The 115,343-nt window shown below is 34.2% G+C and carries 88 protein-coding genes, 10 tRNA genes, 6 rRNA genes, 1 pseudogene and 1 riboswitch (1 of these 106 running past the window's edge); of the genes and pseudogenes, 35 read left to right on the forward strand and 70 right to left on the reverse strand.

Features of this window, described 5'->3' with window-relative positions; translation table 11 throughout:
• From QTL86_RS18025 to rrf (QTL86_RS18035), 3 genes are all read right to left on the reverse strand, one after another.
• Positions 1–220 carry the 5' end (the start) of an N-acetylglucosaminidase gene (locus QTL86_RS18025; RefSeq protein WP_410495650.1) on the reverse strand. 668 nt of this gene lie to the left of the window's left edge, so 220 of the gene's 888 nt are visible here — the first part of the coding sequence; its start codon is at positions 218–220; its stop codon lies beyond the left edge, outside the window.
• A 275-nt stretch (positions 221–495) separates the two neighbouring features.
• Positions 496–568: transfer RNA gene (locus QTL86_RS18030), tRNA-Gly, on the reverse strand.
• 4 nt (positions 569–572) lie between these two features.
• Positions 573–690 (reverse strand): 5S ribosomal RNA (gene rrf / locus QTL86_RS18035).
• A gap of 228 nt (positions 691–918) precedes the next feature.
• On the opposite strand from rrf (QTL86_RS18035), the gene QTL86_RS18040 reads away from it, so the two are divergent.
• Positions 919–1,407 (forward strand): GNAT family N-acetyltransferase, encoded by a 489-nt coding sequence (locus QTL86_RS18040; protein ID WP_013655118.1) that lies wholly within the window; start codon positions 919–921, stop codon positions 1,405–1,407.
• Positions 1,408–1,596: 189 nt separating this feature from the next.
• Here QTL86_RS18040 and QTL86_RS18045 read toward each other — a convergent pair.
• The 15 genes and pseudogenes from QTL86_RS18045 to QTL86_RS18115 all read right to left on the reverse strand — a co-directional run bounded on the left by QTL86_RS18045 (position 1,597) and on the right by QTL86_RS18115 (position 22,457).
• A 23S ribosomal RNA gene (locus QTL86_RS18045) occupies positions 1,597–4,499 on the reverse strand.
• 531 nt (positions 4,500–5,030) lie between these two features.
• Positions 5,031–6,569, reverse strand: coding sequence for a nitrite/sulfite reductase (locus tag QTL86_RS18050; RefSeq protein ID WP_190283469.1), 1,539 nt, complete (start codon positions 6,567–6,569; stop codon positions 5,031–5,033).
• 35 nt (positions 6,570–6,604) lie between these two features.
• The gene (locus QTL86_RS18055) at positions 6,605–8,305 is read right to left on the reverse strand and encodes a sulfate adenylyltransferase subunit 1 (protein ID WP_410495651.1); all 1,701 of its coding nucleotides are present in this window, start codon (positions 8,303–8,305) and stop codon (positions 6,605–6,607) included.
• 88 nt (positions 8,306–8,393) lie between these two features.
• Complete coding sequence (gene cysD, locus QTL86_RS18060) at positions 8,394–9,194, reverse strand: sulfate adenylyltransferase subunit CysD (protein ID WP_127065123.1); 801 nt, start codon at positions 9,192–9,194, stop codon at positions 8,394–8,396.
• 14 nt (positions 9,195–9,208) lie between these two features.
• Positions 9,209–9,523 (reverse strand): indolepyruvate ferredoxin oxidoreductase subunit alpha, encoded by a 315-nt coding sequence (locus QTL86_RS18065; protein ID WP_127065122.1) that lies wholly within the window; start codon positions 9,521–9,523, stop codon positions 9,209–9,211.
• Positions 9,507–11,252 (reverse strand): adenylyl-sulfate reductase subunit alpha, encoded by a 1,746-nt coding sequence (locus tag QTL86_RS18070; protein ID WP_127065121.1) that lies wholly within the window; start codon positions 11,250–11,252, stop codon positions 9,507–9,509. Before QTL86_RS18070 ends, QTL86_RS18065 begins: the two co-directional genes overlap by 17 nt.
• A gap of 28 nt (positions 11,253–11,280) precedes the next feature.
• The gene (locus QTL86_RS18075; RefSeq protein WP_127065120.1) at positions 11,281–12,342 is read right to left on the reverse strand and encodes a sulfate/molybdate ABC transporter ATP-binding protein; all 1,062 of its coding nucleotides are present in this window, start codon (positions 12,340–12,342) and stop codon (positions 11,281–11,283) included.
• A gap of 3 nt (positions 12,343–12,345) precedes the next feature.
• On the reverse strand, positions 12,346–13,146 hold the full coding sequence (gene cysW / locus QTL86_RS18080; protein ID WP_127065119.1) for a sulfate ABC transporter permease subunit CysW: 801 nt from the start codon (positions 13,144–13,146) through the stop codon (positions 12,346–12,348).
• Between the two features lie 4 nt (positions 13,147–13,150).
• A complete protein-coding gene (gene cysT / locus QTL86_RS18085) occupies positions 13,151–13,975 on the reverse strand; it encodes a sulfate ABC transporter permease subunit CysT (protein ID WP_410495652.1) in 825 nt (274 codons plus the stop codon).
• A gap of 69 nt (positions 13,976–14,044) precedes the next feature.
• Entirely contained in the window at positions 14,045–15,121 is a 1,077-nt protein-coding gene (locus tag QTL86_RS18090) for a sulfate ABC transporter substrate-binding protein (protein WP_410495653.1), read from the reverse strand.
• Positions 15,122–15,608: 487 nt separating this feature from the next.
• Positions 15,609–17,003 carry a stalk domain-containing protein gene (locus QTL86_RS18095; RefSeq protein ID WP_127065116.1) on the reverse strand — a complete coding sequence of 465 codons (1,395 nt, stop codon included), beginning with the start codon at positions 17,001–17,003 and terminating at the stop codon, positions 15,609–15,611.
• Between the two features lie 342 nt (positions 17,004–17,345).
• Positions 17,346–18,317: a carbohydrate kinase family protein gene (locus tag QTL86_RS18100; RefSeq protein ID WP_190283468.1), complete on the reverse strand. Its 972-nt coding sequence runs from the start codon at positions 18,315–18,317 to the stop codon at positions 17,346–17,348.
• A complete protein-coding gene (locus QTL86_RS18105) occupies positions 18,304–19,752 on the reverse strand; it encodes a glycoside hydrolase family 32 protein (RefSeq protein ID WP_127065115.1) in 1,449 nt (482 codons plus the stop codon). The genes QTL86_RS18100 and QTL86_RS18105 overlap by 14 nt, the downstream gene beginning before the upstream one ends.
• A gap of 126 nt (positions 19,753–19,878) precedes the next feature.
• A pseudogene (locus QTL86_RS18110) lies at positions 19,879–21,249 on the reverse strand (PTS transporter subunit EIIC).
• Positions 21,250–21,470: 221 nt separating this feature from the next.
• Entirely contained in the window at positions 21,471–22,457 is a 987-nt protein-coding gene (locus QTL86_RS18115) for a LacI family DNA-binding transcriptional regulator (protein WP_127065113.1), read from the reverse strand.
• Between the two features lie 219 nt (positions 22,458–22,676).
• Here QTL86_RS18115 and QTL86_RS18120 point away from each other — a divergent pair, with 219 nt between their 5' ends.
• Complete coding sequence (locus QTL86_RS18120; RefSeq protein ID WP_127065112.1) at positions 22,677–23,219, forward strand: hypothetical protein; 543 nt, start codon at positions 22,677–22,679, stop codon at positions 23,217–23,219.
• Between the two features lie 177 nt (positions 23,220–23,396).
• Here QTL86_RS18120 and QTL86_RS18125 read toward each other — a convergent pair whose 3' ends face one another.
• The 16 genes from QTL86_RS18125 to QTL86_RS18200 form a co-directional block, all read right to left on the reverse strand.
• Entirely contained in the window at positions 23,397–25,181 is a 1,785-nt protein-coding gene (locus tag QTL86_RS18125; RefSeq protein ID WP_410495654.1) for a glycoside hydrolase family 9 protein, read from the reverse strand.
• A 696-nt stretch (positions 25,182–25,877) separates the two neighbouring features.
• A 16S ribosomal RNA gene (locus QTL86_RS18130) occupies positions 25,878–27,402 on the reverse strand.
• 436 nt (positions 27,403–27,838) lie between these two features.
• The gene (locus QTL86_RS18135; RefSeq protein WP_410495655.1) at positions 27,839–29,206 is read right to left on the reverse strand and encodes an MATE family efflux transporter; all 1,368 of its coding nucleotides are present in this window, start codon (positions 29,204–29,206) and stop codon (positions 27,839–27,841) included.
• A 260-nt stretch (positions 29,207–29,466) separates the two neighbouring features.
• Entirely contained in the window at positions 29,467–29,856 is a 390-nt protein-coding gene (locus tag QTL86_RS18140) for an FMN-binding protein (protein ID WP_410495656.1), read from the reverse strand.
• A gap of 196 nt (positions 29,857–30,052) precedes the next feature.
• Positions 30,053–30,568 (reverse strand): flavodoxin domain-containing protein, encoded by a 516-nt coding sequence (locus QTL86_RS18145; RefSeq protein WP_410495657.1) that lies wholly within the window; start codon positions 30,566–30,568, stop codon positions 30,053–30,055.
• Entirely contained in the window at positions 30,565–31,053 is a 489-nt protein-coding gene (locus tag QTL86_RS18150) for a MarR family winged helix-turn-helix transcriptional regulator (protein WP_410495658.1), read from the reverse strand. Before QTL86_RS18150 ends, QTL86_RS18145 begins: the two co-directional genes overlap by 4 nt.
• Before the next feature lie 539 nt (positions 31,054–31,592).
• Positions 31,593–32,093: a hypothetical protein gene (locus QTL86_RS18155; RefSeq protein ID WP_410495659.1), complete on the reverse strand. Its 501-nt coding sequence runs from the start codon at positions 32,091–32,093 to the stop codon at positions 31,593–31,595.
• A 208-nt stretch (positions 32,094–32,301) separates the two neighbouring features.
• Entirely contained in the window at positions 32,302–32,994 is a 693-nt protein-coding gene (locus QTL86_RS18160) for a response regulator transcription factor (RefSeq protein ID WP_410495660.1), read from the reverse strand.
• Positions 32,995–33,064: 70 nt separating this feature from the next.
• On the reverse strand, positions 33,065–34,819 hold the full coding sequence (locus tag QTL86_RS18165; protein ID WP_410495661.1) for an ATP-binding protein: 1,755 nt from the start codon (positions 34,817–34,819) through the stop codon (positions 33,065–33,067).
• 20 nt (positions 34,820–34,839) lie between these two features.
• Positions 34,840–36,036 (reverse strand): hypothetical protein, encoded by a 1,197-nt coding sequence (locus QTL86_RS18170; protein WP_410495662.1) that lies wholly within the window; start codon positions 36,034–36,036, stop codon positions 34,840–34,842.
• Between the two features lie 2 nt (positions 36,037–36,038).
• Entirely contained in the window at positions 36,039–37,010 is a 972-nt protein-coding gene (locus QTL86_RS18175; protein WP_410495663.1) for a hypothetical protein, read from the reverse strand.
• Positions 37,011–37,175: 165 nt separating this feature from the next.
• Positions 37,176–38,336, reverse strand: coding sequence for an ROK family transcriptional regulator (locus QTL86_RS18180; protein WP_127065101.1), 1,161 nt, complete (start codon positions 38,334–38,336; stop codon positions 37,176–37,178).
• Positions 38,337–38,434: 98 nt separating this feature from the next.
• The gene (xylA, locus tag QTL86_RS18185) at positions 38,435–39,757 is read right to left on the reverse strand and encodes a xylose isomerase (RefSeq protein ID WP_410495664.1); all 1,323 of its coding nucleotides are present in this window, start codon (positions 39,755–39,757) and stop codon (positions 38,435–38,437) included.
• 35 nt (positions 39,758–39,792) lie between these two features.
• The gene (gene xylB, locus QTL86_RS18190; protein WP_410495665.1) at positions 39,793–41,334 is read right to left on the reverse strand and encodes a xylulokinase; all 1,542 of its coding nucleotides are present in this window, start codon (positions 41,332–41,334) and stop codon (positions 39,793–39,795) included.
• A 223-nt stretch (positions 41,335–41,557) separates the two neighbouring features.
• A complete protein-coding gene (locus tag QTL86_RS18195; RefSeq protein WP_410495666.1) occupies positions 41,558–42,160 on the reverse strand; it encodes a pentapeptide repeat-containing protein in 603 nt (200 codons plus the stop codon).
• Between the two features lie 178 nt (positions 42,161–42,338).
• Complete coding sequence (locus QTL86_RS18200; protein WP_127065097.1) at positions 42,339–43,112, reverse strand: endonuclease/exonuclease/phosphatase family protein; 774 nt, start codon at positions 43,110–43,112, stop codon at positions 42,339–42,341.
• Positions 43,113–43,359: 247 nt separating this feature from the next.
• Between QTL86_RS18200 and QTL86_RS18205 the strand changes: the two genes are divergently transcribed.
• The 5 genes from QTL86_RS18205 to QTL86_RS18225 all read left to right on the forward strand — a co-directional run bounded on the left by QTL86_RS18205 (position 43,360) and on the right by QTL86_RS18225 (position 46,722).
• On the forward strand, positions 43,360–43,647 hold the full coding sequence (locus tag QTL86_RS18205; protein ID WP_013655085.1) for a hypothetical protein: 288 nt from the start codon (positions 43,360–43,362) through the stop codon (positions 43,645–43,647).
• A gap of 101 nt (positions 43,648–43,748) precedes the next feature.
• Positions 43,749–44,183, forward strand: a complete 435-nt coding sequence (locus QTL86_RS18210) for a hypothetical protein (protein WP_013655084.1) — start codon at positions 43,749–43,751, stop codon at positions 44,181–44,183.
• 179 nt (positions 44,184–44,362) lie between these two features.
• Entirely contained in the window at positions 44,363–44,767 is a 405-nt protein-coding gene (locus QTL86_RS18215; RefSeq protein ID WP_127065096.1) for a DUF4342 domain-containing protein, read from the forward strand.
• A 67-nt stretch (positions 44,768–44,834) separates the two neighbouring features.
• Positions 44,835–45,548 (forward strand): response regulator transcription factor, encoded by a 714-nt coding sequence (locus QTL86_RS18220; RefSeq protein WP_270049180.1) that lies wholly within the window; start codon positions 44,835–44,837, stop codon positions 45,546–45,548.
• Complete coding sequence (locus QTL86_RS18225; protein WP_127065095.1) at positions 45,535–46,722, forward strand: sensor histidine kinase; 1,188 nt, start codon at positions 45,535–45,537, stop codon at positions 46,720–46,722. Before QTL86_RS18220 ends, QTL86_RS18225 begins: the two co-directional genes overlap by 14 nt.
• 161 nt (positions 46,723–46,883) lie before the next feature.
• On the opposite strand, the gene QTL86_RS18230 is transcribed toward QTL86_RS18225, so the two are convergent.
• The 29 genes from QTL86_RS18230 to dnaA all read right to left on the reverse strand — a co-directional run bounded on the left by QTL86_RS18230 (position 46,884) and on the right by dnaA (position 72,222).
• Entirely contained in the window at positions 46,884–47,576 is a 693-nt protein-coding gene (locus QTL86_RS18230) for a TIGR00266 family protein (protein WP_127065094.1), read from the reverse strand.
• A 150-nt stretch (positions 47,577–47,726) separates the two neighbouring features.
• Entirely contained in the window at positions 47,727–48,569 is an 843-nt protein-coding gene (gene rsmI, locus QTL86_RS18235; protein ID WP_410495667.1) for a 16S rRNA (cytidine(1402)-2'-O)-methyltransferase, read from the reverse strand.
• 598 nt (positions 48,570–49,167) lie between these two features.
• Positions 49,168–49,929: a tRNA1(Val) (adenine(37)-N6)-methyltransferase gene (locus QTL86_RS18240; protein WP_013655078.1), complete on the reverse strand. Its 762-nt coding sequence runs from the start codon at positions 49,927–49,929 to the stop codon at positions 49,168–49,170.
• Positions 49,898–50,794: a stage 0 sporulation family protein gene (locus QTL86_RS18245; protein ID WP_013655077.1), complete on the reverse strand. Its 897-nt coding sequence runs from the start codon at positions 50,792–50,794 to the stop codon at positions 49,898–49,900. The genes QTL86_RS18240 and QTL86_RS18245 overlap by 32 nt, the downstream gene beginning before the upstream one ends.
• Complete coding sequence (holB, locus tag QTL86_RS18250; protein WP_410495668.1) at positions 50,791–51,780, reverse strand: DNA polymerase III subunit delta'; 990 nt, start codon at positions 51,778–51,780, stop codon at positions 50,791–50,793. The genes QTL86_RS18245 and holB overlap by 4 nt, the downstream gene beginning before the upstream one ends.
• A gap of 129 nt (positions 51,781–51,909) precedes the next feature.
• Entirely contained in the window at positions 51,910–52,356 is a 447-nt protein-coding gene (locus tag QTL86_RS18255; protein ID WP_127065091.1) for a YaaR family protein, read from the reverse strand.
• 514 nt (positions 52,357–52,870) lie between these two features.
• Positions 52,871–53,458 (reverse strand): guanylate kinase, encoded by a 588-nt coding sequence (locus tag QTL86_RS18260; RefSeq protein ID WP_127065090.1) that lies wholly within the window; start codon positions 53,456–53,458, stop codon positions 52,871–52,873.
• A 160-nt stretch (positions 53,459–53,618) separates the two neighbouring features.
• Positions 53,619–55,019 carry an aminotransferase class I/II-fold pyridoxal phosphate-dependent enzyme gene (locus QTL86_RS18265; protein ID WP_127065089.1) on the reverse strand — a complete coding sequence of 467 codons (1,401 nt, stop codon included), beginning with the start codon at positions 55,017–55,019 and terminating at the stop codon, positions 53,619–53,621.
• 138 nt (positions 55,020–55,157) lie between these two features.
• Positions 55,158–55,481 carry a hypothetical protein gene (locus tag QTL86_RS18270; protein ID WP_127065088.1) on the reverse strand — a complete coding sequence of 108 codons (324 nt, stop codon included), beginning with the start codon at positions 55,479–55,481 and terminating at the stop codon, positions 55,158–55,160.
• A 91-nt stretch (positions 55,482–55,572) separates the two neighbouring features.
• The gene (greA, locus tag QTL86_RS18275; protein ID WP_013655071.1) at positions 55,573–56,040 is read right to left on the reverse strand and encodes a transcription elongation factor GreA; all 468 of its coding nucleotides are present in this window, start codon (positions 56,038–56,040) and stop codon (positions 55,573–55,575) included.
• Between the two features lie 121 nt (positions 56,041–56,161).
• Positions 56,162–56,234: transfer RNA gene (locus QTL86_RS18280), tRNA-Lys, on the reverse strand.
• 3 nt (positions 56,235–56,237) lie between these two features.
• Positions 56,238–56,313 (reverse strand) — tRNA-Phe (locus QTL86_RS18285).
• A 3-nt stretch (positions 56,314–56,316) separates the two neighbouring features.
• Positions 56,317–56,393: transfer RNA gene (locus QTL86_RS18290), tRNA-Met, on the reverse strand.
• Positions 56,394–56,405: 12 nt separating this feature from the next.
• A tRNA-Tyr gene (locus QTL86_RS18295) sits at positions 56,406–56,486 on the reverse strand.
• A 34-nt stretch (positions 56,487–56,520) separates the two neighbouring features.
• Positions 56,521–56,593 (reverse strand) — tRNA-Thr (locus tag QTL86_RS18300).
• 7 nt (positions 56,594–56,600) lie between these two features.
• A tRNA-Val gene (locus tag QTL86_RS18305) sits at positions 56,601–56,673 on the reverse strand.
• A 60-nt stretch (positions 56,674–56,733) separates the two neighbouring features.
• Positions 56,734–56,807 (reverse strand) — tRNA-Asp (locus QTL86_RS18310).
• Positions 56,808–56,862: 55 nt separating this feature from the next.
• Positions 56,863–59,765: ribosomal RNA gene (locus tag QTL86_RS18315) — 23S ribosomal RNA — on the reverse strand.
• A gap of 233 nt (positions 59,766–59,998) precedes the next feature.
• Positions 59,999–60,071, reverse strand: a tRNA-Ala gene (locus QTL86_RS18320).
• 4 nt (positions 60,072–60,075) lie between these two features.
• Positions 60,076–60,193, reverse strand: a 5S ribosomal RNA gene (gene rrf / locus QTL86_RS18325).
• Positions 60,194–60,272: 79 nt separating this feature from the next.
• A 16S ribosomal RNA gene (locus QTL86_RS18330) occupies positions 60,273–61,798 on the reverse strand.
• Together the 16S, 23S and 5S rRNA genes with 9 tRNA genes alongside form the textbook arrangement of a ribosomal RNA operon.
• 205 nt (positions 61,799–62,003) lie before the next feature.
• Positions 62,004–62,093, reverse strand: a tRNA-Ser gene (locus tag QTL86_RS18335).
• A 421-nt stretch (positions 62,094–62,514) separates the two neighbouring features.
• A complete protein-coding gene (locus QTL86_RS18340) occupies positions 62,515–63,534 on the reverse strand; it encodes a C39 family peptidase (RefSeq protein WP_127065087.1) in 1,020 nt (339 codons plus the stop codon).
• Between the two features lie 12 nt (positions 63,535–63,546).
• Entirely contained in the window at positions 63,547–66,081 is a 2,535-nt protein-coding gene (gyrA, locus tag QTL86_RS18345) for a DNA gyrase subunit A (protein ID WP_013655069.1), read from the reverse strand.
• An 18-nt stretch (positions 66,082–66,099) separates the two neighbouring features.
• Positions 66,100–68,004: a DNA topoisomerase (ATP-hydrolyzing) subunit B gene (gene gyrB, locus QTL86_RS18350; protein ID WP_127065086.1), complete on the reverse strand. Its 1,905-nt coding sequence runs from the start codon at positions 68,002–68,004 to the stop codon at positions 66,100–66,102.
• Positions 68,005–68,115: 111 nt separating this feature from the next.
• Positions 68,116–69,198 carry a DNA replication/repair protein RecF gene (gene recF, locus QTL86_RS18355; protein ID WP_127065085.1) on the reverse strand — a complete coding sequence of 361 codons (1,083 nt, stop codon included), beginning with the start codon at positions 69,196–69,198 and terminating at the stop codon, positions 68,116–68,118.
• 18 nt (positions 69,199–69,216) lie between these two features.
• Positions 69,217–69,423, reverse strand: a complete 207-nt coding sequence (locus tag QTL86_RS18360) for an RNA-binding S4 domain-containing protein (RefSeq protein ID WP_013655066.1) — start codon at positions 69,421–69,423, stop codon at positions 69,217–69,219.
• Between the two features lie 103 nt (positions 69,424–69,526).
• Positions 69,527–70,633 (reverse strand): DNA polymerase III subunit beta, encoded by a 1,107-nt coding sequence (gene dnaN / locus QTL86_RS18365; RefSeq protein WP_013655065.1) that lies wholly within the window; start codon positions 70,631–70,633, stop codon positions 69,527–69,529.
• Positions 70,634–70,881: 248 nt separating this feature from the next.
• Positions 70,882–72,222: a chromosomal replication initiator protein DnaA gene (gene dnaA / locus QTL86_RS18370; RefSeq protein ID WP_127065083.1), complete on the reverse strand. Its 1,341-nt coding sequence runs from the start codon at positions 72,220–72,222 to the stop codon at positions 70,882–70,884.
• Positions 72,223–73,531: 1,309 nt separating this feature from the next.
• On the opposite strand from dnaA, the gene rpmH reads away from it, so the two are divergent.
• The 14 genes from rpmH (at position 73,532) to QTL86_RS18440 (ending at position 87,405) form a co-directional block, all read left to right on the forward strand.
• Positions 73,532–73,666: a 50S ribosomal protein L34 gene (gene rpmH, locus QTL86_RS18375; protein WP_013659213.1), complete on the forward strand. Its 135-nt coding sequence runs from the start codon at positions 73,532–73,534 to the stop codon at positions 73,664–73,666.
• A gap of 53 nt (positions 73,667–73,719) precedes the next feature.
• A complete protein-coding gene (rnpA, locus tag QTL86_RS18380) occupies positions 73,720–74,058 on the forward strand; it encodes a ribonuclease P protein component (RefSeq protein WP_013659212.1) in 339 nt (112 codons plus the stop codon).
• A 54-nt stretch (positions 74,059–74,112) separates the two neighbouring features.
• Positions 74,113–74,367, forward strand: coding sequence for a membrane protein insertion efficiency factor YidD (gene yidD / locus QTL86_RS18385; RefSeq protein WP_190283577.1), 255 nt, complete (start codon positions 74,113–74,115; stop codon positions 74,365–74,367).
• Between the two features lie 10 nt (positions 74,368–74,377).
• Positions 74,378–75,562, forward strand: a complete 1,185-nt coding sequence (locus tag QTL86_RS18390; protein ID WP_127065081.1) for a YidC/Oxa1 family membrane protein insertase — start codon at positions 74,378–74,380, stop codon at positions 75,560–75,562.
• Between the two features lie 58 nt (positions 75,563–75,620).
• Positions 75,621–76,409, forward strand: a complete 789-nt coding sequence (gene jag / locus QTL86_RS18395) for an RNA-binding cell elongation regulator Jag/EloR (protein ID WP_013659209.1) — start codon at positions 75,621–75,623, stop codon at positions 76,407–76,409.
• 44 nt (positions 76,410–76,453) lie between these two features.
• Positions 76,454–77,836, forward strand: a complete 1,383-nt coding sequence (gene mnmE / locus QTL86_RS18400; protein ID WP_127065080.1) for a tRNA uridine-5-carboxymethylaminomethyl(34) synthesis GTPase MnmE — start codon at positions 76,454–76,456, stop codon at positions 77,834–77,836.
• Positions 77,837–77,846: 10 nt separating this feature from the next.
• Positions 77,847–79,757 (forward strand): tRNA uridine-5-carboxymethylaminomethyl(34) synthesis enzyme MnmG, encoded by a 1,911-nt coding sequence (mnmG, locus tag QTL86_RS18405; RefSeq protein WP_127065079.1) that lies wholly within the window; start codon positions 77,847–77,849, stop codon positions 79,755–79,757.
• Positions 79,757–80,473 carry a 16S rRNA (guanine(527)-N(7))-methyltransferase RsmG gene (gene rsmG, locus QTL86_RS18410; RefSeq protein WP_127065078.1) on the forward strand — a complete coding sequence of 239 codons (717 nt, stop codon included), beginning with the start codon at positions 79,757–79,759 and terminating at the stop codon, positions 80,471–80,473. Before mnmG ends, rsmG begins: the two co-directional genes overlap by 1 nt.
• Before the next feature lie 945 nt (positions 80,474–81,418).
• Positions 81,419–82,219: a nucleoid occlusion protein gene (gene noc / locus QTL86_RS18415; protein ID WP_127065077.1), complete on the forward strand. Its 801-nt coding sequence runs from the start codon at positions 81,419–81,421 to the stop codon at positions 82,217–82,219.
• A 396-nt stretch (positions 82,220–82,615) separates the two neighbouring features.
• Positions 82,616–84,331: an arginine--tRNA ligase gene (gene argS / locus QTL86_RS18420; RefSeq protein WP_410495669.1), complete on the forward strand. Its 1,716-nt coding sequence runs from the start codon at positions 82,616–82,618 to the stop codon at positions 84,329–84,331.
• A 468-nt stretch (positions 84,332–84,799) separates the two neighbouring features.
• On the forward strand, positions 84,800–85,564 hold the full coding sequence (locus QTL86_RS18425) for a ParA family protein (RefSeq protein WP_410495670.1): 765 nt from the start codon (positions 84,800–84,802) through the stop codon (positions 85,562–85,564).
• Between the two features lie 2 nt (positions 85,565–85,566).
• Positions 85,567–86,436, forward strand: coding sequence for a ParB/RepB/Spo0J family partition protein (locus QTL86_RS18430; RefSeq protein ID WP_127065074.1), 870 nt, complete (start codon positions 85,567–85,569; stop codon positions 86,434–86,436).
• Between the two features lie 24 nt (positions 86,437–86,460).
• Positions 86,461–86,964, forward strand: coding sequence for a DUF4446 family protein (locus tag QTL86_RS18435; RefSeq protein WP_410495671.1), 504 nt, complete (start codon positions 86,461–86,463; stop codon positions 86,962–86,964).
• A gap of 42 nt (positions 86,965–87,006) precedes the next feature.
• Entirely contained in the window at positions 87,007–87,405 is a 399-nt protein-coding gene (locus tag QTL86_RS18440) for a GtrA family protein (protein ID WP_410495672.1), read from the forward strand.
• 446 nt (positions 87,406–87,851) lie between these two features.
• Here the strand turns inward: QTL86_RS18440 and QTL86_RS18445 are convergent, their stop codons facing one another.
• Positions 87,852–88,352 carry an SseB family protein gene (locus QTL86_RS18445; RefSeq protein WP_127065071.1) on the reverse strand — a complete coding sequence of 167 codons (501 nt, stop codon included), beginning with the start codon at positions 88,350–88,352 and terminating at the stop codon, positions 87,852–87,854.
• A 73-nt stretch (positions 88,353–88,425) separates the two neighbouring features.
• Positions 88,426–88,803, reverse strand: a complete 378-nt coding sequence (locus QTL86_RS18450; protein WP_127065070.1) for a hypothetical protein — start codon at positions 88,801–88,803, stop codon at positions 88,426–88,428.
• Positions 88,804–89,000: 197 nt separating this feature from the next.
• On the opposite strand from QTL86_RS18450, the gene QTL86_RS18455 reads away from it, so the two are divergent.
• The 6 genes from QTL86_RS18455 to QTL86_RS18480 all read left to right on the forward strand — a co-directional run bounded on the left by QTL86_RS18455 (position 89,001) and on the right by QTL86_RS18480 (position 94,616).
• Positions 89,001–90,143 carry a metallophosphoesterase family protein gene (locus QTL86_RS18455; protein ID WP_410495673.1) on the forward strand — a complete coding sequence of 381 codons (1,143 nt, stop codon included), beginning with the start codon at positions 89,001–89,003 and terminating at the stop codon, positions 90,141–90,143.
• A 275-nt stretch (positions 90,144–90,418) separates the two neighbouring features.
• Positions 90,419–90,510, forward strand: a riboswitch (glycine riboswitch).
• 223 nt (positions 90,511–90,733) lie between these two features.
• Entirely contained in the window at positions 90,734–92,194 is a 1,461-nt protein-coding gene (locus QTL86_RS18460; protein WP_410495674.1) for an alanine/glycine:cation symporter family protein, read from the forward strand.
• A 257-nt stretch (positions 92,195–92,451) separates the two neighbouring features.
• Positions 92,452–92,841: a GntR family transcriptional regulator gene (locus QTL86_RS18465; RefSeq protein ID WP_127065067.1), complete on the forward strand. Its 390-nt coding sequence runs from the start codon at positions 92,452–92,454 to the stop codon at positions 92,839–92,841.
• Between the two features lie 50 nt (positions 92,842–92,891).
• Complete coding sequence (locus tag QTL86_RS18470) at positions 92,892–93,590, forward strand: ABC transporter ATP-binding protein (RefSeq protein WP_127065066.1); 699 nt, start codon at positions 92,892–92,894, stop codon at positions 93,588–93,590.
• On the forward strand, positions 93,584–94,348 hold the full coding sequence (locus QTL86_RS18475) for a hypothetical protein (protein ID WP_410495675.1): 765 nt from the start codon (positions 93,584–93,586) through the stop codon (positions 94,346–94,348). The genes QTL86_RS18470 and QTL86_RS18475 overlap by 7 nt, the downstream gene beginning before the upstream one ends.
• A 58-nt stretch (positions 94,349–94,406) precedes the next feature.
• On the forward strand, positions 94,407–94,616 hold the full coding sequence (locus tag QTL86_RS18480) for a zinc ribbon domain-containing protein (protein WP_013659191.1): 210 nt from the start codon (positions 94,407–94,409) through the stop codon (positions 94,614–94,616).
• An 81-nt stretch (positions 94,617–94,697) separates the two neighbouring features.
• On the opposite strand, the gene QTL86_RS18485 is transcribed toward QTL86_RS18480, so the two are convergent.
• Genes QTL86_RS18485 through glnA form a run of 4 tightly spaced genes read right to left on the reverse strand, consistent with a single transcriptional unit; the run spans position 94,698 to position 98,704 of the window.
• Entirely contained in the window at positions 94,698–95,906 is a 1,209-nt protein-coding gene (locus QTL86_RS18485) for an LL-diaminopimelate aminotransferase (RefSeq protein WP_410495676.1), read from the reverse strand.
• 1 nt (position 95,907) lies between these two features.
• Positions 95,908–96,753, reverse strand: coding sequence for a diaminopimelate epimerase (gene dapF, locus QTL86_RS18490; protein ID WP_410497319.1), 846 nt, complete (start codon positions 96,751–96,753; stop codon positions 95,908–95,910).
• A 23-nt stretch (positions 96,754–96,776) separates the two neighbouring features.
• Positions 96,777–97,346 carry an ANTAR domain-containing response regulator gene (locus QTL86_RS18495; protein WP_410495677.1) on the reverse strand — a complete coding sequence of 190 codons (570 nt, stop codon included), beginning with the start codon at positions 97,344–97,346 and terminating at the stop codon, positions 96,777–96,779.
• A 41-nt stretch (positions 97,347–97,387) separates the two neighbouring features.
• Complete coding sequence (gene glnA / locus QTL86_RS18500) at positions 97,388–98,704, reverse strand: type I glutamate--ammonia ligase (RefSeq protein WP_127065062.1); 1,317 nt, start codon at positions 98,702–98,704, stop codon at positions 97,388–97,390.
• A 474-nt stretch (positions 98,705–99,178) separates the two neighbouring features.
• Here glnA and gltB point away from each other — a divergent pair, with 474 nt between their 5' ends.
• From gltB to QTL86_RS18540, 8 genes are all read left to right on the forward strand, one after another.
• On the forward strand, positions 99,179–103,729 hold the full coding sequence (gltB, locus tag QTL86_RS18505) for a glutamate synthase large subunit (RefSeq protein ID WP_410495678.1): 4,551 nt from the start codon (positions 99,179–99,181) through the stop codon (positions 103,727–103,729).
• 11 nt (positions 103,730–103,740) lie between these two features.
• Positions 103,741–105,228, forward strand: a complete 1,488-nt coding sequence (locus tag QTL86_RS18510; protein WP_410495679.1) for a glutamate synthase subunit beta — start codon at positions 103,741–103,743, stop codon at positions 105,226–105,228.
• Between the two features lie 488 nt (positions 105,229–105,716).
• Positions 105,717–106,001: an Asp-tRNA(Asn)/Glu-tRNA(Gln) amidotransferase subunit GatC gene (gatC, locus tag QTL86_RS18515; RefSeq protein ID WP_013659184.1), complete on the forward strand. Its 285-nt coding sequence runs from the start codon at positions 105,717–105,719 to the stop codon at positions 105,999–106,001.
• Positions 106,002–106,019: 18 nt separating this feature from the next.
• Entirely contained in the window at positions 106,020–107,480 is a 1,461-nt protein-coding gene (gene gatA / locus QTL86_RS18520; protein ID WP_410495680.1) for an Asp-tRNA(Asn)/Glu-tRNA(Gln) amidotransferase subunit GatA, read from the forward strand.
• Positions 107,481–107,489: 9 nt separating this feature from the next.
• Positions 107,490–108,929 (forward strand): Asp-tRNA(Asn)/Glu-tRNA(Gln) amidotransferase subunit GatB, encoded by a 1,440-nt coding sequence (gene gatB / locus QTL86_RS18525; RefSeq protein ID WP_127065058.1) that lies wholly within the window; start codon positions 107,490–107,492, stop codon positions 108,927–108,929.
• A 22-nt stretch (positions 108,930–108,951) separates the two neighbouring features.
• Positions 108,952–110,268 (forward strand): aspartate--tRNA(Asn) ligase, encoded by a 1,317-nt coding sequence (gene aspS / locus QTL86_RS18530; protein ID WP_013659181.1) that lies wholly within the window; start codon positions 108,952–108,954, stop codon positions 110,266–110,268.
• Between the two features lie 58 nt (positions 110,269–110,326).
• A complete protein-coding gene (locus tag QTL86_RS18535) occupies positions 110,327–112,414 on the forward strand; it encodes a glutamine synthetase III (RefSeq protein ID WP_410495681.1) in 2,088 nt (695 codons plus the stop codon).
• Between the two features lie 251 nt (positions 112,415–112,665).
• A complete protein-coding gene (locus tag QTL86_RS18540) occupies positions 112,666–113,553 on the forward strand; it encodes a CAP domain-containing protein (protein WP_410495682.1) in 888 nt (295 codons plus the stop codon).
• Between the two features lie 83 nt (positions 113,554–113,636).
• On the opposite strand, the gene QTL86_RS18545 is transcribed toward QTL86_RS18540, so the two are convergent.
• Positions 113,637–115,145: an IMP dehydrogenase gene (locus tag QTL86_RS18545; RefSeq protein ID WP_127065056.1), complete on the reverse strand. Its 1,509-nt coding sequence runs from the start codon at positions 115,143–115,145 to the stop codon at positions 113,637–113,639.
• Between the last annotated feature and the right edge of the window lie 198 nt (positions 115,146–115,343).

The following is a 115,343-nucleotide window of genomic DNA, read 5'->3' on the forward strand; positions in this document are numbered from 1 at the left end:
AAGGAATTCCGTAATTAGAATATGTCTCATTAATACTACTTGTAGTTTCCATCTCTATATTTTCTGATGTCTTACTATAAGTAGTTTTATATGGCTTTTCCCATGCTATTTCTATATTCATATTTCTATTTACAATTTCACTTACTTCAACTAAGAATTCATTTTTTTTAGTGCTGTTTACTTCAAGAAATTGATTATACATATTAGTTTCTATTACCATAATATTCCCCCATAAATGATATAACTACTATTTATAATACAGCTTAATTTTTCTATTCCTTATCTATCACTATATTTATTCATCTCTTTGGCAAAAATAATCAGAACTGCTCTTTTAATAAATATCGCTATAGTATTTCATAGATAATAATAGATATCTATTATTATCTATGAGGACTCAATTGAATAACTATTTTTTATTATACCAATCTTTTATTTATGTGTTAATAGTTTATAGATAAAAAGGAGCTAACTATACAGTTAGCTCCTTTTTTAAGCGCGAGACGGGACTCGAACCCGCGACCCTCTCCTTGGCAAGGAGATGCTCTACCAACTGAGCCACTCGCGCGTAAATCTGGCAACCACTTACTCTCCCAGTCAGTCACCCAACAAGTACCATCAGCCGCTTAGATCTTAACCTACGTGTTCGGAATGGAAACGGGTGTTTCCCCTAAGCGCATTATCACCAGAAATATTTTGTTGTTTAACGCATATATACTATATCGTATTTACTTACGTATGTCAATATATTTTTCATATCCTCCCTGGCTAAACTATAGTCTAGTATCTAGAGCTAGATATTCTTTATCTCTCATTTCCTTAGCTTGCTAACCATTCACTACCAACTTATTGATTATCCATATTCATCACTCTACTCATATATGCTATACTAGAACAAAAATATATTAGGAGATAGATATGAATATCATTATAAGACAAGCCCAATTAGATGATTTAGACCGTATTACTTTTGTTGAAAGTACATGTTTTCCTCAAACCGAAGCTGCTAATAAAACTCAGTTCCAACAACGTCTTCTTACTTTTAAAGAAAGTTTTTTTGTAGCAGAACACTATAATCAAATCATAGGTTTTATAAATGGTGCCGTTATTGATGAGCCTACTATTAGTGATATTCTTTTCAAACAAGCAGACTTACACAAACCTTCAGGCACCTATCAAACAATCTTTGGACTAGATATTATGCCCGATTATCGTCATCAAGGTATCGCTATTAAGCTTATGAATCATATGATTGATTATGCTAAATCTACCAAAAGAAAAGGTGTTATTTTAACTTGTAAAGAAAATCTTATTCCCTTTTATAATCAGTTTGGCTATGTTAACCATGGTATTTCTGAGTCAATTCATGGTGGTGCTATTTGGTATGATATGATTTTACTATTTTAGTATCAATCAAGCAATAAAATACCTGTTTTTCAACATTAAATTTAACGGCCTCTATAAAACAGCGATTAGTTATGGAACGAAATTGATCACTTTATAGAAGATATTTTATGTGACAAAAAAACACCCTCTCGGGTGCTCTCTTCTCATACCTTCAAAAACAAATACTACAACTATTCAACCTTCATTATCTAGGTCAAACCCTCGAACCGTTAGTATTGGTCACCTCAATGTATTACTACACTTACAGCTCCAACCTATCTACCTCATAGTCTCTAAGGGGTCTTACTCCTTTCGGATGGGAAATCTTATCTTGTGGTCTGCTTCACGCTTAGATGCCTTCAGCGTTTATCAGATCCAGACTTGGCTACTCTGCTATGCCTTTGGTAAGACAACAGATGCACCAGTGGTCCGTCCATCCCGGTCCTCTCGTACTAAGGACAGCTCCACTCAAATTTCCTGCGCCCACGACGGATAGGGACCGAACTGTCTCACGACGTTCTGAACCCAGCTCGCGTACCGCTTTAATGGGCGAACAGCCCAACCCTTGGAACCTGCTTCAGCTCCAGGATGCGATGAGCCGACATCGAGGTGCCAAACCTCCCCGTCGATGTGAACTCTTGGGGGAGATAAGCCTGTTATCCCCGGGGTAGCTTTTATCCGTTGAGCGATGGCAATCCCACTTTCATACCACCGGATCACTAAGTCCTACTTTCGTACCTGCTCCACCCGTCGGTGTCGCAGTCAAGCAACCTTATGCCTTTGCACTCTTCGAATGGTTTCCGACCATTCTGAGGTTACCTTTGAGCGCCTCCGTTACTCTTTAGGAGGCGACCGCCCCAGTCAAACTGTCCACCTGACATTGTCCCAGACCCGGGTAACGGGCCATGGTTAGAAGTTAAGTATTACAAGAGAGGTATCCCACCGGCGACTCCACCTAGACTGGCGTCCAGATTTCTCAGTCTCCCTCCTATCCTGTACATGTAATACCCAACCTCAGTATCAAGCTACAGTAAAGCTCCACGGGGTCTTTCCGTCCTGTCGCGGGTAACCAGCATCTTCACTGGTACTACAATTTCACCGGGTGCGCTGTCGAGACAGTGCCCAAATCATTACGCCTTTCGTGCGGGTCAGAACTTACCTGACAAGGAATTTCGCTACCTTAGGACCGTTATAGTTACGGCCGCCGTTTACTGGGGCTTAAGTTCAAAGCTTCGTCCTTAGACTAACCTCTCCCCTTAACCTTCCAGCACCGGGCAGGCGTCAGCCCTTATACATCACCTTTCGGTTTAGCAAAGACCTGTGTTTTTGTTAAACAGTTGCTTGGGCCTATTCTCTGCGGCCTACCTAAGTAGGCACCCCTTCTCCCTAAGTTACGGGGTCATTTTGCCGAGTTCCTTAACAACGCTTCTCCCGTCGGCCTTAGGATTCTCTCCTCATCCACCTGTGTCGGTTTACGGTACGGGTACCTATCACGCAATAGCAGCTTTTCTCGGCAGTGTGGATTCAGCAACTTCTCTACTTTTATTTCGATCCCCATCACACTTCATCCTCGCCTAACGGATTTGCCTGTTAGGTGCGACTTTGTGCTTGGCCCAGGATACCATTCCTGGGTTTGCCTATCCTCCTGCGTCCCTGCAGTTCTGATAATAGGTAGTACTGGAATATGAACCAGTTGTCCATCGACTACGACTTTCGTCCTCGCCTTAGGTCCCGACTTACCCAGAGCAGATCAGCTTTACTCTGGAAACCTTGGATATTCGGCCTACAAGATTCTCACTTGTATCTCGCTACTCATTCCGGCATTCTCACTTGTAATTACTCCACAGCTCCTTACGGTACTGCTTCTGCGTCGTTACAACGCTCCTCTACCAATCCACTATTGTGAATTCCATAGCTTCGGTGGTGTGTTTTAGCCCCGGACATTTTCGGCGCAAGATCTCTCGACTAGTGAGCTATTACGCACTCTTTGAATGAGTGGCTGCTTCTAAGCCAACATCCTAGTTGTCTTCGAAATCTCACATCCTTTTCCACTTAACACACACTTGGGGACCTTAGCTGATGGTCTGGACTGTTTTCCTTTTGACCACGTGTCTTATCACTCGTAGTCTGACTGCTGACGGTATCTTGATGGCATTCTTAGTTTGATATGCTTCGGTAAGCTTGTGGGCCCCCTAGGCAATTCAGTGCTTTACCTCCATTAGACTCCTATCAACGCTAGCCCTAAAGCTATTTCGAGGAGAACCAGCTATCTCCGGGTTCGATTGGAATTTCTCCGCTACCCACACGTCATCTCCACCTTTTTCAACAGATGTGAGTTCGGACCTCCATTACCTTTTACGGTAACTTCATCCTGCACATGGGTAGGTCACCCGGTTTCGGGTCTACTAACAATGACTATTTTGGCGCCCTATTCAGACTTGGTTTCCCTTCGGCTTCGTACCTCCTGGTACTTAACCTTGCCACAGCTAGTAACTCGCCGGACCGTTCTACAAAAAGTACGCGGTTGCGCATCATATGGCGCTTCCACTGCTTGTAAACATAGAGTTTCAGGTTCTCTTTCACTCCCCTCCCGGGGTTCTTTTCACCTTTCCTTCACAGTACTATGCGCTATCGGTCACCGAGGAGTATTTAGGCTTGGGGGGTGGTCCCCCCGGCTTCCCACAAGGTTTCTCGTGTCTCGTGGTACTCTGGATACTGCTAGGCTTCACTTGGATTTCGCTTACGGGATTATCACCCTCTTTGATGAGACTTTCCAGACTCTTCAGCTATCCGCATTCTTGCCATGACGCAGTCCTCAACCCCAGATTACAAGTAATCTGGTTTGGCCTGTTTCCCTTTCGCTCGCCGCTACTTAGGAAATCGATGTTTCTTTCTCCTCCTGAAGGTACTTAGATGTTTCAGTTCCCTTCGTTCCCTTCCTATAGTTATGTATTGGCTATAGGATGACAGAGGTTTGCTCTGCCAGGTTTCCCCATTCGGATATCTACGGATCAAGGTTTATTTGCAACTCCCCGTAGCTTTTCGCAGCTTATCACGTCCTTCATCGGCTCTCGGTGCCAAGGCATCCACTCTACGCTCTTAGTAGCTTGACCTATTGCTCATTATTGAGCGGTCTAATCATGTTTTCACATGATTGGTGCCTTGTTAATTATCATTTCTGATAAAAACAAAGAATGTTTTAAGTCATTTCTGACTATATCGGTTAAATTGTAGATTTTACACCCCGACAAACATTTTTGCATTATACAATGCGTGTACATTTATCGTTAGGCGCAAGTTATATTGCTATAACTTACAAATCTATAATTGTTGTAGTATTTGTTTTTCAAAGTACGATTAAAATTCATACATTTCACATCTTTGATATTCATGTATTTCTTTTATTTGGTCGCCATTTGTTCCTGGCGACTTTTATTATAGTACACTATTTACTTACATAAGTCAACGATTTTTTATAAGTTTTTTATAGATATGTTGATTCACCCTTTATAAAGCCAAGAATTATAGAAGAAATAAAAAAGTAAAACAAGGATATGATATTCAACAAGAACTCATATCTTTGTTTTTTACTTAATTAGAGTCTTTCTATTATTTAAATGAACTTTAAATCAAGCATCCATCATCTACATTATTTTAGGTCCAAACTGTTTCTTCAATACTTCTTTTTCTAGTTCTATCTCGCCCTTCTTTAATCCTATAGCTAACTTCTCAAGAAATTCCGGTATATCTTCCATTAACAAATCTCCTACTACTTCACCTAGCTTCGCACCGGCTTGACCTTTGCTACCGTTAATGGAAAGTGTAAATACTGTTTTTATTTCATCATTAATACGTTTTTTGCTACCGCAGAAACCTAGTACTGCAATTTGATGGGCACTACAAGAGCTTTGACAACCCGAAATATGTATAGCTGGTAGCCAAACTTGCACCTCTTTAGGTACCTTGTCAAACCTCTTCTTTATAGATCCTGCAAGCTCCTCTGACGCAGCTAATCCAATCTGACAGGTATTGGCTCCTGTACAAGCTACTAACTTACTCATAATATCTGTTAAGCCTAACGTCTCAGTTTTAGCCAATATCCTTTCTGCTTCTTCACCATTCAAGTTAAGCATATAAAATCCTTGATCCATTGTCAGACGTATTTTCACATCCTCCACAGCTTCTGCCATTTCTACTATTCTGCCTAATTCTTCTACACTTAAATAGCCACCAAAGGGATGTACATAGACACCATAAAGTCCTTCTTGCTTTTGGCTTACGAGCCTTTCATTATTTATGCTTAGATGAGCCCCCTTTTTATTATAGGTTATTTCATTAATAATTGGCTCATTTATCCCTCTGGCTTTTACTTTATCAATATAATCATGTAATTTAGCCTTAAATGCTTCTTCACCTAAGCGTTCTACGATATATCGGATTCTTGCTTTATTACGATTTTCATAATCCCCATAATCTTCAAAGAGCTCTTTAAGTCCTTGTATGACATAAAGTATTTCTTGTAACTCAAGCTTCTCTTCAAACACAATACCTGGTTTAGGATTTCTACCAAGTCCCCCACCTACAAAAACCTTAAAATACTTGTGTCCATCTTCTTCCATCGCCATAAATCCAAGGTCAGTCACGGTAGTATTTGAGGTATCCTCCTTACTACTTGCAAATGCAATTTTAAACTTACGAGGTAAGTGAAAAGAGTCTATAATCTTCATGATAAAGTCACAACTAGCTAGTGCATAAGGGGTGACATCAAATATATCCTTAGAGTCTACTCCTGAAAGTGGTGAACAAGCAATATTTCTAGGGCTATTGCCCCCTCCACCTTTAGTTACTAAACCTTCTTTCAGTAATGCTTCCTTTACTTCAATGGTTTGCGCTAGGGTAAGCCCATGATATTGAATATCTTGTCTAGAGGTAAGGTGAAAACGTCTCACACCTACTTCTTTACCAATTTCATATATACTTCTTAGCCATTTTACTTCACATACACCTGCTGGGATACGTACTCTTAACATAAAAGTCCCTTTTTCACGTTGTTCGTAAACACCCATCCCACCGAGGAGAGGTTTAATATTCTTTAACTCTTCTTTCTTATTTAATACCTCTTTCACCTTTTCTTTATAGTTTTGTACACTTTGGATAACTGCTTCTATCTCTGAATGTTTCACTATTTTTGCCCCCATTTTGTCATCTTTTCTACAGCTTATCTTCCCCACGCTAATCTTCTGTAAGTTTCTATAGTCAGCCATTGCTCTGAAAGCCTTTCTTCTTCATCGGCTTCTTTATTTTGTACCTTACTATAAGTTCCTATAAAGTGGGCCAATTCTTCATTTGAATGTACATTTACCTCAAAGCCCCTACCATTTACTACAGGATAGCCGGAATAAGTATAGTTTTGAAGAGATACTATGTCTACTACTTTTCCTTCTTTAATACTTATAGCCACATGATCTCTTAATACTAATATATCAAAATAAGATGGATACTTGAAGCTTTTACTTTGTAAAGGAATACTATCCCCTATCTCATATACCTGCCCATAACTTGTAGCCTTTTTTATGTTATAGTCCTCTATGCTATAGTAAAATTCATCAAATATATCAGTCCTAGCCTCTAAGCCATTCCCCCTAAAAATACTAAACGAAACTGTTTCGCCCTCTTTTTGGGTGATGATACCACCGCCGGCTACATCATAGCCATCCACCATAACAAAACGTCCTGTTACAGGACTCTCCCTAAAAACATCAAATACTACAGGTTCTTTAGTATTTATAATAACTTCTGCTACCCCATTTAACTCTACTTGTTGATGCGTCACATTACTATCTAAGCTAGTGGCATCGATTACTTTGATAATACTACTTACTTCTCCTTCTATCTCTTCCGTAGCTAATTTAATCTTATATTTTTTGCCTATAGTAAGTGGTTCCTTTCCCATCCAAAAAATGCTTGCACGGAAGCTTTCAGCTACTAAAGGAGGATTTGTTTCATGAGTAATAATTTCTCCTCTTTTATTAAAGAATTCATCTTCAACAATAATACCAATAGACTCACCGGCAAAACCTTGTTCCTTTTGATCTCTCTCTGCCCAATATGCAATACTTTTAATATGTGTTGTTTTACCCTCTGGATAAATAGTAATCTTATCTCCTACTTTTAACTGACCACTTTCAATACGCCCCGCAATGATTCGTCTATCATCGAATTTATATACATCTTGAATAGGTAGTCTAAGTGGCTTATCTTCTATCCCTTTATCTCTTTCTATTGCATCAATGCCTTCTATAATAGGCGTGCCTTTATACCAAGGCATCTTATCTGATTGACTAGTGATATTTTCTCCATAAAAAGCTGAGATTGGAATATATTTTAAAGGATATACACCTAAAGCTCCTAAAAATGTACTCATTTCCTGACGGATTACATTAAATACCTCTTCTTTATAATCTACTAAATCCATTTTGTTAACAATGACATAAACCTTCTTTATGCCTAACAAGGATAGCATATAAGCATGTCGTCTTGATTGCTCCTGTACACCTTCTTTGGCATCTATTACTAAAAGTGCAGCTTCTGCACTAGCAGCTCCTGAAATCATATTTTTTAGAAACTCCTTATGTCCTGGTGCATCAATAATGACATAATCCCTCTTAGTTGTTTGAAACTGTATTTGTGTGGTATCAATGGTTATTCCTTGCTTTTGTTCCTCTTCAAAAGCATCTAGTAAATAGGCATATTCAAAAGGCTTTCCAGTTTCTTTAGCTATTTTTCTAACTTTCTCAACCGCCCCTTCAGGCAGTGATTTTGTATCATATAGCAGTTTCCCAATTACTGTAGACTTACCATGATCCACATGACCTACTACAACTATTTTAAGTACCTCTTTATTTGGTATCTGACTCATATATTCCCCTCCATCATTTCACTCTTTCATATATCTTAGGAACTTTTATCTACATATCAGTATCTTATCTCGTGATATCAAACCCTATCTACATATAACCATCCTTGCGAAGCTTCTGCATTGCATAAGAATCTTCTTGGTCTTGAGCTCTACCTGCTCTTTCACTAACGGTAGTATTTTTTAGCTCCTCTATGATTTCATCAAGGTTGGTAGCACTTGATTCAACTTGTGCTGTACAAGGCGCACACCCTAAACTACGATAACGTTTACCATTCTTAGCAAAATATAAATCTATAATAGGCATATTTTCTCTTTTGATATATTCCCATATATCAATCTCATTCCAGTGCAGAAGGGGGTGAACACGAATATGATTACCTTTTGGGAAATCTGTTTTGAACTGGTCCCATAATTCTGGAGGTTGATTTGTATAATCCCATTCATCATTTTTATTTCTTTCACTAAAGACACGTTCCTTTGACCTTGAACCTTCTTCATCACGTCTCACACCTACTATTAATCCTTCAAAACCATATACATGCACCACCTGCTGTAAGCCTTCTGTTTTAAGTGCCTTGCAACATACTAATCTTCCCTTATCTGGTCCCATCCCCGCTTCTATAGCAGCTTTATTGGTATGGACGATTAAATCTAAATTCATTTCCTTTGCAACACGGTCACGATATGCTATCATTTCCGGAATCTTATAAGTAGTATCTACATGAATAAAAGGAAATGGGCAGTGACCATAAAAAGCCTTTTTAGCTAACCAAAGTAATACCGTTGAGTCTTTTCCTATTGACCAAAGCATACCCAACTTACCTAGTTTTTTATATGCTTCTCTTAAAATAAAAATACTCTGCGCTTCTAATCTATCTAAATGATCCATCTTTTAACCCCCTCTTAATAGGTATTTGCCTGTTTTTTGTTTATAGTAATCACTTGTTCTGATTCATCTGTATGCTTCATAATCCAATGGAGTAAATCGCCTTCTTCTTTTGTTTGTAAAGTACTTCCTAAGCCTCCTATATCTGCTCCCAAAAAATAAGAAATGGCTTGGAAATTACATGCCTTCACACAAGAAGTACAACCCCAACAATCTTCCGGGCATCTCATAATTGTTTGATGCCTATCATTCTCTGTTAGGAGATTTCCAGGACAAACCTTTCTGCACATGCCACAATTAGTACATTTATCTGCATTAATTTGTATGCTCATAATGCTCACTCCTCCTTACTAAATCCCTTAGTATTATCTCTATGTTTCCATTTACCTTTTTAGAGTTCACATATTTAAGCCATTTATCATCTTGCTCAGGGTAATCTGTATGCTCAGCAAAGCTATGCCACCTTGTTTCTTTTCTTACTCTTAAATGCTCAATGAGTACCTGGGCCACCTGAAGTCTGTCTATTAGCTCATAAAGCTTCATGAGTTCATACATGTCCTTAACCTTTAGTGTACGGCTTAATTCTACTAGAGCATTTATTTTATCTCTTGCCTTAAGTAGCTGTTTTTCATTGTAACGATAACCTACTGAAATGCCTCCTGCATAGGTATCCATTACTTTTTGCATAGCTTCTTCTACCTCTTCTACCTTATATAAGGTAGTTTTTTCACCTATGTAACCTTTTACCTCTTCATATTTTAGAAGCGCCTCATCTATTTCATTTAAAGTATCATTATCTTGTGTAGTTCCACTTTGAGGTTCTTTTCTATTATTCATTTTTTCTTCGCCCTCTTGTTCCATATACTCTCGCTCAATATATGCTATAGCAGCTTCAGCTGCTATTTCTCCTTCAGCAAGTGCCCCCGTCACATACTTTTGCGGGCAACCACCTGCTACATCCCCCGCAGCAAAAAGTCCTGATAAAGTTGTACTCCTGTCTTCTGCTACCCAATATCCACTTGCAGTATGGCCACCTACAATATAAGGTTCTGTTCCTTCAATCTCTACATTCTCCCTGCTAGGTCCTTTGCCACCTTCTATCCATTTTAAGGTTTGTGCAGGAGACATATTAAGATAGGCTTTAAGTAATTCTTGCTCTTCTCCCTCACTAATACCTTCTGTCTTTAAATAGCAAGGCCCTCTTCCTGCCTCATTTTCCTTAACAGTCCCATATACCCTTTCTGACGTAGTATTCCCATAATGTATTTCATAAACCTCACCTAAACTATTAATCTGCTTTGCACCAAGTCCCTGCGCAATAGTGCCTGTAGGTGATATTGTATCCTTACAACGTAGTGCAATAAAACGCATCTCGAAAGTAGTCATTTCTGCTCCAGCACGAATGCCCATAGCATAACCTGCTCCTGTATTAAAAGGACTATACCACATCTTATGTCTTGAAAACCCCGGGTTATTAGGTTTATAAATGCCTGAAGCACCTCCTGTTGCACAAATCACCACTTTAGCTTTAATGTGGTAAAAAATTTCTTCTTCTACTCCTATAGCATAAGCACCTGCTACTTTACCATCCACCACCTTGTAATCAATAGCATTCACTTGATTTAATACTTGCACATTTTTTGAAGCGTAGACTGCATCTGCTAATAGGCTTTTTATATTTTCACCATTTATCTTTATATTCCTATTTCCTCTTGCTACATATTCCCCCTGTTCATCCTTTAAAATAACTAGACCTAATGCTTCAAGCTTGCGAGTTACCTTATTTAGTCTTTGAGACATGGAAAATAATAAATCTTCTCTCACTATACCGGCTGCATCTTTTGTTGCATAGTTCACATAGTCTTGTGGTGTTTGTCCTTTTGTTATATATGCATTTAGTGCATTGACTCCAGCAGCTAAGCAGCCACTTCTTTCAATATTAGCTTTTTCCAGTATAAGTATCTTATAAGAGCTTTGTTCTCCAAGTGTAAGTGCTGCATAACACCCTGCAGTTCCTCCACCTATAATGACTACATCAGTTTCTAATCTTCTAAATTCCATCTTCTATCACTCAACTCCCTTGGTCATCTTAGATAAATATAGGCATTTCGTCATATTTCAATTTATTTTCTACAATCTTTGTTGCTACTTCATCAAATAAATAAAGTTTATGCACAAGTAGATGTACCCTTTCACCAATTTGAACTGGCTCCTCTTCAAGGGAACGATAACCTGATATTTCTAAATCCCCCACTACAACGGTTATTTCCAGATTATTCCCCCTAAAAGCAATCGCCTTAACGTAGCCATCTTCCGCTGCCGATCCTGCTACTATTTGCTTATTATCCTTAAATACCTCCACAAACTCGGGTCTTACAACAGCTTTAGTACCATGCACTTCTTCATTAAAGCCCTTTAACCTACTGTAATTTTCTATTACAGTAGATTCTCCAATAAACTGCGCTACAAAAGGCGTTCTCGGATTCTTATAAATCACTGTAGGACTTCCCATCTGTTCTACTTGCCCTTTATTCATAACAATGATTTCATCTGCAATTTCTACAGCTTCCTCCTGGTCATGGGTAACAAAAACACTGGTAATACTAAGCTTCCTAACCATTTCCTTTAACCAACTTCTTAGCTCTTTTCTCACCTTAGCATCAATAGCTGCAAAAGGCTCATCTAAAAGAAGTAATTCTGGTCTTGGTGCAATAGCTCTTGCAAAAGCCACTCTTTGCCTTTGTCCACCCGAAAGTTGATGCGGATATCTTTTCTCTAGCCCATTAAGCCCTATTAACTCTATAAGTTCTCCTACACGCTCTCTAATTTCTTCTAAAGAAAGTTTTTGTAATTTTAAACCAAAAGCAATATTTTCATAGACACTCATATGCCTAAATAAAGCATAGTTTTGAAAAACAAAACCAATTCCTCTTTTACCAGCTTGAATATCATTCACCCTTATGCCATTAATAATAATATCTCCTGTATCAGGTGCCTCGAGACCTGCAATCATCCTTAAAACCGTTGTCTTTCCACTCCCACTTGGCCCTAAAAGCCCAATGAGCTTTCCTTTCTCAATGGCAAAGCTGACATTTTGAGAAGCATTAAATTTTCCAAAAGACTTGTTTAGCCCCTTTACTTCTATGTGCATCCTCTATCCCTCCTTTTTATTTCTTTTTTCAATTTGATTTCGTAATATTAGTATGATAACAGCAAAAATCACTAATATGGATGCTACTGCAAAGGCAGCTGCAAATTGATATTCATTGTATAAAATCTCAATGTGTAGAGGTAGGGTATTGGTCTTTCCTCTAATGTGTCCAGAAACAACAGATACTGCTCCAAACTCTCCCATAGCTCTTGCCATGCAAAGGACTATCCCATATAAAAGCCCCCATTTAATATTAGGTAAAGTAATTTTCGTGAAGATAGTAAATCCACCAGCACCCATCATTGCTGCCGCCTCTTCTTCATCTTTCCCTTGAGACTCCATAAGGGGAATAATTTCTCTAGCCACAAAAGGAAAGGTAACAAATACGGTAGCTAATACAATTCCTGGTATAGCAAAAATAATCTTTAGGTTATAGGCATCTAAAAAAGAATAAAATAAACCTCCTCGACCAAAGGATAATACAAAAACTAAACCTGCAATAACCGGGGAGATAGCGAAAGGTAAATCAATAAGACTTACTAGTAGATTCTTTCCTTTAAATTTAAATTTAGTAATAGCCCATGCAGCCATAAGTCCGAAGAGGGTGTTTAGCCCAACAGCTATCAAGGTTGCTAATACTGTGAGCTTCATAGCTGCTACTGTACTAGGGTCTATAACTACCTGTGCATACGCTTCAAAACCCTTACTTAATGCTTCAACTATAATAAGTACAAGAGGAAAACCTAACATAAGTACTAAAAAACTTATACTTATACCGATTAAAATACATTGATTCCTTTTCATGCTCTTACCCCCTCATCATCTTATTATTGTGATGTTGTACTACATTAATAAGTAATAACATTAAGAAAGATAACCCTAACATAACAACTGCAATAGATGTAGCCCCCTCATAGTCATACTGCTCTAGCTTAGCCATAATAAGTAAGGGCGCAATTTCTGTTTTCATAGGCATATTCCCCGCAATAAATACTACACTGCCATATTCTCCAATCCCTCTTGCAAAAGCTAAGGAGAATCCTGTTAGAAGTGGCGCCATAAGTTCAGGCAAAATAACCTTCCTAAAGGTAGTAAAGCCGTTCGCCCCTAGCATAGTAGCAGCTTCCTCATACTGAGGGTCTAAGTTTTCTAAAATAGGTTGCACCGTTCTTATCACAAAGGGCATTCCTGTAAATATAAGTGCTACAGTAATGCCAAAGGTTGAAAAAGAGCTTTTTATACCTAAAGAATATAAGCATTTACCTATCCAGCCATTTTCTGAATATAGGGTAGTCAGCGCAATACCAGCAACAGCTGTGGGCAAAGCAAAAGGTAAATCTATGCAGCCATCTAAAAAAGCTTTAAAAGGGAAATCATACTTAACTAATGTCCATGCCAGTATAATTCCAAATATACTATTAACCAAGGCTGCTGTTAAAGCACAACTAAAGCTTACTTTATAGCTTGCTACGGCTCTCGGGTTCAGTACTGTATCTAAGAAACCATCTACCCCTATTCCCATGCTCTTTAGTATCACACTTGCTAAAGGAATCAGTACAATCAAGCTTAAATAAGCTAAAGTAAATCCCATAGTTAACTTAAAACCGGGTATGATTCCCCTTGTTTTTTTCATTTAATTTCCCCTCTCCATGTTTCCTGTCAACTCAAGTTCTTCTTTGCTCCTCTTCTAACACTCATTACTTTAAGGCTGTATCTCGTAAATCTCATCAAATACACCACCATCTTTAAAATGCTTTTCCTGAGCATTCCGCCAACCACCAAATACTTCATCTACTGTAACCATTTTTACCTCTGGAAAACGTTCCTTATATTTCTCTGCTATCTGCTTATTTGTAGGCCTATAATAATTTTGAGCCACAATCTCTTGGCCTTCTTCTGTATAAAGATATTCTAAATAAGCCTTAGCAATTTCTCCTGTACCTCTTTTATCTACTACTTCATCTACAATAGCTACTGGTGGTTCAGCTAGAATACTTATTGAAGGGACAATAATTTCAAATTCATCTTCACCTAGCTCATTTATAGATAAAAAGGCTTCATTTTCCCATGCAAGAAGAACATCCCCTATACCTCTCTCTACAAAAGTAGTCGTAGCCCCCCTAGCACCAGAATCTAATACTTCAACATGTGAAAAGAGTTCTTTAACAAAAGACTTAGCTGCTTCTTCATCTCCTCCTGAACGTTCTAACTCATATGCCCAGGCAGCTAAATAGTTCCATCTTGCACCACCCGAAGTCTTGGGATTTGGTGTAATAACGGATACCCCTTCCTTGATTAAATCATCCCAATCTTGAATCCCCTTTGGATTCCCTCTTCTCACAAGAAATACAATTGTCGATGTGTATGGTGAGCTATTATCTGCGAACTCTTTTTGCCATTCACTATCTATAAGCCCTGCATCACTGATAGCATCTATATCATAAGCTAACGCTAAGGTTACTACATCTGCTTCTAAACCTTCAATAACCGAACGCCCCTGTTTACCTGAACCTCCATGTGATTGATTAATTATGACGTCCTGACCGGTCTTTTCCCTCCAATACTTGCTAAAACCCTCGTTTGCCTGTACATACAGTTCTCTGGTAGGGTCATAAGAAACATTCAAAAGCTCTACCACTTGAGCATCTTTATTATTTTCTTTTGCTACTTCGCTTTCACAGCCAGACATTAGTAGCACTCCCCCTAAAGTTAAAGATAAACTTAATAATATACTTACCTTTTTCCACACTACTCCATGCTTGCTTAATACGTTGAACATTTCTTATCCTCCTTTTTATAATAATTAATCCTCTAACTAAATCTTCATTTCTTTAATTCCAAGTAAACATATATGTTTATTCTGTATAATATATTATGATTTTTTTAATTTGTCAATTAATTTTTTATATTTACTCTATATTCATTAAAATGCTATTCCTTAACTATAAAATAGGCTATTTTTTAGTTATCATTTACTAATTTCCTTCCTATTATTTCTTGAAATAGATTATCTAGATAATCTTCTTTAGACGTAGTACAGTAGCTAAATCATCATTAACATAAAAAGGAGGTTGTGCTATGTAGCACAACCTCCTTTTTATGTTACCTTACTTATTACTCCAATACCTCTACTGATATTGTTACGCATTTACAACGTTATCCTCCTATACCAATAATGCCTCTCAGTCATAGTCTCTACTTTGACCTTGCGTCGAGGTAGTATGATATCTACTTCTTGATACTGATACTTTCTCTTAAACATTCACTTAGTTATAATAGAAATTAATACAGTTATTTACATTCCGACCAGGTGAAGATAAGTAGCTCCCATTATAATATAACCCTGAAGAAGCACCTCCATCCAAACACATAGCACTTACAAGCCCCATTTCTTTAACTATATTTTTAAGTTCACTTACACTTGCTGATACTGTACCTATTATAAGCTGATTATCTTTTGTAGTACCAATAAAACTTCGACGAGCTACTTGAGTAAGAATTTTAGCTTCCGTAAAATTTTCATCAGAAGGATTTCCTGTGATTTTTCCATCAATCATTAAGCTTGGTCCTGCACTTAGTGCATAGATTACATTATTCCAATCCTTTGAAGATGTGTTTTTAGGTAAGTAATTTACTTTATATTCTACGCTATCTCCTACATTAAACTTCTGACTTCTCTTCTCCGTCATAGTAAGAATAAAACCATTGTTAGGGACGGTTCTTGTTTGGGTTACCATCTTAGCTACTTTCCCATCTACACATACTACTGCGGCCCATCCACTAGGTAAGGTAATATTACCTTCATACTCTGGTGTATATATTACTGTTGTACTTGAATCCGCAGTATGACGATTTACGCGATAGCTTGTCCATGCTTCTTCCCCATTTATGTATCCTTGGACTCTAGTAGTAACAAAATCAATTAACACCTTATTATCGGAAGTGAAGCCTATAGTAGCTCCAATATCAGTAATGTGTAGAACCCTTCCATTACTTACTAAAGTTCCATCAGGTAACGGTACATCTCCATTATATGCTGCAAAATAGGTTCCATTAATACTAGCTTTTGCCCCATTTGCCATATCTTTAATGGCAGCTGCCCTTGTTACTTTATTACCTGCTGTGGCAATTTTTACTTTTACTTTAGGATCATTCATATTAATGGTAAGCATTGTAACATTTTTCCCTAGTAACGTCTTGCTTGTATTTATAAAACCACTTCCATTAGTAGCGCTACTTGTGTTTATGCCTGTTGCTATAGTCTCTAGTTTCCACTCTTTTTCATTTCCTTCTAAGTTAATGGCCAAAATACCATTTTTATAATTAACTTCTGCCCCTAATGCTTCTGCAACAAAACGAATAGGTACATAGGTAACTCCATCTACTACTTGAGGTGCTACTTGCAAATTTTTTTCTTCTCCGTTTACAGTTGCCTTTTTACTCCCTACTTTTAATTCAATGTTTGTATCCCTGTAAGATAAAGTAATGGTTTGGCTTGCCTGTTCAAAGCTCACTTTAGCTCCTAAATCTTCACCTATTACACGAAATGGAACCATTGTCGTATTATTTTGGCTTAGACACTTTAAATTACTTGCTTGTAACGAATTTACTAATATTATACCACTTACTAAAATCAACCCTATTTTCTTTGATAGCTTCATATCTATCTCCTATCCTTATCTGGAATTGTATTGTAAAACCACTTATAGATTTTATTATATTTTCAATATCAAATCTATTATTTATATACACAAAATTATTTCAGGCCCCAAATACTATCTGTTTAAAATTAATCGTCAATTTTCCTTTTATAATTCTTCCGTTGCTATTATAAACGGTTATTTTTATTTTATGTAAAATAAACGAGAGACCTCTTTAACAAATATTAATTTGTCTCTGATGTCTCTCATTTATTTTGCATTTTTTATATTTTGATTTCTAAGGGCTTTATTCCTAAGTAAATAGAAAAAGATAAACACTGTCTCTACTTTTCTTTAAATATACTACTTCATATATTTCATCATTTGATGGTGGTCAGGGTAAGAAGCTATTGCTCCTTCTACTAATACACTATGCTCGCAAAAACGATTAGCAAAACGTAGATATTCTATTAAATTGTCTCTGCTTAAGTCACTTATATTATTTATATCAATTCCTGATTCCATTAATTTGTACAAAAAGGCTCCAATAAATCCATCACCAGCACCGGTAGTATCTACTGCTTTTACTTTATTAGATGGTACATTAACTTTTTGAGTTAATGTATAAGCTTCAGCGCCATCTCCACCTTTAGTGAATAAAACAAGCTTTACTCCACCCGCAAATAAAATATCCTTAGCATCCTCTATTGTTTTATAACCTGTAATAAATTCTAATTCCTCATCTGAAATCTTTAGAATATTAGCTTTTGGAATAAATTCGAGTATCGTATCTCTAAGAGCTTCTTTACTCTCCCATAGTGGAAATCGTATGTTAGGATCAAAACTTATTAATGCTCCGCATTTACTAGCCAAATCTATTGTTTTTTTGTGTGCTTCTTTCATTGAACTAGGGACTAAATCTACTGAGCAAAAATGAAGAGCAAAACTTTCTTTAAACCATTCTGCTTTTATTTCCTCTGGTTTTAAAAGTAGGTCCGCACTTGGATTATGATAAAACGAAAACTCCCTATTTCCGTCTTCTGCTAAAGATACGAACGCTAGGGCTGTATTAGCTTCTGTTGTACGCAAGATATTGCTTACATCTATGCCATGGCCACTTAACTCTTCTATAATTTTATCACCAAATGCATCTTTTCCTAACTTTGTAAGCATCATAGAGTCTCCGCCTAATTTCGAAAAGGCTCCACATACATTAGCTGGTGCCCCTCCTACTTTAGGCGCAAAGCTTTCCACTTTCTTAATTCCTACTCCCGATTTCCCTGGGATAAAATCAATTAGAGCTTCTCCGATAGCAATTAATTTACGCTTCATCATATTTCATCTCTCCTAGTTCCCATACTGCCACAGTTGCCTTACAACATGTTACCTCTATACTATTTTTTCTTTGTTCCGGGTAATACCTGGTGGCAAATACTTCTTGTCCTTCATTTATAAAAATCTCAAGAGCTGAATAATCACAAAACACACGTAAGTTTCGTAGTTCTTTTAGGCTTACTATACGTTTTGTTCTACCTGCTCCAGTTGCATTTAAAAATTCTAAAGTAAAGGTCTCATCTGCTGCATCAAAAGTTAGAGATACATCTTCATTAATAATTAAGCTAAGACCACTTTCACTATTAATATCCGTTACAATAACCTCACTTAAACTATATGCCGATAATGTTTCTTTTCCTTCTATATTATTAATAATACATTGTTTTCTTAAACTTTCTATTTCCTTAACAGGATTTTGAAAAAGCTTTCCTCCTTTAAAATGAAGCTCTCTTGGTATTGTTAAACAATGTTGCCATCCTTTTTCTATTGTTGGGTTATGATATTCAGGTTCACAATCCGGTAACCCCATCCAACCAATTAGAATTCTTCTTCCCTTTTCATCTTGAAATGTTTGAGGTGCATAGAAATCAAAACCTCTGTCTAACTCACAAAAATTATTTAAACTATACGTACTTCTAAAATCTCCATCTATCACATAGTAACCTGATTGATAAACATTCCAAAACTCAAATCCTTGCTTCTCTACACCTTGTGGCGAAATACTTAATATAGTAGTGCCATCCACTTTAAATAAGTCAGGGCACTCCCACATATAACCGAATCTTTCCTCAGAGGTTATCTCATTAATTAGCTTCCACTTCTTCTTATCCTTTGATTCAAAAACCAAGACCTGTCCCCTATCTTCTTTAGTTCTAGCGCCTTGAACCATATAGTAGGTGTCTCCTTCTTTCCATACTTTAGGATCTCTTACATGGCAACTCATTTTTTCAGTATAATCTTTGTTAGTCATAATACATTGTTTTGGCTCAAAGTATTTCATATCTTGTGTTTCAACAAGCATGGTATTTGCTTCTCTTCCTATATAGTCATAGTCGAAGTCTCCTAATCTTTTTACATTCCCTGTGTAATATATATATGCTTTATCATCTTCAACAAATGTACTACCTGAGTATACACCATGGCAATCTTCTGCTTGGTCCGCTAGTAAAGGCGTTCCCTCATATGTCCAGTCCACTAAATTAGGGCTCGTATAATGTCCCCAGACTTTAATACCACCTTTTGGGTCAAAGGGGGAGTATTGAAAAAACACATGATACTTTCCCTTAAAATAACAAAGTCCATTAGGATCATTTAACCAACCTATTGGAGGCATTAAGTGAAATCCTAATCTCCATTTATCTTTTTTTACTCTAGGTCCATCTAATTGTTCTATTATCTTAATTACTTTTTTTAAATCCTTATGTGTCGAATTCACCGTCTAAATCCCCTTCCCATACTATAAAGGACTGACACTATCGAATGTGATATGTGACAGTCCTTATATATTTTTAAAACAAAAATGAAATCTGTCTATAGCTATACTATACTTATTTATTTTTGTCTATTTATTCTCATCTATTCCTAGCACCCAAGAAATAACGAACGCTACTGATGCAGATACAACTAAAGTTAATAAATAGCCAAAAGCTGAATTAGTTGTTATCAAAAATCCGAATACACCTGTTACACCATAAGCTGTTGCTCCCACATTAAAGATAGAAGCTACTAAAGCTCCACACGCTCCACCAATCGAACCAGCAATAAACGGTTTCATATAACGGATATTAACCCCAAAGATTGCAGGCTCCGTGATACCTAGAAATGCTGATAAGGATGCTGGAATTGCCAGTGCTTTAATTTTTTTATCTCTTACTTTTAGTGCTACTGCAAGTGCTGCTGCTCCTTGTGCTACGTTCGCAGCTGAAGCAATTGGCATCCATGTATTAATACCATCTGCACTAATCATTCCTGCTTCAATAACATTATACATGTGATGAACACCTGATACTACTGTTGTAGCATATGCTCCACCCATTAAAAGCGAACCAATACCAAATGGAATTGCAATAAGCCACTGTACACCTACTAATACCTAGTTCTCAGCAAATGCAAACACCGGGCCTATTACAGTTAAAGCAAGATATCCTGTTACTAATACTGTTATAAGTGGTGTTACAAATAAATCAATTACCTCTGGTACAAATTGATGCAGTTTCTTCTCTAACTTACTCATAAAACATACAGAGATAACAATCGGAATAACATGTCCTTGGTATCCCACTTGTCCAATATCATACAAACCAAACCACACTGAAAACTGAGGTATGCTCTCCATACCTGCTACATTCCATGCATTAATAAGGTTTGGGTGAATCATAATCATCCCAATAACTGCACCTAAAAATAAGTTTCCACCAAATACTTTAGCTGTACTAATTGCAATTAAAATAGGCAGGAAAACAAAAGCCGCATTAGCAAACAATGAAAGTAATGTAAATGTATCAGAGGCTGATAAGCCAGGAAATGCCTTACCTAAACCTTCTAATAGTCCCATTAACAACCCACTAGCTACAATAGCTGGAATAATAGGTACGAAAACATCACCTAGCGTTTTAATAGCACGTTTAAATGGACTAATTTTAGCTGTTGCTGCTTGTTTCACTTCTTCCTTTGTGGCTGTTTCTATTTTTGCCGCTTTTGAAAACTCATCAAAGACTTTATTAACTATTCCTGTCCCAAAAATAATTTGTACTTGTCCTTGTGCTTCAAAAACACCTTTTACACCATCCACCTCTTCAATAGCCTTTTTATTCAAACGACTATTATCTGCTAATACCAAACGTAATCTTGTAGCGCAATGTGCACCTGATACGAGATTGTCCTTGCCCCCGATTCCTTCTAGAACTTGTAGGGCGGCTTGTTTATAATCCATAGTTGTCCTCCTGCTGTCATAGTGAAATTGATTTCATATTATATTGTTTTAAACAGAACAATATCCCAACTAATATTATTTTAATCCACCTTGTATAATTATTAATGCATATGTGAAATCGATTTCATATATTGGTTTTATTATACGGTATTTTACTGTATTTATAAACTAATTATTTAAACAAAATCTCGTTATTTATTTGTGCACTTTGCCTAGCAATACTATATTTTTACAGATTCTCTTCCAATTATTTCATAACCCAATTTAATTTTCTTATTATATGTTTGATTTTGTTCAATCATATCTAGTAGCATACTTGCTCCTTCGACTCCACTGATCCTATAATAGTACTTCACCGTAGTAAGTTTTGGCGAAACAACCTTAGAAAGCTTAGTATCTCCCATACCTACTATTGAGATTTCTTCCGGAATAGCTTTCCCCTCTTCTTTAATAGCCTCAATGGCACCTACTGCAATTGTATCTGTAGCACAAAAAATACCATCTATTTCTGGATGACCTGCTAATACCTTCTTCGTCAGCTCATATCCTGATTCCATAGAAAATGGTCCCTCTTCTAAGGCTACAGCTTCTACTTTTTCACTATTAGTCTCGATTGCTTCAAGAAAGGCTTTCTTTCTACTTAATCCTGCCGCCTTATCCTTTGAGGGTGCTCCAATATAAGCAAGCTTTTTGCACCCCGCCCTAATTATTTCATTAACCAAAGATTTAGCAGCATTATAATCGTCATGATAAACGCAGCAATATCCTTCTAACTCTTGACCGATAATGACAACTGGTATGGGCATTTCCTTTAATAGTTTTTTATGTTTATTATTAATAATCGTAGCAATAAAAATCAGTCCATCTACTTGATTATTTCTAAAGATATTTAAATACTCCAACTCCTGTTCTATATTATTATCTGTATTAGCAAGGATAATATGATACCCTGAACTGGCTAACTTCTCACTAATACCATCAACAACCTTTCCAATCGTTTCCGAACTTATCTTAGGTAAAATGACACCTATTAGCTTAGTTTTTCTTGTTCTTAACATTTGAGCTTGAGAAGATGGAACATAGCCTGTTTGCTCTATAATCATTCTTATCTTCTCTTTTTTATCTTCACTTACATACCCATTATTTAAATATCTAGATACTGTTGCACTAGATACGCCTGCTATCTTTGCTATTTCACTAATATTCAATATCTTTCCTCCTATAGTCTCTCCCTTTAATTTTATTATTATGCTTTTTACAGATATATTCAATATTTTATGCACTATACTTATATTAATAGCATACTCTTTTATGATAGTTTGTACCAAACCCCTTATTACAAGCTTTATGACATCTTAACACTAAAACACACTTAACTTCTGTTATAATCTCACTATGAAGAATCATTATTTAAAGGAGGTAATTATATGAAATTTATACCCTCTAGGACTTTTACAGTATACTCTTGTTTATCCTTTGATGAGGTTAAAAATACTCTCAGTAATCAAACTACAGAAAGCATATTTGATAAAAGGCACTGTCCCTTTATTAGTAATGTTGGCGAAGGACATTTTGAAATTTATAAGGTATTACATCAAGAAAGTAATCTTAATAAAAAAAGTGGCTTCAACCTTATTACAATAGGAACTAAGAATGCCGAAGATGACCATATCATCCATATTGAACAACGATTTCATCCGATTACATTGGCTTTATTCTACATCGAATGTATAATTGGGATGATTTTATTTCTGACAGCTATTGTTTTAACAATTGTAGCTCCTCAGTCTCTTTTTATGGATCTAGTCTTCTTACCCTTAGTAGCCCTTTGTGTGCTTGCTAGCTATATGAGTATGCGCTCTTTTGATCGTCAAACAGAATATACTAAAAGAGAACTTTTTAAACTTATCAAAGCTGTCCAAATCAATTCTCAAACCACACCTTTAACAGAAGAACATCTTATCTTTTAAAATAATTCCTTAGATTTTATTTTCTTTGTTTAAATTATAAACGAGCTAACCTATATTCAATCATTTCATTTAAAAATAAACATATCTCATTTATGATATGTTTATTTTTTTACATAACAATATTGTTCTTAACTTCCTAAGTATTAAAATATTATTACATTAAAACCTATACTTTTCTTATACTCTTCCTAATTTTGCCAATGCATAAATCAGTGTAGAATTCCAATAAATATCGACTTCATTTGTTGAGTAACTCTCTCTATTATCAATGTAGCATTTAGTAGCTGGTGCTGCTCCTAAATCTTGTTTAGCAATATTATCTTCTCTTCCTGTATTAGGTCCTCCTACAATCATACCTGGAATCGTCTTTTCCTTGGCTACAGAAGGTCTATGGTGAGGGAATTTAGGATACACTGTTCCATATCCTGTTACATAAGACATATCCATTGGATTTTTTCCAAAACAATAATTGATCTGTTCATTAGCATATTCTATATATTCCTGTTCATCAAATATCTCACTGGCATGTGCATAAAGAAGCGCTAAACTTAGTACATTCATATTACTTCCCCAGTAATATATATCCTGTTTATTATACACATTATATCCATCTTGTTTTGCTGCAGAAAGAAAAAAGTCCCCTGTCATCTTTAGATTCTCTTTTAAAACCTGAAGTACTCCATCATCTGCATTTGGCAGATTAATATAAGTATCAATAGCATATTCGGCCACACCTTGCCAGCCATATCTACAATCAAGTCTATTTATATCTTTTACAATCCCTTTTATCTTATCATGATATTTTTCATCATTAGTTACTTTAAATAGCTCTACTGCGCCCCATAGTCTTTCATCTAAATCATCGCTATCTCCATACTCACCAGTCAGAATGCCTGTTGGATTTTTAAAATTACTATTAGGAGCCTGCTCCAGATATACCCATGCTTTTTGTGCTGCCTTAAGACATTCATCTGCTAGTTCACTATCTATTTCTTTATAAGCTTCATGTCCCATAGCCATCACAGCTGCAAAATCTCCGGTAGCCGTAGTTGAAATTGGACAAACAATAAGGTCTGATATTTCTAGCTGTGGCATGATATACCCTGGAAAGTTAGCTCCTGTCACCTTATGATATACTCCTCCATTCTCTTGGTTCTGCATCTTTAAAAGCCATACAAGTTGATATCTAACTTCATCTAATACATCAGGTATACCATTTCCACTTTCCGGTATATTGAGATTATCATCAAAAGCTTCCTTATTAGTTTCATACGCCAAAAGCAAATCCGCTACCGCTTTAGACGTTGCTACCACATAACGTCCATAATCACCTGCATCATGCCAACCTCCAGAAACATCTATTTTTTTATCACTACCATATATTGTTGCCATTTCAGTATGACAAGCCTGATGAGCCCACGTATCTCCATATTCCTTTGGAATATCCTGCCCACATCTTTGTAAATAAAAAAACCTTAATGCATCTTCAAACGCCTCTTTGTAAATTCCTTGACCTATTTTAAATTGATAAGATTCTCCTGACGTATCGGTGATAATTTTATATACACCTTCCTTAGTAACTTCAGAAAAATCTCCTATATAATTAGTCTCATCTGCTGCTGGGCTATAGATTTTATTACCCACTTCTCCTGTATACACAATTTCATTAGTATTTATTGAAATAACGCTAAACTTTTTCCCTACTTTTTCACCTCTAAAAACAACCTTTTTTATATCATTAGGCAAATATCCCAACTGATTTAAGATAACATTTTTCTCTGCATCAGGTTCCTGTGAAATTAACGCTTTATTAGCCCCTATCCCATCTCCGTCTTTTACTATTGTCTTTTCTTCCGTAACTTGAACTGTTATGTCTTGAGATGTTTTTTCTTGCACATTGCAGCCTGTTAATGCTCCTATGCTTATGCTAAGATATATAATAAATATTTCCTTTATCTTCATTTTTCTCATCCCCCTATTTTTTACATTATATTAGATATCTTTGTATAGCAAAATAGACTTTCTTGTTGCTTCTTTATAATATGATAAGAAAAATTTTTAATATATTTTTCATCCTAACGCGCAAAAACGTTAACTCCTATAAGGATGATAATTACTCATCCGTTTTTAAACATTACCCTAAAAGAATTTTAAAATTTATTTAGGGATAATCCCTTCTACTCACATATATATAAGTGAAGTAAATAAGATTTCAAACTAAATTAACAACCTTTTCTTTTTAGCACCCCAAGAGATACCTCTCAGCTACTTTTGTAGTCAGCTCCTCTCCTTGCAGTCATGTAAGTCTTGGTTAGTAAGTGAGCTATCTTATTCGACTACTTCAACTTTTTACACTAACCAAAGCATAAAGTCATTCGGGCCCCTAACATGGTTTGATTTTATGAGTTCCCTACTGGTAAATAGTCAACTGAATACTTTTTCTAGGTCTTGTTATTATGCTCTAGGTATCCTAGGGAACGGTACTACGGATCATAGTAACTAAGCCTCCAAAATTACATTGATTAAATACTAGTTTGGAACAAATAAAATAGGCGTAAGCACTGAGCTTACGCCTATTTATCATATCGTTAAATATCGTTCACAAACAAACTTTCAAAACAAAATAGTAACTACTAAACCAACGATTTCTATCCTTAGAAAGGAGGTGATCCAGCCGCACCTTCCGATACGGCTACCTTGTTACGACTTCACCCCAGTTATTGGTTTTGCCTTAGACGGCTCCCTCCCCGAAGGGTTGGGTCACCGGCGTTGGGCCCCCCCAACTCCCATGGTGTGACGGGCGGTGTGTACAAGACCCGGGAACGTATTCACCGCGACATTCTGATTCGCGATTACTAGCGATTCCAACTTCATGTAGTCGAGTTGCAGACTACAATCCGAACTGGGACTGCTTTTTTGAGGTTTGCTGACTCTCGCGAGATCGCTTCCCTTTGTAGCAGCCATTGTAGCACGTGTGTAGCCCTAAACATAAGGGGCATGATGATTTGACGTCATCCCCACCTTCCTCCAAGTTATCCCTGGCAGTCTCTCTAGAGTGCCCAACTTAATGCTGGCTACTAAAGATAGGGGTTGCGCTCGTTGCGGGACTTAACCCAACATCTCACGACACGAGCTGACGACAACCATGCACCACCTGTCACCAATGTCCTAGCAAGCTAGGAAAGAAGGCATTACCCTTCGGTCATCGGGATGTCAAGTTTAGGTAAGGTTCTTCGCGTTGCTTCGAATTAAACCACATGCTCCACCGCTTGTGCGGGTCCCCGTCAATTCCTTTGAGTTTCAATCTTGCGATCGTACTTCCCAGGTGGAATGCTTAATGTGTTAACTTCGGCACCGAGACCCGTAAGCCCCGACACCTAGCATTCATCGTTTACAGCGTGGACTACCAGGGTATCTAATCCTGTTTGCTCCCCACGCTTTCGTGCCTCAGCGTCAGTTATGGTCCAGAAAGCCGCCTTCGCTACTGGTGTTCCTCCGAATCTCTACGCATTTCACCGCTACACTCGGAATTCCACTTTCCTCTCCCACACTCTAGTTCATCAGTTTCAGAAGCAGCTTAGAGGTTGAGCCCCTAAATTTCACTTCTGACTTAACAAACCGCCTACGCACCCTTTACACCCAGTAAATCCGGATAACGCTCGCTCCCTACGTATTACCGCGGCTGCTGGCACGTAGTTAGCCGGAGCTTCTTAGTCAGGTACCGTCATTTTTTCTTCCCTGCTGATAGAAGTTTACAATCCGAAGACCTTCTTCCTTCACGCGGCGTCGCTGCATCAGGCTTGCGCCCATTGTGCAATATTCCCCACTGCTGCCTCCCGTAGGAGTTTGGGCCGTGTCTCAGTCCCAATGTGGCCGTTCACCCTCTCAGGCCGGCTATGGATCGTCGCCTTGGTGGGCTGTTATCTCACCAACTAGCTAATCCAACGCGGGTCCATCCTATGCCGATAAATCTTTACTATAATAATCATGCGATTACCGATAGTTTATGCGGTATTAGCGTTCGTTTCCAAACGTTATCCCCCTGCATAGGGCAGGTTACCCACGCGTTACTCACCCGTCCGCCACTAAGTTCTAGGAGCAAGCTCCTATCACTTCGTTCGACTTGCATGTGTTAAGCACGCCGCCAGCGTTCATCCTGAGCCAGGATCAAACTCTCATATAAAAGTTTGTCCGTGTAGTATCTCTACTACTGACTATTTTACTTAGTACAAGTTGTACTGATTCTCATCTCTTTTAGAGACGTAATGAATCGACTGGTTTATAGTTACTATTTTGTTTTCAAAGTTCATTTGTTGTTTGTTTATCAAGGCTTAATGCCTTTTATTAGCAGCTTTTTTCGCTGCCGACTCGTATAATATTACAGTATTACTAATAAGAAGTCAACACTTTTTTAAAACTTTTTAGAGTTTCTTTATGAAATATAAATGGATTCTATAACTATACTCCTTAATACCTCATTCTTTCTATCTATCCCTCATTTTTCTTCTCTCTTTTAATAAAGAGACTCTACTACTTTATAAATAGTCCCTTATAAAATAGTCTTTTAAAAACTATAATGTGAAGATGCTTCTATTTAATAAAGCAGAAGAGTTCACTTTTTAAATAATTAACTTGTTATCTAATCTTATTAACTTATCCTTATGTTTTAAATACAGATAAGTGCTTGCCAAAACAATACCTTTTACAATACTAGTTATACTTATACTCCACCACACACCATCTAATCCTAATGGTCTACATAGTATTATTGCTAATGGTATGCGTGCCCCTGTTAATAGTATACTTGTGAAATTAGGTAAGTACGTCCTACCCATTCCATTAAATGCACCTGTTATTGTAATTTCTACACACATAAATAATTGAGAATACCCTAATATGAGAAGATATTGCATACCAACCTTAATAGTTTCTATCTCTGAAACGAAAATTCTCATTAATAATTCCCTTCCAAAAATCAGCAGTACCGTAGAGAATAATCCTACACTCAGAGCCATTAACATTGTAATTTTAACACCCTTACCTATACGTTCCTTTTTACCTGCACCATAATTTTGGCCTACATAAGTAGCAACAGCTGTAGAAAATCCTCCTGCTGTTAACCACGAGATAGATTCTATCTGTGAGCCAATTTTTTGTGCTGCAATAGGAACTGGCCCCCAGTGTGCTACAATACGACCAATAATCATCGAAAAAACTGTGAATAATCCACTCTGAATAGCTCCTGGTAAACCTATATGTGTGATTTCTCTAATAACTTGCCAATCTGGTTTTGCAAAAACCTTAAGAACAAAATAATCTAGTTTCCTTTTCAAAATCACTATTATAAAACATAACGTTACTACCATTTGAGCTACAACAGTAGCAAGAGCTGCTCCTAATACACCTAGCTTAGGAAAACCAAACAATCCAAATATAAGAACCGGATCGAATACTATATTAAATATAAGACCAATAGTATTAATAATAAATGGTGTTTTACTATCTCCTAAACCATTAAAAATCCCACTAAATACTGGACCAGTAAAGAAAAATAGCATTGCTGCTGAAACTGTTACTAGGTATGTTCTAGCCATACTTATGACCTCGGCATCCCCTAAAGTAAAGAAATCTATAAGTTGCTTATTAAATAAGATTAAGAAAAAACCATATAAGAGTGCTAGAATGGTATTCATCTGCAGTGCACTAGTAATATACTTCTTTGTTTTCTTATAATCTTTACTGCCTATACTTTGAGAAACCTTAATGCTTACACCTAATTTTGTAATCATAATAAAGGCTTCTGCTAACCATGTAAAAAATCCCGCTGTTCCTACAGCTGCTACTGCATTACTCCCTATCTTCCCTATCCAAATCATATCTATCAAACTATATGCTGTTTGAATAAAAGATACCCCCATAATGGGTATCGCTAATTTAATAAGTTTTCCTGTTATTGAACCTGTTGTCAGATCTATTCTTTGTCCCATACCATTTCCCTTCTTTGTTAATTTACTCCTTAGATTTGCTGTAAAATACTATTCTTTCATACTTCTTCATCTTTTTACCACGCACTACTCTCATGTGTGTTTCTGTGAATATTATTAACAATGTATCTTTTTGAGTATGTCACATACTCAGACTAAAAAGCAATATAAATCTTGAATTAAATACATATAGGAGACCTTCTCATTTTACTAGCAAGGTCTCCTATTTTTAACTATATATAATAGAAAGTTTAGTTATAGAACTAATTTCTTGTTTTGCTTAGAGCTATTTCTACAGACTTTAAGTAGGCTTTAGAAGTAGCTGTGGCTCCAGATACTGCGTCTATATCTACTTGTTGCTTATCTATAATTTGTTCAAAGAGATTTTTACTTACATCTGGTATAAGTGGATTTGATAGCCTTTCAATCGCTATAATCTTACCACCTTCAACTTTCACTTCGACTTCACTTAACCACCTGCTATATTCAAATTTCCCTTCATAGGTTCCATCTGGGATCTCTGATATATTAATTTTGTTAACGGGTGTATTACACATTGCTGGAATATCTTTTGTTACCCCAACTGTAATACCTCCTCCTATAATCACTATACCACAAATTGCCCCAATAATAATTTTTATTCCTTTTTTCATATTTTCTCCCCTGATCTTTCTTTCCAGTAGCTTACTACTAACACTCTAATAACTTGAATCATCTAATCCATACTTAGAGTAGGAGCTTTATGCTTTAATTCATATCCATAATGTTTACTATACTTTAATGTTTCTAATTTATAGTTGTATTAATAGTTATAATAATTTCTATCCCCTTATTAATAACTAGAAGCTCCTATACTTGATTAAGTGCTGTTGTAAATTTGCTAATTCTTTCTTCATCAAAAAGCTCTATATCTACTTTAGTATCTACTTTAGGTGGATTTTCTTTTGTCTTTTCTTTGGATTCTGTTATTTTCTTTATAATAAATTTTTCAAAGAAATTCATTTTTTTAAAGTAAAAGGCACCTCCGCAACTTTCTACAGCAGTTAAATTTTTAATAAATTCTTCTGTGAAATTATTTTTAAGATAATTTTCTATTTGGCTAGAATCCATACAGCAAAAATAAAGGGCTACTTTTTTAGTTTTTAAAATGTCCATATGAGCTTCACAAAAGCTTTTAATATCTTTATTAATCATTCCTGCATAAATAGGTGTACCTAATATAACTTTCTCATAGTTATCTAAAACAATATCACTCTTATCCTTTATACTAACAAGCTGTACTTCACCTTCAAGTCCTTTTGCTATACGTTCTGCTCCTACTTTTGTTGCACCATGTTTTGATGCATAAACCACTAATGTTTTCATATTTCATAACCTCCATTTACTAGCTCTTCCATTTTTATTATATTTTCTAATAGTCTTTGTAAGCATCGGGCTGTCACTTGTATTTCTTCTTCTGGTATGTCTTTATACAGTAATTCTAGAAAATGTTCTTGATATACAAGTTTTCCCTGGAAATATTCATAACACTTAGGACATACTCTTAGTCTTAAGATCCTAGCATCATTTGAATCTTTTTCCATTTTTATAAGACCTTTATCTAGTAACTTTAAGGCTAGCTGCTTTACATTTTGTCTCGAACTTCCTAATGCTTCAGAAACTTGAGTTAAAGTAGGTGGTTCTTCTTCAAATTGAAGAATCATAATGACTAGTAACCACTGCTTTAAGCTGATATCCCCCGGCCCTCTATCTGCAACCCCTTGAATCTTATTAGCTAATACATGAAGTACCGCGAATATAAACTTACTAGGTCCTATCTCCTGTATATCTATAGCTACTTGTTTTGCCATACTACTCCTCCTAAGTAAATAAGAAAGGTAATATATTACCTTTGTACGTAATATATTACCTTTCTTATTGTAAGTCAATATTTTTATAATATTTTATATTTAATTAATATTTATTCCTATATTTAAAATCCCATTCAATTCATCGTTATGACCTAGTATTATTTTTATTATCTATTAATGCTTTACCCTCTTAAATAATACAATAATTAATTTTCTATTTACATCTATTCCATATTACAAAGTCTATAGATGGTTTTTTTATTAAAAGCCATGTTATCTAATCTAACATATAAATATAGCTAGATATATTCTCAATATAAATATCTCTAAAATAAGAAAACATTGCTTTTCAACAAAAAAATAATGCAGGGTCTCAAACTTCTGATTACCTGCAAATCTTAACCTTTTTAAACTCACAGTGCATAATTGCTCAGCTTCTCCCACTAAGCATGATATAATACTTAAGTATAAATAGGCGCTTTATTAGCATCTTAATGTTCTAAGATTAAATAACTCAACACCTTATATGAACTTTTGGGCTATTGAATAATTATAAAGGATTTCATTATCTTCATAATGGCATCCTCATTTTGCTGCCAATTTTGCTTAGATACGTCTATATGTATACCATATTTTTGACCTTCAAATACTAGATCTATAATTTTGCGTTCATTTTCTTCCTTAATAAACATGTTGCCTCTTAAACCATTTGTGGTTTCAAAAATTGTACTGTCAGAATCTGTTTTTTCTAATTCAATAGGTTGATCAGTATAATAACAATAAATAGTTTCCTTTTCATCCTCATTTACATAGATACAAATACCCTTTTTATCTTCTTGCTTTACCTTACCTTTTGCAGTTTCCCAATTATAAGGATAATGTACTTCAAAACGTGTTACATCATCTAAATAAGGTAAACGTATACCATCTCTTTTAATAATCTCATTTTGTTTCCACATTAAAAATAGTACAATTGTTGAAATTGTGCCTATTAAAGCAAATAACCCCACTATCTTAAAAATTAATTTTGCTTTCTTCATCTATTCTCTTCTCCCTTTCCCCGTACTTTCTAACCTTATTCTCAGACCTACTCCAGCTTACTTTCTAACTTTTTTATATTTTTATATATTATATAGATTCTATTTATACAGTCAATCCATTATGCAGTTTCTTGACGCAATCTTAACATCACTTGTAAGATATAAAAGAGATGGACTTTCTAAAATGTCCATCTCTTCTATATCCCTTCTATTCTCCAAACTTATAGCCTACACCCCATACCGTGTAAATATAATCAGGCGTTCTAGGATTTTCTTCTATTTTCTCCCTTAGCTTCCTAATATGAACCATCACTGTGTTATTATTATCAAAATACTCTTGACCCCATACACGTTCATAAATCGTCTCTATTTTAAACACCATACCTTTATTCATCCATAAAAGTTTTAATATACTTAATTCAGTAGGTGTAAGATTAATTTCCTCTCCATTCTTATGCACCTTACCTGTTTCTAAATTAAGCGTTAATCCGTCTTGCTCTAAAACCTTACTACTTGTATGTGCCGTATTTAACTTAGTAAATCGACGAAGCTGAGCCTTTACCCTAGCAATAAGCTCTAGTGGATTAAACGGTTTTGCGAGGTAATCATCTGCTCCAACTGAAAGGCCTAATATTTTATCAATGTCCTCTACCTTAGCTGAAAGCATAATAATCGGCGTATTATATTGTTCTCTAATCTTGATGCAAGCATCTATCCCATTTACTACTGGCATCATAACATCTAATATAATAAGGTCTATCTGTCTCTCCTCTACTAACTGCAGTGCCTCTAGACCTGTCCCTGCTTTCTCTACTATATAGCCCTCATTTTTCAAATAGATTTCTATTAAATCCCTTATTTCTTTTTCATCATCTACTATGAGTATTGTTTCTTGCCCCATTTAATCACCTCATTTGCTTATTGCCCCATATTATGGTTTATATTACTACTTTCAATGTATAGTGCCTTTATTATGTCCTAGGTAATCCTATTTTAAAGCTAATTAAATCTTCATTAATAGTCGCTCCTATTTCACCACCATGTAACTCTACTATATTTTTAGCAATGGCTAGCCCTAAACCACTTCCTCCTGCCATGCTATTCCTAGATTTATCTGCTCTATAAAAGCGTTCAAAGAAAAGTGATACCTCTTCTGGTGAGATATTTTCAAAAGCATTACTAACTGCGACGTAAATTTTGTCTCCTATAGCACGGAGCTCCACATATATAGCTTCTCCTTGTGGACTATACTTAATGGCATTTTCAATAAGATTTTCAAATACTCTTGTCATCTTCTGAATATCTACCTCTGCCGTAGTTCCTGTACTATCAATATAAGTTTCTATCTCGATATTTTTATCACTTGCTAAAGGCATGAGCTCCTCAATTAATTGATTCATTAAGTTACTCAAAGAAATTTTCTCTTTTTTTAATTTAATGGCTTGTTGATGGAATTTAGTTAGTTCAAAAAGGTCTTCAATTAATACCTTTAATTTTTCAGCCTTAGTATAGGCGATATCTAGGTACTTCACTTGATCTTCTTTATCGTGAAACCCTCCATCTTTTACTAAACCAATATATCCTATAATAGAAGTAAGTGGTGTTCTAAGATCATGAGCTACATTAGTAACAAGTTCATTCTTACTTTTTTCTGCTTGCATCTGTGCTTCTATCTGATATTTTAACTCTTTTTCCATGTGAGTGATAGATTGAGCCACCTCCGCTAATTCATCTTCACCTATTACTTCTATTTTATAATTTAAATTACCCTTTGAAATTTCTCCTAAGCACTCTGAAAGATATTCAATATAAGCCACCTTATCCCTAGTTAATCTAAAAATGATTAAAATAAATAAACCTGCACCTGCAATAAAGCCTAGAACATTACCTAAGTCTGTATGAACAGTATGTGAAAAAGGTTCTATGGCCGTTTCATTATATAAATAATACACTTCATTATTTAAAGTAACTGGATAAATACCTACAAATTTGCTACTATCCCCACTAGCCTCACTATTATTGGTTTTTTGAATAGCATTAATCAAATTCAAACTATCCACTACACCATCTTGATACATAATCTTTCCTGTACCATCTACTAAATAAGTCACAGAATCGCTATAAAAGAAATAGTCACCTAATGCATTATCTAATATCTCTTTTATTCTTGCTTCTACTAGTATCTCTTTTGTCATTCCTCTAGAAGTAAAATACTCTGTTATAGCCTGATCAACATTTTCTTTACTCCAGGTATTATTATGATACAACTCCAATAACTTGGTATAAAGTTCACTTAGCGCTGACTCTCTATTGTTATTTCCTGCATTTAACTCTTCTTCATTGAGTCCTAAAAATTGCTCAATTCTATATTCATCTTCATATTGGATAGCTTCCTCTAAAGCAGTATAATCAATATTCTTACCAATATCTGATACCTCTAAATTATTAATTTCTTGTACCATATTGAGTAATTGATTTTGAACGTATTCTCTGCCTTCAGTATAAGTAACATATTCATTTGTTCCCATATCCGTACGATTAATAAAATGAGATACTACCAAGAAAACAACAGTTGCTGCCATAAGTGCCAATATCACCATAGCTAATAATTCTAACCATAAATGTTTGCCAACCGTTGTTTTTCCTCTTTCATAAACCTTACCTATTCTTTCCTTAAGAGGTAGGTTATTGATATGCTTGGGTTCTTTTTTCCTTCTAATCTTCACTATTTCACCTTCTTTTAGGCCTATTGTACTTCACTGCTATAGCCACCATCTATAATCTCTAATCTAGAATCTGAGTCAGCCTCTAAAGTAATCGGTGTAGAACCATCCCCATAGGTGTATATTTTCTCTCCTTTTGGTGATATGCCTTCTATTACATCAAATTCACTTAATACCTTGTTTCTATCTTCATAATAGTCTTCAGTTTGGTTATTACCTAAATATTTCACTTGGAAGCCTTCAATATTAGAAGGTAAAGTTAAATTAACTGGCTCTGTAACATAACCTAATAATTTAATGTGTTCAGGTACAACTGTTGTTTGTATATCTATAGAAGCACGTTCACCATTGAGTGCTATTTCTTTAAAAGCACCATTTAAGTTAATAATACTACTTTCATCTTCTACGGTAATCTTACATACACTATCTGATTTAGCATCTATACTATTACTATAACCTGCTACGTTAATCTTATCATATCTCCCTCTTAATTTAATATTAGAATAATTACTTGATAGTTTGATATTAGTAGGTATTTCTGACTCTACATAAATCTCTCTATTCTCTATATCTTGTATATCAATACCTTGGTACTGGCCTGTTAAATTAGCTTTTACTCTTCCTTGCACCTCTAATTGTGCTGGCTGATTAGAATGAATCTCTAATATTCCTGAATTGATATGTGCTGATATTTGCTCATAACTCCCTTTTAGTTTTACTTCTGAATATTCCATGTCAATTTCAAACTTTTTTACATCTATATCTTCTAGGTTAATGTTATTATCTCTATACTTACTATAGTAGCTATACTCATTGTTTTTTATCTGTATCGTATCATATGCCTTCTGAGGTAAATAGACTGTAAGACTTGCTTTATCCTCTTGAATTCCTATATAGACTGTTATTTCTTTAGTTTGCTCCAAATTAACATAGGTGCTATTTCCTTTTGTTTTTACTTCTAATTCAAATTCAGGTGCCATACCTAGTAGGTCTGTAAAGCTTTGGCTAAACTCTACGTATGGTTTTCCTTGAGTTACTTCTACTTGGACAGGAATCTGGGAATCAATATAAATACTTTGTAGAGCATTTATATCTAAGTCCTGCTTATCATAGTCTGTATATGCATTGAGCTCTTTATAATAAACTTGTCCGGCGATAACAGCACTTGTTATAAAGCCTATTCCAAATATTATGCTAAAAATAATAAGCCATTTCTTCATGTCTATCTCCCCTCCTGACTAGTGCGTATTCTTCTAGGCTTACGATATCTTTGTATTAGATTTCTTATTTGTTTAATCATCATAATAAATAGGATGGTTAAAATAGAACCAAAGGCCAAAGCCGTTATACTACTTGTTATTCCAAGGGCAATTAATAATGCACTAATTTGAGTAGCAAAAAAGCTAGTTATCCCTATAATGAATATTCCCACACCAAAAGAGCCTACTATTCCAGCTATAAAAAATCCAAGAAAAGTAAGTATGACACTTCCAATAATCCCAATAAAAGGTAAAAGCATTAAAATAAGTATAAATTTCGCTAAACGCATTCCCCATTTAACAAATCTGCTTCGCTCCTTTTTTTGATAATTATCCTTATAAGTTGAAAATGAAGTATCATTATATATTTTTTCTTCCTTATCATTGTTTATATTATACGTATTATGATTTTCATGATATGTTTGTTCTTTGCTCATAGAATCTGTTATTTCTTTTTCAAAGGACTTTATATTTTCAGTAGATAGGTTAGCTAAATCTACTTTTTCTGATTTAATTTTACTTGTACTTATTTTATCTAAAGTTTCATTGATCTTACTTAAACGGCTTTTTCTAGCTGTAGATTTACTTTTTTCAAGTTCCTCTGCTACTTCTGCATTTTCTTGAACTAAGTTGGCTTCTTCCTTAGTTTGATTATTATCTATATTTATACCCTCTTGAGTGATAGACATTTCTAAAAATGGTTTGCTATCACTAGTTTCTTTCTTCAAAATGTTTATTTCTTGAGTCGTATTAGCTTGCTTTGCAGACTCTAAATGAGGGAATGCTTGCTGATTTATATGCGATTTATTTTGTTCTTCTTTATCAAGTTCTACCTCTTGATTTTTACTATCTTCTTGGACTAAATCTTGTAGTTCTATCTCTTTTTGCATCTCATCCCCAAGAATATTGTAGCTTCTATAATCCCTTTTAGCCATTTTTTATCTCCTATCTTACTTGTTCTACTATTAGCATAACGGGTGTTTCTTAATATCTTTATCCTTTATGAATTAAGATTTCTTAAGAACTTAATATTCAAATATAAATAAAAGGAACTAGTTCATTCATGAATCTTCTAGTCCCTTCATTATTACCTATTCTTTTTATGCTTCACTTTCATTACTAATTTTATAGAAATCTAAGATTGGTAGAAGTGCTGCTCCTAAAGTAGTCGTATTCTTGATATCTGAAAAAGTAATATCCAAATCTAATCTTTCCATAATTTCATTGTATTTGTTAACAACATTTTGTAAGACAGTAGGTTGCGTCTTTATTAATCTTCCTACCTTTCCACCTATGATAAGTGTCTGAATATCTAAGACCATCGTGAGGTTATAGATAGTCATCATCAAAATCTCTATACCTTCTTCAAGTATCTCACATGCAATAGGATCATTCATTTTCACTAGCTTTTCAAATTTTAAAAAGCTCTTTATATTTTCTCCTGTACGTTGTTTGTAGCGATTAAGTAAGCTACGAGTAGATATATGATCCTCCACTTTATACGCTCGTCCAGTATCCTTTTCTACTAAACGCATATGGCCAAATTCACCCGCACGTCCACTTGTTCCTGTGTAAATTTCTCCATTTACAAAAATACCGCCACCTAAACCTTCATTTATACCAATATAAATCAGATTTTTAAGTTCTTCATATTTACCAAGATTCTTTTCTGCTAATAAAGAAAGATTGGCTTCATTTTCTACATATACTGTATCGTCAAACAAATCATAGATTTGATTTAATGGAATTTCTTTATATCCCATATTTGTTTGTTCTATAGTACCTGAATTCTGATTAAGTGTTCCAGGAATAGAAATGCCAATACCTAATAAATTTTCTTCTGGTATTTTTAGTTCTTCTATAACTTCATCTACTAACTTTTTACCTTTTATGAAGTAAGTCATGAGTTGCTCTTCTTCGCAATCAACCTCCTTAGAAATAAGTACTTCATTTAATAAGTTCATTGCAGCTACTGCTACTTTATATTTCGTAATGCTCATCCCAATAGAAATTCTCGCATTAGGAATAAGCTTAATAATCTTAGGCTTTCTTCCACCTGTATAAATATCAGATTCTACCTCTTCAATAATACCAGCCTCTTTTAATTCGTTAATATTAGTAGTAACAGTAGGGATGCTAATTTTGAGTGTATAGGCAATATCTAGTTTGGTTAGGTTTTCACCTTTACCTATTAACTTTAGGATCTTCTTATAATTTGTTTCTTTTATTAAATTACCTTTTAAAATGACTCTTTTATTCATTACTCCTCCCCTTTACACTGTTATTTCTGTTTATATTATATATGATTTAAGTCTCTAAAGGTAGTTAAATCTGCCTTTAGAGACTTATTAATTCATATTTATTTATTGTTATAGATATATTGGTTAACTACGGTTTCTAACCATTCTTGTCTACCAGACTTATTAACGATAGGTTGTTGTTTAAGTGCATATGCTTCTAACTCTTTAAAACCTACGTTACCACTTACAATATCTTTACCAATACCTTCATTAAAGCTTGCATAACGATCTGCTACAAAATCTTCTAACACGCCATCTTTTAGTAAGTTATAAGCTACTTTTAAACCTTTTGCAAAGGTATCCATACCCGCAATATATGCGATAAATAAATCCGCTTCTTCAAATGAGCCTCTTCTTACTTTTGAGTCAAAGTTAAATCCACCTGGTGTAATACCGCCTGCTTTTAACACTTCGTACATAGCCATTGTTGCATCATAGATATTTGTTGGGAATTGGTCTGTATCCCACCCTAGCATAAGGTCTCCCTGGTTCGCATCAATACTTCCTAATACGTTGTTAATTCGGCTCATATTGAGTTCATGTTGGAAAGTATGCCCTGCAAGTGTAGCATGGTTAGCTTCGATATTCATTTTGAAGTATGTATCTAAGTTGTATTTTCTAAGGAATGCAAGTACGGTTGCTGTATCAAAGTCGTATTGATGTTTTGTAGGTTCTTTTGGTTTTGGCTCGATAAGGAATTGTCCTGTGAAACCAATTTCTTTAGCATAATCTACTGCCATTTGTAAAAGTCTTGCAAAGTTGTCAAGTTCAAGACCTGTATCTGTGTTTAAGAGTGTTTCATAACCTTCTCTACCACCCCAGAATACATAGTTTTCTCCTCCTAATTCTTTTGTTACTTCGATTGCTTTCTTAATTTGAGCTGCCGCATAAGCAAATACTTCTGCATTGCAAGTTGTTCCTGCACCATGCATGAAACGTTTGTTATTAAAGCAGTTAGCTGTTCCCCAAAGAAGTTTAATGCCTGTTTCTTGCATTTTAACTTTGATGTAAGCTACTACTTCATCAAGAATTTGATTAGTTTCAGCAAGGTCTTTACCTTCTGGTGCAATATCTCTATCATGGAAACAGAAATATTCAATCCCTAATTTTTGCATAAATTCAAAGCCAGCATCTACTTTAGCTTTTGCCATTTCAATAGGATTAGCTATTTGGTTCCAAGGTCTAGCTGCTGTAGTAGAACCAAATGGATCTCCACCTTCAGCACAGAGTGTGTGCCAGTAAGACATTGCAAAACGTAAATGTTCTGCCATTGTCTTATCACCCACTTTTTCGTCTTTGTTATAATGTTTGAATGCAAGTGGGTTTACTGAATCTGCCCCTTCAAATGGGATTACCCCAATTCCTTTAAAAAATTCTGCCATTTTTTATTCCTCCTTAGGATTAAAATTATTTTATTTTAGTTATTTAAGCCACTAAGCTTATCATGATGTTCTTTAAAAGTATCTTTTAGCTGGGTATATAAAGTCTTATAAATTGGATAGAAGTTCTTATAATAAGCTACATTTTCTGAAATAGGTGCTTGTGTTGTTTTAATGCCTATTATTCTTTCACAAGCTTCTTTCTCATCTTTATAAATACCAGTTCCTACACCGGCCAGTATAGCTACACCCAAAGCAGGTCCTTCTGATACATTGATTGTTTTGACTTCTGTATCAAATAAATCAGCATGGATTTGACGCCATACATCACTTTTACCACCGCCACCTGATATTTTTACACTAGTGATTGGAATATTGTTAGCTTTAATGAGTTCGAAACAGTCTAATAAGCTATATCCTACACCTTCCATAATAGCTTTTACCATATGACCTTTACCTTGAGAGGCTCTTACGCCAAAGAATACACCACTTGCGTAAGGATCCATATGTGGTGTGCGTTCCCCCATAAGGTAAGGTAAATAAATAAGGCCTTCACTACCTGTACTTACTTCTCTAGCCTGATCAGTCAAAATTTCATATACATCACAATTTTTTTCTATTGCTATTTCCTTTTCTTCTTTGCAAAAAGTATCTCTATACCACTTCAAAGATAAACCAGCGCCTTGTGTAACTCCCATAACATGCCAGGTATTAGGAATAGCATGACAGAAAGTTTGTATACGTCCTTCTGGATCTGTTACAACTTCATCTGTATAAGCAAATACAACTCCTGAAGAACCAATAGTTGCTGATACATCTCCTGTAGCTACAATACCATTTCCTATAGCTCCAGCTGCTTGATCTCCTGCTCCTCCTACTACGGCTGTTGTTTCACTTAATCCTGTTTCAATAGCCACCTTGCTTGAAACATAGCCTGTTATTGCATGAGATTCTACTACTGGTGCCAAAAGAACTTTATCAATATCTAGAATTTCTAATAGTTCATCGCTCCAATCTCTCTTATGTATATCTAACATCTGCATACCACTAGCATCCGATACTTCTGTCATAAATTCTCCGGTTAACTGGTAGCGAATGTAATCCTTTGGCAAGAGTACCTTATTAATACGTACATAAACTTCTGGCTCATGTTTTCTTACCCAAAGTAGTTTAGATAAAGTGAAGGCTGGTATAGCTACATTTCCAGTTATAGAAACTAGTTTTTCTCTACCTACCTGCTCTTCCATCTCCTTAGCTACTTCTGTTGTTCTATTATCACACCAAATAATAGCATCTCTTAATACTTTGCCATTCTCATCTAATAGCACTAAGCCATGCATTTGGCCTGAAAGTCCTATACCCTTAATTTCACTTGTATCAATAGCTGACTTTTGTACAATCTCTATTAAGCTTGCCTTAGTTGCTTCCCACCATGACTCTGGATCTTGTTCGGCCCAACCAACCTTTTTTTGAATAATGTCATACTCTTTCAATGAGCTACTGATAACCTTTCCTGCCTCATCAAATAGTACAGTTTTAGTTCCAGATGTACCTATATCTATCCCTATTAAATATGCCAAGCTCCTTCCCTCCTTTTATTTTAATTAACTTGATTTTAATACTTTTCAAATTATTTTTCAATACTTTTTATAACTATTTTAAAAAGTTTTTTATTTATTTTGTTTAACTAGTTTTCAAATAGAATGTCACTTATGTTTTTCACTACTTTTGCATATAAAAAAAGCAGTAGTCAAGTTGCTTTCAACCTTACCTACTGCTTTTTAACTATAAACAATCTAAATCCTATATACTGCCTTCTCTTTCCTCCATCACCTGTATTCCTAACATCTTACTAAAGTCCACAGCTTGGGTTGGTGATAATCTTAATCCTCTTACATCTTCTATCCTTAAATTAATACCGTCAATAATGCAGCTACTTAGATCTATGCCTTTTAGCTTTGTTCCGTTTAACTCTGCTCTTTGCATTTCACAATATTTAAACTGTACATTGTTCATCTTGCATACGCTAAAACCTGCTTGATTCATACGACATTCATTAAAAGTAACACCTTTTAGATTGCTTCCTCCTAATACAAGGTAATCGCACTGACAACCATTAAAAAGTACTTCTCTCATAGAAGATTCCATTAAATGTGTTCCTATTAATTTACAACTAATAAACTCGCTATGATGAAAAATGGCTTTATCAATGTTAATATTAGATAAATCACAGTTTTCAAATCTCACATGAAGAAACTCAGTACTTTCCCAATCAATATCCATAAAGCTAACATTTTTAAAAACTACATCTCTAAAAATAACATTACATGCATTTGACTCCTCTATACTACAATCTTTGATTGTTAGCTCATTGAATTCATCCTCATCATTAATGATATAACTCATTGTATTTCCCCCCTTATCATTTTGTATTTCGCCTCTGTATCTTCTGTAGTCTTATATATTTTGGGTTTTATCTGATTCCAATAACTCTTTTTACTACCTACTTATCCTATTTATTACATTCTATTTTTTAGACAGTCTCCCTTTTTATTATTATGACATATGCTATGGGTATACCTTATCACAAATTAATCTCTGCTAAAATAGGATAATGGTCTGAGGGATATTTATTATTTTTTTGATATTTGATAATCTCTACATCTTTAATTTCAAATTCCTCTGATACAAAAATATAGTCTATGTGTAACCCTCTTGTTTTTCCTTTGAAATGCCCCATTGTCGCCTCATTGTAAATTTCCTTCTTAACATCTTGAACTGCTATAAAACGTTTATCGCTATAGCTTCCCTGTGAAAACTGTTGGATTAATTTACTTTGTGGCCCAGCATTAAAGTCCCCCATTAAAATACAAGGTAATTTTTCCTTTTGATAACACTCCCCAACATACTCTCCAATCTTTTTTAAACCATATTCTCTAGCAGATGGTAGTAAACAATCAAGATGTGTATTATAAATTCTTATTTTTAAGTTATTAGCTAATTGAATAACAGCCGTAGTACAAATACGAGGAAACATAGAATACCAGACAGAACTTCCTGTTTTGCTAGGTGTTTTTGATAACCAAAAGGTTTCCTCTTCTAAAAGATTATAATCCTCTTTAACCAATAAATTATTCCTCTCATTAAAATAACGTTTTGTTCTACCCTTGCCTATCATATAGTAGCCATCTATGGCTTTATTTAAATCCATATACATACGATCTGTTACTTCTTGTAAGCCTACTACATCACAATCATACTTTTTGATAACTTCATAAACTATCTCGGAACGATGCCTCCATCTATTACGTACATCCAATATACTATCTGCTCTTACATTAAAACTCATTACTTTCATTTTTAGTGCCTCTTTCTCCATCGTTTATATCTACTATTTTATTGTGTCTTAAAATTTATTCTTTGAAACCATGTATATTATTTAAATTTTAGCAAATACTATGTTTCTAAGTTTCCTATTTTTTAACATATCTGTGTTACTTGCCTCATAGTTATAATAATAGGGACTTTAACCTTAGTTATAATACATCATCTAAAAATAATCCATAGGTTATTACACTATAATAAAAAGGAGGGTATGTATAGCTATGGACAAAAAACAACAACTACTTCAATATCTTAATTCTCACCTTTTTCTACCTGTATTAGAATCCCCCTATGCATCCTCACAACTCAAGTATGATTTTGAGCATACTAGACAAACCTTAGAAGAGTTCTCAGCCGAAGGCATATTGTTTTACATTTGGAACTCCTTTGCTAATAGTGAATCTCAAAGGATTTTATCTAATCGATTACTAGATGAAGGATTTATTAACTATGAGCATACTCTAGATCAATTTAAGAATGAATACACTTACGAATGGCTTATGTCTTAATATTACAAAGTTGATACTCTCCTTTAATTTGGTTATAATAAGATTAATAGAATTTAATATCAATCTTAATTAATCCACGAAGGATAAGGAGCTACTATTTTATGAGACGCTATGCCAAATTATCATCTATTGATAAAAAACTTTTCATAGACATTCTTAAATTCTTTTTTGATAAATGTGATAAAGTGAATATCTATTTTCCTAATACAACTAAAAATGCCCAAGCTAAAGAAATTAATACTTTTAAAACAAATTTTTTAGCTGCTACTCATATCATTGAAAACCCAGAAGAACTAGGAAACCTAGAAGAATCACTTGAAGAAAAAGATGGTTTCTCTATGATTATTGCTTCTCTCACTGAAGAAGTAAAAGAGCTTATTATTCAGATGAAATCTAATCTTTCTTTAAATCTTGGCCTTATTCAAGGTGATAAAGTGCTTTTCTATCTAGGGGATGAAGATGAATGTGTTGTTGAGGCAGATGAAGATTCTGATATCTTTAAGTCTACCCTCTTTGATACTTTTAAAACGATTTAATCTAGAATACATGATTTTTCTTAAAGCCATATTCTCCTACTTTACAGAGAATATGGCTTTATTGCTTTTCTCATTAATTTTTAATAATCCATTTATGTTACTCTCATGAATAAAGGGTATATTATTACTATAGGAATATATCCTATTCATTAATAAACTTATAGAAAGGAGTTTACCTCATGGGAAATATAACTTTAGAACAAATTGATCTTATCATGCAACGTACACATGTTTCTTATTCAGAAGCTAAAGAAGCCTTAGAACAAGCTAATGGGGATATTCTAGAGGCATTGCTCCTACTAGAAAGAAAAGAAAAAGCGCCTAAAAAGGATAATCACTCTACTACCGAAAAGGTTACTTCTTTTGTCGATAATCTTAATAATACTACCTTTATTATGGAAAAAGATGGGCGTACTTATATAGATGTTCCTTTGTCTATTGCTATCATTACATTTATTCTTTGTTTTCATGTATCTCTTATTGCTTTGGTTATCTCTTTAATCATTGGTATAAAAATTCAGGTTAAAGGTGAGAATGAAATTGCTCGAAAAATTAAATCTACCTTTGACGATTTTACTAAATAATTTAGACTGACTAAATTTCTTTTAATTTCTTTTATTATGGTATAATAAAAGAAAACATTTAAGCTTTTTGTTTATTTATAAAGAGGGTGATTTTATCAAACGTATATTAATCATTGAAGATGAGGTAAAAATTGCACGTTTTCTTCAGTTAGAACTCCAGCATGAAGGCTATGAAGTTAATATGTCTCATGATGGACGCGAAGGCCTTAATATGGCACTTGAAAATAACTATGATCTACTTATTTTAGATGTTATGCTTCCTTCTTTAAATGGTATGGAAGTTTTAAGGCGTATTAGACAAGTTTCAAGTTTGCCTGTTATTATGCTAACAGCTAAAGATGATGTCATGGATAAAGTAATGGGATTAGATTTAGGGGCACAAGATTACATGACTAAACCTTTTGCCATTGAAGAACTTTTAGCTAGAATCCGCGTACTTTTTAAATTAAAAGCTACTACTCCAACTGCTACTCCTGAAGTTCTTAAATGTGGCCAGTTAACTTTGGATCCAGAACGTTATGAGGTAAGCTATAATAATATTCCTTTAGCGCTTACTAAAAAGGAATTCGAATTACTTCAATTCCTTATGCTGAATAAAAATTTACTTATTACTAGAGAACAAATTCTCGAAAAGGTATGGGGATATGACTATTTAGGGGATACTAATGTTGTAGATGTTTATATCCGTTACTTAAGAAATAAAATTGACCAAAGGTTTGAAGATAAATTAATTTATACGGTTAGAGGAATGGGGTATCAAATAAAAGATGGAGAAAGCTAATTCTAAGAAAAAATCACCTGTTAGACTTATTGGCTCCGGCTTTATTTTTATCCTGAAAATTTTAGGTGCCATTTTAAATGGTACCTTTCTTGTTATCTTTAATCTTATAGGTTCTTTTTTTAAGAAATATCGTTTTTCTATTAGTTTCAAGGTCAACTTACTTTATAGCGTACTTTATACCTTCCTTTTTTGTTTAACTTATTTTACTACTCAATCTATCTATGTTTCGCACTTTAGAGATAATGCCGCCTTGCACCCTATTCTTAGAAATTTTAATGTACTTTTAAGTGTAGCTATTTTAATATCTTTACCTCTATTTTTAAGTATAGGACATTACTTGGTAACCATGATGCTTACTCCTATTAAAGATATGACTACTAAAGTGCAGAATATTAACGGTAATGATTTAATGACTAGATTAGATACAGACCTCTCTAAGGATGAATTAAAGGACTTAGCTATTACCTTTAATCAAATGATGGACCGTATTCAAGTTTATGTAGAACGACAAAAACAATTTGCTTCGGATGTCTCTCATGAGCTGCGTACGCCTCTCGCTATTATTCAAGGCTACGCTGATATGCTGGAACGTTGGGGAAAAGACAATCCTCAGATCCTAGAAGAAAGTATTTCTTCAATTGCCGAAGAAACAGCCAATATGAATACCCTTTTGGAAAAGCTTCTTTTCTTATCTCGTAGTGATAAACATACTTTAAAGGTGGATATCAATACCATAGATTTATCTGCTCTTTGTAATGATATCTTGAGAGAAACCAGCTTTATTGATGATGCTCATGAACTTATCTCTAAAGTCAGTCCTAATGTTATGCTTAAAGGGGATAGTGCTCTTATTAAAGAACTTATTCGTATACTAGTAGACAATGCTTTAAAATATACTCCTGAAGGAGGTAGTATTACACTAGGTTGTGCTACCACTAATCAAAATATCGTATTATCCGTCAAGGATACTGGTATAGGTATTCCCAAAGAACATATTCCTAAACTCTTTGAACGCTTTTATAGAGTAGATGAGGCCCGAAATAAAAACACTGGTGGAACAGGCTTAGGTTTAGCTATTGCACATGAAATTGCCGAGACCCATCAAGCTAAGATTTTTGTTAATAGTGATATTGATGAAGGTACAGAATTTGTTATCTTTTTTCCACACGAATAGTTCTAATAGTGTGAAGGAATCTTTGAATAGAAAAATACCTAAATAAATTTCTCTTATGGACATAGAAAAACGTCTTAAAAAAGCTATAACCTAATTAAGACGTTTTTCCATAAACAATTTTACTTCACACACATACTTAATGAATAAGCTAACAATGATATTTAATTATGACTTGCCTTTGTAAATCCCATTTTACATAACCAACCATCAAAGCCTTTAGGATTACGAGTCTGAATTAATACAACTCCTGGCCCACGAAAGCGACATACGAGACATTCTCCGGAAGCAATACTCCTTAACCAGCCATTATTAGAAGCTTTTTCAATATTATATTGCATATAATCGGCCCATGCTACCAGATGTCCATTATCTACTATGTACTCTTCTCCTGGTTCTAAATTAATGGCATGAATAGAACCATACGAGCTTAAAAACACAGTTCCTCTTCCACTCACATTTAAAATGAAAAATCCTTCTCCTGAAAACATACCTCGAACTAAATTTTGAGCTTTGGTACTTACCTCAACACCTTCTGTAGATGCTAAAAATCCATCTTTTTGTACACGTAAACCATATGACCCATCTAATTCTACATCAATAATACCTCCTGGAAGAGGATGTCCAAATAATACTTCTCCATCCCCTCTGGCAGCAGTCAAATATTGAAAGAAGAAACTCTCTCCCGCTAACATACGTGTAAGACCTCTTACAATGCCTCCTTCTGTTCCTCCTGTAATATCAATCGTATTAGACATGCCTATCATGGCATCTGATTCTGCCTTGATTCGTTCGCCTCTACTTAATTGACACTTTACAATAGGAAAAGCCCCTTCATACAAAATTTCGTACTTCATTTCTTGTCCCCCTTAAATTAATAAAAAATATATTTCTAGCTATATCAACTCTGCCTATGAAAATGTTAACAATCTTATATTACTTATATTTATATTACTTATACTTATATTACTTTTTTACGTATTCTTATTCTTTAACAAATACGACCACTACTGATGAATAACAGCATAAATATCTCTTTTACTCACACCTCTATCCTTTGCTACCTGTTTCATCGCATTCTTTTCATCCATTCCTTTACTGGTATAGATTTTCATATGCTCTTCAATAGACATGTTACTCCATCCTTCTTGGATTTCCTCTTGAAGTTCTTTTTCATCTTTACCTGCTAGAATTAATACATATTCTCCTCTAGGTTCGTCTATTTCAAAGTGTCCAATAGCTCCTGATAAAGTAGTTTTCAATACAGTTTCGTACTTCTTAGTCAATTCTTTAGTTACTGTAATCCCTCTATCACCTATTGCTTCATATAAGGTTTCCAAAGTCTTAATTAAACGATGTGGTGCTTCATACAGAATTACTGTTCTTGTTTCATCTTTTAATCTATCTAGAACTTGAACTTTTTCTTTTTTATTAGTTGGCAAGAAACCTTCAAATATAAATCTTCTTGTAGATTGTCCAGAAATAATAAGTGCTGTAATCCCTGCTACTGCTCCAGGTGCAGAAGTTACAGTAATACCTTCCTCTAATGCTAATCTAGTTAAATCTTCCCCCGGATCCGAAATACCTGGTGTCCCTGCATCTGTTACTAAAACGATATTTTTTCCTTCTTTTAAAAGACGAATTAATTCTGGCCCTTTTTCTATTTTATTATGTTCATGATAACTAATTAATTTTGTATGAATATCAAAATGATTTAATAATTTCTTTGTATGTCTAGTATCCTCTGCTGCAATAAAATCTGCTTCTGTTAGTAATCTAACTGCTCTATATGTTATATCTTCTAAATTACCTATTGGTGTCGCACATAAGGTAAGTATGCCATAATCCATTTCATGGTCCTCTCTTATCTTTCGTATTAATACTCTTTTTATATTATATAGCCTTTTTTAAAATTTATATACCCTCCTATATAGAACTTATTATTTTAAGATTATATGGTAGCACACTTATCTCACCATTTAATTTTATAAAAGTACTAATCTTTACTATGCACCATTTATTTTATATGAAGCTATCTACTATGCTACTACCCTTTTTCCTCTAGTATATCTATTTTCTATTCTAGATTTCCTATTAAATATCATATTTGTACATCTTCTCCTGCCGATATGATAGATTAATAAATTCAATTTATTTACTATATTTATCATGTTATTTATACCTCAGAGATTTGCCTACTCCTTATTAAATATACGAATCATATCTTACATATTATAGTTTGCTCAATACTTTTATCATTTTTTATACTGCAAATGTCTTTCTTATAAAAAGAGCTTTTAAAAATTAGTGTCTATTAATCTCAATAAATAAAAGCGCTATATAACTAGAAATTTATACTAGTTATATAACGCTTTTATATTTAGAAAAATCCCTCTTCTATTTCATAGAGTATTTATGCATTTCATGGCTGAGCTTTTATTCTAAGCCTTATTCTTGACGGCCCTTTTTTCCATAAATCTCATTAATTTCATCGGTATAAGTGCCATCCTCATTATAGACGGTTAAAGGTGATTGAACCCTTAATTCAGGTTTCCCATTCTTAACCCCCTCTACTAATACCATAGTTGGTTCCTTGCCTTGCTTAGGATAAATCATTCGCATAACCTTTGGCTCAATATTATATTGTCTCATGGTAGCAAAGATATCCACCAAGCGATGAGGTCTATGAATCATACACATCTTTCCACCATATTTTAACATATAGCTTGTCGCAGAAATAATATCTTCTAATGTACATGCTACTTCATGCCTAGCAATGGTTTTCGAAGGATGTTCATTTTTAAGACCTGCATGTCCTTTCATATATGGTGGATTACAAGTAATAATATCAAAATAGCCTGTGCTAAAGTGTTCCTTATAATCTTTAATATCCATAACCTTCATTGTTACATCTGTATCTATTTCATTTAACTTAACGGACCTGCTTGCCATTTCTATCATTTCTTCTTGAATATCAATACCTGTAAAATGACCTTTACCATAAATAGCATGCATGACAATAGGAATAATTCCCGTTCCAGTACCTATATCTAATACCTTCTGCCTTTGATTATTTACCTTTGCAAAATGAGCCAATAAAATAGCATCAATCCCGAAGCAAAATACCTCGGGATTTTGTATTAATTTATAACCATTTCTCTCTAAGTCATCAACTCTCTCATTCGAGCGTACTAAAGTCAAATCCTTCATACTCTTTGTCTATTTCTCCTCCATTGTGGCAACCTCCACATTTCTTCTTCTTAACAATCTTAAGGTCTGTAGAATGATACATAATTGCCTCTTTTTCATCTTTATCTTTCTTCTGAACAGCTACTTTAATTTGCTCACGAAGAACATTTACAGACAATACTTCACCTTTTCCATCTGGTGTTATAACAATATCGCCTACAACAGGTAGACGTCCTCTGATTTCAACATAGCAATCCTGCTCATACTTTAAACAACACATTAATCTACCGCAGATTCCTGATATCTTAATAGGATTAAGTGATAAACTTTGCTCCTTCGCCATTTTTATAGATACAGGTTGAAAATCTCCTAAAAATGAGTTGCAGCATAAAGAACGTCCACAAATTCCTATACCACCGCACATTTTAGTTTCATCTCTTACACCTATTTGTCTAAGTTCAATACGTGTCTTAAAGATAGAAGCTAATTCTTTGACTAACTCTCTAAAATCTACACGTTCGTAAGACGTAAAATAAAATAGAACTTTATTATTATCAAAAGTATATTCTACATCGATTAGTTTCATATCTAATTGATGCTTGATAATCTTTTCTTTACAAATAAAGAAGGCCTCTTTTTCCTTTACTTTATTCTGCTTATATCTCTCATCATCTTCTTCTGTTGCCAATCGAATTACCTTTTTTAGAGGTTGTACCACTTCTTCTTCCGCTACCTCTTTATTAGGAATTACGACTTCTCCATATTCTACTCCCCTTGCTGTTTCAACAATGGCATGTTGCCCTTGATTATATAACACATTATCCTCGGGTGCAAAATAATAGACTTTACCGGCACGTCTGAATCTTATACCAATAACAGTTATCATTTTTTTCTCTCCTTCAATTTGAGTAATAAATTCTCTATAACAAACGTACTATATATATTCTGCTTTATATCTAAAATTGCATGTTTAATCGATTCTATATTCTGACTAACTTTATTATACGTTAATTTTTGGGACATGTCCAACAACTGTTTTTGGTAATCCAAATAATATAAATCTCTACTATTAGTGGTCTTTATTACTGCTATATCTCTATACCAAAATAACCAAAATTCTAAAATTTTCTCTATGTCTTCTTTTTGGTCTGTTATTTCCTTTACTAAGTCATATAATTGTAATAAGTTGGCTTTATTTAGTCTCTCTATATACTCTACACTTTGCTTTCTAAGTTGTAAATAAAGTTCATCTTGAAGAATATCATTGATAACGCCTATGCTACCTTCTGACAGCTTAGTATATACCTCTTTTTCTTCTCCACTTATACCTTTACGTTCCAAATACGAACTCATTTTTTCCTTACTTAATGGATTAAATCTTACTGTTATACAACGAGATTTAATAGTAGGTAACATGCTAGCTAAATTCTCACAAACTAAAACAACAATACCATAGCTAGGTGGCTCCTCTATAGTTTTTAGCATTGCATTTTGACCTTGTACATTAATAGTATCTGCTGCATTAACAATAATAATTTTATGTTCAGCCTGATAAGGTTTAATCTCCATTTCTCTTACGATATTCTCTCTAATGTTATCTACCTTTGTAACCTTTGTATCTTTTTCAATCGTAATAATGTCAGGATGAGTTCCTGCTTCAACCATATGGCAAGATTGACACTCATTACAAGCCTTATCATTTTTTCTTTGCTCACACAAAATAGCCTTTGCTAACTTTCTAGCAAAAGTTTTTTTTCCTACACCATAAGGCCCTTCAAATATATAGCTATGGGATAAATGATTTTTAGTTAATGCTTTAATGAAATATTCTTTTGCATCTTCATTACCTATTATATCTTGAAATTCCTTCATTCCCAGTCGCAGTAAGGAAATATTCCTCACTACCCTCCTTTTATCTTAGTAAACTTTAAATACCCTATTAATCCGTCTTTAAATACATATTTTATTGTATTAAAAATGTTCGTGAACTCTTCACGAACATTAAGTAATAATATCTAATACTAACCCCTGTATCTCACCGATACGGTCTAAAATATTAACTTGGTTTTTTTCTGAACTAATTAATTCCTGTGCTAATTCATCTAGCTTATCATTTACTAGCCTAACAATACCGTAAACACGATGTCTACCTCTTTTATCTAGAAAGTTCTCTCGAGAAAATTTATGAGAATTTGCTACTACCTCATTAATAAAATTAGAAATCATCGTCCTATAAACTTTTAAATCTCTAATATCCATATGCTCTGAAATTTTTTGACCTTGCTTAGTAATTTCGTCAACCATTTCCTTAAGTTTTTCTTGAAGCTCTGACTGATCAATTTGACTCAGTAGGGTAAATTTAAAACCTTTATCCACCTTAGCTTCAGATACTGTAGAAATTTCTCTTAGAGTTGGCATCTGAACCTGATTAATTTGTATGTTAGCCATAGTAAATTCCCCCACTTTCCCTTTTTTAATGCAACTTCCTTCAATTTATTCTATGATAATAATCTATTAATTGCAAGCATGTACGTTATCTTAATCGACTTATTTTAACTTATAATATATTCTTATACCTATATTTATATTATCTTCTATAGTATATAAACTATATATTATATCTAACCCCTAATCTATAATACACTTATTGCTTTCTTGAATCGGATTTTTTATTATCCTTGTTTAAATATAATCTTTTCTGTACAAACCAATGGATCTTTATAGATATGAATCTAGGTTTATAATCCCATAATCTTACTTATACATATGTAAGTTTATAGGCTCAAACACCTACATTCAAATAGAGCTTGGCTTATATACCATTATAAAAAACATAAACTTATCAATGTAGATACTATATAAATACTAGTTTATAAACATATATATCTAATTTACTCTTAATCTAATTAAAGCATATCCATTCTTTTATCTATCTAATCACTTGTTTAAACTTATTACATTATTAACTAATCGTCCTTATTCTATCTTTAATCTCTTTAATACATTGATCTAAGTTTAAATTCTGATATCTTTTGGTTATTCTATTAATATTGAGCCTTTCCTCACTAAAATCTTTATTATCGGCTAAAAACCTCCTACATAACTCATCATAGTTGGGCTGAATTTGTTGCTTTTCCCTACTTAAGGCTCTTTCCAAACGTAAACCATCTTCTACTTCTATATATATCGGGATGATATTTTCCATATTAAAGTATTTTAACAAATTACTATATGCCTCTAACGTGACAATAACAATATAATTATTATTATTCAAATCGATTTGTCCATCATCTATAGTGGCATAATACCAATTCCCATTAATAGTTTTATAACATCTTTGTTCAATAACTTTTCCTTCTCGAGTATAATGCTCTAACTTCTCTATATCTATGAAATAATAAGCTTCTCCATCTAATTCGTTAGTTCTTTGCGGTCTTGTTGTATAGGGTACAATAGGCTTTAAATTTAATACCCTATCATTTTTTAGCGCTTCAAAAATAGTATCTTTTCCTGTACTACTTTTTCCCATTAAACAAAATATTTTACCCATAATTACCTCCCTACATTTTATTCTTAAACTAAAATGCTACTATTTCTTAGTTTTACTTTAGATATGATTCTTTAATTTATATATTTACTTATTTTTGAAATCATTTAGCCCATCTACAACCTAATCTTATTTCATATAAAATTATTAGCTTATATAAATTCTATATTGTATAAATCAATATTTCATCATCTATTAATTGAATACCTTGTAACTTGTCTTTAAAATAATAAATTAAATCTATATGTTGCTGCTCAATCAATTCTCCTATGCAAACTAAAGGTATCCCTGGTGGATATAACATGATATTTTTAGCTGATTTTCTTGTTATTGCATCTTTAATACCTACCCATGCTTTATCACTATAGTAAATTTTTCTAGGACTAAATCCTTTTATAATGTCTGATACAATAAAGTTATTTATACCTTTGTTACTCTTACCTACTTCTAGTTCTTTATCTATCTCTTCTAGGGCTATTCTTAGTCTTGTCATATTCGAGCTATTATCTGCCATTGTCGTCATTAAAATAACATATGTTTCTAATGCTGCCTCTACTGAAATATCATACCTTGTATTTAGTATGTCAGCTAATTCATATCCATCTATGTTAGATTCTATCGTTGAAATAATTATCTTACTCTTATCATATTTTTCTTTTTCCATATCTAATAGCCTTAAAACCATAAGATGATCATTTAATTCTTTTCTAAATACTAGTAATTCATCTACATATTGCTGTTGTATCTTATTCTTGTTTTCTATAATATACGATCTTATATAATCCATAAGCCCCATCATCATATATGAAGGGCTACTAGTTTGTATCATTCTAAGACTTTCTATAACATTATCATATCTTATTCGTTCAGAACATATATGTAATAACCCACTTTGTGTAAGTGCTGGTAAAGTCTTGTGCATACTGTTAATGACTAGGTCTGCTCCTTGATGTATACTACTTAGTGGAAAATCTTTCCCTAATACAAAATGTGCACCATGGGCTTCATCTACAATAAGTACCTTGTTATATTTATGAACTACTCTAGATATCTCTTTGATATCTGATACTATCCCTTCGTAAGTAGGGCTAACCACTAATACCCCCTTTGCCTTAGGATAATCTATTAGCGCCTTTTCAATTATATCTGCACTTATCTCTCCCAACATATCGTCTTCAGGTCTGTACTGTGGACTAATATATATAGGAGTAATTCCCCCTAAAATAAGTGCACTCCAAACGCTATGATGAGAATTTCTTGCTATAATTAATTCATCACCATCCTTGCAAACAGATAAAATACTTGCTATTATTCCACTAGTTGAACCATTTGTTAAGAATAATGTTTCTTTAGATCCATAAAAATTAGCCATTAATTCCATTGCTTCCTTTATAATGCCCTGTGCATCATATAAATTATCCATACCTATAGCTTCTGTATTATCTAATTCAATTATACTAAGATTATTAAGTTCTGCAGCAATTCCAAACTTATGCCCAGGCATATGAAATGCCAATTTTGACCTACTATATTGTAGTAATTTGTCATACAAAGGTGTATTCACCTAATCAACCCTTTTCTATTATTAATTATTACTTCTTATAGTTTACCTTACTATAGCTTCAAATACAAACGACTTAAAAGTTAAAGTAATTAGTAAAATAAGAATAAATAATGGACCAAGCTAAACTAACTTGGTCCATTATTTATTCTTATCTCCTTCTGGCGTCGAGAGTATAATCTCTTTAGCTACATTATAAAATTGGTCTACTAAAATAGACTCATTCTTTCTATGATATTCACATAATCTACTAAATTCTATTTCCAATCGTTCCCTACTCTCTTCAAATAAACCTACATTAACACAATCTTTGCTATATCTCCTAATAATTTCTTGATATCTCTCAGGATTTTTCTTCACTTGGGTTAAATTAACCCCTTGATTAGCTAAAAATGTTTTTAGTTTATCAATTTCTTTTGCATTCTCTTGTGCACGTTTAAGTATTTTAAACTCCATCTGATTCATATAACATCCCCCATAATCTATTTATAAATTATATTCTAGCTTGTCGCTGTTTATTCTCTATAAATAGATTTATCTACTAAGTATGTTATATCTAACTTTTCCTTATTGATTGTATACGTACACTATATTCTCCATCTGGAGAGTCTATATTTACTATATCGCCTACTCTCTTTTTATAAATCATCTTTCCTAAAGGCGATTCAATACTTATTTTATTATTTATAGCATCGGTTTCCATAGTAGTAACTATTTCATACTCTATATTCATATCATCTTCTATAAAATAAACATCTACTAACTTTCCCAGTCCAACTTCTCCTGCCTCTGTATTATCAGTAATGATAGTTGCTGTTTTTATCATTCGCTCTAAATATTTTATACGCCCCTCATTCCTACCTCTTTCACGTTTAGCGGCCTTGTATTCATAATTCTCGCTCAAATCCCCATGTGCTCTGGCTTCTTTAACTTCTTCATTCCTTTGTTTTCTTACCACTACTTTTCTATATTCTATCTCTTTTTTCATATTATCAATGTCTTGTTGTGTAAGATAATTGTTCATATTATTCCTGTCCCTTTTTACTCTTATATATTATAAAAAATTATAGAAAAATACTTTTTTTACTTAAATACTAAAAAGGTCTTACAACTAACAATTTGTTAACTGTAAGACCTTTGATGTATGAGCCACCCGGGAATCGAACCCGGGACAACTTGATTAAAAGTCAAGTGCTCTACCGACTGAGCTAGTGACCCACATGGTGCCCAGAGCCGGAATCGAACCAGCGACACGAGGATTTTCAGTCCTCTGCTCTACCGACTGAGCTATCTGGGCATGTGGTAGCGGGAACAGGATTTGAACCTATGACCTTCGGGTTATGAGCCCGACGAGCTACCTAGCTGCTCCATCCCGCGTTATAAGGTATATGGAGGGAGAAGGATTCGAACCTTCGAAGCTATCGCAACAGATTTACAGTCTGCCCCCTTTGGCCGCTCGGGAATCCCTCCATATTAATACAAAGACCATATTAGTCCTGTATCAAGCCGACGATCGGACTCGAACCGATAACCTGCTGATTACAAGTCAGCTGCTCTGCCAATTGAGCCACGTCGGCATGTAAATGGTCGCTATAGGGCTCGAACCTATGACCCCCTGCTTGTAAGGCAGGTGCTCTCCCAGCTGAGCTAAGCGACCATATCTAATAAGTAATAATTATTACTTATTCTAATATATTTAATACATTAAGTATTAAAACGACCCAGAAGGGACTCGAACCCTCGACCTCCGCCGTGACAGGGCGGCGTGCTAACCAACTGTACCACTGGGCCATTAGAAGTTTATACTTCCAAAACTAAACACAATTTTTATTCAACCTTTATTATCTAGGTCAAACCCTCGAACCGTTAGTATTGGTCACCTCAATGTATTACTACACTTACAGCTCCAACCTATCTACCTCATAGTCTCTAAGGGGTCTTACTCCTTTCGGATGGGAAATCTTATCTTGTGGTCTGCTTCACGCTTAGATGCCTTCAGCGTTTATCAGATCCAGACTTGGCTACTCTGCTATGCCTTTGGTAAGACAACAGATGCACCAGTGGTCCGTCCATCCCGGTCCTCTCGTACTAAGGACAGCTCCACTCAAATTTCCTGCGCCCACGACGGATAGGGACCGAACTGTCTCACGACGTTCTGAACCCAGCTCGCGTACCGCTTTAATGGGCGAACAGCCCAACCCTTGGAACCTGCTTCAGCTCCAGGATGCGATGAGCCGACATCGAGGTGCCAAACCTCCCCGTCGATGTGAACTCTTGGGGGAGATAAGCCTGTTATCCCCGGGGTAGCTTTTATCCGTTGAGCGATGGCAATCCCACTTTCATACCACCGGATCACTAAGTCCTACTTTCGTACCTGCTCCACCCGTCGGTGTCGCAGTCAAGCAACCTTATGCCTTTGCACTCTTCGAATGGTTTCCGACCATTCTGAGGTTACCTTTGAGCGCCTCCGTTACTCTTTAGGAGGCGACCGCCCCAGTCAAACTGTCCACCTGACATTGTCCCAGACCCGGGTAACGGGCCATGGTTAGAAGTTAAGTATTACAAGAGAGGTATCCCACCGGCGACTCCACCTAGACTGGCGTCCAGATTTCTCAGTCTCCCTCCTATCCTGTACATGTAATACCCAACCTCAGTATCAAGCTACAGTAAAGCTCCACGGGGTCTTTCCGTCCTGTCGCGGGTAACCAGCATCTTCACTGGTACTACAATTTCACCGGGTGCGCTGTCGAGACAGTGCCCAAATCATTACGCCTTTCGTGCGGGTCAGAACTTACCTGACAAGGAATTTCGCTACCTTAGGACCGTTATAGTTACGGCCGCCGTTTACTGGGGCTTAAGTTCAAAGCTTCGTCCTTAGACTAACCTCTCCCCTTAACCTTCCAGCACCGGGCAGGCGTCAGCCCTTATACATCACCTTTCGGTTTAGCAAAGACCTGTGTTTTTGTTAAACAGTTGCTTGGGCCTATTCTCTGCGGCCTACCTAAGTAGGCACCCCTTCTCCCTAAGTTACGGGGTCATTTTGCCGAGTTCCTTAACAACGCTTCTCCCGTCGGCCTTAGGATTCTCTCCTCATCCACCTGTGTCGGTTTACGGTACGGGTACCTATCACGCAATAGCAGCTTTTCTCGGCAGTGTGGATTCAGCAACTTCTCTACTTTTATTTCGATCCCCATCACACTTCATCCTCGCCTAACGGATTTGCCTGTTAGGTGCGACTTTGTGCTTGGCCCAGGATACCATTCCTGGGTTTGCCTATCCTCCTGCGTCCCTGCAGTTCTGATAATAGGTAGTACTGGAATATGAACCAGTTGTCCATCGACTACGACTTTCGTCCTCGCCTTAGGTCCCGACTTACCCAGAGCAGATCAGCTTTACTCTGGAAACCTTGGATATTCGGCCTACAAGATTCTCACTTGTATCTCGCTACTCATTCCGGCATTCTCACTTGTAATTACTCCACAGCTCCTTACGGTACTGCTTCTGCGTCGTTACAACGCTCCTCTACCAATCCACTATTGTGAATTCCATAGCTTCGGTGGTGTGTTTTAGCCCCGGACATTTTCGGCGCAAGATCTCTCGACTAGTGAGCTATTACGCACTCTTTGAATGAGTGGCTGCTTCTAAGCCAACATCCTAGTTGTCTTCGAAATCTCACATCCTTTTCCACTTAACACACACTTGGGGACCTTAGCTGATGGTCTGGACTGTTTTCCTTTTGACCACGTGTCTTATCACTCGTAGTCTGACTGCTGACGGTATCTTGATGGCATTCTTAGTTTGATATGCTTCGGTAAGCTTGTGGGCCCCCTAGGCAATTCAGTGCTTTACCTCCATTAGACTCCTATCAACGCTAGCCCTAAAGCTATTTCGAGGAGAACCAGCTATCTCCGGGTTCGATTGGAATTTCTCCGCTACCCACACGTCATCTCCACCTTTTTCAACAGATGTGAGTTCGGACCTCCATTACCTTTTACGGTAACTTCATCCTGCACATGGGTAGGTCACCCGGTTTCGGGTCTACTAACAATGACTATTTTGGCGCCCTATTCAGACTTGGTTTCCCTTCGGCTTCGTACCTCCTGGTACTTAACCTTGCCACAGCTAGTAACTCGCCGGACCGTTCTACAAAAAGTACGCGGTTGCGCATCATATGGCGCTTCCACTGCTTGTAAACATAGAGTTTCAGGTTCTCTTTCACTCCCCTCCCGGGGTTCTTTTCACCTTTCCTTCACAGTACTATGCGCTATCGGTCACCGAGGAGTATTTAGGCTTGGGGGGTGGTCCCCCCGGCTTCCCACAAGGTTTCTCGTGTCTCGTGGTACTCTGGATACTGCTAGGCTTCACTTGGATTTCGCTTACGGGATTATCACCCTCTTTGATGAGACTTTCCAGACTCTTCAGCTATCCGCATTCTTGCCATGACGCAGTCCTCAACCCCAGATTACAAGTAATCTGGTTTGGCCTGTTTCCCTTTCGCTCGCCGCTACTTAGGAAATCGATGTTTCTTTCTCCTCCTGAAGGTACTTAGATGTTTCAGTTCCCTTCGTTCCCTTCCTATAGTTATGTATTGGCTATAGGATGACAGAGGTTTGCTCTGCCAGGTTTCCCCATTCGGATATCTACGGATCAAGGTTTATTTGCAACTCCCCGTAGCTTTTCGCAGCTTATCACGTCCTTCATCGGCTCTCGGTGCCAAGGCATCCACTCTACGCTCTTAGTAGCTTGACCTATAATGATTAACTTTCGTTAATCGGTCGTTTGTGCCTTGTTAATCAACTTTCGTTGAATACAAAGAATATTTATTATCGGTTAAATTGTAGATTTTACACCCTGACAAACATTTTTGCATTATACAATGCGTGTACATTTATCGTTAGGCGCAAGTTATATTGCTATAACTTACAAATCTATTTTAATTGTGTTTAGTTTTCAAAGTACAAATTGTCCTATTGTAAGGACAGTGGAGATTAAGGGATTCGAACCCTTGACCCCCTGCGTGCAAGGCAGGTGCTCTCCCAACTGAGCTAAACCCCCATAAATGTGGCAACCACTTACTCTCCCAGTCAGTCTCCCGACAAGTACCATCAGCCGCTTAGGTCTTAACCTACGTGTTCGGAATGGAAACGGGTGTTTCCCCTAAGCGCATCATCACCACAAATGAGTGAAATATTCATTTAGTTCAATGAACTTTCAAAACAAAACAGTAACTAACAAACCATCGATTTCTATCCTTAGAAAGGAGGTGATCCAGCCGCACCTTCCGATACGGCTACCTTGTTACGACTTCACCCCAGTTATTGGTTTTGCCTTAGACGGCTCCCTCCCCGAAGGGTTGGGTCACCGGCGTTGGGCCCCCCCAACTCCCATGGTGTGACGGGCGGTGTGTACAAGACCCGGGAACGTATTCACCGCGACATTCTGATTCGCGATTACTAGCGATTCCAACTTCATGTAGTCGAGTTGCAGACTACAATCCGAACTGGGACTGCTTTTTTGAGGTTTGCTGACTCTCGCGAGATCGCTTCCCTTTGTAGCAGCCATTGTAGCACGTGTGTAGCCCTAAACATAAGGGGCATGATGATTTGACGTCATCCCCACCTTCCTCCAAGTTATCCCTGGCAGTCTCTCTAGAGTGCCCAACTTAATGCTGGCTACTAAAGATAGGGGTTGCGCTCGTTGCGGGACTTAACCCAACATCTCACGACACGAGCTGACGACAACCATGCACCACCTGTCACCAATGTCCTAGCAAGCTAGGAAAGAAGGCATTACCCTTCGGTCATCGGGATGTCAAGTTTAGGTAAGGTTCTTCGCGTTGCTTCGAATTAAACCACATGCTCCACCGCTTGTGCGGGTCCCCGTCAATTCCTTTGAGTTTCAATCTTGCGATCGTACTTCCCAGGTGGAATGCTTAATGTGTTAACTTCGGCACCGAGACCCGTAAGCCCCGACACCTAGCATTCATCGTTTACAGCGTGGACTACCAGGGTATCTAATCCTGTTTGCTCCCCACGCTTTCGTGCCTCAGCGTCAGTTATGGTCCAGAAAGCCGCCTTCGCTACTGGTGTTCCTCCGAATCTCTACGCATTTCACCGCTACACTCGGAATTCCACTTTCCTCTCCCACACTCTAGTTCATCAGTTTCAGAAGCAGCTTAGAGGTTGAGCCCCTAAATTTCACTTCTGACTTAACAAACCGCCTACGCACCCTTTACACCCAGTAAATCCGGATAACGCTCGCTCCCTACGTATTACCGCGGCTGCTGGCACGTAGTTAGCCGGAGCTTCTTAGTCAGGTACCGTCATTTTTTCTTCCCTGCTGATAGAAGTTTACAATCCGAAGACCTTCTTCCTTCACGCGGCGTCGCTGCATCAGGCTTGCGCCCATTGTGCAATATTCCCCACTGCTGCCTCCCGTAGGAGTTTGGGCCGTGTCTCAGTCCCAATGTGGCCGTTCACCCTCTCAGGCCGGCTATGGATCGTCGCCTTGGTGGGCTGTTATCTCACCAACTAGCTAATCCAACGCGGGTCCATCCTATGCCGATAAAATCTTTACTATAATAATCATGCGATTACCGATAGTTTATGCGGTATTAGCGTTCGTTTCCAAACGTTATCCCCCTGCATAGGGCAGGTTACCCACGCGTTACTCACCCGTCCGCCACTAAGTTCTAGGAGCAAGCTCCTATCACTTCGTTCGACTTGCATGTGTTAAGCACGCCGCCAGCGTTCATCCTGAGCCAGGATCAAACTCTCATATAAAAGTTTGTCCGTGTAGTATTTCTACTACTGACTATTTTACTTAGTACAAGTTGTACTGATTCTCATCTCTTATTAGAGACGTAATGAATCGACTGGTTTATAGTTACTATTTTGTTTTCAAAGTTCATTTTTAAGCACTTTCATAAGTATAAATTATACCTTAACTTATGTCAAGCTTTTTTGTTTTTTCTTCAAAAAAACAAAGCGGAGAAGGAGGGATTCGAACCCTCGCGCCGGTTAACCCGACCTATACCCTTAGCAGGGGCACCTCTTCGGCCAACTTGAGTACTTCTCCGAATTATCAATATTTATTATTCCCTGTTTTCTCAGGACAAGATATATATTATCAAATGTTATTCTTTATGTCAAGCCTTTTTTAATATCATTTTTTTAATATAAAAAGACCCTTCCGTATTAAAACGTAAGGGTAAAATTTGTTGGAATATCTTTGATGCTTTACCTTTCACGTATAAAAATATCTTAACTCATTTATTAATTTGTTATTTGCACAGTTTCTTATTTCATAGGAAAAGAATACTTTTTACTAGCTTATATTCTTATTCCAATTTAAATGAGTAAAGTATTTGTTGGAATGATAAATAATAACATCTTATGTATTATGATATCATCTTATACAGTAGTTTACAATTAATATTTAGTATAAATTAAATATTTTTAAGTAAAATAAGAATTTTTATTATTATTCCTCCCTATTTCTATTTTATAATTGTAATTGCTTGATGTCCCATTTGTTCCCACGCTAATTTAAAATCATTTTTATTTACGGCTTTATTAGGATAAGTCGAAAAAGGATCATTAATATATACATTCTCTTTATCAATACCAGTTATTATAACAGCATGTAATTTATTAGTCGTTTTTACAATTCCAGATGGAGTATGCCAGATTTCAAAATATGTATCATCTAGAGGTTTATATGTTGCATTAGTAATCACCCATATAGGATATCCCTGTTTTAAAAAATAAGTAATGTCACTAAATTCTACTCCTGTTAAATCGATTGCACTATCTCCAACATATTCTTTAGCTAACTCAGTTATTGGTCCATGATACACACCATATCCATTATTTTTGATATTGTACATGTCTCCCACAAATCCATCATATGGATTACCATAATAGATTCTTCCCTTATTATCTTTATAATAAGGAGTATCGTCCTTTTTTATGTTTTTAGCCAATGTCATTTTATCAATATCTATATTCATATATTGAAGTAGCATTGCAAGTGAAGTTACTTCACAGCCTCTGGGTAATTCTGGATATTGCCTAATCAAAGGAACATTAAGGGGCTCTATCTCTATTTCCTTATTTTGATTTTTCCAAATAAGGTTTGAGTCACTATTAAAATAGATTTTATCATGATTATTATCTTTAGCATAATTAACTGCTTCTTTAAAGTTATCAAAGTCATGCACTGCTGTATCTGTAATAATAAGAAAAGGTTTAAAACTACTATAAACCCATTCATTATTCAATGTATTAATCGCTATACTCCTTTTAATCTTTTCTGCTTTTGACACAGCTTCTTCTTCAGTATCAGCCTCTGCTACAATGTTCCCTGCTTTTTTGATGATATACTTTTTACTTGATGTAGGTTTATTTATAAAAGTAGGCAGCGCACCACCATTATGTTTAACATAATAGATATATGCCCCACCTACACTTGTTATTATTAATACTGTGCAAAGAATAAATAAGATGACCTTCTTCATTTATTCCTCTACTTATTCTTGTTCATCAACAATGTCTTCATCGGATACTTCTGTTATAGAAGCTTCTTCAACATTATCATCAATGAATTCTTCATTTACTTTTTCCATACATACAACCTGTACATCATCAGCAACATTTATTAATTTAACACCTTGAGCATTACGGCCTATAGAAGAAATTTGTGCAACTTTAATACGAATAATAATACCCTGAGAAGTAATAAGTAGTAACTCATCTTCTTCACTTACTGAAGCAACACCAATAATACAACCTGTTTTTTCAGTAATTTTATTAATTCTTAAGCCCTTACCACCACGTTTTTGAGCCCTGAAAGCTTCTATTTGTGTTCTCTTTCCTAACCCTTTTTCTGTAGTTGTAAGAATCTGTTCACCTTCTTTTGGTACAGTTGCTCCTATTACCTCATCAGTTTCACCTAGATTAATAGCACGTACACCTCTTGCTGTTCTACCCATTGGTCTTACATCTGTTGCATCGAACATAATACCTTGACCATTTCTAGTGGCTACTAAGATAGCATCTTTTGATGTAGTTTGATGTACATCAACTAGCTCATCTTCTTCGTTAAGAGAAAGTGCAATAAGCCCACCTTTCCTAATGTTCCTAAAGTCCTTTAGAGGTGTTTTCTTAATTTGTCCTTTTTTAGTAACCATTGTTAAGAATGTATTATCTTCAAATTCTTTAATTGGAAATACTGCAGTAATTTTTTCATCTTTATCTAACTCTAATAAGTTAACAATAGCTGTTCCTCTAGCAGTTCTTCCTGCTTCAGGAATTCTATAACCTTTTATACGATATGCCTTCCCTTTATTAGTGAAGAACATAATATAATTAAAGTTAGTGGTTACGAAAAGTTGTTTGATAAAGTCATCCTCAATTGTATTAACACCAATGATTCCTTTACCGCCTCTATTTTGATTTTTATAGGTATCTAATGGAATACGTTTGATATAACCTAATTGAGTGATTGTTACAACGATATTCTCTTCATCAATAAGATCTTCAATATCATATTCATCTTCATCAATCGTAATATCAGTTCTACGCCCATCACCATATTTTTGTTTTACTTCTGTAATTTCATCTTTAATAACACTTAATAATTTATACTCGCTAGCTAAAATTGATTTTAAGTATTCAATTTTTTCAAGGAGTTCTGCATACTCTTGATCAATCTTTTCTCTTTCAAGACCTGTTAAAGCACGAAGCCTCATCTCAACAATTGCCTGAGCTTGAATTTCAGTAAGCTCAATAGCTTCCATTAACTTATCTTTAGCTTCTTGAACATTTGCTGATTCACGAATAAGAGAAACTACTAAATCAATATTATCTAAAGCTTTACGAAGTCCTTCTAATATGTGTGCTCTAGCCTCAGCTTTATTTAATTCAAACTGCGTTCTTCTTGTTACAACTTCTTTTTGATGTTTTAAATACTCTTCAAGAATTTGCTTTAAGTTAAGAACTTTAGGTTTATCATCTACTAAAGCAAGCATATTGATACTAAAAGTATCTTGTAATTGGGTATATTTATAAAGCTGATTTAAGATAACTGTTGGATTTACATCTCTTCTAAGCTCAATCACCATAGAAATACCATTTCTATCTGATTCATCGCGAATATCTGTAATACCATCTATTTTTCTTTCTTTAACTAAGTCTGCCATCTTTTCAATAAGTGATGACTTATTAACCATGTAAGGAATCTCTGTAACAACAATGCGATTCTTTCCACCTTGCATTGCTTCAATTTCAGCTTTAGCTTTAACTTTTACTTTACCTCTACCGGTCCTATAAGCTTGGTCAATTCCATATCGTCCATATATAGTAGCACCTGTAGGGAAGTCTGGGCCTTCAATGATAGCCATAAGCTCTTCTATCTCTGTTTCACGGACTTCGTGCTCTTCATTTTCTCCCATATAGTTATCGATCATTCTAATAACACCGTTTACAACCTCAGTCAAGTTATGAGGTGGAATATTAGTTGCCATACCTACAGCAATACCTGATGAACCATTAACCAATAGGTTTGGAAATCTTGATGGTAAAACACAGGGTTCCTTAGATGATTCATCAAAGTTTGGTCTAAATTCAACCGTATCTTTATCAATATCAGCTAGCATGAGAGCTGTCATTTTACTCATACGTGCTTCAGTATAACGCATAGCAGCCGGACTATCGCCATCAATAGAACCAAAGTTACCTTGTCCATCTACAAGAGGATATCTCGTAGAAAATTCTTGCGCCATACGTACCATCGCACCATAAATTGAAGAGTCACCATGAGGGTGATATTTACCCATGGTATCCCCGACAATACGTGCTGATTTTCTATATTGTTTATCTGAACCTAACCCTAATTCACTCATAGAGTATAAAATACGACGATGAACTGGTTTTAATCCATCTCGTACATCTGGAAGGGCACGAGATACGATTACACTCATAGCGTAATCAATATAACAGTTTTGCATCTCATCGTTAATATCTCTATGAATAATTCTGTCATAAGTTACATCATTTGTATCCATTTATTATTCTCCTTGCCCTTAAATATCTAGATAAGTTACTTTATGAGCATGTTCATTAATGAACTGGCGTCTTGGTTCAACATCATCACCCATAAGCTTAGTAAAGATTTCATCTGCTGCTGCTGCATCATCAATATTTACTTTAACAAGTACTCTTGATTCAGGATCCATAGTTGTTTCCCAAAGCTGTTCAGCATTCATCTCTCCTAGACCTTTGTATCGTTGCATACGGGTAATACCTGTTCTACCAACTTCTTCGAGTAACTTTTCTAATTCTTTATCATCAAATGCATAATGCTTTTTCTTATTTTTTTCAACTAAATAAAGTGGTGGTTGAGCAATGTATACATGGTCTTGCTCAATAAGTTCTCTATAGTATCTGTATAAGAATGTAAGTAGAAGGGTCCTAATATGGGCACCATCTACGTCGGCATCAGTCATGAGAATGATTTTTCCATATCTTAATTTACTAATATCAAAGTCATCACTAATTCCAGCACCAAACGCTGTAATCATATTACGGATTTCTTGATTTTCTAGCATCTTATCAATTCTAACTTTTTCTACATTAAGAATTTTACCTCTAAGTGGTAAGATTGCTTGTGTTTTAGGAGAACGTGCACTCTTTGCAGAACCACCAGCTGAATCTCCTTCGACAATATATATTTCACATTTTGAAGCATCTTTTTCTGAACAATCTGCAAGTTTACCTGGAAGGGCATTTCCCTCTAAAGCACTCTTTCTACGTGTAAGTTCTCTAGCTTTACGTGCTGCATCTCTAGCTCTTGCTGCCATTACACCTTTTTGAACAATTACTTTTCCTACATTAGGATTTTGTTCAAGGAAATAAGTTAATTGGTCACCAAATACAGATTGAACTGCCCCAGCTGCTTCACTAGATCCAAGTTTGGTTTTAGTTTGTCCTTCAAATTGAGGATCTCCGATTTTAATACTGATAACAGCAGTCATACCCTCACGGATATCATCTCCTGTTAGGTTTTTATCTGAGTCCTTTAAAAGACCCATTTTTCTTGCATAATCATTTAGATTTTTTGTAATTGCCGTTCTAAATCCTGAAAGGTGAGTTCCACCTTCTGGTGTATTTATATTATTAACAAAACTAAAAAGGTTTTCAACGTAACTATCATTGTGTTGGAACGCTACTTCTACTGCTATTCCGTCCTTCTCTCCTTCACAATAAAAGATCTCGTCATAGATAGGTGTTTTATGTTTATTAAGATGTTGTACAAACTCCTTAATACCACCTTCATAGTGGAAGGTCTTATTTTGCTCTTGACCTTCTCTCTCGTCTACTAGTTGAATCTTAAGAGCTTTAGTTAAAAACGCAGTTTCTTTTAAGCGTTGTTCTAAAACTTTATAATCAAAAATAACTTCTTCAAAGATCTCAGTATCTGGTTTAAAACGTACATAAGTTCCAACTTTATCAGTATCACCAATAACAGTGAGAGGTTGTACTACATCACCTCTTGAAAACTTTTCTTGGTGTACTTTTCCATCTGTATACACTTCTACTGTAAGCCATTCTGAAAGTGCATTTACTACTGATGCACCTACACCATGTAAACCTCCAGATACCTTATAACCTCCACCACCAAATTTTCCACCTGCGTGTAAAATGGTAAATACGACTTCTACTGTTGATATGCCTTTTTGTGGGTGAATTCCTACAGGAATACCACGCCCATTATCGATAACAGATATTGTATTATCTGCATGTATCGTAACTTTAATAAAGCTACAAAATCCAGCTAATGCCTCATCAACTGCATTGTCTACTATCTCATATACTAGATGGTGAAGACCTTTGGAAGAGGTACTGCCTATATACATACCAGGCCTTTTTCGTACCGCCTGCAGCCCCTCTAATATTTGTATTTGATTTTCATCGTACGTTGCTGCCATAACTAAGATCTCACTCCTTTAATATTTACTCATAATCATCCAAGTTTTATTATATACCAAAGTATTAATAAAGGCAAATTTACTAACAATTATAAAAAATACACCAAATTATTATATGCCGATATTTTCTATACTTCCTGCCTTTACATTATATAGTTTTCCAATTTTTTGTGTATTCCATACACTTTGTTCAATTCCTGTGCAAGTTATTAAGGTTTGAATATTTTGTGTGTACTTAAATAAGTCCCCCTGCCTATTATGATCTAATTCAGAAAGAACATCATCAAGTAAAAGAATAGGCTCTTCCCCTATATATTTTTTCATAATATTTAATTCTGCTAGTTTCATAGAAAGAACTACGCTGCGTTGTTGTCCTTGAGAGCCATAGGTCTTAACATCCATATCATTAATCAAAAAGGTTAAATCATCTCGATGCGGACCTATAGAAGTTGTCTGATAAAGAATATCTTTCTCTCTATACTTTAACATTTTCTTTCCAAAGTCTCCAACTTCTACGTTAGGCTCATATATAACTTGAAGCTTTTCTTTATGACCAGATATATCATCATGAATTTTAGAAGCAATTTCATTAATTTCCTGGATAAATTCATGCCTTTTCTTAATAACAGCAGAAGCATATTCTTCAAGTTGCATATCCCATACATCTAACATAGATGCGTCTTTATTACTAAAGTATTGCTTTAGAGCTAAGTTACGTTGTTTAAGAACCTTATGATATTGACGAAGAGAGTAATAGTATAATTTATCAATTTGACACAATTCAATATCTATAAAACGCCTGCGTTCTTTAGGACTATTTTTTATAAGCTGCAAATCTTCAGGAGAAAACATCACAATATTAAGACATCCGAATAGTTCACCTAATCTACCGATTGGCATGCGATTAATTATAGCCGACTTTGCCTTAGATGTTAAATGAAAATCGATAATATCTTGTACATAATTTTTCTGAACGGCAAGCTTTACATGTGCACTTTCTTCATTCCACCTGATAATTTCTTTCTCTTTATGAGTCCTATGTGATCTAGCAGTTGCACAAAGGTAAATAGACTCAAGAATATTGGTTTTTCCTTGAGCATTATCACCTTTAAAAATATTAATACCTTTATCTAGGGAAATGTTTAGCTCTTCATAATTTCTGAAATTCGTTAAAGCTAACTCTTTAATATACATAAAGCTCTCCCTCGTTAGTTATTTAACTTTATAGGTTTCTCCATCAAACAAGACCTCATCACCAGGTCTTATTTTTTTGCCTCTTTGAGTACAAATCTCTCCATTCACTAAAACTAACTCTCCTGCAATAAGCATTTTAGCTTCTCCACCAGTTTGTACCATTGACGCATATTTCATAAGCTGATCTAACTTAATAAACTCAGTATCAATCTTAATCTCTTTCATTTTCGTTCTCCTTCGCTTTTAAAGTATATTGTATACAAAATACCAATGAATAAATCGCTCTAAGATTCTAAAACGAATTGTAGAGCGATTATATCTCATATAATTATGCATTTACACGGATTGGTAAAATTAAATATTTATAGTGTTCCCCTTCTTCAGGTTGAATAATACAAGGTGTAAGGGATGAGATAAAGTGAATACATACATTATCATCATCAATTGCTTTAAGTGCATCTATTAAGTACTTAGGGTTAAATGCAATTGTAATTTCCTTACCTTCAAGTATTACATCAAGTTCCTCACGAGCAGTACCAAGCTCAGCATTAGAAGTAATAATCATCTTTTCACCATTAATTTCTACGCGAATTGGATTCTTCTTACCTTCTCTAGAAATTAAAGCTGCACGTTCAATACTCATTAAGAAGTTTTTACGATCTACCAAGATTTTTGTTTCATAATCAGGCGAAAATACTTGCTCATATTTAAGGAATTCACCTTCAAGTAAACGAGAAACAACTTTACTATCTCCTAAATCAAAGAGTACATGTTTATCGCCAAAATAAACTGTTACATCTTCTTTTTCTTCACTAGTCAAAATTTTATTGATTTCAGATAATGTCCGTCCTGGAATGACAACTTCAATTTCACCATTCTCATTTGAGAGTTGAAGCTGTCTATATGAAATACGATAACCATCCACAGATACCATATTTAGATTATTATTTTTAATTTGTAGCATTTCACCTGTAAGAATAGGCCTCGTTTCATCTTGTGCTACTGAGAAAATGGTTTGGCGGATCATTTCTTTAAGGGCTAATTGATTAACAGTGCAAATATTTGCTTTTTCTACGTCCGGAAGAGCAGGGAAATCTTTACCCGATTGACCAGCAATCTGGAATTTAGACTTTTCACTAATAATACTAGTCATAAAATTATCATCTGTTGAGATTTCAACAACTTCTCCAGGCATTCTTCTTATAATTTCTGAAAAAATCTTAGACTCTAGAGCAATATAACCTTCATTGATAACATCAGCATCAATAGTACTTTCGATTCCTAATTCAAGATTATTACCTACTAAAGTAAGTTTGTTATTAGAAGCCTTCAAAAGAATACATTCTAGAATAGGCATCGTAGTTTTTGTTGAACATGCTTTAAGCACAGTATTGATGCTATTAAGCAAAAGATCTTGTCTGCAATAAATATGCATGTGGATATCTCCTTTCGTGTAAAACCAATACAATTATTAAAGTTAATTTAGCAATAATAGTAGTAGGGGGTGTGGGTACTGTGGATAACCCCTTCAAGCCATTACTATCGTTATAAAAAATGATGTTTATACACATGTGGATGAGTTAAAGTTTTACTTTAGGCTTATCCACAATACTAACATCAAAAAAAAATCACAAAAATAATCCACAAAACATTCACGTTAATTTCACATGAATATACACAGATTTATTTAGCTGTAATTTTAGATTCAAGTTCATTAAGCATTTGAGTAAGCTCAATATCAGTTTGAAGTTCCCTAGAGATTTTTTCAAAGCCATGAATAATAGTAGTATGGTCACGACCACCAAATTTTTCACCAATCTTAGGTAATGAGAGATCTGTGAGCTTTCGACAAAGATACATTGCTATTTGTCTTGGATAAGCAATATTACGAGTTCTCTTAGAAGATTTTAGTTCTTCTGGTTTGAGGTGAAAGTAAGTTGCTACTATTTCTTGAATATATTCAGCTGTAATAATTTTAGGCCTGTCCTTAGAAATAAGATCTTTAAGAGCTTCATTAGCAAGCTCTACTGTAATAGGTTTATTAGTAAGAGAAGAAAAAGCTAAAATGCGATTTAAAGCACCTTCAAGCTCACGAATATTAGATATAACAGTTTTAGCAATGAATAAAAGAACGTCTTCAGGTACAGATAAGCTTTCTATTTCGGCTTTCTTCCTTAAGATGGCGATTCTAGTTTCTAAATCAGGACTTTGAATATCAGCAATAAGGCCCCATTCAAATCTAGAACGTAAACGCTCTTCTAAAGTTTCAATTTCTTTAGGAGGACGGTCACTAGAAATAATAATTTGCTTATTAGCTTCATAAAGTGCATTGAAAGTATGGAAGAACTCTTCTTGAGTACGTTCCTTACCTGTGATGAATTGAATATCATCTATTAAAAGCACATCAATATTTCTGTATTTATTACGAAAACTTTCGTTTTTATCATCACGAATTGAATTAATAAGTTCGTTAGTAAATTTCTCAGAAGAAGCATAGATAATTTTAGCACTAGGGTTTTGATCCAAAATATAGTGAGCAATTGAATGCATAAGGTGAGTCTTACCAAGACCTACACCACCATATAAAAAGAGTGGATTATAAGCTCTAGCAGGTGCTTCTGAAACAGCTAAAGCTGCAGCATGAGCCATACGATTACTATTACCTACTACGAAACTATCAAAAACGTATCTAGGGTTTAAGTTACTAGGATTATTTAAAGGGTCTTGAAGCTGCTCATTTCTTTTTGCAGCTTTTTGTTCAGTAGTAGTTTGTTCATTTGGAAGCATGAACTTTATATTGTAATCCTTATTAAGAACTTGGAGAGCACTATTACGAATAAGCTCTATATAGCGTGTATTAAGAATTTCCTTTGTAAATTCGTTTTTTACACTAATGAATAGAGTATTATCTTCTATAGATAAGAGCTCAGTTTCTTTAAACCAAGTATTAAAGCTTACACTTGATGTCTCCAGTTCTATAATACTAAGGATAGCTTCCCATTGCTTTTGATACAGCGGCGACATACTTAATCCTCCTATTTTATTTATTTATGCACAAGTTATTAAAGTATTGTCAACATGTGAATAAAGTAATCAACATATATGATAAAAATTTAAAATTTAAAAAGTGAAATAAACGTACTAAACAGTGTGTGGATAAAGTTATTAAGATGAAAAAAAACCTTAAAACATTAAAAAATGCAAAAAAAAAGGAAAAAATATAAGTTATACACAACTTTATCAACAGAATGTGAATAACTTAATGAAATTAACAACTTATCTACAAGTAATTTTATAATATCAAATTACCTGTGGAAAATCAACCTTAGATAAAAAATATCCACAAGATAGGATGTCAAAAAACATGTGGATATTTTGTGTAATAAATATAGAAAGAAATATTTCAAGAGAAATAAGAAAAAAAATAAAGAGAAAAAGATGAAATTAAAGAAAAACTTGAAGTTTAAGTAAAGAAAAGGAAAAAAGTGTAGAAAGGAATAAGTTAAAGTGAATAAATAAGTAAATAGGAATAAAAGTAATAAAGATAATGGAGCGGTGATAAGTAAAATGTAAAGGGAGTAAAGTTTAATGATCTAAGATATAAGGGGGAGATTATGAATAATTAGAGGAGTAAAAATAAGAGAAAAGATTATTAAGGTAATGAAATAAAAAGAGGTATATTAGTAGGATAAGGTTATAAAAGAAGTCATAAAAAAAGAGTAGGAGTTTGTTAATTAAAATGATTAAAGTAAAAGTAGCATTAAAGAAGTGGATTAGTAAGTGAATAAAAATATTGATATAAATAAAAAGGATAGTTAGTAAATAAAATAAGTATATTATTACAGAAGTAATTAAATTATTCGTAGACAAAATAGTAGAAGCATATAATTGAAAGAGTAAAGAAGATAATAATAATATGAAATGAGCAATAAGAGATCAATAATGGGAGATTTAATATAAAAAGTAGAGAGCTACTATTAAGGAAAGAATAATTTTTATAAAAGTAGGTAAGGTTAAAAAAGAGTATGAATAATGAAAAGCTATCACAAATATTGTCGTATAAAATATACAGAATTGATAAAACATAAAATAGCATATATAAGGAAGAGGAAATTTAAATTACCAGTTATTTATTCTGATAATATAGTAAGTAAGGCTTGACTACAAATTATAAATCTTCTATACTATCCATAGTGCTTATTTACATTCAATAAGTTTAATGTAAATATTTTTTATTATTGGTGTGAAGATAGATAGCGCATGTGCAGTGGCTATTTATCGATTTTTATGTGCATATTGTGTGGTAACTTATCCAATAAAGGAGGTGCTCACAATGAAAATGACTTATCAACCAAAGAAACGTCAAAGAAGTAAAGAACATGGTTTTCGTAAAAGAATGAGAACTAAAAATGGTAGAGCGGTACTCGCTAGAAGAAGAGCAAAAGGTAGAAAAAAACTAACAGCATAAAACAAGGCCGCTTATGTGGCCTTGTTTTGCTATAAAATTTAGGAGTACTAAGTATGAAATATGCGCAGTCGCTAAAGAAAAACTACGAATTTAGAACTGTATATAGAAAAGGAAAATCTTTAGCAAATAAATATTTAGTGGTTTATAGATATAAAAACAACTTGCCTGAGAATCGCTTAGGTATTTCAGTGAGTAAAAAAGTTGGAAATAGTGTAGTACGTAGTCGCGTAACTAGACTTATTAGAGAAAGCTATAGGTTAAACGAAGAGTTTATTGATAAAGAAGGCTGGGATTTTGTAGTTATTGCAAGATCAGCAGCTAATGGTGCATCATATCAAGATATTTCTAATGCACTGATAAATTTATTAAAACAACATAAAGTGTATGTATAATATACAATATTGTGTTAGTGAGATATTGCTATGGCTACAGAAAGGATTGTAATTATGAAAAATATCCCTAAGAAAGTAGCACTTATACTTATTAGATTTTATCAAAGAGGAATATCACCTATGCTTGGAGGACACTGTAGGTTTACTCCAACATGTTCACAATACACTTACGAAGCTATCCAAATTCATGGTTTTATAAAGGGCACATTTCTTGGAGTAAAGAGGATATTAAAATGCCATCCATTTCACTCAGTTATGTATGATCCAGTACCAGAGAAAAAGGTAAAAAATAGCGATAAGAAAAACTAGGAGGAATAAAATGGGATTTATTAATGACATTTTTGGTGCCATACTAAGCTTTATTTTTGATGGGGTTATCCTTATATCTCCAGTAGCTGCACTGGGTATATCAATTATTTTATTTACATTAGTAGCACGTATACTTTTAACACCACTTCAATTATCTTCTCAGAGAACATCTAGAGGTATGAGTAAGATTCAACCAGAGATGCAAAAGATACAAAATAAATATAAAGGGAAAAAGGATCAAGAATCTCAGCTTAAACAGAGCCAAGAGATGCAAGCTTTATACAAAAAGTATAAAATTAATCCTTTTGCAGGTTGTTTACCATTATTAATTCAGTTACCATTAATTATGGCTTTATTTAATGTATTACGTGAGCCAGCTAAATACATTGCAAAATTAGGACAAGAGTATACTGTTATTGCAGATAAAATTATGGCCTCTGTATCTAACTATGTAAGTTTACTAGAACCATTTAAATCCAATATTGAGATGACTACTCGTGCAACATTTGATTTAAATAACAACGTGCAGTTAGGACAATTTCTAAGTCATTTAAATACAACACAATGGAATGAATTCTTAAATAAAATGGGTGGTACAGCAGATGTTGTAAGACCGGCTTTAGATCTTAAATATAGCATTGAAAACTTCTTAGGTTTTAATGTAGTAGATACACCAAGTGTCTTAATGAGCACACAATGGTGGGTAATATTAATTCCTATTATTGCAGGTGCATCAACATATATCTTTACTAAACTTACTATGGCAGCAAATGGACAAGTTCAAAGTGCAGCAGCTACTTCAAACAATGGAGCAGCAAATCCAGGTGAATCTATGATGAAAACGATGAATATCGTTATGCCAATCATGACAGGTGTATTTGCATATACTATGCCTATAGGTTTGGCTTTATACTGGATTGCAGGTAACGTGATTATGATGGGACAACAATGGATTGTTAATAAGATTCTAGAAAAACAAGATGCAAAACTTGATGCTCAGCTTGAAAAAGAACGTGAAGAAGCTAGAAAGAATAATAAAATTCAAACTAAAAAAGTAATGAAAAAAGTTCCTGTTGAAAAGAAGCCAGTAACTAAAGTAGAAGCTCCAGTGGAGAGTGATAACAAGCCAAAAACTTATACTAAAAAAGTAATGAAAAAGGTACCTGTTCAAAAGAAAACAGACAGTCAAGAATAGCCCAAAATGAAGGTAAGTAGTTAAAATAATAAACCTATAAAGAGTTGGGGGTATGGATATGAAATCTATTGAAAAAGTAGCAAGAACCGTTGATGAAGCTATAACAGAGGCTCTTATTGAACTTGGAGCAAGTACAGATGAAGTTAATATTGAAATTATATCTAAAGGTTCAAAAGGATTATTAGGAATAGGTGCAAAACAAGCTAAGGTTAAAGTTACACTTAAAGAAGATGTAGTTAAAGAAGATATTGAGCTTCAAGTAAGCAAAGTTGAAGCAAAGGTAGAACCGGTTATTAAAGAAAAACCAGCATCAACTAAAAAAGCCGAAGTAATAAAAGACTCAGAAGATGCAGTTATAGTAACTGAAGAAGAGCTAAATAGAGTCATAGAACGTGCCAAAGACTTCTTATATAAGTTATTAAAAGAAATGAATATTGATTGTGAAGTAAAAGCTCAGGTTGTTAATAATAACCGTATCAGTATTTGTTTAGAAGGTAAAAATATGGGTACAATAATAGGTAAGAGAGGTGAAACTCTCGATGCTATTCAATACCTTGTTAATATTGTTGCCAATAAAGAAAGACAAGAGTATATTAAAATTATGTTAGATACTGAGAACTATAGAGCAAGAAGAGAAGAAACACTCAAGAATCTTGCTTATAAACTCAGTAAAAAGGCTCAGAAAACGAGAAAACCAATTATACTTGAACCAATGAATCCATATGATCGTCGTATCATTCATTCAGCACTTCAAGATAGTAAAATTGTAAAAACGCATAGTGAAGGTAAAGAACCATTTAGAAGAGTGGTTATTACACCTAACTATCAAAATAGATCATATAGATAAAACCAGTTTAATACTGGTTTTTTTTTTAGAAAGGATGAACCACGTTGTTATTTGAAGATACTATTGCAGCTATATCTACTCCAATTGGTGTTGGTGGGATTGGCATTATTAGAGTGAGTGGAAAAGAAACAATAGAAATTGTTGATAAAGTATTTAGAGCGGCCAATAAAAAATCTCTTAAGGAAGTGGATTCCCACACAATTACCTATGGACATATTGTAAGTGATAGTGGTAAAGTTCTAGATGAGGTACTAATCATGTTAATGAAAGGACCTAGAACTTTTACAAGAGAAGATATTATAGAAATTAACTGTCATGGTGGTCCAGTACCATTAAATGCAGTGTTAATGGAAGTTATTAAAGCTGGAGCAAGAATGGCTGATAATGGAGAGTTTACAAAAAGGGCTTTCTTAAATGGTCGTATAGATTTAGCACAAGTAGAAGCTATTATGGACATTATTGAATCTAAAACAGAACTTTCATTGTCACAAGCAGTTGGTCAGCTTGAAGGAAATTTGTCAAAAAAAATTAAGGAATACCAAGATACTTTAATTCAAGTGATAGCTAGAATTGAAGTATCTATTGACTATCCAGAATATGATGATGATGAGCCAATTACTAATGATTTCGAAGCTGAATTAAAAGACTTGCTAGAAGAATTACGAGAACTTTTAAGAACAGCTGATACAGGAAAAATGATTAGAGAAGGTGTTAAAACCGCTATTGTAGGTAGACCTAATGTTGGTAAGTCATCCTTGCTAAATGCCTTACTTGAAGAAAATAAAGCTATTGTTACTGATATTCCAGGTACTACAAGAGATGTAGTAGAAGCTTATTTAAATATTGATGGTATACCATTTCAATTACTAGATACAGCAGGAATTAGGGAGACAGAAGATATAGTAGAAAAGATAGGTGTAGAAAGATCTAAATCTTCTATTGAAGAAGCAGATTTAGTATTAATGTTAGTAGATAGTCATGTAGGACTTCTAGATAAAGATCAAGAGATATTAGAGCAAGTAAAAAATAAGCATGTTATTTATATTTTTAATAAAACTGATTTAGAGAGCAATATTACCCAGGAAATGTTAGAGACTCACTTTAGTAATGGTGAAGTTATAAAAGTTTCAGCTAAAGAGCAGTCAGGCCTTAATGAATTAAGACAAGCTATGAAGCATTTTGTGATTAAAGGTAGTGCCGCTGTTCATAATGAAGCTACCATTTCTAATCAAAGACAAAAACAATCTCTTATTAATGCAATTAAGAGTTTGGAAAAAGTAATAGATGCTATTGAATTAGGGCTTCCTGAAGATTGCTTAGCGATAGATTTACATGATGCATTCGGCCATCTGGGGATGATCGTAGGTGAATCGTTAAAGGAAGAGATTATTAATCAGTTATTTAGTAGATTTTGTTTAGGAAAGTAGGAGAGAAAAAATGTATGTTGCAGATAAAGTAGACATTGTTGTAATAGGAGGCGGTCATGCGGGTTGTGAAGCTGCACTTGCAGCAGCTCGTATGGGTAAGAAAACTATTATGTTTACAATGTCATTAGATAGCATTGCTATGATGCCATGTAATCCTAATGTAGGGGGAACTTCAAAAGGGCATTTAGTAAGAGAGATTGATGCGCTTGGTGGAGAAATGGGAAAGAATATTGATAGAACATATATTCAATCTCGTATGCTTAATACAGCTAAAGGACCAGCTGTACACTCACTTAGAGCACAAGCTGATAAAACTAAATATAGTCATGCAATGAAAAAAGTACTTGAAAACGTAGAAAAATTAATAATTAAACAACAGGAAGTTGTTGAAGTACAAGTAGAAGATGGTAAAGTAAAAGGTGTAGTAACTAATACAGGAGCAATATATGAATGTAAGGCAATTGTTTTAGCAGGAGGTACTTATGTACGTTCTAGATGTCTTACTGGTGAATGTATTGAATATACAGGTCCTAATGGTCTTAAAACTTCTAATAAGTTAAGCGAGGCTTTAAAAGAATTAGGTATTGAATTAAGACGTTTTAAAACAGGAACACCAGCGCGCGTTGATGCTAGAACAGTCGATTTTTCTAAGATGGAACCACAACACGGAGATGAACGCATTGTACCATTTTCTTTTGAAAACAAAGAAAAGGATATTAAAAGAGATCAATATCCTTGCTATTTAACTTATACAAATGAAAAAACACATCAAATTATTAGAGATAATTTACATCGTTCTCCAATGTATTCAGGTGTTATAGAAGGAACAGGGCCAAGATATTGTCCTTCAATTGAAGATAAAGTGGTACGTTTTGCAGATAAAGAGAGGCATCAAGTATTTATTGAGCCAGAAGGCGAAGATACAACAGAGATGTATGTTCAAGGGATGAGTTCATCTTTACCAGAAGAAGTACAAATTGCTATGCTTAGAACGCTTAAGGGACTCGAAAATGTTGAAGTAATGAGAATAGGTTATGCTATTGAGTATGATTGCATTAATCCAATGCAACTTAAACATTCACTTGAACTTAAAGCTATTGAAGGTTTCTTTAGTGCAGGACAAATGAATGGAAGTTCTGGTTATGAAGAAGCAGCAGCACAGGGACTTGTAGCAGGTATTAATGCAGCTTTAAAAGTAGATGGTAGTGACCCTATGATTATTGATAGATCTGAGGGATATATAGGTGTTCTAATAGATGATTTAGTAACCAAGGGAACTAAGGAACCTTATCGTATGATGACATCAAGAGCTGAATACAGATTACTTTTAAGGCAAGATAATGCAGACCTTCGTTTAACACAAAAAGGTTATGAAGCAGGTCTTATATCAGCGGGAAGATATGAACATTTTGCAGCTAAGAAATCAGCGATTGATGCCGAGCTTGAAAGATTAAAACATGTATATGTGGGAACAAGTGAAAAGGTACAAGCTATATTAGAGAAAAAAGGAAGTACACCTCTTCGTTCAGGTATTGCATTAGCTGAAATTTTAAAACGACCAGAGCTTGAATACGAAGATTTTACTGAAGTAGATACAGATAGACCAGATTTATCACTTGATGTTATTGAACAAGTTATGATTGAATTACGCTATGAAGGCTATATCACAAGACAAATGCGTCAAGTAGAGCAATTTAAAAAGCTAGAAAAAAGACTTATTCCAGCAGATATCAATTATGATGATGTCTATAGTTTAAGACTTGAAGCTAAACAAAAACTTGAACAAGTAAGACCTATTTCTATCGGTCAAGCTTCACGTATTTCAGGGGTTTCACCAGCTGATATTTCAATGTTATTAGTTTATTTAGAGCAAAGAAACCGCAGCCACAAAGATGAAAGTACTGAGAAAGAGGAAGTTTAATGAAACAATTATTATTAGATGGAGCAAAAGAATTAGGAATTAACCTAACTGAAACTCAATTAAATCAGTTCATAATGTACAAGTCATTGTTACAGGAATGGAATGAAAAGATGAATTTAACAGCTATTACAGAAGATAGAGAAGTAATGACAAAACACTTCCTAGATTGTATGACCATTCAAAAAGCAATTGACATGAATACTCAAAAAACAGTCATTGATATTGGAACAGGTGCAGGTTTTCCTGGTTTAGTCATTAAAATAGCATTTCCTCATTTAGAAGTAACCTTAGTTGATGCTTTAAAAAAACGATTAACTTTTTTAGAAGAAGTGATTAATCAATTAGGACTTAAAGGAATAAAATGTATTCATTCTAGAGCAGAGGATTTAGGTAAAAATAAAGCTTACCGTGAAGGATTTGATATCTGTGCTTCTAGAGCAGTAGCGAATTTAGCTGTGCTTAGTGAATATACTTTACCTTTTGTAAAAATAGATGGCTATCTTATGGCCCTAAAAGGTCAAAAGATAGAGGAGGAATTAGAGCAAGGGAAAAAAGCAATTAAAATATTAGGTGGTCAACTTGAAGAAGTTATTCATGCAGGCGTACCATTTACAGATCTAGATCATAAAATTGCTAAGATTAGAAAAGTAAAACCAACCGCGACTAAATATCCAAGAAAAGCAGGAGAACCGACAAAAGCTCCTCTTGGAGTATAAAATGTAACATGTAAAATTATAGACTATTAGTTATCAGGATAATAGTCTATAATTTTTTTATATAGGAACCTGCATCAGGGATAAAGATAATAGTCTAGAAGAATATATGATGTGGATAAATAAATAAAAAATAAGTTGTGGATAATAATAAAATCAAAGCTATAAAATTTATCAACAGGTATAAGATGATTAAAAAGTAAGGGGACTATATGGTTTTATCAAATACAAAGGATACAATGATGTTGGTTGTAACGGGGGATGAATTTCCAATAAGCAGGTAAGTTATTCTAGATACTTATATAAAATCCACAGAGAGATAAGTTACATAAGGAGAGGTTAAGAACACAACTAGGAAAAAATATTTTAAAAAATTAGGTGAATACCATACTGATAACATATATAAGTGAAGTAAATAAGATAAAACTTTCTAGCATCCCCAGCGCCAATTATCAGCTACTATTGTAGTCAGATCTAGCACTTGCGGTCAATATAAGTTGAAAAGAAAGATTGAGTAGCTTATTCCTCTATATTGTATTACCAGTTTCCAAAGTATGAAAGCTTTCGGGCCCATAACATATGGATAGCTTTTATGTACCCCTCCTTGGTAAATATTTTTTTTGAACTACCTTATATGTTTTGAAGATCTTCTGAAGGAAACTGAGGGGTATTCCTAAGGCCGATAGAAAAGATGTAAAAGTAGTGTTGACCAAGATACCAGGTTGGGTATTAAAATAAGCTTAAGTGCATATAAAAATGAACTTAGGCTTATTTGCAGTGTATATTTTAATAGATTTTTAGGCTATAACAGATACTATGGTCTGTTTTTGTTTATATCATATAAAAAAGTAGAAAAGTGTTCGACTTATTATATTATGGCTTTTATAGGTAAAATATGTTATACTGATAGATAGCAAAACTGTTATTTTAGAGGGGAGCAGAACTTAAATGCAAAAAGATTTAAAAATAGAACATGTTGCAATTGACCGCGTTATACCTAACCCATATCAACCTAGAAAGGTATTTAGTGATGCGGCATTACAAGAACTTGCAGATTCTATTTTAGAACATGGACTAATGCAACCTATTACAGTAAGAATGATAGGTAACTCCTATGAGCTTATTGCAGGAGAACGAAGATTAAAAGCATCTAAATTAGCTGGACTTGAAACTATACCTGCAGTAATTGTAGAAGTAACCACAAAAGATAGTGCTGTACTTGCTCTAATTGAAAATTTACAGCGTGAGAACTTAAATTTCCTAGAAGAGAGCCAAGCTTATCATAAAATTATGCAAGACTATGGTTATACCCAACAGGAATTGGCAGCAACATTAGGTAAAAATCAATCTACAGTAGCTAATAAACTAAGGGTATTAAAATTGTCTCCAATGGTTCAAAAATTACTAATAGAAAACAATTTAACAGAAAGACATGCAAGAGCACTGTTAAAGTTACCTAATGAAGAATATCAGTTAATGGCTTTAGAAAAGGTCATTAAACAGGAGCTTAATGTAAAAAGAACAGAACAAATCATTGAACAGATGCTAGTGGATATCACCAAAGAAGATATGATTAAACACAAAGCTAATCAAAAGGTAAAATCATATATAAGAGATATGAGATTAGTTACTAACACAATTACAGAAGCTGTTAATTTAATTCAAAAAGCAGGTGTAGATGCAAAATACACTATGAAAGAACATGCAGACAGCTATGAAATTAGAATTAAAATACCAATCAACCAATAGTTTACATAAAAATCATGCGACTTCTAGTTAGAATAGAAAGTCGCTTTTATTTTGAGTAAAAGATTAATTTAATCAAATGCTTAATATGTATTACTATAGGTAACAATAAGGCAATGAGGTATTTTATTTCTTGTAGATTTCAAATATGAGGAAGAGTTTAATGTAATGATAGAACAATGAGACTTATATTGAAAGGTAGAATGAATGGTTGCATTAAACAGATAAATAGGTATTGATCGCAGAAAAATAAGATAAAGACAATCACTAATTAAATTTGAAAGGCTATGAGTAATATGATGAGTAGGTTAATAGAAGATAATCTGTAATATAACTTGATATAATGTGTATATTTCGATAAAATATAATAATACATTGAGTGGACGAAGGAGAATATAAATGAAAGATTTTAAATTAGAGTTAGCCAAGCTTTTAAATACAAAAATTGATACATTATCAGTAGAAGAAATTTATAGCATGATTGAAGTACCTAATAATGTGGCTATGGGTGATTATGCATTTCCATGTTTTAAATTAGCTAAAGCTTTAAGAAAGGCACCTCCTATGATTGCAAAAGATATTGTAGATACTTTAGGTGAAATTGATTTTATAGAAAAAGCTGAGAACGTAAATGCTTATATTAACTTTTTCCTTAATAAATCTGTGTTTGTAAAAGAGATTTTATTAGCAGTATTAGCTGATAGAGAAAGTTATGGTTTGGCAAAAGAAAAGAATAAAGGAAATGTTGTTGTTGACTATTCTTCACCAAATATTGCGAAGCCATTTCATGTAGGACACTTGCGTTCGACAGTAATAGGTAACAGTTTATATCATATTTTTGAAGCATTAGGGTATAATTGCATAGGTGTTAATCATTTAGGTGACTGGGGAACACAGTTTGGTAAATTAATTGTAGCTTATAAGAAATATTCTAGTAAAGAAGAAGTTGAAGAAAAAGGTATTTCTGAGTTACTTAGAATTTATGTATTATTCCATGACGAAGCAAAAGAGCATCCTGAAATGGATCAAGAAGCAAGAAATTATTTTACAAAAATGGAACAAGGTGATGAAGAAGCATTAGCACTTTGGAAATGGTTTAAAGAAGTGAGTTTAAATGAATTTGAGAGAGTATATGAGATGCTAGGTGTAACTTTTGATAGTTACAATGGCGAAGCTTTTTATAATGATAAGATGGATGCAGTTATTAAAGACTTAGAAGATAAAGGACTTATTGAGATAAGTGAAGGTGCAAAAATCGTACGTTTAGATGAAGAGAATATGGCACCATGTTTAATTACTAAAAATGATGGTAGCTCATTATATGCTACTCGTGATATTACAGCAGCTAAATATCGTAAAGAAACTTATGATTTTAAAAAATGTATTTATGTTACTGCACTCCAACAAAATCTTCACTTTGCACAATGGTTTAAGGTGATTGAAAAAATGGAATGGGAGTGGGCAAAAGATTTAGTTCATGTACCATTCGGTATGGTAAGTATGGAAGGTGGTGCTAAATTATCTACCCGTTCTGGAAATGTTATTTTCTTAGAAGATATCTTAAAAGAAGCAGTAGATAAAACAAAGAAAATTATTGAAGAAAAAAATCCAGATCTTGATAATAAAGATGAAGTTGCAAATCAAGTAGGTATTGGTGCAGTTATTTTTGATGATATGTATAATAATATTATTAAAGACATTCAATTCTCATGGGAACGTGTTTTAGACTTCCAAGGAGAAACTGGTCCATACGTACAATATACTCATGCAAGGGCGTGTAGCTTACTTAAAAAAGCAGGATTAGATATTGATAATTTACCAGATCTTGAAATATCAGAATCAGCGATTGCAGATGATACTGTTTTAGCAGTAGCAAAAGAATTAGCTGATTTTAAAAATGTAATTGAATCAGCAGCAGCTAATTTTGAACCATCTTATATTGCAAGGTATGCAGTAGATTTAGCACAAGCTTTCAATAAATTTTATAATGAACAACCAATTCTAGTAGAAGATGAAGCAGTGAAAAATTCAAGATTAGCAGTTGTTATAGCTACAAAATATACTATTAAGAATGCGTTACACTTACTAGGAATTAAAGCACCTGTACAAATGTAATATTATGGCGAAAGGTAGAAAATCTAAGTCGGATTTTCTACCTTTTTTGATATGTTTCACGTGAAACATCTATGTTAATGTTTTTAAAATGTTTCACGTGAAACATATAGGAAGTAGATATTATCGAAAATAACAAAACAAAAGTAAATAGAAATTAAAACAGATATTTTCAAACATAATTAGCTAATAAAATGACTTGTTATAAATTAGTATCATTAATTACGCTAGTTCAGTATGAGAATAATTATAAAGTAATTTAGTTATAAATTATGAAATAGCATAACGAGAAAAATAGATTCTTCCTTTGTAATAAAATATATAATATGAAAGAATAGATAGTACTGAGAGATAAATATGGAAAACTTTATAAGTAAAACTTATCAAAATACTAGCATAAACAGTTTATAAAAAAACTATCCTATGATATACTTGATTAAAGAAGTACAGAAGAAACAGAAGGAGAATGTTATGGGTAAAATCATTGCAGTAGTTAACCAAAAAGGTGGAGTTGGAAAGACAACTACAGTTGTCAATTTAGCAGCTGCACTCGTTGAAAAAAAGAAAAAGGTTCTAATTGTAGATATTGACCCGCAAGGAAATGCAACAAGTGGTTGCGGTGTACTAAAAGGTCAAAACCAAGAAACAATATATGATATTTTAGTAAATGAAGCAAATATAAAAAATGTAATAAAAAAAGCAGAGCATGAAAATATATACATTATACCTTCCAATATGAATTTAGCAGGAACAGAAGTAGAGCTAGTAAACACAAAGCAACGTGAATTTATCCTTAAGAAACAGCTAGAGACAGTAAGCGATGAGTATGATTACATATTTATTGACTGCCCGCCAGCAGTTAATATCCTTACTATTAATGCTTTAACTGCTTCAAATTCTGTACTTATACCAATGCAGTGTGAGTATTACGCGTTAGAAGGGTTATCACAATTAGTACAGACTATTGGATTGGTAAAAAAGAATACGAATAATAAGTTGGTTTTAGAAGGAATTCTATTTACTATGTATGACAATAGAACTAACTTATCTTCACAAGTAGTAAAAGAAGTAAAAAATCATTTTAGTAGTACAGTATATAATACTAAAATTACAAGAAGTGTAAGATTAAGCGAAGCACCAAGTTTTGGTATGTCTTGTATTTGTTATGATCCAAAATCAAAAGGTTCAGAACAATATAGATCATTAGCAAAGGAATTTATAGAAAGGAACAAATAATAATGAAGCCACAAAGAGGATTAGGGAGAGGATTAAATGCGCTCTTGTCAGATGAAGCACTAAATATAACAGCAGAAGGCGAAGCAACAATTAAAATTGTAGATATCAATGATATTGAACCAAATTTTGGACAACCAAGAAAGAAATTTAGTGAAGAAGAATTACAAGAGTTAAGCCAATCTATATTAGAATATGGTGTCATACAGCCGCTCATTGTAAGAGAAAAAAATAATAAATATGAAATAGTAGCAGGAGAAAGACGTTATAGAGCTGCAAGATTAGCTGGTTTAACAGAGCTTCCTATTATTATTAAGCTCTTTTCTGATCAACAAACTCTAGAAGTTGCTTTGATTGAAAATATACAGAGAGAAGACCTTAATCCTATGGAATTAGCTTGTGCATACAGCTTATTAATGGAACGCTTTGATTTAACACAAGAACAAGTAGCTGATAAAGTAGGTAAAAGTAGAACAGCTGTAACTAATATCATGAGATTATTAAAATTAACGCCATATGTACAAGAAAAGTTAAGAGAAGATGCTATTAGCTATGGCCATGCGAGAGCTATTCTTGCGGTAAAAGATATAAAACTGCAAAAACAACTTACTGATTTAGTAATTGAAAAACAACTAAGTGTACGAGAAATAGAAAAATATATTCAAAACTTATCAAGTAATAAGGATAAAAAGAAAAAAGATAAAGAAAAAGAATTATACAATCCATTCTATAGAGAAATACAAGAAGACTTACAACGTGTTTTAGGAACAAAAGTAGCTATTTCTAAAGGGGCCAAAAAGGGGAAAATAGAAATAGAGTATTATTCAGATGAAGAATTATCTAGAATCATACAAATTATTAATGCTAATAAGTAAAATGAAAGAAGATGAGTAAGTGACATGGAACAAATAGAGTTACTATTAAATGATTATTTAATTTATATCGTATTAGGGTTAGGTTTATTAGTTATTATACTTATGATTTTAGTATGTGTTAATGCGGCTAAAATGAAAAAAATTCAGCGTAGGTATGAAATGTTTATGTCTAAAGAAGATATTAATTTAGAAGAACTGTTAGTCCAGTATACTAAGAAACTCAATGTTTTATTACAAAATGAAAAGGAAATGCAAACCTCTATTGAATATATGGAAAAAACCGTTAAGAATTGCGTTCAAAAAGTGGGAGTAGTGAGATATCAAGCTATTGCTAATATGGGGGCCGATCTATCATATACAGTAGCTTTATTAGATGAACAGAATGATGGATTAGTATTAAATGGAATCTATGGTAGAGATGGATGTTATACATATGCTAAACCAATCAATGGAGGTAAGTCTACTTATAATTTATCAGAGGAAGAAATTCAAGCAATAGAACAAGCAATGAATAAAAAGAGTATGTAATTCACATACTCTTTTCTTATAAAAGGATAAAGGAAAGTTAAAATGAATGGAATAACAAAAGTAAAACAAATATTCTTTAATAAACAGTTTATATGTTTTTTAATTATTGGATGTATCAATTCATTGAGTGGTATTGTTTTTTCGTGGTTTTATTCAGAAATCATGGGACCTATTATTGCCTTTATACCGGGTTATATAAGTGGAATTGTTGTGTCATATGTTTTAAATAGTGTATTTACCTTCAAAGAAGGATTCTCATTAGAGAAATTTATTAAATTTGCACTTTCTACAATTCCTAATTTCTTAATACAGTTTATTGCCGTCTTGATTATTGTTAATCTATTAGGGCTTCATAAATTGATTGCTTATGCATTAGCAGCTATAGTGGGTGTACCAGTGACTTTTATTATCTTAAAACTTTTTGTATTTATAAAAAGATAAGAGAGAAAAAGAGCTATAAAATGATTTAAATCATTTTATAGCTCTTTTTCTGATATATAATGAGTAATACGATAAGGATTGTTACTAAAATACTAAATAAATTGAACCATTTAATATTTAAGATACATAAGAAAAACATTAATAAAAGTAAAAAGAAGTGAAAAATACATATCATACGAATGATTTTAAAGGTATCTTTTTTTTCATACATATACCAAGTATATACAAGTAATATAATTTGCAAGATGATGAGAATAAGTATATAGAGCAATACATAGGTGGTCAAAGGTATATACCAGGGCGAAATAGGTATTTTAGAAGAAAAAAGGAAAAAAGATATACCTAACAACAAGTATTGCAGATAACGGCAGATGGTTAGATTCTTTGTTGAAAGCTTAGAATTCATTTAAATAGCCTTTCTAGATAAAGTAAGCATTAATAGACATCTAATCATGAATAATGTCATCTAAAAGTGAACGAATGTGGTCGTAATTAATAGTCCAACCAATACTTCCAGGGTTAATAACAATACCTGCAAAATTATTTTGAGATAAAACAAATTTCCATAACCATTCCGCAGGAACAGAGATTGTATTAATAGATTCCGTACACCAATTTTGAAGTTCAGTAGTAGTAGTAAAGGCTGGAAGGTATACTTCTCGCTCTTTGGTAGAGCAGATTAGTAAATGTAAATCATCATATTTACTAATAGTTATCTGAGTAGAATTTTCAGCAGAATTATCACTAGGGAAAAAGCCAATCAGGTAGTTAATGGTGTTTAAATAACTACCAAGCTTGTCTTGGTTTTCTTCAGTAGGATGATCTGCATAAATATTAAATAATTCATAAAATGTATCATTATGTAGTGGTAGATTAATATCTAAGGTAACGTGATTAGAGGTTTCAGGTGATGAATGATTAGGATTAAGATTATAAAAGTTATACATAGAAAGTCCCCTTTAATAAAATAAAATTTATATTTATCATAGCATATATAACGTAAAAATGGAATGTGAACCTTTATTTGGAATTTTGATTAGCCATAAATTCTTTAATATATGGAGAGGTAAGTAAAAGAGCGCCTGAAACAAGATAAATTATACTTATAATAAGAAGGATGAAACTACCTGAACTAGTATATTGTAAGAGTAGTATAATACTTGAAAAGGCAAGAATAACACATAATATCCATTTTGCCCAAGCATGACCTTTATAGCAGAATATGACTAAAGCAATCTCGATTAATAATCTAAAAATACCCTGACTAATAGTGTAGCTGATAAGACTCGGTTCTTTAAGGAATGTATAGATAGAAAAAACAGTAGATAGCAAATCAAATAAAATAGCGATACAGCCAATAGTAAGAAGCAAGTTTCTACCTTTAATTTCAGATTTCATAAAAGCCTCCTTGGATTATACAAAAGAATATAAATATATAAGTGTATCATAGCATAATTAGTGTGAAAATAGAATCAGATATAAGAAATATCAGAAAAAAAACTTATTATACAAGGACAATATTAATTAATTTGTATTATTGACGAAATAAATAATAGAAGAGTCAGTTAAAGAGATTTGGGGAGGTCTATTTTTGTATGAAAGCAAAAAAAGTAGCAGTTATCTCAGACCTTCATGCTAGCTTATCGATGCTAGATGCATTTATAAGTTATATAAATAAGCAAGATGTAGAGCTTATTTTAAATTTGGGGGATTATATCAGTAATGGGCCAAATCCATGTGAAGTATTTGATCGGATTTGGGTAGATAAAAGATTTATAAACATTAAAGGCTATGACGAAGATAGTCTATTTCATAGTGTAAAAAAATCAGAAGGAATTGCTCAAGGAGAATGGATAAGAAAAAAACTGGGTAAAGATAGATTAAAAAAAATAGAATTATCACCTAGTATAAAAATGATAAATATTAATAATAAGAAACTGTTAATGTGTCATATAAATGGATGGGCAGAAATTCTTCAAAAGTCAGCCCATCATATTATGGGAAAATTAAAAGATGAGGATTATAACTATATTTTAATGGGTGGAAGTCATAGACCAGAAATGACTTATCAAAATAAGATTTTTTTAAAAGGAAATGTTATTGATCCGGGGGCTATGACAAGTAGTGAAAATAGAGGAAATTTTGTTATATTAGATTTTAGTCAAGAGGAGCCTAATATCAGTTTTCATAGTCTATATGCAGAAAAAATTCATTTAAATCAAATAAATAGTAAAGAGCAAAGAGATATAATAAAAGAAGAAGTAGAAGAAAATACCTTAAAAGATACTCTACTTTATATACATGGAAAGAAGAAAAGTGGAGAGGTATATATAGACCAGGATGTTGTACAGAGAATACTAGAAATAGGATTAGAACAAAGTAAGTATATCTGTATTGGATGCTGGAACCATGAAAAGCAGATTATTAGAGAGTTATTATACTATCTTAAGTGTAGAAAAATAAAAGCATCTGAAGAGGGCTCTCAAGAATGGTATATAGGAGAAGTTACTGATCAGGTAAGGGAACTAGTATTAAATAGACGCTTATTACCATGTGGAAGATTAAAGTGGTTTGAAATATCCTTTCAAGATCATATTAATAGTACAGCACCATTATATAGTATCTATCATTACGGTAAAGAAGGATTTATAAAGAGATTATCATTGAAGGAATTATATAGTATGGAAGAGATGTTAAAAAGATATGATATTCCATATACTATACCAATAAACCAATAAATAGAAAAATTTATTATGAAGTAGACCCATTATTATAGAAGAGATATCCTAATTTTAAATTAGAATGTAAGACCTAGTTATTATGACAGTGGCCTACTTTTTATGTCTAAAAAAGACATTAAACTAAAAATATTGACAACTAAACAATAATAAGCTATCATCACTTTATGTAATATAAATACTGGATGAAGCTATACAGAAGAGTGGCCGTAAAGCCCACCGAAGGAGTAACACTCTCAGGTACTTATAAATATTATAAGTGGTGACTGCATAGCTGACAGTACTCTGGAGAGACTCAAGTTATGAGCGCCGAAGGGGCAAAAGCAATTTTGCTTAATCTCTCAGGCAAAAGGACAGAGCAGGCTATATTAATCATAATTAATTATTAATTAGGGATAAAGACATATTTTTTTAGAATAAATAATCAGTTTATTTATGGAAACAATAATGCTATAAGTTGATTAGAGTAGTAATCTTTACTTATAGTATTTCAGTTATTGAAAAGTATGGGATTAATATGGAAAGCAAGTCTATAAACTTAAGGAACTCCTCTTATTTTAAGGTTAATTAAAAGAAGGGAGTATTTTTTTATGGATTTATTAAAGGTGTTAAACACAATTAACGATTTTGTATGGGGACCACCATTATTGGTTCTATTAGTAGGAACAGGCATTTTATTAACTGTTAGATTAAAACTAATTCAAGTATTAAAATTACCAAAGGCCGCTAAACTTATCTTTAAAGCAGAAAATAAAGGGAGCGGAGATATTAATAGCTTTGCAGCTCTATGTACAGCTTTAGCTGCAACTGTAGGAACTGGAAATATTGTAGGGGTTGCTACAGCTATTGGTACAGGTGGCCCAGGAGCATTATTTTGGATGTGGATAGCAGCCTTTTTTGGAATGGCAACTAAATATGCGGAAGGTGTACTTGCTATTAAGTATAGAACAGTAGATGCAAATGGTCAGATTTCAGGTGGACCGATGTATTACATAGAAAAGGGACTTGGGAGGAAATTTAAACCATTAGCGATTTTCTTTGCAGTAAGTGGTATTTTAGTAGCTTTATTGGGAATAGGTACATTTTCACAAGTGAACTCGATTTCTACAAGTATTAATATGGTAGCTGGTATTGATGTTTACGTAGGAAATATAATAGTAAGCATGTTAGACCAATTACATATTTTATCAGGAACAAGAGAATGGATTGCAACAAATGGTTTTCCTGTTATTAGTATGGTAGTAGCCATACTTGTAGCTATTATTGTTTTTGGTGGCATTAAAAGTATCTCAAAAGTATCAGAAAAAGTTGTACCAGTGATGGCTATTGTATATATTTTCTTATCAGGTATTATTTTAGGTGTGAACTATCAAAGTATTTTACCAGCATTAGGAGAAGTATTTACTGGAGCTTTTTCAGGAAGAGCAGCCGTAGGAGGTTTCTTAGGAGCAACCATGGCTAAAGCTATACAAAAAGGGATTGCTAGAGGTGTGTTTTCGAATGAATCAGGTCTTGGTAGTGCGCCTATTGCAGCGGCAGCAGCAAAAACAGAGTGGCCTGCTGAACAAGGGCTTATTTCTATGACAGGAACATTTATTGATACAATTATTATTTGTACATTAACAGGTCTTACTATTCTTGTTACTGGGACATGGTGTCAAGAAGGTATAGAAGGAGCAGCAGTAACACAAGCAGCCTTTTTACAAGTATTTCCTAAAACAGGATCAATACTTATTACGATTTGTTTAACCTTGTTTGCATTTACAACTATACTAGGATGGTGCTATTACGGGGAACGTTGTTTAGAATATTTAGCTGGTGTAAAAGGAATTAATATCTATCGTTGGGTATTCATTGGCATGCTGGCTATTAGTGGTTTCTTAAAATTACAAGAAATCTGGGCTTTAGCTGATATTGTAAATGGACTTATGGCATTTCCAAATCTTATTGGTTTAATAGGTCTCTCTGGGGTAGTAGTAACTGAGACAAGACTTTATATGGAACATTTGAAAAAACAGGAGATAAAAGAATCGCAAAGCAAAGTAGCATAAAGAGTTAAAAATAAAATCAAGGGATTATGATAAAATTCATAATCCCTTGATTTTATTTTTGGATTTAAATATTGAGTTAATCTTATATTTATATGAAATTGGAGGACATATGATTTTATTTATATTAGAGGAGAACTATTAGAAGCACATTATAACGATATTAATATAAGTTCAAAATAAAATAAAAAAGTGTTGACAATTTAAAAAGGGAGTCATATTATTGTATTAAGTAATTAATACAGTAAGGAGGTAACACAATGCCATGGGACTTTGATAATAGCAAACCTATTTATATACAATTAGTAGAAGAATTAAAACTAAGAGTTATATCAGGGCGGCTAGCAGCAGGTAGTAAACTTGATTCTGTAAGGGACCTAGCAGAGGAAGCGGGAGTTAATCCTAATACCATGCAAAGAGCATTAGCAGAATTAGAAAGAGATCAATTAGTGTATAGTCAAAGGACAAGTGGGCGTTTTGTGACAGAGGATATGGAATTAATAAAAACCATGAGAAACCAATATGCAACCACTAAAATTAAAGAAGTAACAGTAGCACTATTACAACTAGGCTATACCAAGGAAGAACTTTTAAAATTGATTGAAGAAGACTTAAAAGAGCAAGAAGAGAAAAAGATAGAATATATATAAAATTCATAAGTAAGGGTTTTGGCATAAAAAGAATTAGAGGAGGCAGTTAAATGAGTGAGCTTTTAAAGTTAGAAAAAGTGAGTAAACAATATGCTCATAAAGAAGCACTTAAGAGCGTAGATATTACCATACCACCTGGTAAAATAGTGGGGTTACTTGGGCCAAATGGTAGCGGTAAAAGTACAATGATCAAGTTAATTAATGGATTACTAGAGCCTACATCAGGAATGGTAACTATAAATGGATATAAACCAGGGATTGAAACTAAAAAAGTAGTGGCATATTTACCAGAGAGAACTTATCTTAACAACTGGATGACAGTAGAAGATTTATTAAACTTCTTTAGTGATTTTTATAGTGACTTTGATATGAATCGAGCACTAGATATGTTTGATAAGTTAAATATTGATTTAAAAGCTAAGTTAAAAACAATGTCTAAAGGAACTAAAGAAAAAGTACAACTTATTTTAGTCATGTCAAGGAAAGCAGAGCTTTATATTTTGGATGAACCTATTGGTGGCGTTGACCCAGCTGCTAGAGATTATATTATTAAAACAATTATTAAAAACTACTCTGATACAAGTTCTATTTTAATCGCGACTCATTTAATTCAAGAGATAGAAAATATTTGTGATGAGGTTATATTCTTATCAAAAGGCGAAGTAGTACTAAAAGGTAATGTAGATGAGATTAGAGAGGAAAAAGGTAAGTCAATTGATGCCCTCTTTAGGGAGGTATTTGTATGCTAGGAAAATTATTAAAGTATGAATTTAAAGCTACTTCGAGAACATTTTTACCTATTTATGGTGCATTAATACTAGTAGCTTTAGGGAATCGTCTATTTAGAATGGGAAATATAAATTTAGGATTTGGGTTAACGACTGCAATACTAGTAGGCTTGTTTGTGGCTCTTGGTGTATTAACACTTATGGTGACAATACAAAGATTTAATAGAAATTTATTAGGTGATGAAGGGTACTTAATGTTTACTTTACCTGTAGGGCCTAATCAATTAATTTTTTCTAAGCTTATAACAACTGTTATTTGGGGAATTTTAAGTGGAATTGTAGGAGGAATGACATTTGTTATATTAATGGGTGACTATCAAGTATTTAGAGAATTTATAAATGCATGGCCTGAGTTATGGAATGAGCTAATGAAAGGAATACAAACAGAGTTTAATGGGCAAGTAGCATTAGTATTAGTTGCTATTCCGGTAATAGGGATACTTTCTTATATAGAAGGCATATTGATGATTTATTTAGCATTAGCGACAGGGCAATTGCCAATATTTTCAAGGTACAGAGGAATCATTTCTTTTATAGCATTTTTTATTCTTAATAGTGTATTACAATTAATAACCGGGCTAATTGGGAATTTCATACCATTTGAAACTATGTCTAGTACGACAACTTTAATGGTTGTTATGAGTGGAATAATGGTATTAGATGTAGCATTATTTATGGGAATTAATTATATAGTAAGTAAGCATTTAAATCTAGAATAAGGTATAGTATAAATAGAGTACTTATATAAAGCTAGCTAGATGCTGAGGGGGAAATAGAATGGAAAAAAGAGAATATAGCTGTCCTAAATGTCAATGTAGTACGTACGAAAGTGATCAGTTCCAAGCTACAGGTGGTAACTTTGCAAAAATATTTGATGTACAAAATAAAAAGTTTGTTACCATAAGTTGTACAAAATGTGGATATACAGAGCTTTATAAAGCACAGACTTCAGATGGATGGAATATCTTAGATTTCTTCACGAACTAAATAGAATAATAAAGATTAAATATCTAAAAAAGTGATATCCTAAGCAAATAGCAAGGATATCACTTTTTTTGTTATCAATAATTATTTTTTATATAGGGTTTTAAATCTTTCCATAGCTTCTACTGTATTATCAGCATCACCAAATGCTGTTAAGCGGAAGTAACCTTCACCATTAGAACCAAAACCAGCACCAGGTGTTCCAACTACAGCAATCTCATTCAAGAGGTAATCAAAGAAATCCCATGACTTCATATTATTTGGACACTCGAGCCAAATATATGGAGAATTATCACCACCATAATAAGTGATGCCACATTCCTCCATAGTAGCAGCAATAGTACGTGCATTTTTCATATAGTAATCAATGTTTTCTTTAATTTGTTTTTGACCCTCTTCAGTAAAGACAGCAGCAGCACCTTTTTGAATAATATAAGGTACACCATTGAATTTAGTTGTTTGCCTTCTAAGCCAAAGCTTATTTAAGCTTACAGCATCACCATCAACGGAAAAAGCAGTAAGTGATTTAGGTACCATTGTATAACCACAACGCGTACCTGTAAAACCAGCTGTTTTAGATAAACTGCAGAATTCAATAGCACATTCTTTAGCACCTTCGATTTCATAGATGCTTTTTGGAAGAGAAGGATCATTAATGAAACATTCATAAGCTGCATCATACAGGATAACAGCACTATTTTCATTAGCATAGTTAACCCAAGCTGTTAATTGTTCTTTATTATAGACAGATCCAGTTGGGTTATTTGGTGAACATAAGTAGATAAGATCTGGGGCGATTTCATCATCAGTTGGTGGCATAGGGCAAAAGTTATTTGTAGCATTAGAATCTAAATAAACAATATCTCTTCCAGCCATAATATTTGTATCAACATATACAGGATATACAGGATCTGGAATCATAACAATATTCTCATTTCCAAAAATATCTGTAATGTTACCAACATCACTTTTAGCACCATCACTAATAAATATTTCATCTGATGATAAATCTACACCGTGACTTTTATAGTAGGACTGAACAGCATCATGAAGAAAACTATAACCTTGTTCAGGTCCATATCCTTTAAAAGTCTCTTTTTGGCCCATTTCATCAACTGCATCATGCATTGCTTTAAGTACAGCTGGAACTAAAGGGCGAGTAACGTCGCCTATACCCATGCGAATAATTTTTTTATCAGGGTGAGCTGCTACGTATTCATTTACCTTTTTTGCAATAGTAGAGAATAAGTAGCTATCTTGTAATTCTAAATATTGATCATTAATAAATGCCATTTTAAGCCTCCTCGTATTCTATAGTACCCTCAAAGGCCTTAGTAGCAGGTCCTTTCATTAAGACAGTACCATCTTCCTTATAGGTGATTTTTAAGTCACCTCCACGTAATTTAACAGTAATTTCTTCATTGATTTTGCAGTAGCCATTTAAAACACAGCTTACAGCAACAGCACATGCGCCTGTTCCACAAGCCCAAGTTTCTCCAGAACCTCTTTCCCAAACACGCATTTTAACAGTGCTATCATCTATTATTTGCACAAACTCTGTGTTTATTCTTTCAGGAAAGAGTGGATTAAATTCAAATTTGGGTCCAATACTTTCTAAAGATAATAGGTCTACATCTTCGCAGTAAACTACTACATGAGGATTACCCATTGAAACACAAGTACCATAATAAATTTCATTATCAATAGAGATAGGTGTATTAATAAAGGTTTCTTGATCAGAGATAACAGGAATATCTTGTGGTTTAAGAATAGCTTTTCCCATATCAACCTCTACATAAACCACCTTTCCATCTTCGACTGTAAGTGTAAGATATTTAATACCACTTAAAGTTTCGAGAGAAATATTTTTTTTATCAGTATAACCTGTTTCATATACAAATTTGCCAATACATCTAGTAGCATTGCCACACATTTTACCTTCTGAGCCATCTGCATTAAACATACGCATTCTAAAATCAGCTATTTCAGAAGGTAGAATGATTACTAATCCATCTGAACCTATGCCAAAATGGCGGTCACTAATAAATTCAGAAAATGCATTGGGATCTTTTAGTGTTTGTTTGAAACCATCTACATAAACATAGTCATTGCCTATGCCATGCATTTTAGTAAAATTAATTTTCATGTCTTCACATCCCTACATTATATTTCATACGTTTTAAGAATATTATCTGCCACTGCACGCGGTGCAATACGCAGGTCCATAGCTTGTTTTTGTATATACCTGTGAGCTTGTTTTTCATCTAGACCTAGGTATTTGATAAGACAAAACTTGGCACGTTCAATGACTTTTACATCATCCACCTTACGTTTAAGTGCTTGGTTTTGTTCACGTAAAGTAGCAATGATTTGTTTTGAATTTAATACAAACGGTATTGTTTGCAATAAGACTTGGCGATTAATAGGCTTTCCTACTACAAATGCGCCTGTAACAGAAACTTTATCTTGTACTTGCTCCTTGATGTCTGATTTAACTAGTAAAAGAATGGCAGATAAAGATTTTTCAGCTATATCTAAAGCAAGATCTGTACCAAATTCATCGCTTAAAGGAGTATTAATAATAGTGAGGTCAAAATCCATATAATCAAACTTTCTTCTTGCTTCACCACCGGAAGCAGCGTAGTCGTAACTAGAAAAATCAAGAGGTTTGATAATATCGAATAAGGTGTCTGAAGACTCTTTTTGGGTCGAAATAATTAAGACCTTTTCCACGGTTCCAGCTCCTTTACAATAGTTTCACAATGCCTCTTTTCCTAAAGATAGTTTTGAATTTCCCACTGATGTACGGTCTGATTGTAGTCATTCCATTCTTTAGTCTTTTCTGCTAAGTAACTATCAAAGAGATGTTCACCCAGTATGTTTTTAACAAATTCACTTTGTTTCATGCATAATAGAGCATCATTTAAATTAGCTGGTAATAAATTAATTTCTTTACATAAAAGTTCTGTTGGAGACATTTCATAAGCATTTTCTGTAAGAGCAGGAGGAAGTACTAATTGTTTATCAATACCCTCTAAGCCAGCAGCTAACATAAGCGCTAGAGTAAGGTATGGATTACACATAGAATCAGGGCTACGGAGTTCGATACGATTGTGACCATGCATGGTAGCAGGCACTCGAATTAAGCAAGAACGATTTTTATAAGACCAAGCAATATGTCTAGGAGCTTCAAAGCCAGAAGCAATACGTTTGTAGGAGTTGACAATAGGATTACTAATGGCAGTCATTTCTTTAATATGTGTTAAAATACCAGCTATAAATTGTTCAGCAATAACTGGAAGGGTACCATTTTGTTTGCTCGTAAAAATGTTTTCACCATTTTTAAAGAGTGACATATTAATATGCATACCTGAACCACTGGTATTCATGAGAGGTTTTGGCATGAAAGTAGCATGAAGACCGTTACGACCAGCAATGGTTTTAACAACAGTCTTAAAGGATAATATATTATCAGCAGATTCTAACACACTATCGTATTTAAAATCTATTTCATGTTGACCAAGAGCGGATTCATGATGAGAAGATTCAATTTCAAATCCCATTTGTTCAAGTGTTAAGCAGATTTCACGCCTCGTATTTTCACCCTGATCTAGAGGAGCAATATCAAAATAAGTAGCTTTGTCAGTAGTTTCTAGTGTAGGATTTCCTTCTGCATCTGTTTTAAATAAAAAGAACTCGCATTCAGCGCCTACTTTAAAAACAAAGCCTTTTTCTTTTGCCTTTTCAATAATACGTTTTAGTATATAGCGACTATCTCCCTCGAAGGTTTTTCCCTCAGAAGTCTTTATATCGCAGAAAAATCTAGCTACCTTACCATGTTGAGGACGCCAAGGAAGAATACAAAGGGTAGTAGGATCCGGGAATAAAAATAACTCTGAATCTTCAATAGGAGTAAAACCAGTAATTGATGAAGCATCAAAGGCTACACCTTCATCGAAGGCTTTGCTAAGTTGGTTCGAAGTAATAGAGATATTTTTAAGTTCTCCAAGTAAATCACAAAACTGAAGTCTAATAAATTTAACATCATTTTCTTCAATAAATCTTAAAGCGCCAAGCTTATTATAAGACATAAATCATTCCTCCTTATATCTTTATCGACTTACCTAAATAGTTAACAACATTTTAAGTGATTTAGTAGGACGTGTAAAGTAAATTATATTTTCAGCTAAAAATTTTAGAAGCATTATTTCTTTACACTTTTCTTACTAGGTAAATAAAAAGCAACAGGAAATAATAAATTATAGAATGCATATTTATTAGAATGAGGATATAAAAAATATTTTTAAAAAATAATAGCAAAATAACTTGACAATTTTCAGATTATATAGTATATTTAACTCCAATTGTTTTGGATGTTATTTTGGATATAATTGAATAAGATTATGAAACTGATTTTTGTGTTATGTTTCATTTACAAGTTATGAAATCAAAATTTGTATTTTTACAAGTTCTATTCTTTATGCAATTTTTAGCATAAAGGAGAAGTTGTATAAATCGGTTTTGATTTTTTTCGCTATATACACTAATTTATAGGGGGATTAACTATGAAGGATAACTTTAAAAATCAAAATCCATATCAGCAGCAGGGTCTCTACGACCCAAGATTTGAACATGATAATTGTGGTATCGGAGCAGTCGTAAACATTAAGGGCATTAAGTCAAGAGAGGTTGTTGAGAATGCACTTAGAATTGTTGAAAATCTAGAACACAGAGCGGGAAAAGATGGTGAAGGAAAAACTGGAGATGGAGTAGGTATCTTACTTCAAATAAGTCATGATTTCTTTAAACAAGAGGCAAAATCAGTAGGGATAACTATTGGGAATGAAAGAGATTATGGTATTGGTATGTTTTTCTTCCCACAAAACGAATTAAAAAGGAATCAAGAAAAGAAATTATTTGAGGTCATTGTTCAAAAAGAAGGAATGGAATTCTTGGGCTGGAGAACAGTACCTACTAATCCAGAAGTTCTTGGACAAAAAGCTTTTGATAATATGCCTTGTATTATGCAAGGTTTTGTAAAGCGTCCTCATGGATGTAAAAAGGGAATTGAATTTGATCGTAAACTTTATATTGCAAGGAGAGTATTTGAACAAAGCTGTGAAGGCACTTATGTGGTATCCTTGTCAAGTCGTACAATCGTGTACAAAGGAATGTTCTTAGTAAAAGAACTTCGTCAATTCTTTGATGACCTTCAAAGTGAAGCATATACTTCAGCTATTGCTACGGTACACTCTCGTTTTAGTACCAACACAAATCCAAGCTGGCAAAAAGCACATCCTAATCGTTTTATTGTACACAATGGAGAAATCAATACCATTACAGGTAATGCAGATAAGATGCTAGCTAGAGAAGAGTCTGTAAGTTGCAAACCACTTAAGGAACATATGCATAAGATTCTTCCTATTATAGATACTAATGGTTCTGACTCTGCAAGACTTGATAATGCACTAGAATTTATGGTGATGTCAGGTATGGAGTTACCACTTGCGGTTATGATTATGATTCCTGAACCATGGAATAATAATAGGGCAATGTCACAGGAGAAAAAAGATTTTTACCAATATTATGCAACGATGATGGAACCTTGGGATGGGCCAGCTTCTATTTTATTCTCAGATGGTGATCTCATGGGTGCTATCTTAGATAGAAATGGTCTTAGACCTTCACGTTATTATATTACAGATGATGATCATTTAATCCTTGCTTCTGAAGTTGGAGCAGTGGATATCCCAGCAGAAAAAATCATCAGAAAAGAGAGATTAAGACCAGGTAAAATGCTTTTAGTGGATACTAGGAAAGGTCAACTTATTGATGATGAAGACCTAAAGACAGAGTATGCAAGTCGCCAGCCTTATGGAGAATGGTTAGATAGTAATTTAGTAGAATTAAGTTCTCTACATATTCCAAATAAAAACGTAGAGAAATACTCAGAAAAAGAGCTTAAAAGATTACAAAAAGCATTTGGATATTCCTACGAAGACATTAGAACAACGATATTACCAATGGCTAAAACAGGAGAAGAACCAGTAGCAGCTATGGGTGCTGATAGTGCATTACCTCCACTTTCTAAGACTAATCCACCACTATTTAATTACTTTAAACAGCTTTTTGCACAAGTAACCAATCCTCCTTTTGATGCAATACGTGAGGAAATTGTAACTTCTACATGTGTTTATGTAGGAGCAGATGGTAATATCCTAGAAGAAAAGGCAAAAAACTGCCATGTACTCAAGGTAAACAATCCAATTTTAACAAGTACAGATATGCTTAAAATTAAATCTATGAAGGTACCAGGTTTTAAAGTAGAGGTACTTCCTATTACTTATTACAAAAATACTTCATTAGATAAGGCAATTGAGCATTTATTTATCGAAGCAGATAAGGCCTATCGAGATGGTGCAAACATCTTAATTCTCTCAGATAGAGGAGTAGATGAATACCATGTGGCTATGCCAGCTTTATTAGCTGTTTCTGCTATGCAGCAGCATTTAGTATCAACGAAGAAGAGAACTTCTGTAGCGATGATTCTTGAAAGTGCAGAGCCTAGAGAAGTACATCATTTTGCTACACTTTTAGGCTATGGTGCTTGTGCTATTAATCCTTATTTAGCACAGGATACAATTAGAGATTTAATAGATACAAATGTGCTTGATAAGGATTATTATGCTGCAGAATACGACTATAACAAATCTATTCTTAAGGGTATCGTAAAAATAGCTTCTAAGATGGGTATTTCTACAATTCAATCATACCAAGGCTCAAAGATATTTGAAGCTATGGGTATTAGTAAAGAAGTTATCGATAAATATTTTACTAATACAGTAAGTAGAGTGGGTGGTATTACCCTTAAGGACATCAATAAACGCGTACAACAGCTTCACTCAAGTGCTTTTGATCCATTAGGATTAGATGTAGCTAGTGATGTAGATAGTATTGGTAGCCATAAGTTAAGAAGTGGAAAAGAGGAGCATTTATATAATCCAGAGACCATTCATTTACTTCAAGAAGCAACAAGAACAGGTGATTATAATACTTTCAAAGAATTTAGCACAGCTATTAATAAAGAAAATCGTACAATGAATCTTAGAAGTATATTAGACTTCAACTTTGCTGAAGATGGTGGTATTCCTATTGAGGAAGTTGAAAGCGTAGAAAGTATTGTAAAACGCTTTAAAACTGGGGCTATGTCTTATGGTTCTATTTCTCAAGAAGCACATGAAACAATGGCTATTGCAATGAATAGAATAGGTGGTAAGTCTAATAGTGGTGAAGGTGGAGAAGATCCAGAACGTTTAAAGGATAAGATAAGATGTTCAGCAATTAAACAAGTAGCATCAGGGCGTTTTGGTGTAACTTCAGAATACCTTGTAAGTGCTAAAGAAATCCAGATTAAAATGGCACAAGGTGCAAAACCAGGTGAAGGTGGTCAATTACCAGGTGCAAAAGTATATCCATGGGTTGCTAAAACAAGGCATTCAACCCCAGGTGTAGGTCTTATTTCACCACCTCCACATCATGATATTTATTCAATCGAAGACTTAGCACAACTTATTTATGATCTTAAGAATGCCAATAAAGATGCTCGTATTTCTGTAAAACTTGTTTCAGAAGCAGGAGTAGGAACTGTTGCAGCAGGTGTAGCTAAAGCTGGAGCTGGTGTTATCCTTATTTCAAGTTTTGATGGTGGAACAGGAGCAGCACCAAGAAACTCTATTTATAATGCTGGTCTGCCATGGGAGTTAGGTCTTGCAGAAACCCATCAAACACTTATTATGAATGGACTTCGTTCAAAAGTAGTTATTGAAACAGATGGAAAGCTTTTAACGGGACGTGATGTAGCTGTAGCAGCACTTTTAGGCGCAGAAGAATTTGGTTTTGCAACAGCACCACTTATTACAATGGGCTGCGTTATGATGAGAGTATGTAACTTAGACACTTGTCCTGTAGGTATTGCAACTCAAAATCCAGAGTTAAGAAAACGCTTTAAAGGTAAACCAGAATACGTTGTTAATTTCATGCACTTTGTAGCACAAGAGCTTAGAGAATATATGGCTAAGTTAGGTGTTCGTACAGTTAATGAATTAGTAGGACGTTCAGATTTACTAACAGTCAAAGCATTCGATGAAAATGATAAAGCAAGTAAGATTGATATGAGTAATATCTTAAATAATCCATATGTTAATCAAGATCTACCAAGAATATTTAATCCAAAGGATGTTTATGATTTTGAACTTCAAAATACAATTGATGAAAGAGTTATTTTAAGCAAGTTACAAAATGCACTTAAACATAAACAGCCTAAATCTATAGAAATTGATGTAAAAAATGTGGATAGAACAGTAGGCACTATATTTGGTTCAGAAATTACGAAACTCTATGGTAATACTTTAGAGGATGATACGTATGTTATTAAATGTAATGGTAGTGGTGGGCAAAGCTTTGGGGCCTTCATTCCCAGAGGTTTAACTTTAGAATTAGTAGGAGATAGTAATGACTACTTTGGTAAAGGTCTATCTGGTGGCAAGTTAGTTGTTTATCCGCCAAAAGGTTCTAAGTTTAAACAAGATGAAAATATTATTATCGGAAATGTTGCTTTATATGGTGCAACAAGCGGTAAAGCCTTTATTAATGGTGTAGCAGGTGAACGTTTCTGTGTTAGAAATTCAGGGGCACTTGCGGTTGTTGAAGGTGTAGGTGACCATGGCTGTGAATACATGACAGGTGGTAGAGTTGTTGTCTTAGGTAAAACAGGCAAAAACTTTGCAGCAGGTATGAGCGGCGGGGTAGCTTATGTTCTAGATGAAGACCGAGACTTGTATAAGAAATTAAATAAGTCCTTAGTTTCGCTAGATGAAGTTACTGAAAAATATGATGTCCTTGAACTTAAACAACTAATTGAAGAGCATGTGGCTCATACTCATTCTGTTAAAGGTAAAGAGGTACTTGATCATTTTGATGAGTATCTATCTAAATTTAAGAAGATTCTTCCTCATGATTATGCACGTATGAGACAGACGATTTTGCTTATGGAAGAAAAAGGTATGAGTAGTGAACAAGCACAAATTGAAGCATTTTATGCTAATACCAGGAAATAAGGAGGCCGCATATGGGAAAGCCAACAGGATTTATGGAGTATGATAGAACAACAAGCAGGAGCATTGCCCCTGCTCAGAGAGTGAAAAATTTCAAGGAATTTCACATACCACTTGCTAAAGAAAAGCAGGAGGTACAAGGAGCAAGATGTATGGATTGTGGCGTGCCTTTTTGCCAATCAGGAATAATGCTTAAGGGAGCAACATCAGGTTGTCCTCTTAACAACCTGATTCCTGAATGGAATGACCTAATTTTCAATGGACAATGGGAAGAAGCAGCTAGAAGGTTACTACTTACTAATAATTTCCCAGAGTTTACAGGTAGAGTTTGTCCAGCACCTTGTGAGAATGCATGTACATGTTCGCTTAACGGAGATGCAGTTGCCATTAAAGAAAATGAAGAAGCTATTATTGAAAATGCATTTGCTAAGGGACTTATTAAGCCTAAAAAGCCTTCTGTCAGAACAGGAAAAAATGTTGCTATTGTAGGATCAGGTCCAGCAGGACTTGCAGCAGCAGCACAGCTTAATAAAAGAGGTCATACTGTCACTGTATATGAGAGAAGCGACAGGGTGGGTGGATTATTAATGTATGGTATTCCTAACATGAAAATAGAAAAGCATATCATAGAAAGACGCGTAGATTTAATGGTACAAGAAGGTATTAAGTTCATTACCAATGCAGACATAGGAAGGAAGTATAAAGCAAATAAGCTTTTAAAAGAATATGATGCAGTTATTTTAGCTTGTGGTGCTTCTAATCCTAGAGATATTAATGCACCAGGTAGAGATGCAAAAGGAATTTATTTTGCAGTAGATTTCTTAAAATCAACAACTATGAGTTTATTAAACTCTAATTTAGAAGATGGAACTTATATGAGTGCAAAAGATAAAAATGTAGTTGTTATTGGTGGTGGAGATACTGGTAATGACTGTGTAGGGACTTCTATTAGACATGGCTGTAAATCTGTTGTTCAGATAGAGATGATGCCTAAACTACCAGATCAAAGAGCAGATAATAATCCTTGGCCGCAATGGGCAAGAGTTTGCAAAACTGATTATGGCCAAGAAGAAGCTATAGAAACCTTTGGCTCTGATCCTAGAATTTATGAAACAACAGTTAAAGAGTTTTGCAAGGATGAAAATGGTGATTTAGTAGGTGTTAAAGTAGTTAAAGTGAAGTTTGTTACTAATGAAGAAACAGGCAGAAGGGAAATGCGAGAAGTGGAAGGTTCGGAGCAATTATTAGATGCAGACCTTGTTTTAATTGCAGCAGGTTTCTTAGGTTCTGAAAACTATGTAACAGATAGCTTTGGGGTGGATGTAGATGCCAGAACAAATGTAACTACTGAGCTTGGAGAGTATAAGACTAACATAGAAAAAGTATTTACAGCAGGAGATATGCATAGAGGACAGTCTTTAGTTGTATGGGCTATTAGAGAAGGACGAGAAGCAGCTAAAGAAGTAGATGAGTACTTAATGGGATATACTAATTTAAGATAATAAATAAAGGAGGTTAAAGTAACCTCCTTTATTTATGCTTAAGAATAAAGTAAATGATTAACGTCCACTAAAGTAAAAATAGATAATATTTTAACTTGTCCAATGAATTTTTTGTAAATTAGTGAAAAAATGAAAATTAGGTCTTGATATTTTGAAAAAAACGTTATAATATGGTTTCAATAGAACATGAACTTAGCAAAGGCGCTAACTTTAAACACAATTTATTTGTGTTTAGTTAGCGCCTTTATTTTTGTTTCTGTTCTTGAGGAGTAACTTGTATTGAGAGTAGAAGACAGGAGTAGGAGTAAGCAAAACAAATAACACAAAAGTATTATTCAAAAATCCAAAAACAATAACAAACCAAACAATCCAAAGAACAATTGAAAACCAAAGTAAGAAAACAATGAAGTAAGCAAGAAAGACTAGGAGTAGTTAGAAATTAAAGTAAAAAAATGAATTTGGAGTAATCATGAGGCAGGTGATAGGAGTTGTTAGACACAGACTTAATTACTTATTTAGCTAAACTGTCTAAGATAGAAATTGATGAGACAGAAAAAGAGAGATTAGTATCTGAGATGAGCGCAATAGTAGAACTAATGGACACCATGAATGAGGTAACTATGGAAGGTGATGAAAATCTTAATGGTGAAGGAGTAAGCCTAAAAGATTTAAGAGCAGATGAAATAGTATCTTCTTATGACAGAGAAGTCGTCCTAAATAATGCTTCTCATAAGAAAGATGGATTTTTCGTAGTACCGAAGATTATGGAGTAGTTAGTGAGGAGGAGAGTTATGTCACTATGTGATAAGAGCCTATTTGAGCTCAGAGAGATGCTTGATCAAAAAGAAATCACGTCAGTAGAGTTAACCAAGTATTACTTAGATAGAATAAAACAATTAGATGATCAGATAGATAGCTATATTACAGTTTGTGAAGAAGAAGCAATCAAAGCTGCTGAAAAAGCAGATAAAAGGATTGCGGAAGGTAACAGCAACCTACTTACAGGTATTCCAATAAGTATTAAGGATAATATTTGTACAGAAGGTATCTTAACAACCTGTGCTTCAAAGATGCTATATAATTTTGTACCACCTTATAATGCAACGGTCATCAAAAAGTTACTAGCTGAGGATGCAGTTATCTTAGGTAAAGTAAGTATGGATGAATTTGCTATGGGTGGTTCAACACAAACCTCATATTATAAGAAAACAAAAAATCCGTATGATATAACGAGAGTACCTGGTGGTTCTTCTGGTGGGAGCGCAGCAGCAGTAGCTGCAAAACTTTCAGTAGTAGCCCTTGGTTCAGATACAGGAGGTTCTATTAGACAACCAGCTGCTTTTTGTGGCGTAACAGGTATGAAACCAACTTATGGCACAGTTTCTCGTTTTGGTCTAGTTGCTTTTGGTAGTTCCTTAGATCAAATTGGACCTATTGCACAAAGTGCAATAGAATGTGCAGCACTTTTAAAAGTTGTATCAGGTTACGATGGTCATGATGGTACATCATCTCATAAAGAAATAGATTTTAGCAGTCAATTAGATATGGATATAAAAGGTCTAAAGATTGCTGTTCCAAAAGAATTTTTTGGAGAAGGTATAGATGAAGAGGTAAAAGAATCTGTATTAGAAGCAATTAAGAAATATGAAAGTTTAGGGGCAGAAATCGTAGAGGTTTCCATGCCAAGCTTAAAATATGCTATTGCAGCCTATTATCTTTTATCATCAGCTGAAGCAAGTTCAAATCTTTCTAGATATGATGGTATCAAGTTTGGTTATTGTACACCAAAAGCAAAAACTTATGAAGAACGTATTACACGTACACGTAAGGAAGGCTTTGGTAATGAGGTAAAAAGAAGAATTCTTCTTGGGACTTATGCTTTATCAAGTGGCTATTATGATGCTTATTATAAAAAAGCATTGTATATTAGACAAAAAATAAAGCAAGAATATGAAGAAATCTTTAAAAGCTGTGATGTCATGATTACACCAACAGCACCTACAATTGCATATAAAATAGGAGCTATTGAAAATGACCCAGTTAAGATGTATTTAGCTGATATTTGTACTGTAACAGTTAATATTGCAGGACTTCCAGCTATTAACACAACATGTGGTTATGATTCAGATGGTATGCCAATAGGCATGTCTATCGTAGGTAAAGCTTTCGATGATGCAAAAGTGATAGGAGTAGCTAATGCATTTGAAAAAGAATTTACGAGGATAGATCCTAGTATGCTAAAGAAAGTGTAGGTGATTAATATGGTAAATTATGTTCCAGTTATAGGACTTGAAATACATGCTCAGCTTCTTACTAAAACAAAAATATTTTGTAGTTGTGAAGTGGATTTTGGAGGCGAGCAAAATACACGTTGTTGTCCAGTTTGTACTGGACTTCCAGGTACTCTACCAGTTATTAATCAGCAAGTTGTTAAATATGGTATTAAAGCGGCACTTGCTTTAGGCTGTGGTGTAGGAAGCTTTACTAAAATAGATAGAAAAAATTATTTTTATCCAGATCTTCCTAAGGCTTATCAAATTTCACAATTTGATTTACCTATTTGTTTATCAGGTAAGGTAAAAATAGAAGCTGATTTAGGAGAAAAATATGTTCGTATTCATCATGCACATATTGAAGAAGATGCAGGTAAGCTTATTCATGATGATATTGAAAATACAAGCCTAGCAGATTATAACCGTTGCGGCGTACCGCTTTTAGAAATCGTATCTGAGCCAGATATGAACTCTGCAGAAGAAGCAAGAGCTTATATTGAAAAAGTAGCAGGACTTCTTCAATATGCAGGGGTTAGCCTTTGTAAGATGGAGGAAGGTTCTTTAAGAGCTGATGTTAACATTTCTCTTAGAAGAGCAGAAAGTAATACTCTAGGAACAAAGGTAGAAATAAAAAACTTGAACTCACTTAAATCTATTGTAAGAGCTATTGATTATGAAATAGAACGTCAGACTAAGCTTTTAAATAATGGAGAAGAGATTGTTCAAGAAACAAGAAAGTTTAATGATAATAGAGGTATTACCTTACCAATGCGTTCAAAGGAAGATGCTCACGATTATCGTTACTTTAAAGAGCCAGATGTAATGCCTATTGTAATTACAGATGAAGATATAGAAACTATTAAAGCAGAATTGCCTGTACTGATTGATGAAAGAATGGAGATTTACCTAAATAGTTATGGTTTAAATCAGGCAGATGCCAACATTCTTGTAGCAGACAAAGCTATATCTGATTTTTATAATGAAGCAGTAACAAGTTATTCTAATTATAAAGCAGTTGCTAATTTTGTAGTAGTAGAGCTACTCAAATATGTAAATGAAGGAGAATTAGATAGCAAAAATATTCCGTTCACAGCAGAAGCATTTGCTCATTTGGTAAAAATGGCAGAGGAAGATATTGTTAATAGAAACAATGCAAAAGCCATTCTGAAATTAATGTTAGAACAAAATAAATCACCGGAGCAAATAGCTAAGGAAGAAGGTTTCCTTATGAATGATAATCAGGAAGAAATAAAAGAAGTAGTTTTTGGAGTAGTAGAGGAGTTTACTGCTGAAGTAGAAGGCTATTTAGCAGGAAAAGAAAAGTTATTTGGATTCCTTATGGGACAATGTTCAAAGAGACTTGCAGGTAGGGCCAATCCGAAAACAATTAAAGGTTTACTTGAAGAGGAATTAATGAAGCGCAAGTAGCCTTGGAAAGGAGAGTAGTGTTATGCAGAGTATAGATGGAGTATCGCTTAAACGAGTATTAGATGTAGAGGGCATTAAGAAGAACCCAGATGAATTAGTCATTATAGAAGCTTGCGTTCATAAAATAAGAACAATGAGTGAGTTTGCATTTGTTATTCTTAGAACTGGAAGATATATTGTGCAAGCTATTTATGAAAAAGATAGATGTAAAGCAAGCATTGAACAGCTTAAAGTTGGTGCTTATGTAAGAGTTAAGGGTCATATTAGAGAGGATGAAAGAGCTAATTTAGGCTTTGAACTTCAACTTGAAGACCTTGAGATTTTAAGTATGCCAGCAGCAGATTATCCATTAAATGTAGGACATAAAAAATTAGGCTGTGGTTTAGAGGCAAACTTAGATAATCGTAGTGTGGCTCTCAGAAATCCTTATGAAAGAGCAATTTTTAAAGTGCAAGAAGGCGTCGTATCTGGGTTTAGAGAGTTTATGGAAAGCCAAGGTTTTACTCAAGTGCATACGCCAAAGATTGTAGCTGCAGGGGCTGAAGGTGGTGCTAATATCTTTAAGTTAGACTACTTTAACCAGGATGCTTTCTTAGCTCAAAGCCCACAATTTTATAAACAAACTTGTGTTGCTTTTTTTGATAGAGTTTTTGAAATAGCACCAGTCTATAGAGCAGAGAAGCATAACACTTCTAGACACCTTAACGAATATATAGGCCTAGATTTTGAAATGGGATATATAGATAGTATGTACGATGTTATGGAGATGGAAACAGCCATGATTAAGTATGTAATGAATTATTTAGAATCTCATTGCAAGGAATACTTAGACTTATTAGAGGTTAAACTCCCTATTATTAAGGATATTCCTTCTATAACTTTCGTTGAAGCTTTGGACCTTATTAAAGGTAGAGGTGGAAAGAATAAATATGATTTAGAGCCAGAAGATGAAGTACTTCTTTGTGAATATGCAAAAGAGCATTGGAATAGTGAATTCCTATTTATCACTCATTTTCCAGCTTCTAAAAGACCATTCTATGCGATGAATGATAAAGAGGATAGCAGATTTGCACTAAGCTTCGACTTACTTTTTAGGGGACTAGAAATTACAACAGGTGGGCAACGTATTCATGATTACCAGCAACAAGTTGATAAGATGAAAGAAATGGGTATAGATCCTGAAGAATTGAGTCATTATCTGAGTATTCATAAATATGGAATGCCACCACATGGTGGACTTGGTATAGGACTAGAGAGGTTCGTTATGAAGCTCTTAGACCTACAAAATGTAAGGCAAGCAAGTATGTTCCCTAGAGATGTACATCGCTTAGAACCTTAAGTAAAAAATGGTGATATCAAGTAAAAAATATAAAGAGATATTTGAGGAGGAATTTAGTATGGCAAATGTAAGTGAAATTTTTGGATGTAACGTATTTAATGAAACAGTTATGCAAGAAAGATTACCAAAAAACACCTTCAAAGCATTGAAGAAAACAATGGCAGAAGGTAAAGAACTTAGTAGAGATATTGCTGATGTAGTAGCAGCCGCTATGAAAGACTGGGCAGTTGAAAAAGGAGCTACACACTATACACACTGGTTCCAACCTATGACAGGTATTACAGCAGAAAAACATGATGCATTTATCTCACCATCTGCAGATGGAAAGGTTATTTTAGAGTTTTCAGGAAAAGAACTTATCAAAGGTGAACCAGATGCTTCTTCATTTCCATCAGGTGGTCTTCGTGCAACATTTGAAGCTCGTGGATATACAACTTGGGACCCAACATCGTATGCATTTGTAAAAGATGACACCTTATATATTCCAACAGCTTTTGGGTCATACGGTGGAGAAGTACTTGATAAGAAAACACCACTTCTTCGTTCAATGGAAGCACTTAACAAACAAGCGATTAGAATTCTTAATAAATTTGGTAAATCAGTAACTAGAGTAACAACAACTGTTGGACCAGAACAAGAATATTTTCTAGTAGATAAAGAAATGTACGCAAAACGTAAAGATCTTATCTTAACAGGTAGAACACTTTTTGGTGCTAAACCAGCAAAAGGTCAAGAATTAGAGGATCATTACTTTGGTAATATCAGAACTAGAGTATCTGAGTACATGAAAGATTTGGATAACGAGCTTTGGAAATTAGGTATTTTAGCAAAAACAAAGCACAATGAAGTTGCACCAGCACAACATGAATTAGCACCTATCTTTGGTACCACTAATATTGCAACAGATCATAACCAATTAACAATGGAAATGATGAAGAAGGTAGCAGAAAGACATGGTCTTGTATGCTTACTTCATGAAAAACCATTTGCAGGTGTTAATGGTTCAGGTAAACACAATAACTGGTCAATGTCTACAAGTGAAGGAGAAAACCTGCTTGAGCCAGGTAAATCACCAAAGGATAATACTCAATTCTTATTATTCTTAGCTGCTGTTATTAAAGCAGTAGATGAATATGCAGATCTTTTAAGAGTATCTGTTGCTAGTGCAGGAAATGATCACAGACTTGGAGCTAATGAAGCACCTCCAGCAATTATTTCTATGTTCTTAGGTGATGAGCTTACTAATATCTTAGAATGTATTGAAAAAGGTGAAGCAGCTAGTGAAACAGCTAGATGCTTTATGGAGACAGGAGTATCTGCACTTCCTAGATTTGTAAAAGATACAACTGATCGTAATAGAACATCTCCATTTGCTTTCACAGGTAATAAATTTGAATTTCGTAGCCTAGGTTCATCAGTATCTATTTCTGGCCCTAACATTGTGCTTAACACAAGTGTAGCAGAAGTACTTGAAGAATTTGCAGATAGATTGGATGCAGCGACTGACCTTGAAGCTGAAGTTATGGCAATTGTAAAAGAAACTATGAAAGACCATAAGAGGGTTATTTTTAATGGTAACAACTACAGTGATGAATGGGTACAAGAAGCAGAAAGAAGAGGTCTTCTTAACCTTAAAACATCTGTGGATGCTATTCCTAGATTTGGAATGGAGAAAAGTATTAAACTCTTTGAGAAACATGGTATTTTCACAGCAACAGAAGTTAAATCACGTTGTGAAATCTTATTAGAAGGCTATGCTAAAACAATTAATATAGAAGCATTAACAATGTTAGACATGGCACAAAAAGAAATTTTACCAGCCGTGCTTAAATACAACAAAGAAGTATTTGAAACACTTAAAGTTAAACAAGAGCTTGGCTTAAATGTAAGTGTTGAAAAAGAAGTAAGCTATGCTACTAAATTATCAAATCTTACAGAATCATTAATGAGCAAAATAGAAGAGCTCGATAAAGTATTACTTGAAGCTAAAAACTATGAAGATGCTCTTGAATCAGCTAAATACTACAGAGAATATGTATTTGAAGCAATGCAAACTCTTAGAGTAGTAGCTGATGAATTAGAGACAATGGTAGCTTCAGTTGCTTGGCCATTTCCAACATACGTAGACCTACTCTTCTACGTATAATCACATAGATACTCCAAAAAAAGACGCCGCTACTCCCGGCGTCTTTTTTTTGTGCTTTTATAGTTGAATCACAATCATAATATGTAATAAATACGTAATAAATGCAGGGGGGTGGAATTAATAGGAAGCTAATAAAGGTTGAAAATATGGTGAAATCATGTATAATAAATATTACAAAGTTGTTACACGAATCAAACAAAATGTAATAATTTTGAATCCAAATTGAGACCAACGATAAGAGGAGTAAAAACATGAAATCAAAAAAATTAGTTACAAAAGCAATGACATTAACACTTATTGGAGCAACTATCTTAGGATCAAGCTCTTCCTTATATGCAAAAAGCCATAGACCAGGAGGTAGTCGTCCTCATAATCAAGCGAGCCACAAACCAGGAACAGCTACTAAACCACAAAAGCCAAATAATAGTACAAACGTTGGAACAGATAACGAAATAAGCAATGATACCAATACAGGAATTGATTGCGAAATAAACAATGGAACAAATGCAGGAACTAATAATGGGATAAACAATGGAGCAAATACAGGGACTGATTGTGAAATAAACAATGGAACAAATACAGGAACTAATAATGGGACAAGCAATGGAGGAAATACAGATACTGATTGCGAAATAAACAATGGTAACAATATAGGAACGGATAACGAAACTAATAATGATACTAGTACAGGGACTGATAACGGAACTAATAATGATACAAACACAGGAAATGACTCTACTACAGATACTGATGTAAGCACACAAACAGCTTATGAGAATAAAGTACTAGAACTTGTAAATGCAGAAAGAGCAAAACAGGGATTAAAACCACTTGAAATGGATGAAAGTGTGAGAAACGTAGCACGTCTTAAATCACAAGACATGAAGAAAAATAATTATTTCAGTCATACAAGTCCAACTTATGGAACGCCATTTGAAATGTTAAAGAAATATGGTATTAGCTATAAAAGTGCGGGAGAAAATATTGCACAAGGATATCAAACACCAGAGCAAGTTGTAAAAGGCTGGATGAATAGTTCAGGCCATAGAGCAAATATTCTAAATGCTAGCTATACTCATATTGGTATTGGTTATGAAGTAGATGGAAACTATTGGACACAAATGTTTATCGGTAAATAAGCTATGTCATTAAAAGTATAAAATAAGGAGGTCTAAGCTAATACTTAGACCTCCTTATTTTATCTTAATAAAATCACTATTAGTTATTTTACTGGAAAACGATGTTGATCTTTTAGAAGAACGTCATGAGCGCCACCTTCAATAATACTTGTGTTGGAAACAAGGGTAATCTTAGCATTTTTTTGAAGCTCAGGAATAGTAAGTACACCACAATTACACATAGTAGACTTTACTTTATTAAGAGTAAGTCCTACATTATCTTTAAGGCTACCAGCATATGGAACATAAGAGTCAACACCTTCCTCAAAGGAGAGCTTGCTATCTCCGCCCATATCATAACGCTGCCAGTTTCTAGCTCTGGCAGAACCTTCGCCCCAGTATTCTTTCATATAGTTACCATTAATATTAACTTTATTGGTTGGGCTTTCATCAAAACGAGAGAAATAGCGTCCCAACATAATGAAATCAGAGCCCATTGCTAAAGCTAAGGTAACATGGTAATCATGAACAATTCCACCATCTGAACAAATAGGTATATAAATACCAGTTTCTTCAAAATACTCATCTCTAGCCTTAGCTACTTCAATAACAGCAGTAGCTTGACCACGACCAATACCTTTTTGTTCACGAGTAATACAGATAGAGCCTCCTCCAATACCTACTTTAATGAAGTCAGCACCTGCTTTTGCTAAGAATAGAAAGCCTTCTTTATCAACTACATTACCAGCACCAATTTTGACAGTATCGCCATATTTTTGACGAACAAATTGCAAGGTGCGTGCTTGCCATTCAGAAAATCCTTCTGAAGAGTCGATACATAGTACATCAGCTCCAGCTTCTATAAGAGCAGGAATACGTTCTTCATAATCACGAGTATTAATACCGGCACCCACCATATAACGTTTAGAACCGTCTAAGAGTTCGTTAGGATTTTCTTTGTGAGAATCATAGTCTTTTCTAAATACAAAATAAAGTAACTTTTGTTCATTACTGATGACAGGAAGGACATTAAGTTTATGATCCCAAAGCATATTATTAGCTTCAGAAAGGGTAATACCCTCATGACCGTATATAAGCTCATTAAATGGTCTCATAAAGCTGCTAATAAGTGTGGTAGGTTCCATACGGCTTACACGATAATCACGGCTTGTAACGAGTCCTACAAGCTTTCCATTAGCAGTGCCATCATCAGTAATAGCTACGGTGGAATGACCAGTTTTCTTTTTAAGTGCCAAAATATCGGCTAAAGTTTGCTCTGGTCTAAGATTTGATATACTTTCTACAAAGCCTGCTTTATAGCTTTTTACACGTCTTACCATAGCGGCTTCATTTTCGATGGATTGTGATCCATAGATAAAAGAAATACCACCTTCTTTTGCTAAAGCAACAGCCATCTTATCATCAGACACAGATTGCATAATAGCAGATACAAGAGGAATATTAAGAGAAATAGCTGGGGTTTCACCTTTTTTAAATTTAGTGAGTGGGGTTTTTAAACTTACATTTTTAGTCATGCATTCTACAGAGGAATACCCAGGAACGAGAAGATATTCACTAAAGGTACGAGAAGGTTCTTCAAAATAATATGCCATTTTAAATTGCTCCTTATTATTAAATTTAGTGAATATTATAGTATTTTAAAAAGAAAAATACAATATAAAAATAAATATTTTTATTAAGTTTGTACACTATCATAGAATAGATGAAGATATTGAGTGATTTTATGTGAAAAACATAATTAAAAAGGTATGCCTCCTGTGAGAGTAATGTCATTAAGTTAAGATGACGAA

It is taken from the genome of Cellulosilyticum sp. ST5 (assembly GCF_046529625.1).
Lineage (GTDB): Bacteria > Bacillota > Clostridia > Lachnospirales > Cellulosilyticaceae > Cellulosilyticum > Cellulosilyticum lentocellum.

Excerpts from the sequence above, each read along its gene's own strand:
- jag (WP_013659209.1), top strand. The coding sequence starts at position 75,621 with ATGAAATCTATTGAAAAAGTAGCAAGAACCGTTGATGAAGCTATAACA.
- QTL86_RS18510 (WP_410495679.1), top strand. The coding sequence starts at position 103,741 with ATGGGAAAGCCAACAGGATTTATGGAGTATGATAGAACAACAAGCAGG.
- QTL86_RS18160 (WP_410495660.1), bottom strand. The coding sequence starts at position 32,994 with ATGGGGCAAGAAACAATACTCATAGTAGATGATGAAAAAGAAATAAGG.
- QTL86_RS18040 (WP_013655118.1), top strand. The coding sequence starts at position 919 with ATGAATATCATTATAAGACAAGCCCAATTAGATGATTTAGACCGTATT.
- QTL86_RS18100 (WP_190283468.1), bottom strand. The coding sequence starts at position 18,317 with ATGATGAAGCGTAAATTAATTGCTATCGGAGAAGCTCTAATTGATTTT.
- yidD (WP_190283577.1), top strand. The coding sequence starts at position 74,113 with ATGAAAAATATCCCTAAGAAAGTAGCACTTATACTTATTAGATTTTAT.
- gltB (WP_410495678.1), top strand. The coding sequence starts at position 99,179 with ATGAAGGATAACTTTAAAAATCAAAATCCATATCAGCAGCAGGGTCTC.
- gyrA (WP_013655069.1), bottom strand. The coding sequence starts at position 66,081 with ATGGATACAAATGATGTAACTTATGACAGAATTATTCATAGAGATATT.
- QTL86_RS18055 (WP_410495651.1), bottom strand. The coding sequence starts at position 8,305 with ATGAGTCAGATACCAAATAAAGAGGTACTTAAAATAGTTGTAGTAGGT.
- QTL86_RS18175 (WP_410495663.1), bottom strand. The coding sequence starts at position 37,010 with ATGGCTAAAAGGGATTATAGAAGCTACAATATTCTTGGGGATGAGATG.
- QTL86_RS18475 (WP_410495675.1), top strand. The coding sequence starts at position 93,584 with ATGCTAGGAAAATTATTAAAGTATGAATTTAAAGCTACTTCGAGAACA.
- gatA (WP_410495680.1), top strand. The coding sequence starts at position 106,020 with ATGTCACTATGTGATAAGAGCCTATTTGAGCTCAGAGAGATGCTTGAT.
- QTL86_RS18200 (WP_127065097.1), bottom strand. The coding sequence starts at position 43,112 with ATGAAAGTAATGAGTTTTAATGTAAGAGCAGATAGTATATTGGATGTA.
- argS (WP_410495669.1), top strand. The coding sequence starts at position 82,616 with ATGAAAGATTTTAAATTAGAGTTAGCCAAGCTTTTAAATACAAAAATT.
- QTL86_RS18340 (WP_127065087.1), bottom strand. The coding sequence starts at position 63,534 with ATGAAGAAGGTCATCTTATTTATTCTTTGCACAGTATTAATAATAACA.
- QTL86_RS18440 (WP_410495672.1), top strand. The coding sequence starts at position 87,007 with ATGAATGGAATAACAAAAGTAAAACAAATATTCTTTAATAAACAGTTT.
- QTL86_RS18240 (WP_013655078.1), bottom strand. The coding sequence starts at position 49,929 with ATGAAGGATTTGACTTTAGTACGCTCGAATGAGAGAGTTGATGACTTA.
- glnA (WP_127065062.1), bottom strand. The coding sequence starts at position 98,704 with ATGTCTTATAATAAGCTTGGCGCTTTAAGATTTATTGAAGAAAATGAT.
- QTL86_RS18205 (WP_013655085.1), top strand. The coding sequence starts at position 43,360 with ATGGACAAAAAACAACAACTACTTCAATATCTTAATTCTCACCTTTTT.
- QTL86_RS18140 (WP_410495656.1), bottom strand. The coding sequence starts at position 29,856 with ATGAAAAAAGGAATAAAAATTATTATTGGGGCAATTTGTGGTATAGTG.
- QTL86_RS18230 (WP_127065094.1), bottom strand. The coding sequence starts at position 47,576 with ATGAAGTACGAAATTTTGTATGAAGGGGCTTTTCCTATTGTAAAGTGT.
- QTL86_RS18450 (WP_127065070.1), bottom strand. The coding sequence starts at position 88,803 with ATGAAATCTGAAATTAAAGGTAGAAACTTGCTTCTTACTATTGGCTGT.
- QTL86_RS18360 (WP_013655066.1), bottom strand. The coding sequence starts at position 69,423 with ATGAAAGAGATTAAGATTGATACTGAGTTTATTAAGTTAGATCAGCTT.
- QTL86_RS18180 (WP_127065101.1), bottom strand. The coding sequence starts at position 38,336 with ATGAATAAAAGAGTCATTTTAAAAGGTAATTTAATAAAAGAAACAAAT.
- QTL86_RS18270 (WP_127065088.1), bottom strand. The coding sequence starts at position 55,481 with ATGAATCAGATGGAGTTTAAAATACTTAAACGTGCACAAGAGAATGCA.
- aspS (WP_013659181.1), top strand. The coding sequence starts at position 108,952 with ATGCAGAGTATAGATGGAGTATCGCTTAAACGAGTATTAGATGTAGAG.
- rnpA (WP_013659212.1), top strand. The coding sequence starts at position 73,720 with ATGAAATATGCGCAGTCGCTAAAGAAAAACTACGAATTTAGAACTGTA.
- QTL86_RS18545 (WP_127065056.1), bottom strand. The coding sequence starts at position 115,145 with ATGGCATATTATTTTGAAGAACCTTCTCGTACCTTTAGTGAATATCTT.
- cysT (WP_410495652.1), bottom strand. The coding sequence starts at position 13,975 with ATGAAAAAAACAAGGGGAATCATACCCGGTTTTAAGTTAACTATGGGA.
- QTL86_RS18210 (WP_013655084.1), top strand. The coding sequence starts at position 43,749 with ATGAGACGCTATGCCAAATTATCATCTATTGATAAAAAACTTTTCATA.
- rsmG (WP_127065078.1), top strand. The coding sequence starts at position 79,757 with ATGAAACAATTATTATTAGATGGAGCAAAAGAATTAGGAATTAACCTA.
- QTL86_RS18075 (WP_127065120.1), bottom strand. The coding sequence starts at position 12,342 with ATGCACATAGAAGTAAAGGGGCTAAACAAGTCTTTTGGAAAATTTAAT.
- QTL86_RS18215 (WP_127065096.1), top strand. The coding sequence starts at position 44,363 with ATGGGAAATATAACTTTAGAACAAATTGATCTTATCATGCAACGTACA.
- QTL86_RS18170 (WP_410495662.1), bottom strand. The coding sequence starts at position 36,036 with ATGAAGAAATGGCTTATTATTTTTAGCATAATATTTGGAATAGGCTTT.
- QTL86_RS18540 (WP_410495682.1), top strand. The coding sequence starts at position 112,666 with ATGAAATCAAAAAAATTAGTTACAAAAGCAATGACATTAACACTTATT.
- QTL86_RS18095 (WP_127065116.1), bottom strand. The coding sequence starts at position 17,003 with ATGAAGCTATCAAAGAAAATAGGGTTGATTTTAGTAAGTGGTATAATA.
- dnaN (WP_013655065.1), bottom strand. The coding sequence starts at position 70,633 with ATGCATATTTATTGCAGACAAGATCTTTTGCTTAATAGCATCAATACT.
- gatB (WP_127065058.1), top strand. The coding sequence starts at position 107,490 with ATGGTAAATTATGTTCCAGTTATAGGACTTGAAATACATGCTCAGCTT.
- QTL86_RS18195 (WP_410495666.1), bottom strand. The coding sequence starts at position 42,160 with ATGAGTTATATCATTAATGATGAGGATGAATTCAATGAGCTAACAATC.
- QTL86_RS18480 (WP_013659191.1), top strand. The coding sequence starts at position 94,407 with ATGGAAAAAAGAGAATATAGCTGTCCTAAATGTCAATGTAGTACGTAC.
- QTL86_RS18460 (WP_410495674.1), top strand. The coding sequence starts at position 90,734 with ATGGATTTATTAAAGGTGTTAAACACAATTAACGATTTTGTATGGGGA.
- recF (WP_127065085.1), bottom strand. The coding sequence starts at position 69,198 with ATGTATATTAAAGAGTTAGCTTTAACGAATTTCAGAAATTATGAAGAG.
- QTL86_RS18135 (WP_410495655.1), bottom strand. The coding sequence starts at position 29,206 with ATGGGACAAAGAATAGATCTGACAACAGGTTCAATAACAGGAAAACTT.
- QTL86_RS18445 (WP_127065071.1), bottom strand. The coding sequence starts at position 88,352 with ATGTATAACTTTTATAATCTTAATCCTAATCATTCATCACCTGAAACC.
- holB (WP_410495668.1), bottom strand. The coding sequence starts at position 51,780 with ATGAAGGAATTTCAAGATATAATAGGTAATGAAGATGCAAAAGAATAT.
- gyrB (WP_127065086.1), bottom strand. The coding sequence starts at position 68,004 with ATGGCAGCAACGTACGATGAAAATCAAATACAAATATTAGAGGGGCTG.
- mnmG (WP_127065079.1), top strand. The coding sequence starts at position 77,847 with ATGTATGTTGCAGATAAAGTAGACATTGTTGTAATAGGAGGCGGTCAT.
- QTL86_RS18090 (WP_410495653.1), bottom strand. The coding sequence starts at position 15,121 with ATGTTCAACGTATTAAGCAAGCATGGAGTAGTGTGGAAAAAGGTAAGT.
- QTL86_RS18155 (WP_410495659.1), bottom strand. The coding sequence starts at position 32,093 with ATGAAGAAAGCAAAATTAATTTTTAAGATAGTGGGGTTATTTGCTTTA.
- QTL86_RS18435 (WP_410495671.1), top strand. The coding sequence starts at position 86,461 with ATGGAACAAATAGAGTTACTATTAAATGATTATTTAATTTATATCGTA.
- QTL86_RS18225 (WP_127065095.1), top strand. The coding sequence starts at position 45,535 with ATGGAGAAAGCTAATTCTAAGAAAAAATCACCTGTTAGACTTATTGGC.
- QTL86_RS18065 (WP_127065122.1), bottom strand. The coding sequence starts at position 9,523 with ATGAGCATACAAATTAATGCAGATAAATGTACTAATTGTGGCATGTGC.
- QTL86_RS18125 (WP_410495654.1), bottom strand. The coding sequence starts at position 25,181 with ATGAAGATAAAGGAAATATTTATTATATATCTTAGCATAAGCATAGGA.
- QTL86_RS18255 (WP_127065091.1), bottom strand. The coding sequence starts at position 52,356 with ATGGCTAACATACAAATTAATCAGGTTCAGATGCCAACTCTAAGAGAA.
- QTL86_RS18465 (WP_127065067.1), top strand. The coding sequence starts at position 92,452 with ATGCCATGGGACTTTGATAATAGCAAACCTATTTATATACAATTAGTA.
- QTL86_RS18120 (WP_127065112.1), top strand. The coding sequence starts at position 22,677 with ATGAAATTTATACCCTCTAGGACTTTTACAGTATACTCTTGTTTATCC.
- QTL86_RS18425 (WP_410495670.1), top strand. The coding sequence starts at position 84,800 with ATGGGTAAAATCATTGCAGTAGTTAACCAAAAAGGTGGAGTTGGAAAG.
- dnaA (WP_127065083.1), bottom strand. The coding sequence starts at position 72,222 with ATGTCGCCGCTGTATCAAAAGCAATGGGAAGCTATCCTTAGTATTATA.
- cysW (WP_127065119.1), bottom strand. The coding sequence starts at position 13,146 with ATGAAAAGGAATCAATGTATTTTAATCGGTATAAGTATAAGTTTTTTA.
- QTL86_RS18470 (WP_127065066.1), top strand. The coding sequence starts at position 92,892 with ATGAGTGAGCTTTTAAAGTTAGAAAAAGTGAGTAAACAATATGCTCAT.
- QTL86_RS18260 (WP_127065090.1), bottom strand. The coding sequence starts at position 53,458 with ATGGGTAAAATATTTTGTTTAATGGGAAAAAGTAGTACAGGAAAAGAT.
- QTL86_RS18535 (WP_410495681.1), top strand. The coding sequence starts at position 110,327 with ATGGCAAATGTAAGTGAAATTTTTGGATGTAACGTATTTAATGAAACA.
- QTL86_RS18145 (WP_410495657.1), bottom strand. The coding sequence starts at position 30,568 with ATGAAAACATTAGTGGTTTATGCATCAAAACATGGTGCAACAAAAGTA.
- rpmH (WP_013659213.1), top strand. The coding sequence starts at position 73,532 with ATGAAAATGACTTATCAACCAAAGAAACGTCAAAGAAGTAAAGAACAT.
- QTL86_RS18485 (WP_410495676.1), bottom strand. The coding sequence starts at position 95,906 with ATGGCATTTATTAATGATCAATATTTAGAATTACAAGATAGCTACTTA.
- QTL86_RS18455 (WP_410495673.1), top strand. The coding sequence starts at position 89,001 with ATGAAAGCAAAAAAAGTAGCAGTTATCTCAGACCTTCATGCTAGCTTA.
- QTL86_RS18245 (WP_013655077.1), bottom strand. The coding sequence starts at position 50,794 with ATGATAACTGTTATTGGTATAAGATTCAGACGTGCCGGTAAAGTCTAT.
- cysD (WP_127065123.1), bottom strand. The coding sequence starts at position 9,194 with ATGGATCATTTAGATAGATTAGAAGCGCAGAGTATTTTTATTTTAAGA.
- xylA (WP_410495664.1), bottom strand. The coding sequence starts at position 39,757 with ATGGCAGAATTTTTTAAAGGAATTGGGGTAATCCCATTTGAAGGGGCA.
- noc (WP_127065077.1), top strand. The coding sequence starts at position 81,419 with ATGCAAAAAGATTTAAAAATAGAACATGTTGCAATTGACCGCGTTATA.
- QTL86_RS18430 (WP_127065074.1), top strand. The coding sequence starts at position 85,567 with ATGAAGCCACAAAGAGGATTAGGGAGAGGATTAAATGCGCTCTTGTCA.
- QTL86_RS18070 (WP_127065121.1), bottom strand. The coding sequence starts at position 11,252 with ATGGAATTTAGAAGATTAGAAACTGATGTAGTCATTATAGGTGGAGGA.
- QTL86_RS18390 (WP_127065081.1), top strand. The coding sequence starts at position 74,378 with ATGGGATTTATTAATGACATTTTTGGTGCCATACTAAGCTTTATTTTT.
- rsmI (WP_410495667.1), bottom strand. The coding sequence starts at position 48,569 with ATGGATTATGGCATACTTACCTTATGTGCGACACCAATAGGTAATTTA.
- greA (WP_013655071.1), bottom strand. The coding sequence starts at position 56,040 with ATGAACAATTATCTTACACAACAAGACATTGATAATATGAAAAAAGAG.
- QTL86_RS18150 (WP_410495658.1), bottom strand. The coding sequence starts at position 31,053 with ATGGCAAAACAAGTAGCTATAGATATACAGGAGATAGGACCTAGTAAG.